This is a genomic window from Xylanimonas protaetiae (genome assembly GCF_004135385.1).
GTDB lineage: Bacteria > Actinomycetota > Actinomycetes > Actinomycetales > Cellulomonadaceae > Xylanimonas > Xylanimonas protaetiae.
Genome location: NZ_CP035493.1, coordinates 691,388 through 804,686, shown reverse-complemented (window position 1 = coordinate 804,686; position 113,299 = coordinate 691,388). Strand labels below are relative to the sequence as shown.

The following is a 113,299-nucleotide window of genomic DNA, read 5'->3' as shown; positions in this document are numbered from 1 at the left end:
GCGCCGTGCAGCGGGTCGGCGGCGTAGTTCACCGACGTGGTGCCGGGTGCCCGGTCCTCGGTGCGCGCGTCGAACGGCACGTTCTGGGCCATCGCGAGGATCTTGCCGGTGCCCGGCTCGACCGACACGACGGCCGACTCCAGGCCGGCGTCGTTCCCGTTCGGCACGTGGGCGCTGACCGTCGCCTCGGCCGCGCGCTGCTTGCCGAGGTCGAGCGTCGTGCGGATCGTCAGGCCGCCGCGGTACAGCAGGTCGCTCCGCTTTTCCTTGGTGTCGCCGAACACCGGGTTGTTCGTGATCTCCGAGATCACGTACGCGCAGAAGAACGCCGCGCCCGCCGCGGCCTGGCAGCCCGTCGGCACGGGCGTGATGTGCAGCGTGTCCTGGATCGGTGTCGCCAGGGCGGCGTCACGCTGGTCGGTGGGCAGCATCCCCAGCGACCACATCTTGTTCAGGATGACGTCGCGCCGGTCCTGGGCGAGCTTGAGGTTCGCCTCGACCGACGGGTCGAACTTGGCCGGCCCCTTCGTGACGCCGGCGATGGTCGCCGCCTCGACGGGCGTGAGGTCCTTGGCGGACTTGTCGAAGAAGTACCGGGCGGCGGTCTCGACGCCGTAGATGTTGTACGTCCCGAACTGCGCGACGTTCAGGTACCCCTGGAGGATCTCGTCCTTCGTCATCGTCTTCTCGAGCGCGATGGCGAGCTTCATCTCCTTCGCCTTGCGGGCGATGGTGTCCTCGCGGGCCTCGATGATGCCGAACGGGTCGCCGGCCTGCTCGGCCTCGTCGATGAGCACGTTCTTGACGTACTGCTGCGTGAGCGTCGAGGCGCCCTGCGTCGGCTTGTCCATCGCGTTGTTGACGAACGCGCGCAGCACGCCGCGCGGGTCGACGCCCGCGTGGTCGTAGAAGCGCTCGTCCTCGATGGCGACGACGGCGTCCTTCATGGCCTGGGACACCTGGTCGAGGGGGACGACGATGCGGTTCTGCGCGTAGAACGTCGCCAGCTTCGTCCCGTCGGCCGCGTACACGGTCGACGCCTGGGACAGGGGCCCGGGCTTGAGCTCGTCGGGCACCTCGTCGAAGAGCGCGACGGTGGTGTCGGTGGTCTTGTTGGTCGCCGCGGCGAGCGGGATGGCGAGACCGGCGGTCAGGACGCCGCCCGCGCCGGCGACGAGGACGAACGCCAGGAGGAGCGCCACCAGCTGGGTCGCCGGGATGGTCCGCGTCATGCGCCTCGGCTCGTGCGGTGTCGCGACTCGTCTGCTCGCCATGCGTGCCAGCGTACGTGGTCGCACGCAGGCGTCGTCGGCTGGAGGCACGGGCCCGTGTGCAGGTCCTGTGGAAGCGGGCGGGCTACTGTGTGCCCCATGGCGACGACGTGGGAGTACGCAACCATCCCTCTGCTCATCCACAACACCAAGGCGATCCTTGACCAGTGGGGCTCCGACGGCTGGGAGCTCGTGCAGGTGGTCCCCGGGCCCGACGGCACCGGTCTGGTGGCCTACCTCAAGCGCCCGACGGGCGAACGCTGATGTCCGTCGAGGCCCGCCTGGCCGATCTCGGCATCGCCCTGCCCGACGTCGCGGCGCCCGTCGCGTCCTACGTGCCCGCGGTCCGCAGCGGCGCGTACGTCTACACGTCGGGCCAGCTGCCGTTCGTCGACGGCGCCCTGCCCGAGGCGGGCAAGGTGGGCGCCGGCGTGACCCCGGAGGCGGCGACGGGCTACGCCCGCCAGTGCGCGCTCAACGCGCTCGCCGCGGTCAAGGCCCTGGTCGGCTCGCTCGACGACGTCGCCCGCATCGTCAAGGTCGTCGGCTTCGTGGCCTCCGACCCGTCGTTCACGGGCCAGCCGGGCGTCGTCAACGGCGCCTCGAACGTGCTGGGCGAGATCTTCGGCGACGCCGGGGTCCACGCGCGCAGCGCCGTCGGCGTCGCCGTCCTCCCGCTGGACTCCCCGGTCGAGGTCGAGCTGGTCGTCGAGCTCAAGGCCTGACGCGACGCCCGCCCGACACGACGGTGGCCCGGTCTCTCCGGAGAGACCGGGCCACCGTCATGTCCGGGACTCAGCGCGCGCGGCGCTCCAGGCGGTCGAGGTCCAGCAGGACGACGGCGCGGCCCTCGCGGCGCACCCAACCGCGGGCGGCGAAGTCGGCCAGGGCCTTGTTCACGGTCTCGCGCGAGGCGCCCACGAGCTGGGCCAGCTCCTCCTGCGTGAGGTCGTGGGCCACGCGCACGCCCTCGTCGGACGGCTCGCCGAAGCGGGTCGACAGGTCGAGCAGCGCCTTGGCCACGCGGCCGGGGACATCGGAGAACACGAGGTCCGCCAGCGTCTCGTTGGTGCGGCGCAGGCGGCGCGCCAGCGCGCCGAGCAGGTGCGTGGCGACCGTGGGGTGCGCGGTGACCCACTGGACGAGGGCGGCGTGCCGCAGCTCGTAGCAGACGGAGTCCGCGACCGACGACGCCGTCGCCGTGCGGGGGCCCGGGTCGAACAGGGAGAGCTCGCCGAACATCTCGCCCGGGCCGAGCACCGAGAGCAGGTTCTCGCGGCCGTCGCTGGAGCGGCGGCCGAGCTTGATCTTGCCCTGCGCGATCACGTACAGGCGGTCGCCCGGCTCGCCCTCGCGGAACAGCACGTCGCCCCGTGACAGCTCGACCGGGACCATGGTCTCCAGGAGGGCACGCGACTCGACGTCGTCCATGTCGGCGAAGAGCGGGGCGGAGAGCACTGTGGTGTCGTCCACTGAGGTTCCTCACGTTCTCGGGGCCGACGTGCGCCGAGGGGCGCCGCACCGGCCCGGGTCAGAAATGTGTTCCAGTTCTCAATACTGCCTCACACCGGCCATTCCGCCGGTCAGCGTGGCGTTGGGCGTGCACGTGACGCCTGGACGGCCGTCACGCCGACGCCGCGTGCGCGTCGGTGGTGCTCGGTACGCTGCGAGCGTGCCGATGGAACCGTCCACCCCGACCGGCGAGAGCCGGCTCGCGCTCGTGCGGCGCGCTCGCCGCATCGACCGCATCCTGGCCGAGCGGTACCCGGATGCCAAGGCCGAGCTCGACTTCACGACGCCGCTCGAGCTGCTCGTCGCGACCGTCCTGTCCGCGCAGACCACCGACGTGCGGGTCAACGCGACGACGCCCGTGCTGTTCGCGCGCTTTCCCGACGCCGCAGCGTACGCCTCCGCGGACCCTGCCGAGCTCGAGGCGATCCTCGGGCCGCTCGGCTTCTTCCGCGCGAAGGCCCGCGCGGTCATCGGGCTGGGCCAGGCGCTCGTCGAGCGGTTCGACGGCGAGGTGCCGCCGCGCATGGCGGACCTGGTGACGCTGCCCGGCGTCGGGCGCAAGACGGCCAACGTCGTGCTGGGCAACGCGTTCGGCATCCCGGGCATCACGGTGGACACGCACTTCGGGCGCCTGGCCCGCCGGTTCGGGTGGACGACGTCGGAGGACCCGGTCAAGGTCGAGCTCGAGGTCGGCGAGCTCGTCCCCAGGAAGGACTGGACGATGCTGTCCCACCACGTCGTCTGGCACGGGCGGCGGATCTGCCACGCCAAGAAGCCCGCGTGCGGGGCGTGCCCGGTCGCGGGGCTGTGCCCGTCCTACGGGGCGGGGGAGACCGACCCCGTCGCGGCGGCCAGGCTCGTGAAGGACGGGCCGCCGCGGTAGCGGCTCAGCGCGTCGCGCGCGGCAGCCAGTCCAGCAGGATCGCCGTCGTCTGCTCGGGGGCCTCCTCGGGCAGGAAGTGGCCGACGTCGTCGAGCACCTCGAAGCGGAAGTCGCGGCTGAACGCCGCGCCGTCCGCGTCGGCGCGGTCGCGGCGGACCAGGCCGTCGAGCTCGCCGTGCAGCTGGAGCGTCGGCAGCTCCAGCACGCGGCGGACGGCCGACGTGAAGCGCAGCCCGTCGGGCCGCGGGGTGGACGAGCGCAGCGTCCACCGCAGCGCCTCCGCGGCCGTGTGCGCCGCGAACGGGATCCGCATGACGGTGCGGTACAGCTCCACGGCCTCGGCCGGCAGGGGCCGCGCGGCGCCGAGCGCGAAGACCCGCTCGAGCAGGTCGGTGTCGCGCAGCCGCTTCTCGGGCAGCGTCGGCAGCTGGGCGAGGGCCATGAGGCGCATCGCCTGCGGCGTCAGCTGGTGCATGAGCGGCATGTGCACGCGCGCGGGGTGCGGGCTCGAGAAGGCCGCGACGCCCGCGGTGGCCGCCGGCTGCATCGCCGCCATCGCCCAGGCGGCCGTCCCGCCGAACCCGTGCCCGACGACGACGGCGCGCTCGTGCCCCAGGGACCGCACGACGCCCGCGACGTCGCGCGTGCGCGTGGGGGTGTCGTAGCCCTGCGGCGGCTTGTCGGACGCCGCCGCGCCGCGCAGGTCCATCGCCGCGACGCGGTAGCCGGCGTCGGCCAGCGCCGTGACCTGGTGCCGCCACGTCCACCAGAACTGCCCGAAGCCGTGGAGCAGCACCACGAGCGGCGCCGCGGTGCGTTCCGGGCCGGCGAGGGCGACGTGGAACCGGGCCCCGTTCGCGGGGACGAACTCGTGCCGCCACGGGCCCTCGACGAGCGCGGCCGAGTAGTCGGCGGTCGGCGTCATCCGGCTTTCCGGGTCACGGCGGGGCGGACGTCGTCGCCCGTCTCCTCGCGGGCGGCGCGCTCCTTGGGCGGGTCGAAGCGGTAGCCGACGTTGCGGACCGTCCCGATGAGCTGTTCGTGCTCCGGGCCGAGCTTGGCGCGCAGGCGCCGGACGTGGACGTCCACGGTGCGGGTACCCCCGTAGTAGTCGTAGCCCCACACCTCCTGGAGGAGCTGGGCGCGGGTGAAGACGCGGCCCGGGTGCTGCACCAGGTACTTGAGCAGCTCGAACTCCTTGTACGTCAGGTCGATCGGGCGGCCGCGCAGGCGGGCCGTGTAGCCGCCCGCGTCGATCGCCAGGTCGCCCGCGGAGATCTCCTCGGGACCGTCGTCGACCGTACCCCGGGCGGCCCGCTCGACGACGAGCCGCAGGCGCGCCTCGACCTCCGCGGGCGACGCGTGCTCCAGCAGCAGGTCGTCGGCGCCCCACTCGTGCGTGACGACGGTCAGGCCGCCCTCGGTGAGCACCAGGACCAGCGGGACCGTCAGGCCCGTGGCGTGCAGCAGGCGGGCCGTGGTGCGGGCCGCGACGAGGTCGCGGCGGGCGTCCAGCAGCACCACGTCGGAGTCGGGCGCGTCGACGAGCGCCGACGGCTCCATGGGCAGGACGCGCACCCGGTGCGAGAGCAGGCCCAGCGCGGGCAGCACCTCGACCGAACCGCCCGTGGCAGGCGTGAGGATCAACAGCTCGGCCATGGTGTCCCTCCTCCCGGCAGCAAACTACCGTCCCGTCCCCGTCTTTCCCATGAAACGTGACGTGGCGTCTGGTGGCGCAGTATGCCTGCGCTGTGTGTCGGGCATGTGTCGGGGCCGCGCGCGGGGACGCCGGTCGGCGGGCGCGTCCGGGATACTCGTCCCGTGAGCCTCAGCACCCGCGCCGTGACGACCGCCGTCCTGTGTGCCGCCGTCGCCGGCGCCGCCTTCCTCGGCGAGGTGCCGCTCGTCGGGGTGGCCGCGCTCCTCGTGGTGCTGCTCGCCGTCGGGTGGTCGGCGCTGCTGGACCTGCCGGCCCCGGGCGGGTCGACCATCGTGCTGCTCGGCGCGGGGCTCGGCGCCGCCGCCGTCGCGTGGCGCACCCTGGGCGAGCCGGTGCTGCGGCACCTGCCGATCGTCGTCGCGATGGCGCTCGTGCTGGCGTTCCTCGCCGAGATGCTGCGGCGCGACGGGCGCCCCCGCCTGGTCGAGTCGGTGACGGGCACCGTGGCGGGCGCGTTCGTCGCCGCCGCGGCGGGCGGCTGGATCGCGACCGTCCGCTCCGTGGGCGGGGTGTCGCTCGTGGTCACGGCCGCGGTCGCCGTCGCCGTCGCGGCCGCGGTGTCGGCGCTCGCGGCCGCGCGCGGGTGGGTGGGTGCGCTCCTGGCCGTCGCGGCCGCCGCCGTGGCCGGTGCCGTCGCGGCCGCCCTGGTGCCCGACGTCGAGCCCGTCACGGGGCTCGTCGCGGGCGTGGCGGGCGGGCTGGGCGTGGCCGCGCTGCGCGTGCTGCTGGAGCGGGTGCCCGCGGTGCGGGGCCGGCGTGCCGGGGTGGCCGCCGCGACCGTGCCGGTCGCGGTCGGCGGGATGCTCGTGTTCTCCGTGGGCCGCGTGCTGCTGGGCTGACGGTCAGCCGCGGGTCGTGACGCCGTCCGAGCGGATGAGCTCGCCGGCGAGCTCGAGGCGCACCGTCTTGGCGACGAGCACGCCGCCGGCCTCGAGCGCCACGTTCCAGAGCAGGCCGTAGTCCTCGCGGTTGATCTGGGCCGTCGCGGAGAAGCCCCAGATGTCGCGGCCGAACAGGTCGCGGCGGGCCCCGCCGTACTCGACGTCGAGCGTGACCGGCCGCGTCGTGGCGCGGATGGTGAGCTCGCCGTGCAGCTGGAAGCGGGGGACGGCGGTGGTGCCGGGCACCGGTGCCGCGCCGTGGCCCTTGAGGCGCGCCCACGAGAAGATCGGGTCGGGCTGCGGCTGCCACGTCAGGCCCGTCGAGCGGAACGTGATGGCGGGGTGGTTGGCCGCGTCGAGGAAGTCGGCGCTGCGCAGGTGCCCGTCGCGCTCCGGGTTGTCGGTGTCGATCGACGCCGACTCGAGCGTCGCGACGGCCCAGGAGTCGAGCGGGTCCTCGGCCACCCACACCTGGGCCGATCCCTCGGCGAACTCGCCCCGCACGGCGCTGACCATCATGTGCGTGGCGTTGAACCCGAGCCGCATGTGCTCGGTGTCGAGGTGGTAGGCGCCAGGGGCGGGGACGATCAGGTCGTTCCAGGTCCGCACGGGCAGGTCGGTCAACTCGGGTCCTCCGGTCACGACGGCTGGTGGCGGCGGGATTCACCCACCGGGCGGGGCTGTCCGACATATGGACGCATGGTGGCGAGCATGTGGACAGAGGGGCGATCATAGATCGCTGGGCCATGAGTACTCTATAGATTCAAGGTTCAACCATACCGATCGAGCAGGAAGGGACCGACGTGCCCCAGGTCGTCGCGCTCGCCGCTCTCCTTGCCGTGACCGCCCTCGTCGGCGTCGCGTGGCGCGCCCGTCAGGGCCGCGTCCGCGTCACCGCACCGGTCGCCGCGCCCGCGCAGGACCAGGCCGCCCGCTGGGCCGGCCGTGGCGTCGCCCTCGGCGAGCGCGCCACGTTCCTGCAGCTCTCCGCCGAGGTCTGCGCCCCGTGCCGGGCCACCGCGCGCGTGCTCGGCACGCTCGCCACGAACGAGCCCGGCGTCGCCCACCACGAGCTCGACGTCGACGAGCACCTCGACCTCGTCAAGGAGCTCAAGGTGCTGACCACCCCGACGGTGCTGCTGCTCGACCCCGACGGCGTCGAGGTCGCCCGCGCCAGCGGCGCCATGACGCCCGCCCAGGCCAGGCAGGCCCTCGCCCTCTGCGGCTGAACCCCACCGCAGCTGAAACCCACCGCAGCCACCCGCTCGACCTCGGAGTCCTCGATGACCACCTCCTCGACCACCGGCAAGGCCGCGCCCGCCGGGATCGACCCCCGCGGCCCGCGCGTCGCCGCCGGGATCACCGCCGTGCTGCTCGCCGTCGTCGTGGTGCTCGGCGTGAGCGAGTCCACGCGCACCGCCGCCCTCGTGCTGCTCGTCGTGCTCGCGGTGAGCTTCGCCGTCGGTGCCGTGCTCGGTGCGCAGGGCACGTGGCAGGGCTGGGTGTTCCGCCGGTTCGTGCGCCCGCGCCTGGCTGCGCCCACCGAGCTCGAGGACCCGCGCCCGCCGCGGTTCGCGCAGCTCGTCGGGCTCGTCGTCACGGGCGTCGGCGTGGTGCTGGGCCTGGCCGGGGTGGGGGCGGCCGTGCCCGTCGCCGCCGCCCTCGCGTTCGTGGCCGCGGCGCTCAACGCCGTCGTCGGGCTGTGCCTCGGGTGCGAGCTGTACCTGCTGGGCCGCCGGCTCCGTTCCGCCTGAGTGCGCGGCCCGCGTCCCGACGTCCTCCGCCACGGTTAGGATCTGCCCATGTACGCCGGGATGGAAGCCTTCTTCATCGGTCTGCTGGTCGTCACCGCGGTCGCTATCGCGTGGTTCGCCGGCTACGTCGTCTACAAGCTGTTCGCCGGGCAGCGCTGATGCCCTTCGCGTTCGACGAGACGCTGGCGCCTGAGCTCTACCCGCTGGCCTGGCTCGTCGGGCGATGGCGTGGCGCGGGCGTGCTCGCGTACCCCGGCATCGAGCGCAGGCGCGTCGCCGCCGACGTCGTCTTCGACCACGACGGCGGGCCGTACCTGCGCTACGAGGCCACGCTGCGCGTGCTCGAGGGTGACGTGCCCGAGCGCGTCGACCTGGGCGCACCCGACGCCGACTTCGCGCTCCCCACGGACGACGAGGTGGCCGCCGCCGCCGTGTGGACCACCGAGACGGGCTACTGGCGCGCCTCGACCGACACGCTCGACGGGCTCACCGCCGACCAGCACACCATCGAGGTGCTGCTCGCGGACGCCTCCGGGCGCCTGACGGCGTTCCTCGGCTGGGTGGGCGGCGGCCGCGTCGAGCTCGCGTCGCAGCGCACCGTCCGCACCTCCACGGCCCCCGACGTCAGCGGCTCGCGCCGCATGCTCGGGCTCGTGGGCGGGCGCCTGTTCTGGAGCGAGGACCTGGTCGCGTTCGGGCAGCCGCTCCAGTCGTACTCGTCGGGGCAGCTCACGCGGCTCGACGGCGCCCCGGCCGGCCCCGAGAGCGCCTGATGGCGAGCCCGCTGCTCGCCCGGCACGGGGCCGTCGCGGCCACCGGCCCCGACGAGGGCGTCGCCTGGCACTACGGCGACCCCGTCGCCGAGCAGCGCGCGCTCGCGCGGGGCGCGGCCGTGGTCGACCAGTCGCACCTCGGCGTCGTGCGCGTCGCCGGGCCGGACCGGCTGCGCTGGCTGCACGACATCACCTCCCAGGACCTGGCGTCGCTGCGGCCGCGCACGTCCACCGAGCTGTTCGTGCTCAGCCCGCAGGGCCACGTCGAGCACGCCGCCGGCGTCGTCGACGACGGCGAGGCGACCTGGCTCGTCACCGAGGCCTCCCACGCGGGGCCGCTCGCGGCCTGGCTGGACCGCATGAAGTTCATGCTGCGCGTCGAGATCACCGACGCGACCGCGCAGTGGGCCGCCCTCGGCGAGCCCGTCGCCGCGGAGGGTGCGCCCGGCGGCCCGCTGACCTGGTGGGACACCTGGCCGCGCGTCGCCGCGGGCGGGACCCGCTACGGGCCGGGCGAGGACGTGCACCCGGGCGCCCAGCGGCCGTGGCGGCTCGTGCTCGTGCCGCGCGAGTCGCTCGCGGCGGAGGTCGCGGCGCGCGAGGCCGCGGGCGCCCGCCTGGCCGGCACCTGGGCCACCGAGGCCCTGCGCGTCGAGGCCTACCGCCCGCGCCTGGCCCGCGAGGTGGACCACCGCACCATCCCGCACGAGCTCGACTGGCTGCGCACGGCCGTGCACCTGCACAAGGGCTGCTACCGCGGCCAGGAGACCATCGCGCGCGTGCACAACCTGGGCCGCCCGCCGCGACGGCTCGTGTTCCTGCACCTGGACGGGTCGGGGCACGTGCAGCCCGAGGCCGGCGCGGAGGTGCTGCTGGACGGCCGCGCCGTCGGGACGCTGACCTCCGTGGCGCGGCACCACGAGCTCGGGCCCGTCGGGCTCGCCGTCGTCAAGCGGTCCGTGCCCGAGGACGCCGAGCTCGTCGTCGCCGGCGACGTCTCGGGGGAGCGCGTCGAGGTCGCGGCGGCGCAGGAGGTCGTGGTGCCGGGCGAGGGCGTGTCCGCCGACCGGCCCGCCGCCCGCGGCCCGCTGACCCGCGGGCTGTCCGCGCCCGGCTCCCTCGGCCCCGCCCTGTAGCGCCGTGAGCACCGCGGACGCCGCCCGGCCGGGCAGCCGCCTGGCTCGCCGCGTGGTGCGGCGGGTCGTGCTGCGGGCCCGCGCGCGGCAGGGGTACTCGCGCGTGCGCGCCTCGTTCTGGCCGCTGCTCCAGGCGGCCGCGGCCGCCGGTGCCGCCTACCTGCTGGCCGGGTGGGTCTTCGGGCACGCGCAGCCGTTCTTCGCGTCGATCGCCGCGTGGGCGTGCCTGGGGTTCTCGTTCGACCGCGACCTGCGCAAGATCGCCGAGGTGGCGTTCGGCGTCACCGTCGGCCTGGCGGTGGGCGACCTCGTGGTGCGGCTCATCGGCTCCGGCTGGTGGCAGCTGTCGACGGTGCTCGTCGTCGCGGCGGTCGTCGCCCGGTTCGTCGACCGGGGGGCCGTGCTCGCGGCCCAGGCCGGGACGCAGGCCATCGTCATCGTGGGCCTGCCGTCGCTCACCGGCGGGCCGTTCGGCCGCGCGGCCGACGCGATGGTGGGCGGCGCCGTCGCGCTCGCCTTCGCGCTGCTCACGCCCACCGACCCGCGCCGTCGGCTGCGCACGCTCGGCACCGTCGCGACGACGGCGCTGGCCACCGTCGTCGAGCAGGCCGCCACGGCCGCGCGCGGGGCCGACGAGGACGGGCTCGAGGCGGCGCTCGTGCGCGCCCGGGCCGCGGACCCCGCCCTGCACGAGTTCCTCGACCGCGTGCACAGCGCGAGCGAGCAGGCGCGCGTGACCGTCAACCGGGTGCACCGCGAGGAGCTGCGCCGGCTCGAGAACCAGGCCGTGCTCGTGGAGCGCGCCATGCGCTCCGTGCGCGTGCTCGTGCGGCGCGCGCCCTACGGGCTCCAGCACGCCTCGGCGACCGAGCGCGGCGTCCTCGCCGACCTGCTCGACCGGTACGCCGCGGGCGTGCGGCAGCTCGCGTCGGCGATCGAGACGGGGCAGGACGCCGTCGCCGCGCGCGGCACGCTCACCGAGGTGGCGCGCGACGCCGACCCGCACGAGGCCGCCGCGGACTGGGGGATCCAGTCGCTCGTGCTGCTGCTGCGCTCGCCCGTCGTGGACGTGCTCGAGGCGGCCGGCGCGGCCCCCGACGCCGCCCGCGCGGCCCTGCACGAGCTGTAGGAGCGCGGCCTGCGTCGATCCGCGACGGCACGCGAACCCGGCACGCCGGGGGCCTGGTGGGCGGTTCCGGGGGGCGGTAGCGTCGCGGCATGGAGGTCGCCGTCAGCGCGCTGCGCGCGGAGCTCAAGACGTGGATCGAGCGAGCCCGCGAGGGCGAGGAGGTCATCATCACCGACCGCGGCCTGCCCGTCGCCCGGCTCAGCGGCATCGCCGCCGCCGACCTGGTCCAGGGCCTCGTGCGCGACGGGCTGCTCACGCCCGCGCAGGTGGAGCGGCCCGTGCACGAGCCGCCCGCCGCGCCCGCCGGGAACGGGTCGCGCGCCCTGTCCGGCCTGGTCCGCCGCATCCGCCGCTGACATGGCCGTCGTCTACTTCGACGCGTCGGCGCTCGTGAAGCTCGTCGTCGCCGAGTCCGGCTCCGACCTCGCCTCCGCGCTCTACAACCGCGCCGACGTCGCCGTCACGAGCCGGATCGCCGACGTCGAGGTGCGCGCGGCGCTCGGCGCCGGGGCGCGTGCAGGACTGCTCGACGCGGAGGCCCACGCCGTCGCCGTCGCCGCCTGGGAGCGGCTGTGGCCCTCGCTCGCGGTGGTCGAGGTGGGGGAGCGCGTGGCGCGCGAGGCCGCCGCGCTGCTCGCCTCGAGCACCGTCCCGCTGCGGGCCGACGACGCCGTGCACGTCGCGTCCGCGCTCACGGTGGCGCACCCCGAGACCGTCGTGGCCGCCTGGGACGACCAGGTCGCGTCAGCGGCGCGGGCGCGGTCGCTGATCGTCCTGCCCTGACCACGGTGGTCTCCCGTAGTCTCGGGGCGTGAACTCCGTCCAGAACCTGGTCGCCGACGCCATCGCCCTGGCCGTCCTCGTCGCAGCGATCATCGCGATCGCGGACGCCGTCCGCCGCCCCGAGCGTGCCTACACGTCCGAGGGCAAGAACACCAAGACGATCTGGATGCTCATCCTGGGCGCCGGGCTGCTGTTCGCCCTGCTCGGGACGCTGAACATGATCGGGATCGTCCTCAACATCATCGCGATCGGCCCCGCCGCCGTGTACTGGTACGGCGTGCGTCCCGCCATCAAGCCGTACGGCACGGGCGGGCCCCGCCGGCCGCAGGGCCCGCAGTGGTGAGGGCGGCCGTCCTCGCGGAGATCGTGCGCGGCGACCTGGTGGAGTCCGTCCACCAGGGTCACCTGGTGGTGCTGCGCCCGGACGGGACGGTCGCGCTCGTGGCCGGCGACGCCGACGCCGTCGTCTACCCGCGTTCGTCGCTCAAGCCCGTCCAGGCCGTCGCCTCCCTGCGGGCAGGGTTCGCGCCCCGGGACGACGGCGAGCTCGCCCTCGCCACCGCCTCGCACAACGGCGAGCCGGCCCACGTCGCCGGGGTCCGGGCGATCCTCGCGGCGGCGGGGCTCGACGCCGGGGCGCTGCGCAACACCCCCGACCTGCCGCTGCACGCGCCCGCGGCGCTCGCCTGGCAGGTGGACGGGCGCGGCCCCGAGCCGGTCACGCAGAACTGCTCCGGCAAGCACGCCGCGTTCCTGGCTGCGTGCGTCGCCTCCGGCTGGGACACCGCCACCTACCTCGACCGCGACCACCCGCTCCAGCGGCTGGCCGCCGACGTCGTCGCGGAGCTCACCGAGGACGCCGCGGCACCCCACGTCACGGTGGACGGGTGCGGTGCACCGCTGTTCTCGACGTCGCTGCGCGGGCTCGCGCGCGCGTTCCAGCGGATCGCGACGGCCCCCGCGGGGACGCCCGAGGCGCGCGTCGCCGCCGCCATGGCCGCCCGCCCCGAGATGGTCGCCGGCACGGGCCGGGACGCCACCGCCGCCATGCGGGCCGTCCCCGGGCTCGTCGCCAAGGACGGCGCCGAGGGCGTCTACGCCGGCGCGCTGCCCGACGGGACCGCGTTCGCGTTCAAGGTGCTCGACGGCGCCGCCCGCCCGCGGCCCGCGATCCTCGCGGCCGTGCTGCGGTCCGCGCTCGGCGTCGTCGGGCCGCACGCGGGGCTCGACGCGCTCGCCGACAGCTGGCAGGTGCTCGGCCACGGCCGCGTCGTCGGGCAGGTCCGGGTGCCGTTCGCGGCCCCGGCCCCGGCCCCGGCCCCGGCCCCGTCGACGTCGGCGTCGGCGTCGCACGGCGCGGGAGGGACGGCCGCGTGAGGGCGGTGGTCCAGCGCGTCGCGCACGCGAACGTCTCGGTGGACGGCAAGGTGGTCGGCGCGATCGACCGGCCCGGGCTCGTGGCGCTCGTCGGTGTCACCCACACCGACACCCCCGCCCAGGCGGACACGATCGCCCGCAAGATCGCCGAGCTGCGCATCCTGCGCGACGAGCGGTCCGCGCTCGACGACGGGGCGCCCGTGCTCGTCATCAGCCAGTTCACGCTCTACGGCGACGCTCGCAAGGGCCGCCGCCCGTCGTGGAGCCACGCCGCCCCGGCGACGTCGCCGAGCCGCTCGTCGACGCCGTCGTGGACGGGCTGCGCCGTCGCGGGCTCGAGGTCGCGACCGGACGGTTCGGGGCGATGATGGCCGTCGAGCTGGTCAACGACGGGCCCGTGACGCTCGTCCTGGAGGTCTAGGAGCACCGCGTCCGCACCGGGCGCACGGCAGCGCGAAGGCCCCGGTGGATCGCACCACCGGGGCCTTCGCCGTCGTCGCGCGAGCGTCCGTCAGGCGCGGCGACGCCTGGTCAGCACGACGACCGTCGTGCCGAGTGCGAGCAGGCCGGCCGCGAACCCGACGAGGCCCATGACCTCGGCGCCGGTGCGCGGCAGCAGGCCGGCGACCCCCGCCGCCCGGACGCAGCCCGCGGTGTCCTGGGGGAACGTCACCGGGACGGTGACCTCAGGGTTGACCTTGAAGGTCACGTCCACGGTGCCGACGGCCCAGCCGAAGTCACGCGTGTTCTCCCACATGTTGTTGACGAGCTCCCAGCCGTCCGACTTCTTCAGGTCGACGAACCGCTCCGGGTACGCGCCGGGCCACAGGACCGTGCCGCGCAGCGGCTGGCCCGCCTGGACGAAGTCCGCGCCGCCCGACGGGTTGTGCCAGGTCAGCGTGGCGGTGGTGTTCGGGGTGCCCGTGACCGTGACGCCGTACTTGAGGTACGTGACGCCCTCGACGCACACGGGCGTGAGCGTGTCGACCTTGATGGTCGGCTCAGCCTTGCCGGGCGGGTTCGTCGCGCAGCTCGGCGACGACGGCGGGTAGGTCACGGTGGTCGTGGCCTCCGGGTTCACCTTGAACACCACCGTGGCCGACGGGCGGACCCAGTCGAACTCGTCGCCCTGGACCCATGTGCCGTCGGCCTGCTGGGTCCAGCCGGGCCAGTCGAGCGGCTTGCCGTTCGCGTCGACCTTGGCGCCCGGCCACAGCACGCGGCCGGTGAGCGGCAGGTCGGCCATGACGACGTCGTCGCCCGACGGGTTCTGCCAGGTGATGGTCACCGTGTCGTTCGGCGTGCCCGTGGGCACCACCGCGTACCGGAGGTAGGGCACGTCGCCGTCGCAGACCGGCTGCAGCACCGTGACGTCGATGCTGGGCGCCGGGGGCGGCGGGTACTGGAGGTCGTCCGACGGGGCCGGGGCCGGCGTCGTCGCCTCGGTCGCCGGGGTCGAGGCGCCCGGCGACGGCTCCGTGTCCGCCGCGGCGACGCCCGTGGACACGGCGAGGAGCGCGACGACGGCCGCCGTCAGCGCCGCCGCGCGCGCACGGCCGCGCGGCTTCGGTTGGTGCGTGGTGCGGGTCATGGTGGTCCCCTGTCGGCGGTCCGGGCCGCTCGTGGCTGTGGTGGCGTGGTGCGCAGTTCACGGTAGGGCGCCCACGGCTCGCAGCGAATCCCCAGCGGTGGGTGAAACCGCAGGTGGTGTGCGGATTCACCCGGTTCTCACCCGAGCGGGCCGCAGACCGGGACCGCGACGGTCCGCAGGCCGCCGTCGTGCGCCGTCGGCGTCGACCAGACGTCGAGCGTGCCGGCGGGCTGCAGGCCACCGCCCGTGCTCGCCGCGGCCGTGGCCCGCGCGGTGACCCGCACCGTCGTCGTCTGCCCGGGGGCGAGCGTGATCGTGCCCGACGCCATCGAGCGTCCGGCGAGCGCGTGCGTGTCCATGCCGAGGACGACGCCGTCGCGCGTGAGCCGGGGCGCGGGGGAGCCGACGGGGCCCGCCACGCGCAGCACCGTGCGCACCGTGCCGGGCACGAACGAGCCGTTGGGCCAGCCCACCACGTACGTCGGCAGGGCGGTGGCGGCGTCCGCCGGTGCGGTGGACGTCAGCGTGACGTCGAGCGTGTCCTCGCGCCCGTCGGGCGTGCAGCGGGAGGACACGTGCGTCACCGACGACTTCAGGTACCAGCTCATCTTCCCGGAGATGGTGTCGTCGAAGAACACCCCGACGGCGTCGGCCGCGCGCGGCGACGACAGGAACGTCCCGGCCACCTCGGTCCCCGCCAGCCGGTCCTGCTCCTCGGCGTGCGCCGACCACACCTGGACGCGGTGCTCGCCCGCTCCGTCGGTGAGGGCGCGCAGGACGGCGGCGGGGTCGACGTCGGGGGACTCGAGCCGGGCGACCGTCGCCGCGACGACCGACCCGAAGAACGCGTCGGCGACGCTCCCGGCGTCGGGGCCGTCGCCGTAGACGTCGCTCTCCAGGACCGCGACGGCGTTGTCCGCGTCGAGCCGCACGGGGGCGGACCCGCCCGGTCCGGGGACGTCCACCGGCCCCGTGGCGCGCAGCAGGCCGGCGAGCGCGACCGGGTCGGTGGCGACGACGCCGTCGACCTGCTCGCCCTGGTCGAGGGCCCACATCCGCGCGGCGAGCGCGGCCGCCGTCGGGAACTCGGGCGTGAGGGTGACGTCCTGGATGAACTGCGCGGGCCGCGTCGTGAAGATCGCGGCGGTCTCCGGGTCCAGGTCGGCCACGGGCGTCGCGAACGGGCCGATGTCGACGCCCGCGACCTGGCGGAGCACCTCGACGTGCCCCGCGTCGACCCGGACCAGCAGGCCCGCACCGGGCAGGCCGCCGCCCGACCGCAGCTCCGCGTTCGTCAGGGCGAGCACCAGGTAGGTGCGCGGGCCGTCCGCGCCGAGCATGGGCGGGACGACGCCGGCGACCCGGTCGGCGGTCGCGACCGCGTCGGCGACCGTCGCGAGCCGCGTGCGCAGCCGGACGAGCGGGTCGGCGATCTCGGGCAGCAGGCTCGCCGGGTCGACGTCGGCGAGGGTCGCCGCCGACGCGACGGCCGCGCGGGCGTCGGCGAGGCGCGGGGCGAGGGCGCCCAGCGCCGTGAGGTCGATGCCGCCGTCGGCCGTGCGCTGCGTCCCGGCGACGGCGGCGCGCGCGTCGACGAGGGCGGGGACCGCGGTGCGCGCCACGTCGTCGAGCGCGGCGGAGATGCGGGCGACGGCGTCGAGGTTGGGGCCGAGCTGCGGGATCCTGCGGGCGACCGCCCAGACCGGCCCGTCCGTGCGCGCGCGGGCGGTCGCGGCGTCGTGCTGGAGGGCGGCGAGCCCGGCATCGAGCGTGGCCGGGTCGGCGTCGGGGCTGAGAGCCTGCTGGAGGGCCGGGACGCGGTCCGCGGCCGACTCCAGCGCCGACCGCGCGGCGAGCGTGTCGAGCGCGAGCAGCACGCCGCCGGCCACGACGGCCACGAGGGCGACGGCGGCCGCGGCGAGCGTGACGCGGCGCGTGCGGCTCCGGCGCGTGCTCGCGCGGCCTGCCTTCGGGGCGGAGGACGTGATCGCGTCGACGGCGTCGGACGGGGCCGGCTCGTGGGAGGACACGGGCGACGGTTCGGGCGCGGGCCCGTGGGCCGACGCGGACGACGGTTCGGGCGCGCGTGCAGGTGTCGACACACGCCGACGCTAGGTGCCGCCCGGGCGCCCGTCTGCACCCAGGCCGGGTGAACTACGGATGAACCTGCCGAACCGGACACCGTCCCCGTGGCGACACGGGCGGACGTCCCCGTGCAAGGGTCGGTGCGGCCGCGACACAGTGGGGGTATGGACGGCCGCCCTGACGCGACCCGGCCCGCGCGCGACGCGGCGTGGTTCGACGCGCTCTTCGCCGCGCACGCGGGCGCCCTGCACCGGTACTTCGTGCGGCGCCTGCCCGACGGCGGGACGCGCGCCGACGCCGCCGAGGACCTCGCCGCAGAGGTGCTCGCCACCGCGTGGCGGCGTCGCGTGGACGTGCCCGAGGGCGCCGAGCTGCCCTGGCTGTACGCGACGGCCGGGTTCGTGCTCGCCAACCACCGCCGCAAGGCGCGCGCGGTCCCGCTCGCGGCGGTCCCCGACGTGCCCGACGACGTCGACCCGGCGGTCCTCGCCGTCGACGACGACCAGGTGCGCCGGGCGCTGGCCCGGCTCAGCCCGCGCGACCGGCAGGTGCTGCTGCTGTTCGCCTGGGACGGCCTGCGCGGCGACGACCTCGCCACGGTGCTGGGCGTCTCGCGCGGGGGAGCCGACGCGGCGCTGTCGCGGGCCCGGGCGCGGCTGCGGGTCGCCTGGGAGGCGGGCGACGACGCCGGGGTGGCGACGGCTCCCTGACCCCTCCGTCCCCCCGTTTCGATGTCGTACCTGGTTGCGTTCTGAGCCCCAGAACGCAACCAGGTACGACATCGAAACGGAGGAGGGTCTCGGCGCGACGGCGTGCAAGCCGCGCGGGGCCGGCGACACAGGCAGGGTGCGGGCCGACGGCCCGCGACCGACGAGGAGGCCGTCATGACCGACGACACGCGAACCCCCGACGAGGCCTTCGACCGCCTCGTCGCCGCCGACCCCGGCGCCGACGTCGAGCCCCGCCTCGGCGTGCTGCGGGCGAAGGTGGACGCCCAGGCGGATGTCGCGGCGGGCTCCCGGACGGACGCCGGAGTGGGGTCCACGGCGAGCGTCTCACCGGACGCCTTGCCGGATGCCCTGCCGAGCCGCTCGCCGGACGCCTTGCCGGATGCCCTGCCGGGCGTCTTGCCGGACGCCGCGGCGGGCGTCTTGCCTGACGCTTTGCCGGGCGCCCCGCTGGGGTCCGCGGCGGACGCCCTGGCGCACGTCGCGGCCGGGTCGTCGGCGGCCCGTGCCCCGCGCGTCCCCGCCGTCGACCTCGCCGCGCGCCGCGAGGCCCTCCGGCGTCGTCGCCGCGGGCTGCTCGTCGCCGCGGCGGTGGCCGGCGTCGTCGCCGTCGGCGGGGGTGGCTACGCCCTGGGCAGCCTGTCCGGCGGGGCCGGGTCGGCGGGTGCCGACTCCTCGTCGCTCGGCGTCGCGGACCGTGCCGCCTCGGAGGCGGGAGGGTTCGCCCCGCCCGGGTCCGCGCAGCCGCCCGTCACGATCGGCGGGTCCGGGGACGACTCGGCGGGCGGCGCCGGGTCGGCGGGGGCACCGCCACGGGAGCGGTGCAGGAGCCCGCACCCGCGGGCCCCGACTCGGCCCGGTCCTCCGCGGCCTACGACTCCGCGTGGTCGCCCTTCTTCGGCCGCACCACCTTCCGCGCCCAGGGGCTCTCCACGCAGGGCGGCACCGCGCCGGCCTACGCGTTCGACGCCCGGCCCGCCGCCACCGCGGACACCGCCGCCCGCGTCGCGCAGGCGTTCGGCGTCGCGGGCGAGGTGCAGGAGCGGGACGGGACATGGTCGGTGGGGGCGACCGACGGCACCGGCCCGCAGGTCTACGTGACGTCCGACGGCGGCGCCTCGTTCGGGTACTCGAACTCCGCGCTCGACCCGTGGTCCTGCGCCAAGCAGGCCGCCGACGGCTCGTGCCCGACGCCGCCCGCGACGTCCGTCGACGACGCCACCGCCGCGGCGGCGCTCGGCGACGCGATGCGCTCCCTCGGCGTCGACCCGGCGCAGTTCGAGGTCACCGTCGCGCCGCTCGGCGACGGGAACGACGCGGCACGGTGGGTCACCGCCCGGCGCGTCGTCGGCGGCACGCTGACGAACGACACCTGGGGCGCGACCGTCGCCGACGCCGGCATCGTCTGGATGAACGGCACGCTCGCGCCGGTGGTCGACCTGGGCAGCTACGACGTCGTCAGCCCGGACGAGGCCGTACGCCGGCTCGGCGACCCGCGCTTCGGGCAGTCGTCGCCCGTGGCCCTCGCGGCGGGGGCGGAGCCGCGGGAGGTGCTGCCCGCCGCGCCCGCGTCGGTGCCCACCCCGCCGTCCGCGGCCGACCGCATCGCCTGGCCCGTCACCGAGGTGACGATCACCGGCGCCCGCCTGGCGCTCACCCAGCACTGGACGACGTCGGGCGCGGTGCTCTTCGTGCCCGCCTACGAGCTCACCGACGCCGACGGCACCACGTGGTCCGTGATCGCCGTGACCGACGACGCTCTCGACTTCGCCCCGCGGTAGGGACGCGCGCGCTAGGTTCGGGGTGGTGCCGCCACGGCGCCACCCCTCCCTGGTCACGAAGGAGCACGCAATGCCCATCCGCACCGCACGCACCGCCTGGAACGGCACGCTCGAGCAGGGCTCCGGCCAGGTGGAGCTCACCAGCTCGGGCGCGGCGACGTTCGACGTCTCGTTCCCGCGTCGTGCCGCCGACGACGCCGAGGGCGTCACCAGCCCGGAGGAGCTCATCGCGGCCGCCCACTCGGCGTGCTTCGCCATGCAGTTCTCCGCCGAGATCGCCGCCGCGGGCGGTACGCCGGAGCAGGTCGAGGTCACGGCCGACGTCACGCTCGGGCCGGACCCGGCGGGCGGCTTCCGCATCCCGCGCATCACGCTCAAGGTCGTGGGCTACGCCGCGGGTCTCGACGAGGCCGGCTTCACGGCCGCCGCGGAGAGCGCCAAGAAGAACTGCCCGGTGTCGAAGGCGCTCGCGGGCGTCGGCGACGTCACGCTGGACGTGACGTTCGAGGGCTGAGCCGGAACGCACCGGCCCCGTCGTCCTGGGTCGCCGCCCAGGACGACGGGCCCGGGCGGGCGCGGTTGCGGACCGCGGCGGTCACCTAGCGTCCCCGCGCGGCCCGTGATGCAAGAATCGGCGGGTGCCTGGACCGACCGCCTCGACCGAGAACCCGACCCCTGTGGCGCCCGCGCCGGGCGCGAGCGTCGCGGCCGAGGCGGAGCGCGCCGCGGCCGCCGCCCGCGCCGCCGTCGCCACGGCGCTGCGCACCGTCGTCGTCGCCGGCAGCGTCGAGTCCGGCGCCCGTCGCCGCGCCGAGTACTCCACCGACGCGTCCAACTACCGTGTCGTGCCCGACGTCGTCGTCATGCCGCGCACGCAGGACGAGCTCGTCGGTGCCCTGGAGGTGCTGCGCGAGCTCAGGGTGCCCGTCACCGCGCGCGGCGCGGGCACCAGCGTGGCGGGCAACGCCGTCGGGCCGGGTGCCGTCGTCGACCTGTCGCGGCACCTGAACCAGGTCGTGTCGGTCGACGCCGAGAACGCCACCGCCGTCGTGCAGCCCGGCACCGTCATGTCCACGCTCCAGGCGGCCGCGGCGCCGCACGGGCTGCGGTTCGGGCCCGACCCGTCGACGCAGAACCGGGCGACGCTCGGCGGCATGATCGGCAACAACGCGTGCGGCCCGCACGCCGTCGCGTACGGGCGCACCGCGGACAACGTGGTGAGCCTCGACGTCGTCGACGGGCGCGGGCGCCGCTTCACCGCCGGCGCGGGCGACGCGGACTTCGCGGCCGTCCCCGGCCTCAAGGAGCTGGTGCGCGAGAACCTCGCGCTCATCCGCACCGAGTTCGGGCGGTTCGGCCGCCAGGTGTCCGGCTACTCGCTCGAGCACCTGCTGCCGGAGAACGGCTCCGACCTCGCCAAGGCGCTCGTGGGCACCGAGGGCACGTGCGTCACGGTGCTCGAGGCGACCCTCCGGCTCGTGCCGCTGCCCCAGAAGCCGACGCTCGTGGTGCTCGGGTACACCGACATGCCGTCGGCGGCCGACGACGTGCCCCCGCTGCTGGCCGTCGGGGCGTCCGAGGGCGGCACCGGGTTCGGCCGCGGCACCGCCCTGGCGATCGAGGGCCTCGACGCCCGCCTCGTCGACGTCGTGCGCAAGGCCCGCGGGGCCGACGCCGTGCCGCCGCTGCCCGAGGGGGCGGGCTGGCTCATGATCGAGGTCGCCGGGGCCACGCAGGAGGAGGCGCTGGCCAACGCGGAGGCCGTCGTCGCGGCGTCCAGCGCCGTCGCCTCCCAGATCCACCCGGCCGGCCCCGAGGCCACCAAGATGTGGCAGATCCGCGCCGACGGCGCGGGCCTCGCCGGGCGCACCCCCCGCGGCCGCCGGAGGCGGCGCCAGAAGGCACAGCGAGCTCGGGGTCCCCGCGGACTCCCGCAGCGAAGCAAGGGAGTCCGGGGGGTGAACAGGCGTGGCCGGGCTGGGAGGACTCCGCCGTGCCGCCCGCGAGGCTCGGCGCGTACCTGCGTGACCTCGACGCCCTCATGGAGCGCTACGGCGTCGACGGCCTGCCCTACGGGCACTTCGGCGACGGGTGCGTGCACCTGCGCATCGACATCCCGCTCGAGGCGTCGGGGTCGGTGCTGCGCACCTTCATGACCGAGGCCGCCGAGCTCGTGGCCCGCTACGGCGGCTCGCTGTCCGGCGAGCACGGCGACGGCCGCGCCCGTTCGGAGCTGCTGCCGCTCATGTACAGCCCCGAGGCGATCGCGCTGCTCGAGAGGTTCAAGGCGCTGTTCGACCCGCAGGACGTGCTCAACCCGGGCGTCGTCGTGCGCCCGGCCGCCGTGGACGCGAACCTGCGCCGCCCGGCGGCCCGGCCGGTGCGCTCAACGCTCCCGATCGACCCGCGCGACGGCGGCGCCCGCGAGGGCGGCAGGCTGCGCGGCATCGAGAAGAAGGCGGGCCACGCCGGGTTCTCGTTCGGCCACGACCACCACGACCTCACGCAGGCCGTGCACCGCTGCGTCGGCGTCGGCAAGTGCCGCGCGGACAACCACGCGTCGGGCGGCTTCATGTGCCCGAGCTACCAGGCCACCAAGGACGAGAAGGACGTGACGCGCGGCCGCGCCCGCGTGCTGCAGGACGCCGTCAACGGCACCCTGGTCGGCGGCCTCAACGCCCCCGCGGTGCGCGAGTCCCTCGACCTGTGCCTGTCGTGCAAGGCGTGCAGCGCCGACTGCCCGGCCGGCGTCGACATGGCCCAGTTCAAGTCCGAGGTGCTGCACCGCACCTACAAGGGCAAGCTGCGCCCCGTCGACCACTACGTGCTGGGCTGGCTGCCGCGCTGGACGCGCCTCGTGGGCGGCCCGCTGGCCCGCCCGGTCAACGCGCTGCTCGGCGTGCGCTGGATCGCCAAGACGGTGCTGTGGCTCGGTGGCATGGACCCGCGCCGCGAGATGATGACGTTCGCCGAGGTGCCCTTCCACACGTGGTGGAAGAGCGGCGGCGCGACGCACGGCGTGCCGGGCGTCGCCCTCGGCGCGACGCCCGGGCACCCCGTGGCGCCGCAGGGCCGCCCGAAGGTGGTCCTGTGGACCGACTCGTTCAGCGACGCCCTCGCGCCGTCCGTCCCGCAGGCCGCTGTGAAGGTGCTCCAGGCCGCCGGCTACGACGTGATCGTGCCCGACGAGGAGGCGTGCTGCGGCCTGACGTGGATCTCCACGGGCCAGCTCGACGGCGCCCGCCGCCGTCTCGACAACCTGCTGAAGGTGCTGGGGCCGTACGCCGTCAACGGCATCCCCATCATGGGCCTCGAGCCGTCGTGCACCGCCGTCCTGCGCTCCGACCTGCTCGACCTCTTCCCCGACGACCCGCGCGCCGCGGCCGTCGCGGCCGCGACGCGCACGCTCGCCGAGCTGCTCACCGAGCCCGCGACCGCGCCGAAGGACTGGCAGGTCCCGGACCTCTCCGACCTCAAGGCCGTCGTCCAGCCGCACTGCCACCACCATTCCGTCATGGGCTACCAGGCCGACGAGAACCTGCTGCGCTCCGCCGGCGCCCAGCTCGAGGTGCTGGCCGGCTGCTGCGGCCTCGCGGGCAACTTCGGCATGCAGAAGGGTCACTACGACGTCTCGGTCGCCGTCGCGGAGAACGCGCTGCTGCCCGCGCTGCGCTCCGCGGAGGAGGGCACCGAGTACCTCGCCGACGGGTTCTCCTGCCGCACCCAGGCGGTGCAGCTCGCGGGCGTCGAGGGCAAGGCGCTCGTCGAGATCATCGCCGAGAGACTCTGACGAATGCCGTCAAGGTCTCTTTCGGGTGAATTTCGGGCAACGGCCAGTCTCCCCCTAGGCTGCCGGGCGTGACCCTCCAGCTGCTGCCGTTCCCCGCGGCCGACTACGCCGCCTGGCGTACGGCCCAGGTGGAGCGCCGGCGACGCTGGCAGTTCGGCCCGCTGTGGGCCGACGCCGCGGCCGCCGCCGCGCAGGCGCGCACCGCCGTCGCGGAGCTCGCCCCCGAGGACGGCCTGACGGGCACCTACCTGCTCCGCGTGCTCGGCGACCACGGCGAGGCCGGCTGGCTGTGGCTCTCGCGCCAGGACCAGGACCTGCTGCTCCTCGACGCCGACACCGACGCCCCCGCCGACGAGCTGCTCACGCTGCTCGAGACCCACGCCCGCTCGGCCGACGCCCGCCAGCTCGTGCTCGACCGCATGGTCGCCGCCCCGGCGACGGCGGCGCTCGCGGCCGCGGACGGCTTCGCCGTCGTGAGCCAGACGATGGCGCTCGACCTCACCGCGGAGCCGTCGCACGCCGCCCCCGGCGTCACGCTGCGCCCGATGACGCAGCGCTCCTTCGAGGCCTACCTGGCCGCCGCGATCGACGAGTACGCGCGCGAGATCCGGCGCGTCGACGCCCTGCGGTGGGACGACGCGCTCGACCGCTCGCGCGCCGACTACGACGAGCTGCTGCCGCAGGGCCTCGCGACGCCCGGCCAGGTGCTGCTCGACGTCGTCGAGACCGCGACGGGCGCCGACGTCGGTGCGCTGTGGCTGGGGCTGCGACCGCCGTCGGCCGCGTTCGTGTACGACGTGTGGCTCACGCCGCCGGCGCGCGGGCGCGGGCTCGGCCGGGCGGCGATGCTCGCGGGCGCGGGCTGGTGCCGGCAGCGGGGGGTCGACGTGCTGGGCCTGAGCGTGTTCGGGCACAACGTCGTGGCGCGCGGCCTGTACGAGTCCCTCGGGTTCGGCGTCGTCACGGAGGCGCTGCGCCGGCCCGTGGTGCCGGCACCCCCCGTCACCGGCCCCCGCTGACGCGCTTGAGCGCGTCCACGCCGCACGCGACGATGGCGGCATGGAGTTCCAGGACGTCGTCCGCCGCCGCCGCATGGTGCGGTCCTTCACCGACGAGCCGCTGACGCCCGAGCAGGTGGAGCGCGTGCTCGGCAACGCCGTGCGCGGGCCGTCGGCCGGGTTCACGCAGGGGTGGGCGTTCCTCGTGCTGGAGTCCGCGGCGGACCGCGAGCGCTTCTGGGCGGCGGCGACGCCGGCGTCGTCGGAACGGGACATGACCCGGTGGAAGGCGGGGCTGCGGCGGGCACCGCTGCTCGTGGTGCCCATGGCGTCGCGCGACGCCTACCTGCGCCGCTACGCCGAGCGCGACAAGGCGGGCGCCCGGCTCGTCACGCCGGGCGCGTTCACGCCCGAGGACCAGGCGAGGTGGCCCGTGCCGTACTGGCACGTCGACGTGGGCATGGCGTCGCTGCTCATGCTCCAGACGGCGGTGGACCTGGGCCTGGGAGCGTGCTTCTTCGGCATCGGCGGTCCGGAGCGCCCGGCGTTCCACGCGGCGTTCGGCGTGCCGGCGGAGTGGGAGCCGACGGGCGTCGTCGCGGTGGGCCACCCGGACGAGCCGGCGCGGGGCGCGGCGGGCTCGCCGGCGCGCCGGGCCCGCCGCCCGCTGGAGTCGGTGCTGCACCGGGGCGCCTGGTAGCAGGGGACGGGCGGCCCCGGGGCCGCTACATCGCGCTCGTGCCGTCCGACAGGACCGGCGACAGGAAGCCGAACAGGTTGCCGGCCGGGTCGTGCAGGTAGGCGAGCCGTCCGACGCCCTCCATGTCCGTCGGCGCCATCGCGTCGGTGCCGCCCAGCTCGAGGCCCTTGCTGAACGTCGCGTCGACGTCGTCGACCGCGACGACGATGTTGGCGCCCGCGACCGGCCCGCCCGGCGTCGGCGCGGGGCCGTCGCGCTTGGCGATGCCGCCGTTGATGCCCAGGCCGGGCGTGCCGGCGGAGCTCTGGACCGAGCCCTCGCCGGTCTGGACGCCCCAGTACTCCATCTCGCCGTAGCGGTCGATCGTCCAGCCGAACAGGGCGGAGTAGAAGTCGACGAGCCGCTCGGGCTCCGTGCCGTAGATCTCGAAGTGCACCACGAGGTTGGCCATGACCGTCTCCCAGAGGGTGTGTGCGTACCCGCACCACGATCCTCGCGGGCGCCGGTCCCGGCCACCGGGTGCGGCGCTGCCGCCGCGCGTCGTGCTGCCGCCGCGCGTCGTGCGGTCAGCCCGCCAGGTGCTCTCGGGTGGGGGCGGGCAGGTCGGCCCAGTCGTCGAGCGTGTCGAGATCTGCGGCCGTCCCCGGCCGGTCGACGACGACGGCGCGCAGCCCCTGCCGCGCCGCCTCGGCCTCGTGCGCGGCCCGCGACCCCGCGCCGAACCGGAACGCGTACTCGTCGTCGGCGTGCAGCCGGAGCAGGTTGGTGCCCGTCCCGTGCCGGTCGGTCGCGACCACGACGTCGGCCTCCGCGCGCAGCAGCGCCTCGACGTCGTCGACGGTGAGCAGCGGCAGGTCCGCGTGCGCGACGAGCAGCCGCGCTCCCCACGTCGCCTCGCGGACGGATGCGCGGGCCGCGTCGAGCGCCGCGTTGAGGCCGGGGCGCCCCGGCGGCTCGGCCAGCACCGTGACGGGCGGCAGCACGTCGCCCAGCACCTCGGCGGCGAACAGCGGGTCGGCCGTCACCACGACGATCTCGTCGAACGGGTACGCCGCCAGCGTGCCGAGCACATGGCGGGCGAGCTCCGTGACGAGCCCCCGGCGCTGCGCCGGCGTGAGGTGCGCGGCCAGGCGGGACTTGCCGGAGACGCCGTCGCGCAGCGGCACCACGGCGACGACCGGGGTCATACCGCCAGGAGCTCGCGGGCGAGGCGCTCGCGGCCGTCCGGGCCGCCCATGACCGTGTCGGTGACGACGACGTCGAAGCCGAGGTCCTCGATCGCGGGGGCCAGCGCGGCGTCGGCGTCGTCGATCACCATGACGTCCACGAGGCCCGTGTACAGGCGGGCGACGCCCAGCGCGGAGACGTCGTGGCCGAGCGTCTCGAGGATCTGCGCGGCGGGGCCCTTGATCGCCTGGCCGCCCACGATGGGGCTGACGGCGACGCGCCGCGCCGACGTCCGCTCGACGGCGTCGCGCACCCCGGCGACCCCGAGCACGGGCAGCAGCGACAGGAACGGGTTCGACGGAGCGAGCACGAGCACGTCGGCGCCGCCGACGGCGTCGAGCACGCCGGGCGCGGGGCGTGCGGCGTCGATGCCCTCGTAGGTGATGCCCAGGACGGCGTCGGCGTGGTGCCGGCGCACGAAGTACTCCTGGAACGCCAGGCGCCCGGACGGGGTGTCGAGCACCGTGGCGACCGGGTCGTCCGTGACGGGCAGCAGCCGGGCGGTGACGCCGAGGGAGGCCGCGAGCTGCGCGGTCACCGCGCTCAGCGGCAGGCCGGCGCGCAGGCGGGCCGTGCGTGCGACGTGCGTGGCCAGGTCTTTGTCGCCGAGCGTGAACCACGTGTCCTCGCCCAGCACCGCGAGCTGCGCGAGCGTCGCGTACGACTCGCCGCGCAGGCCCCAGCCGCGCTCCTCGTCGTTGAGCCCCGCGAGCGTGTAGAGCACCGTGTCGAGGTCGGGGGAGATCCACAGGCCGTGCAGCTCGGTGTCGTCGCCGACGTTGACGACGACGTCCAGCGGCACCCCGGCGAGCGCGAACCCGTGCGCGAGCCGCGCCCCTCCGACACCACCGGCCAGCACGGTCACACGAGGAGAGGTCACGTCGTCGAGCCTACGCGCCGGGAGCCCCCTCCCTTTCGACGTCGTACCTGGTTGCGTTCTGAGCCCCAGAACGCAACCAGGTACGACGTCGAAAGGGGGCAGGATGGGCGCATGGCCGTCTTCGCTTTCTCCGTCGCCCCGCTCGGCGCGGGCGAGTCCGTCGCCCCGCAGGTCGCCGAGGCCGTGCGCATCGTGCGCGAGTCCGGGCTGCCCAACCGCACCTCCTCGATGTTCACCGAGATCGAGGGGGAGTGGGACGAGGTCATGCCCGTCATCAAGAAGGCGACCGAGGCCGTGGGCATCGGCGGGCACCGCGTCTCGCTCGTGCTCAAGGCCGACATCCGCCCCGGGTTCACGGGGCAGCTGGACGCCAAGGTGTCCCGCGTCGAGGCGATCCTGGCCGACGAGGCGGTCGACGAGGGGCGCTCGTAAGTCTCCCGTGGTGTTCGCGGGCTCGAACGCTGGCGGGCTCAGACGTCCGCGGGCGCCCGTGCAGGTTCAGGCGCCCGTCGCGCAGACCGGGCCGATCCACAGCGCGTGCGCGACGACGCCGAGCGGGGTGGTGCGGCGCCCGAGGCGCGGCGCGTCGACGGCGGTCACGGGACCCATCCTCGCGACGCGGGCCACCACCACGGCGCGCGCCCCGGACCCCGCCGCAGACCCTTCACACGGTCCGTACACCCGCGGGTGGTCGACCGTCCCTGTGGCGCAGGCGGGGCGCGTAAGGTATGGGTCCGAGCCCGGAGCAGGCTACGCGCACGACGGAACGACACACCACGGAGGTGGATCCCTTGCCGCTCTTCGAGGTCGAGGGAGACCGTCCGCAGATCGTCCCCGGGCCGCGCCCCGGCGTCGGCACGACGGCCCACCGCGTCGTCGAGACGCACATCGACGGGCTGCTCGGCGAGCAGATCTTCCCCGTGTCGCCCGGCAACGGCCCCGACGAGCCGCACCTGCTCGCGCTCGACGCGTCCGGCGCGCCCGTCGTCGTCGAGCTCGTCTCCCGCCTGGACGACGCCGCGCTGTCCCGCGCGCTCGACCACGCCGGGGCCGCGGGCCGGATGACGCGCTCGCAGCTCGCCTCGCTCTACCGCGGCGGTCCCGCCGCGTTCCAGCGCGACGTCGCCGAGTTCTACGACGCCGTGCCCATCACGCGCTCGCAGCCGGGCCGCCCCGGCGTGCGCCTCATCGTCATCTGCCAGGACGCCGACGAGGACGTGCTCAACGCCGTCGACTTCCTCCGCCAGCCGACCATGCCCGTCGAGGTGCTGCGGCTCGGGCTCGTGCACGGCGAGGACGGTCGGCGGTTCGTCGACGTGTCGCCGCTCGTCATCCACCCGGCGTCCGCGCCGGACCGGCCCGAGCTCGTCGCCCGGCCCGAGGGCGTCGCACCGCTGACGGCGCTGGCCCCGCGCCCGCCCGTGGTCGTGCACGAGCCGACGCGCATCGACCCCGTCCCGCTGCCCGGCGTGCCGGCGCCGGTCCCGTCGGCCGTGCCGGCGCCGGCGCAGCCCGCCGTGCCGGCGCCTGCTCGGCGGGCCGGAGCGCGTCCGTCCGATGCTGAGCCGTCGGCGTCGGAGGCGGCCTCTGGCGGCACGACGACGGGGGCACGTCGGACGGTGGGCCGGAGGTCGCGGACCGCGCCGGCGCCTGCGCAGGACGCCGCGCCGTCTGCTGCGCCGACGGTCGTCTCGTCTGCCTCTGCCTCGTCGGCTGCGTCCTCTGCCTCGGTGCCGGGGACGTCCTCGGCTGCTGCCTCCTCCTTGCCTGCTGCGTCGTCGTTCGCTGCGTCGTCGTGGGACTCGTCCTCGGCGGCTGCGTCCGTGCCGTCGTCGCCCGCTGCCGGGGACGCGGTTGCGCCGCCGTCGCCGGGCTCCGTGCCGCGGTCTTCGGCCGCTGCGTCGTCGTGGTCGGCGTCCGTGCCTGCGCCGTCGGCCGACCTGCCTGCGCCGTCCGCCGCGCCGTCACCGGCTTCCTCGGCGACGTCGCCGTCGTCTGCCGTGCCGCCGCGGACGTCGACGCGGCGGCCTGCTGCGTCGGCGCCGGTCGCGGAGCCGACGGCATCCGCGACCCCGGCGCCCGAGCGCGCCCCGGAGCGTCCCGCGGTCCGACGCCGGTCGCGGGCCGACCGGTTCACGACGCCCGCGCCGACGGCCCCGAAGAGCCCACCGAGGTCGAGGCGACCACCTACCTCCCGTCGCTCGGCCACGACGAGCCGTACCGCTTCCCACGCGACCTCGACCTCGGCCCGAGCGCCCCCGGCGAGGACCCGCTCGCGTGGCGCCCGTCGCGGTCGTGGGACCCCGAGTCGGGCGAGGACCCGATCCCCGCGCCCGCGCGCGGCGAGGGCGACGCGATCGCGTTCGGCGAGGTGTTCTCCGTGATCAGCAGCCCGCTCGACCCGGCGTGGGACTCGCGCGCCGCGTCGGGCCCGGCGCCCTGGGAGCCGTCGCGCCCTGCAGAGCCCGCTGCGTGGGAGCCGGCACGCGTCACCGAACCGGCTGCGTGGGAGTCGCCGCACCCCACGGAGCCACGTGCGTGGGAGCCCGGACGGGCCGCCGAACCGGCTCCGTGGGAACCGTCGCCTCCGGCCGACCCGGCACCGTGGGAGTCGGCGCCCGTTGCCGAGCCGGCACCGTGGGAGTCAGCGCGTCCGGTCGACCCCGCCCCCTGGGAGTCGGAGCCCACCGACGCACCGGTGCCCTGGGAGCGTGCCCCCGCGGCGGAGGCGGAGCCCGCGGCCTGGGAGCCCCCGTACGAGCCGCCGCGCCTGTCCGAGCCAGCGCCGTCCTCGTGGTGGGAGCCGGAGCGCCAGACGTCGTCGACCCCCATGGTCCTCGACGAGGACAACGACCCGGACCTCGCAGCGCTCGCGGCCGCGCTGGGCGTGCCGACGCCGCTCGTGTGGGAGCGGCCGCGCCGCGGCGAGCGGCACGACGCGCTGCTGCACCCGGACGGCACGATCGAGCTGGCCGACGGCGCCCGCTACCGCCACCCGGACGTCGCGGCGTCCGCGGCGTCCGGCTCGTACACGGCGGACGGCTGGACCGTGTGGCGGTTGTACCGCACGGGCGAGACGCTCACGGAGGCGTTCCGCGCGCGCTTCGCCTGACGACGCCCGCCGCGACGACTGCCATCGGCGCGTCGGGCGGACAGCGAGACGGACCCGGGTCGCCTGCGTCGGGCGTACGTCGGGAGGACTGCCATCGGACGCCCGGAGGGACCGGGCCGACGGTGCTGGACGCATGCGGGCAGGACCCATCGGCGTCGCGCGGACGGCGCGACGGACTTGGAGGCGTCGGGGGACGTCCGCGACCTCCCGCCCGACGGCGTCGAACGCACCTGAGACGGACCCTGGTTCGGCGTCCGCGAGCGCCCGCTGAGACGAGCCGGCGCAGCTCGCGTGAGTGACTTCGAGACGAGCCCGCCATGCGCAAGCGCCGGGCTCGTCTCGTCATCGCGGCGTCACGGCGTGACGACGATCTTCCCCGTCTGGGCGCCCTCGTGGAGCCGCGTCAGCGCCGCGGCGGTGTCTTCGAGCGCGAACCGGGAGTCGATGACGGGACGCACGCCCGTGCGCGCGCAGAACGCCGTGAGTGCGGCGAGCTCCTCGCGCGTGCCCATGGTCACGCCCCGGATGTTCAGCTCCTGGAAGAAGACGCGCGTGAGGTCGGCCGGGGGAGCGTCGCCCGACGTCGCGCCGCAGACGGCGATCGTGCCGCCAGGTTTCACGGACCGCACCGAGTGGCCCCACGTGGCGGCGCCGACGGACTCGACGACGGCGTCGACGCGCGCCGGGACGCGCGCGCCCGGCTCGATCGCGTGCCGCGCGCCGAGGGACTTCGCGCGCTCGCGCTTGGCGCCGGAGCGCGACGTCACGGTGACGTCGAGGCCGGCGGCGGCGCCGAGCACGATGGCGGCGGTGGCGACGCCACCGCCCGCGCCCTGCACCAGCACGGACTGGCCCGGCTTGAGGGCGGCGACCGTGAACAGCATCCGGTAGGCGGTCAGCCACGCCGTGCCGAGGCAGGCGGCCTCGGCGAAGGTCAGCTCAGCCGGCTTGGGCAGCAGGTTCGCGGTGGGCACGGTGACGTACTGGGCGAGCGTCCCGTCGTACTTCTCGGACAGCAGCGTGCGTCGTTCGCTCGGCCCGACGCCGTGCCCGTCCGCGCCGATGACGCCGTGCACGATGACCTCGGAGCCGTCGGGGGCGACGCCTGCGGCGTCGGTGCCGAGGATCATCGGCAGCTGGTCCTCGCGCAGGCCGACGCCCTGGAGCGACCACAGGTCATGGTGGTTGAGGCTCGCGGCGCGCACCTCGACGACCGACCAGTTCTCCCGCTCGACGGGGTCGGGCCGCTGCCCGACCTCCAGTCCGTCGACGGGGGAGTCGGGCGAGAACCGGGCGGCGTAGGCGGCGAGCATGCCGCCAAGGTAGCGCGGGGAACGGCGGCCGACGTCGTCGGACGGCGGAACCCGATCGCAACGTGCGTTGCGGATCGGAACGTGGCGTGCGATGCACGTTCCGATCCGAACCACACGTTCCGATCACCTCCGCCCGCCCGCCCGCCCAGCCGGGCCGGGCCCGGCCCGCTTCACTCGGCCCGGCCTGCCCGGCCCGGCCCCGCCTCACCCGGCCCCGCCCGCGCCCCGGTGGGCGGTAGCGTGCGCGCATGACGATCCCGGGCGACGGTGCCCACCCCCGCACCCTGCTGGCCGCCGCCGAGCACGACCTCGCCGAGCGTGACCGCCTGCGCGGCCGCCGCGCCGTCGTCGCCGGGTCGCTCCAGGCGGTGCGCGAGGCGGCCGCCGAGGCCCGCGCGAAGCACGCGGTCGAGGCCGACGACGTCGTGAAGCTGGAGCACCTGAGCCCCACGCGCATCTGGGCGTCTCTGCGAGGCGACCACGCCGAGCGCCTCGACCGGGAGCGGGCCGAGGAGCAGGCGGCGCGCTATGCCGTCGGAGTCGCGGAGGCGCGCGTCGCGGCCGCCGAGCGCGAGCTCGTGGCCCTCGACGCCGAGCTGCACGCGTCCCGCGACGTCGACGCGCGGCGCGCCGCGGCGCTGCGGGCGCTCGAGGACTGGGTGCGTGCGCACGGCGGCGCCGCGGCCGCGGACCTGGACGCGCTCCTGCGCGAGGCCGCCCGCGTGGCGGCCGAGCGCAAGGAGGTCGCCGAGGCCCAGGCGGCCGGCCAGCGCGCCTTCGCCTCCCTCCAGGCCGCCTGGGACGAGCTGCGCAGCGCGGGCGGCTGGGCCACGTACGACACGTTCCTGGGCGGCGGGATGATGGGCGACCTGGTCAAGCGCTCCAAGATGGACAAGGCCGCCGACCTCATGCGGCGGGCCGACCTCGACCTGCGCCAGCTCAGCACCGAGCTCGGCGACGTCGGCCGTGCCGGCGTCGGGACGATCGGCGTCGACTCGCTGACGGGCACGCTCGACTTCTGGTTCGACAACATCTTCAGCGACTGGGCGGTCAAGAACCGGATCGACGAGGCGGGCGGGCGCGTCGAGGCGGCGGTCCGCGGCGTCATGGCCGTCCTGGACGGGCTCGGCCCGCGTGCGACGGCGCTCGCGACCGAGGCGGCCGCCCTGGAGTCGCGTCGCGCCGCGCTGCTGCGGGCGTCCTGACCCGGGCGGCGGCCCGACGCGGAGGTCCACCTGCCGCCGCCGGACGCCCCGGTCCAGCAGCTCGGACCGGCAGCTCGTCGTCAGGCCGTGCCCTCGGGCGCACGGCCTGACGACGAGCTGCCGGTCAGCCCGCGAACCAGCGCCGCCAGCGCGCCGTCCAGCTCGGCGTCCGTGACGCCGCCGAAGCCCACCACCAGGCCCGTCGCGCGCGAGGTGCGCGTGTACTCCGTCAGCAGCGACACCCGGTAGCCGGCCGCGCGCGCCGCGTCGACGGCCCGGACGGCGTCGTCGTGCGGCAGGAGCCAGGCCGAGTACATGCCCGCGAGCGGCCCCGCCTGCTGCGCGTACGGCGCGAGCGCGGCCGCGACGCGCGGCGCCCGCTCCGCGTAGACGCGCCGCGCGGAGCGGACCACCTTGTCGACGTACCCGTCGCGCAGCAGCGCGAGCAGCGCGCGCTGGGCCGGCCACGAGGCGCCGTCGTGCGTGACGCGGCGGTGCGCGTGGAGTCGCTCCAGGAGCGCGGGCGGCGGCACGAGCCAGCCGAGCCGCAGCGACGGCGCGACGGCCTTCGACGCCGTCCCGAGGTACGCGACGCGGTGCCGGTCGAGCGCGGCGAGGGCGGGCACGGGGGCGACGTCGTAGCGGAACTCCGAGTCGTAGTCGTCCTCGACGACGACGGCGTCCGCCGCGTGCGCCGCCGCGAGGAGCGCGAACCGGTCGGCCGCGGGCATGACCCGGCCGAGCGGGTGCTGGTGCGCGGGCGTCACGTAGGCCGCGACGACGCCGTCCAGGTCGGTGACGGGCTCGAGGGCCGGCAGGTCGCGCACCTCGCGGCCCAGGTGCTGGACGGCCAGGACGGCCGCGCGGTACCCGGGGTCCTCCACGGCGACCGGGCCTGGCCGCAGCACCTGGAGGAGCTGGCGGAACCCGTCGGTGGTGCCCTGGGTCAGCAGGATCTCGTCGGGGTCGACGACGAGGCCGCGCGTGCGGGCGAGCCGGTCGGCCAGGGCGGCGCGCAGCTCGGGGATGCCGCGCGGGTCGGCGTACCCGCGCGGCGGCCGCGCCGCGGAGACCTCCCGCCAGGCGCGCCGCCAGCCGGCCGCGTGCCGCGGGTCGATCCACGGGACGCCCGTGCCGAGCGGCACGAGCGCGGGAGGTGCCGGCGTGCGCGGCGGGACGGGCGCGGCCGGCGCCGGCGCGGCCGTCGGGGCGACGAACGTTCCGGACCCGCGCCGCGCCTCGATCCAGCCCTCGGCGTGCAGCTGCTCGAAGGCCTGCTCGGTCACGGACCGGCTCACGCCCAGGTCGGCGGCGAGCGCGCGGCTGCTCGGCAGGCGGTCGCCGCGGGCGAGGGTGCCGCCGAGGATCAGCGCGCGGACCTGCCCGGCGAGCTGCGTGCCGAGCGCCACGGGTGCGGCGCGGTCGAGCCGGACGGGCAGGGTGGCCATGAAAAGTGTCCTGTCGAAGTCGGTCGGGATTGGCCCGTGTCGACAGGCCACCAGGGCACCAGCCTAGGACCATGACCACGACCGACGCCGCCCTCGCCCCGCTCTCCCCGACGCCCCGCACCACCGTGGGCCGCGGCCGCAAGCGTCTGGTGGAGGACCGCGCGGCCCTGCACGACCTGCTGGACGACGCGCTCGTCGCGCACCTCGGCGTCGTCACGGGGGACCACCCCGTGGTGCTGCCGGTGGCGTTCGGCATCGACCTCGACGGGCCGGACGAGGGTGGCACGCTCTACGTGCACGGCTCCGTCGCCGCGCGCTGGCTCGGCGCGGCGGACGGGCGCCCGGTGTGCGTGACGGTCACCGAGCTCGACGGGCTGGTCACAGCCCGCTCCGCGTTCCACCACTCGATGAACTACCGCTCGGCGGTGATCATCGGCGCGGCCCGGGTCGTCACGGACGCTGCGGAGCGGGCGCGGGCGCTCGACCTCGTCGTCGATCACATGATCCCCGGGCGCTCCGCGACGCTGCGGGCGAGCACGCGCAAGGAGCTCGCCGCCACGGCGGTGCTCGCCGTCCCGCTGCACGAGGCGTCGATGAAGGCGCGCGCGGGCGGCGCGGTCGACGAGCCGGAGGACGTCGCGGGTGGCGGGTGGGCGGGGCACATCCCGCTGCGCCGCGTCGCGGGAGCGCCCGTCCCGGACGCCGACGCGGTGGGCCCGACCCCAGTCGTCGTCGAGCAGCGAGCGCGCCGTCTCACCGTGGACGCGGCGCTGCGCCGGCCGGCACAGCGCGTGCCGGCCGGCGCAGCGGGCCAGGTCATCGGTGAGGTCGTGGGGTGAGGTCGTGGGGTGAGGTCGTCGGGCGCGGGTCACTCCGTGCCGACGTCGAACATCCAGCTCACGCCGAACCTGTCGGTGAGCTGCCCGTAGTAGTCGCCCCACGGGGCGAGCTCGAACGGGAGCGTCTCCGTGGCCCCCTCGGCCAGGCTCTGGTAGGCGCCGCGGATGGAGTCGAGGTCCGCGGGCCCGCCGGTGAGGGCCACGGTGACGCCCGACGTCGGGGCGACGTACGGCATCATCGAGCCCGTGTCGGACGCCATGAGCGTGAGGCCGCCCGACGTCTCCAGCTGCCCGTGCATGACGAGCGAGCCCTCGTCCTCGGGAACGCCCGGCATGCCCGGCATGTCGCCGAACGTCGAGATGTTGAGCTCGCCGCCGAGCACCGACTGGTAGAACTCCAGGGCGTCCTTCGCCTGGTCCTTGAAGCTGAGGTACGGGTTGAGCTTGGCCATGGCTGGTCCCCTCGGGTACGTACGGGTGTGTCACGCCGTAGACGACGACACCCCGCCGGACTCATCGCCGAGCCCGTACGACCAGCCTGGCGCGTCAGTGGAGCGGGCGCACCCGCTCCACCTCCAGGAAGTCGCGCACCATCGGGCCGAGCTGGTCGAACTCGATGAGGAACCCGTCGTGCCCGTACGGCGTGTGGATCACCCGCAGCCCGTCGGCCCCGTGCACGAACGCCGCGATGCGGGCGGACAGCGACGCGGGGAACAGCCGGTCCGAGTCGATCGCGACGACGAGCGTGCGGGCCGTGATCTGCGAGAGCGCCGCCTCGACGCCGCCGCGGTCACGGCCCAGGTCGTGGGTGTTCATCGACTCGGTGAGCACGATGTACGAGTTCGCGTCGAACCGCCGGGCGAGCTTGTCGCCGTGGTGGTCCAGGTACGACTGGACGGCGTACCGCCCGTCGGTGAACGGGTCCTCGCCGCCCTGCGGCAGGCGCCCGAAGCGGACGTCGAGCTCCTCCGCCGAGCGGTACGTGGTGTGCGCGATCTGCCGGGCGACGGCCATGCCGGCGTGCGGCCCCTCGCCGTCGGGCAGCCCGTAGTAGTCGCCGCCGTGCCAGCCCGGGTCGAGGCGGATGGCCGCGACCTGGGGGTGGGACCAGGCGATGAGGTCGGCGGGGGTCGCCGCGGCCGTGCCGACCGCGGCGAGCCCCCGCACCTCGATGCCCACCTCGGGCCCCAGGAGGGACCACTCGAGCGCCCGCAGGCCGCCCATCGACGGCCCGATGACGAGCTCCCACGAGCGCACGCCCAGGGCGTGCGCCAGCAGGATCTCGGCCGCGACCTGGTCCCGTGTGGTGATGCGCGGGAACCGGGCGCCCCACGGCCGCCCGTCCGGGGCCTCCGACGACGGGCCGGTCGACCCCTGGCAGCCGCCCAGCGAGTTCGGCACGACGACGAAGTACCGGTCGGTGTCGATGGGGCAGCCGGGGCCGACCATCTGCTCCCACCAGCCGGGCGAGTCGTCCGGGATCTCGGGGTGCCGTGCGACGTGCGAGTCGGCGGAGAAGCCGTGCAGCACGAGCACGGCGTTGCCGCCGTCGGCGTCGAGGGTCCCGTAGGTCTCGTACGCCAGCGTCACCTCCGGCAGCAGGCTGCCGTTCTCGAGCTCGAGCCCGCCCAGGTCCGCGAACTGCCGCGGGCCCGGGTCGTCCCCCGGGAACCACGCGCCCGACGACGGTGCCGGCGGCTGCACGCGGTCGCGCGACGCCGACGCGGCGCCCGGCCGGGGGCCGGGCTGCGCGGGGACGCGGGGGACGGTCACGGGGTTCCTCGGGGATCGGGGCTCGGCCAGGGGTGCGTGACCCGCCGAGGTGGACGGACAGCGTCTCACGCTCAGGCCTCGGCCACCGTGGTCTCCCGCGAGGTGCCCCCGGTCTCGGGCGTGAGCGACGCCTTGGCTGCCGTGAAGCCGAGCTCCAGGTCGGCGAGGATGTCCTCGACGTTCTCGATGCCGACGGCGAGGCGCACGAGGCCGGGCGTCACGCCGGAGAGGCGCTGCTCGGCGGGCGTGAGCTGGCTGTGCGTCGTCGACGCCGGGTGGATCACGAGCGAGCGGACGTCGCCGATGTTCGCGACGTTCGAGTGCAGCTGGAGCGCGCTGACGAAGGCCTGCCCGGCAGCGCGGGCGTCCTCGTCGGTCGCGGAGGCGAGCTCGAAGGCGAGCACGGCGCCGGCACCCTTCGGCGTGTACTTCTGCGCGTTGGCGTGGAACGGCGAGGACTCCAGGCCGGCGTAGTGCACGACGGCGACGTCGTCGCGCCCCTCGAGCCACTGCGCCACGGCCTGCGCGTTGGCGACGTGCTTGTCGAGGCGCAGCGAGAGCGTCTCCAGGCCCTGCGCGAGCAGGAACACGTTGAACGGGCTGATGGCGGGGCCGAGGTCGCGCAGCAGCTGCACGCGCGCCTTGAGGATGTACGACAGGTTCGCGCCGAACGCGCCGCCCACGCCCAGGTCCCGGGCGTAGACGAGGCCGTGGTACGACGGGTCGGGCTCGTTGAAGCCGGGGAAGCGGTCGGGGTGCTGCGCGTAGTCGAACGTGCCGCCGTCGACGATCACGCCGCCGATCGACGAGCCGTGCCCGCCCAGGTACTTGGTGGCCGAGTGCACGACGACGTCGGCGCCGAACTCGATGGGGCGCAGCAGGTACGGCGTGGGGACGGTGTTGTCGACGACGAGCGGGACCCCCGCGGCGTGGGCGATCTCGGCGACCGTTTCGATGTCCAGCACGTCGGACTTCGGGTTGGGGATCGTCTCGCCGAAGAACAGCTTGGTGTTCGGGCGGACGGCGTCGCGCCACTGCTGCGGGTCGTGCGGGTCCTCGACGAACGTCGTCTCGATCCCCAGCTTGGGCAGCGTGTGGTGGAACAGGTTGTACGTGCCGCCGTAGAGCGACGACGACGACACGATGTGGTCGCCGGCCTGCGCGACGTTGAGCACCGCGAGGTGGATCGCGGACGACCCGGACGCGACGAGGAGCGCGCCGACGCCGCCCTCGAGGTTCGCGAGGCGGTTCTCGATGACCTCCTGCGTCGGGTTGCCGATGCGGGTGTAGATGGGACCGAGGTCCTTCAGGGCGAACCGGTCGGCGGCGACCTCGGCCGACGGGAAGACGTACGACGTCGTCTGGTAGATCGGCAGGGCGCGGGCGCCCGTGACGGGGTCGGGGGTCTGGCCGGCGTGGATCTGACGAGTGTCAAAGGACCACTGGGTCTGGTTGTTCGACTGCGTGCTCATGGGAACTCCTCCGGTAAGGGCATCTGCGGGGTGCTGACGTGCGAGCCGCGGAGGTCCCTGCGGGGGCCTGCTGCGTCGGAGGGAGGGTCCGCGGCGAGCGTCTGCGCACGCGGTGCCGGAGGATCCGGGCAGGCGAACGTGCGCTGGGTCAGCTGCACATTCGACGAGTCATGGAGGGACCGTATCCGCTGGCCCCGACCCTCGCCAACCAGGATCTTGCATCCTGAGACGAAAAAATGAGATGCGCAGGTCAGGGGGTCGATCACCGCGTGCCACGCCCGGTTGGCGGCCTCTGCCGACACGGGTGAGGGTAGGGACCGGCGCGCCTCCGGCGTGTGCCGGACGGAGGTGGACCGTGCGCAGAGCGCGACGAGGCGTCATCGCCCTCGCCGTCGCGGGTGCCGTCGCGTGCGGGGGCCAGGTCGCCCTCGGCGCCCCGCCCACCGACGACGACGTCGCCGCCGCGCACGACGCCGCGGCCGCCGCGGCGCTCGACGTCGCCGGGGCCGAGGGGCGCCTCGACCAGCTCCGGGACGAGCTCGCCGCGGGCGAACGCGCCCTCCAGACCGCCGGCGCGGACTACAGCGAGGCCCTCGAACGCCTCGACGTCGCCACCCAGGAGGCCGACGACGCCCGCTCGGCCGCCGACGCCGCGGGCGCCGCGGAGCGGGCCGCGCGGAACCTGCTCGCGGAGGCGTACCGCATCGAGGCGCGCCGCGACGGGTTCGGCACGCTGTCCGTGGTGACGGGGGCGGGGAGCGTCAGCGACGTCGTCGCGGAGGGCTCGGCGCGCCGCGCCGTCGACCGGCGTGTGGCCACCAGCCTGGCCGCGTTCGCCGACGCGCGCGCCGCCGCGGCCACGTCCGGCGCCCGCTGGGAGGCCGCCGCGGCCGCGCTCGCCGACGCGAAGGTCGACGCGGAGCGCGCGCTCGCCGTCGCCGAGCAGGCCTACAGCGCGCTCGAGGCGCGCACGGCCGCCGCCGAGGTGGAGCGCGAGGGCCTCATCCAGCGCCTCGCGGAGCTCAACAACAGGAGCGTCCGGCTCGAGCGGCAGCGGCAGGACGCGCGCGACGCCGAGCGGCAGCGGCAGGCCGAGGAGGCCGCGCGGCATGACCGGGAGAACCCGCCCGTGGCACCCCCGCCGGGGCCGAGCACGCCGCACCCGCCGACGCCCAGCACGCCGGCGCCCAGCACCCCGGCGCCGCACCCGACGACGCCCGCGCCGACCCCGACTCCCACCCCGACGCCCCCGGGGACGTCCACCCCGACCCCGGCGCCGACGCCCACCCCGACCCCGACGCCCCCGACGCCCCCGCCCACGACGGGCACGAGCCACGGCACCGCCGCCCAGGGCAGCGCGCGGTCGAGTGGGCCCGCACGCAGCTGGGCGTCATGTACCAGTGGGGTGGCAACGGCAACCCTGGCTGGGACTGCTCGGGCCTGACGGCCGCCGCCTGGCACGCGCAGGGCGTGAGCATCTCGCGCTCGTCGCGCTCGCAGTACACGACGGTCGCGAAGGTCGCCTACGCCGCCATGCGGCCCGGCGACCTGATCTTCTGGACCGACGTCCCGGGCGACGCGTCGCAGATCCGGCACGTCGCGATGTACACCGGCAACGGCCGGATGATCGAGGCGCCGCGGCCGGGCGTCGCGGTCCGCGAGGTCGCGGTCCGGTGGGACGCGGACCTCATGCCGTACGCGGGCCGCCCCTGACCGGGCCTACAGCCGGTCGAACACCTCCGCCTTGAGCTGCGCCGCGCGGTCCTGCCGCTCGGCCGTCGTCGCGCCCAGGTTCCACGTGGGCAGGACGAACTCGTCGAAGCCCTGCTCGGCCCACGCCCCCGCGAGGTCCTGCAGCGCGGTCAGTGAGCCCATGGCGACGCGGCCGGGCATCGGCGTCTCGCCGTCGAGGTCGAGCATCCAGTTCGTCGTCGTCCACAGGGGTGCGGTGCGGCCCACCTGCTCGGCCGCCTCGAGGAGCTGGCGACGCACGGCGCCCGCCGACTCCGGCAGGCCCCACGTGTTCCACTCCTGCGCGAACCGGGCGGTGAGCCGCAGCATGCGCGGCCCCTTCGCACCCACGAGGATCGGCAGGCGTTCCTGGACCGGGTGCGGGTCGGCGGGCGCGTCGTCGACCTGGAAGTACGTGCCCTGGAACGTCGTGCGGCGCTCGTCGAGCATCGAGCGCGTGATGCGCAGCGCCTCGTCGAACCGGTCGACGAGCACCTTCGGGCCGGGCAGCTCGAACCCGTAGGCGGCGTGCTCGTTGACCTGCCAGCCGGCGCCGAGCCCGAGCACCATGCGCCCGTCGCTCACGTGGTCCACGGCGGAGGCGCGCTTGGCCAGCAGCGCGGGGTGGTGGATCGTCGTCGGGCTGACGAGCGTGCCCACCCGCACCCGCGACGTCACCGCGGCGACCGCGGGCAGCAGGCCCCACACCTCGTGCATCGGCCCGTCGGCCCGGGTCAGGTCGCCCGTGCTGGGCATGTAGTGGTCGGCGAGCCAGACGCCGTGCCAGCCGTCGGCGTCGGCCGCGCGGGCCTCCGCGAGGATGTCGGCGACGGGAAAGGTGGAGCTGGGCCAGAGCGAGAGCTTCACGGACGCACCAGCACCTTGGTGGCGCGGCGCTCGTCCATCGCGGCGTACGCCTCGGCGATCTCGGCGAGCGGCAGCGTGAGGTCGAAGACGTCGCCGGGCGTGATCGTGCCGTCGAGCACGCGGGGGAGCAGCTCCTCCATGTAGCGGCGGGCCGAGGCCATGCCGCCGCCGACGGTGAGGTTGCGGCTGAACACCGTGCGGATGGGCAGCTGCGAGCCGCCGTTGGGGACGCCCACGAACCCGATGCGCCCGCCGCCGCGCACCACCGCCATGGCCTGGGCCATCGACTCCTCGGTGCCCACGCACTCGAGCGCGACGTCCGCGAGGTCGCCGCCCAGCAGGGCGCGGATCGCGTCCGGGGCGGCGTCGCCGCGCTCGGCGACGACGTCGGTGGCGCCGAGCTTCCGGGCCAGCGCCGTGCGGTCGGCGTGGCGGCTCATCGCGATGACGCGCTGTGCGCCCAGCAGGCGGGCGGCGATGACGCCGGACAGGCCCACGGCCCCGTCGCCGACGACGGCGACGACGTCGTCGGGACCGACGGTCGCGGCCGTCGCCGCGTGCAGGCCCGTCGACATGACGTCGGCGAGCGCGAGCAGGTGGGGGACGAGCCCACGGGCCTCGGCCTCCTCCTCGCTCAGCCCCACCGGGAACAGGGAGTGCTGCGCGAGCGGGATGCGCACCTTCTCGCCCTGGGCACCGTCGACGGGGTGGCCCTGGCGGTCCGTCGAGCCGAAGAACGTGACCTGGTCGCACGCGGCCGGGTACCCGTTGCGGCAGGCCTGGCACGTGCCGCAGCTCAGGGAGAACGGGACGACGACGAGGTCGCCTACGCGCGCCGAGGTCACGTCCGCGCCGAGCAGCTCGACGACGCCGACCATCTCGTGACCGATCGGGTGGGGTGCGTTCGTGGGGGTCACCCCGCGGTAGGGCCACAGGTCGGACCCGCACACGCAGGCGGCGACGACGCGGACCACGGCGTCGTCGGGGGTGAGGATCGCGGGCTCGGGACGCTCTTCGGCGCGCACGTCGCGCGCCCCATGGATGACGGCAGCAAGCATGCCGCTCACGCTATCCCGGCGGGACGACGACGACGGCGCCGCACCCGTGGCGCGGCGCCGTCGTCGTCGGCGATCAGTGGTGGTAGCCGGCGTTGCGCGCGCGCTCGAACGAGCGCTCGATCTCGGCCTCGGCCTCGGCGCGGCCCACCCAGTGGGCGCCCTCGACCGACTTGCCCGGCTCGAGGTCCTTGTAGACCTCGAAGAAGTGCTGGATCTCCAGGCGGTGGAAGTCCGAGACGTCGTCGATGTCCTGGCGCCACGCGGCGCGCTGGTCGCCCAGCGGCACGCACAGCACCTTGTCGTCGCCGCCGGCCTCGTCGCGCATGCGGAACATGCCCAGCGCGCGGCACTTGATCAGGCAGCCGGGGAAGGTCGGCTCCTCGAGCAGCACCATGGCGTCGAGCGGGTCGCCGTCCTCGCCGAGGGTGCCTTCGATGAATCCGTAGTCGTCCGGGTAGCGGGTCGACGTGAAGAGCATGCGGTCCAGACGGATGCGACCAGACTCGTGGTCGACCTCGTACTTGTTCCGCTGTCCCTTCGGGATCTCGATCGTGACGTCGAACTCCACAGTTCCTCCTGATGCGGGGGTGCGTACGCGAGGACAAGTCTGCCATGCACCCCAGGGGCATCGGGGACGCCCGGACGACGCGCCCGACGTGCCAGGATGCGGCAAGGGCACTGCGGCGTGGCCGACCCTTGAGGAGGCAGGCGCGCACGCGCGACGGAGCACGGTGAGGAGACGCACATGGGGTGGCGGCTGCGCGCCGGGGCCACGACCCTCGCGGTCGTCGCGCTGCTGGGCGGTTATCTCGTCGCCGACGCTCACGACGTCGTGCCCGGCATGCTCACGCTCGCCCCGCCGCACCCCGAGCCCGCCCCGTTCCCGACGGCGCCCGGCGCCGTCCCCGGACCCGCGCCCGCCGCCGTCCTGCCGCCGCTCGCCCCCGAGGCGCCCCAGCCGTCGGCCGAGGAGGTCGCGCCGCTCGTCCGGGCGCTCGCCGACGACACGCGGCTCGGCCCGCGGGTCGGGGCCGTCGTCGTCGACGCCACCACGGGGCAGACCCTCGGGGAGAACGCCTCGGACGTCGCGTTCGCCCCGGCGTCGACGCAGAAGGTGCTCACCGCCGTCGCCGCGCTCACGCAGCTCGACCCGGACGCCACGCTCGACACCCGGGCGCTGCTCGACGGCGACCGGCTCGTGCTCGTCGGCGGCGGCGACATGCTGCTCGCCGCCGGGGCGGGCGACCCGCAGGCCGTCAACGGCCGCGCCGGGCTCGGCGACCTCGCCCAGCAGGTGGCCGCCGCCCTGCACGTCACGGGCCGGACCACCGTGCGGCTGTCCTTCGACGACGCGCTGTTCACCGGCCCGGCCGTCGCGCCCGCCGTGCCGCCCGTCGAGGCCGAGATGGGGTTCGTCGCACCGGTCGCGTCGATGGCGGTCGACGTCGCCATGCTCGGTGCCGGCTCGTGGGGGCCGCGCGCCGCCGACCCGGCGCTGGCCGCCGCGCAGACCTTCGCCCGCGCGCTCGCGGAGCAGGGCGTCACCGTGACGGGCGACGTCGCACGCGGCAAGGCGGACGACGGCGCGCGCGTGGTGGGCAGCGTGAGCTCGGCCCCGCTCCGCGACGTCTCCGGCTGGGCGATGCAGCACTCCGACAACACGATCACCGAGGTGCTCGGCCGGCTCGTCGCCCTCGACACCGGGCGGCCCGGGTCGGGCGAGGGCGCCGTGCAGGCCGTGCTCTCCGTCGTCGGGGCCTCGGCGTCGACCTGCACGGGGCGACGCTCGTCGACCTCTCCGGGCTGGGCCGCGGCTCGCTGCTCACGCCCCACCAGCTCGCCGACGTGCTGCTCCTGACCACCGACCCCGCGCACCCGCAGCTGCGCGACGTCATGGTCGACCTGCCCGTCGGCGCGCTGTCCGGCACGCTCGAGTCCCGCTTCGGGGGCGACAACCCGGCGCGCGGGTTCGTGCGCGCCAAGACCGGCTCGCTGCCCAGCATCGTCGGCCTGTCCGGCACGGTCGTGACATCCGACGACCGCCTGCTCGTCTTCTCGCTCGCGGCCGACGCCGTCGAGCCGGGCGCGACCGTCGGCGCCCGCATGATCTTCGACCGGTTCGTCGGGCAGCTCGCCGCGCTCGGCGCCGGGGCGTGAGGGACGGCTACGGTGGGCCGGTGACCACCGACCCGCGGCCCGCCCCCACCCCGGGCGCCTCCGCGCCCCGCCCCGCGGGCGCCCCGGGAGTCGTGGACTGGTCCGCGGCCGCCGAGCTCGCCGCCCGCGTGGCCCCGCCCGGTCCGCGCGCCACCCGCGCCGAGCTCGCCGAGCTCGTGGGCGGCCTGCGCGACGCCGCGTCCGACGCCGTCGACCACGTGCTGGCCACCACCCGCATGACACCCGCGGGGGGAGTCCGCCGCGTCGCGGGCGGCCCGCGCGACGGCGCCGCGACGCTCGGCTCGGTCCACGTCGTCGACCGGGCGACATGGGCGCTCGCCAACACGCAGGTCATGGCCGCGATGACGGACCCCGTCGCCGCGGCGCTCGACGAGGCCGACATGCCGACGTCGCAGGCCGCGCGACTGGGCGGCGCGCTCGAGATCGGCGCGCTGCTCGCGCTGCTCGCCCCGCGCGTCCTCGGCCAGTTCGACCCGTACGCACGGCTGTCCGCCGACGCCGAGGCCGCGGGCCCGTCCGCGGCGGGCGCGCCCGGCCCGTCCATGGCAGGCGAGCCCGGCCCGTCCGCGACAGGCGGGCCCGACCTGTCCGCAGACGGCGAACCGGGACTGTCCGTGGCAGGCGAGCCCGGTCCCGCCTCAGCGCACGTGCGACGCCCCGCGGTGGCGGGCGCCGCCGCCCCCGGCCGCCTCCTGCTGGTCGCCCCGAACGTCCTGCACGCCGAGCGCACCATGGGCGTGAACCCGCGCGACTTCCGTCTGTGGGTCTGCCTGCACGAGCAGACGCACGCGCTCCAGTTCGCCGCCGCGCCCTGGCTGGCCGAGCACCTGCGAGGCCGCGTCGGCGGGCTGCTCGAGGACATGACGCGCACGGCCGTCGGCCTGGCCAAGGCACCCCTCCACGAGAAGCTCGCGACGGCCGGGCGCACGGTCGCCGACGTCGTCACGGGCGCGTTCAAGCCCGGCAGCGCGGCCCCGTTCGAGCGCCTGCTCACGCCCGGGCAGAAGGACGACCTCGCCCAGGTCACCGCCGTCATGGCCCTCCTCGAAGGCCACGCCGACGTGATGATGGACGCCGTCGGCCCGCGCGTCGTGCGCACCGTGCGGCAGATCCGCCAGCGGTTCGAGAAGCGGCGCGACGGCGAGGGCGCGCCGGGCCTCGACGTCGTCCTGCGCCGCCTCCTGGGCATGGACGCCAAGCTCGCCCAGTACCGCGACGGGGCGGCGTTCGTCCGCGACGTCGAGCGGCAGGTGGGCCGCGACGGCCTCAACGCGGTCTGGACGTCCCCGGACACGCTGCCGACGGCGCGCGAGATCGCGGACGCGCGCGCCTGGGTCCGCCGCGTCCACGGCTGACCCACCCCCCTTTCGCCGTCGTACTTTCTTGCGTTCTGGGCGCCAGAACGCAAGAAAGTACGACGGCGAAACGCAGGAGAGAGCGAGGGAGCGCATGCCGCGCATCGACCCGGACGTGGCCGCAGTGCGGCTCGCCGTGCGCGGCGCGCTCGCCGGGAGCGGCCCCGGCGACCTCGTGCTCGTCGCCTGCTCCGGCGGCGCCGACTCGCTCGCGCTCGCGGCCGCGCTCGCCCACGAGTCGCGCCGCGTGGGGCGCTCCGTCCGCTCGCGCGGGTTCGCCGTCCGCGCCGGCGCCGTCGTCGTCGACCACGGCCTCCAGCCCGGGTCCGACGACGTCGCCGCGTCCGCCGCCGCGCAGTGCCGCGCGCTCGGGCTCGACCCGGTGCTGGTGCGGCGCGCCGACGTCGTGCGCGACGGCGGCGACGGGATCGAGGCGGCGGCCCGCGCGGCCCGGTACGCCGCCCTCGACGCCGCCGCCGCGGAGACCGGCGCCGCGGCCGTGCTGCTCGGCCACACCCTCGACGACCAGGCCGAGCAGGTGCTGCTCGGGCTCGCGCGGGGGAGCGGGGCGCGGTCCCTCGGCGGCATGCCGACGGCGCGCGGCGTCTACCGGCGCCCGCTGCTGGCGCTGCGGCGCGCGCAGACCCGGGCCGCCTGCCAGGCCCAGGGCCTCGCGTGGTGGGACGACCCCACCAACGACCTGACCGGCGACCCCACCGCCGACCTCTCGGGTGCCGTGCCGCTGCGCACGCGCGTCCGGCACGAGGTGCTGCCCCTGCTCGAGGACGTGCTCGGGCCGGGCACGCTCGAGGCGCTCGCGCGTTCGGCGGCCCTGCTGCGCACCGACGCCGACGCGCTCGACGCCGCGGCGTCGGCACTGCTCGCGGAGGCGACGCGTCCGACGGGGCTGCCCGCGGACGCGGAGCGTCCGTCGTCGTGCCCGCGGGACCTGCCCGCGGACGCCGCCCGTGCGCCGCGCCCGCCGCACGACGTGACAGCCCCGAACGCCCCCCGACCCGGGCGCGCCACGACGCGGCTCGTGCTCGACGTCGCCGTCCTCGCCGCGGCCCCCGCGGCCGTGCGGCGGCGCGCGCTGCGGGCCGCCGCGATCGCCGTCGGCGCGCCCGCCGGGGCGACGTCGAGCAGGCACGTGGCCGCCCTCGACGCGCTCGTGGTCGCGTGGCGGGGGCAGGGTGACGCCTCCCTGCCCTCCGGTGCGATCGCGCGGCGCGCGTATGGCACGCTGGTGCTGCTATCCGGGCCCGCTGGCGCGCCCACCACAGAGATCCCTGATCAGACCCCTGAGGAGTAACCCGTGGACCACTCGGACGTCGCCGGCGACATCGCCAACATCCTGCTCACCGAGGAGCAGATCGGCGCCAAGCTCGACGAGATGGCCGCGCAGATCGACAAGGACTACGAGGGCAAGGACCTGCTGCTGGTCGGCGTGCTCAAGGGTGCGGTCATGGTGATGGCCGACCTGTCCCGTCGTCTGCACACCAAGGCGGAGATGGACTGGATGGCCGTCTCGTCGTACGGCTCGGGCACCAAGTCGTCGGGCGTGGTCCGCATCCTCAAGGACCTCGACACGGACCTCACGGGCCGCAACGTGCTCATCGTCGAGGACATCATCGACTCGGGCCTGACGCTGTCGTGGCTCGTCGCGAACCTGCGCTCGCGCGGGCCGGAGTCCGTCGAGATCGCCGCGGCGCTGCGCAAGCCCGACGCCGCGAAGGTCGAGGTCGACGTCAAGTACGTGGGCTTCGACATCCCCACCGAGTTCGTCGTCGGCTACGGGCTCGACTTCGCGGAGAAGTACCGCAACCTGCCGTTCGTCGCGACGCTCGCGCCGCACGTCTACTCCTGACGGAACTGTGGAGCGCTCCTGCGCGTTGCCCTGAGAACGGATCGACGAGGACGCCAGCGACTCGTGCTCGCTGCGCCGTCGTCGTCCTGCCCTGGGCGAACACCCGCCGGACTTCCAGCACCGGCGTGTAGTTTCGTCGGAAAGCCTGCGCGAACGAAGGGATGCGGGGCCCGCCCCGCCACCGATGAACATCAAGAAGATCTTCTCCGGCCCGATCATCTGGGTGGTCGTCGGCCTGGTCATCCTGGCCCTGGCATGGGGTGCCGTGGCGACGCCGCGCACCGACCGCATCCAGACGTACCAGGGCCTCGAGCTGCTGCGCTCGGGCAAGGTGCAGTCCGCCGTCATCACGGACCGTGAGCAGCGCGTCGAGCTCCAGCTCAAGGACGACTTCGTCAGCGGCACCGGGGACAGCACCCGCAACCACGGCACGCGCGTGGAGTTCTTCTACGTCGAGCCGCAGGGCACCACGGTCGCCGAGGCCGTCGCCGCGGCGGACCCGCCGGAGGGCTTCGACTCCCGCGTGCCGCAGCAGAGCATCTGGTCGTCGATCCTCGGCCTGGTGATCCCGTTCGCGATCATCGGCGCGATCTTCTGGTTCCTCATGTCCCGCATGCAGGGCGGCGGGAACCGGGTCATGGGCTTCGGCAAGTCGCGCGCGAAGCTCATCAGCAAGGACATGCCGCAGGTCACGTTCGCCGACGTCGCGGGCGCGGACGAGGCCGTCGAGGAGCTCCACGAGATCAAGGACTTCCTCGCGGAGCCCACCAAGTTCCAGGCCGTCGGCGCCAAGATCCCCAAGGGCGTGCTGCTGTACGGCCAGCCCGGTACCGGCAAGACGCTCCTCGCGCGCGCCGTCGCCGGCGAGGCCGGCGTGCCGTTCTACTCGATCTCCGGCTCGGACTTCGTCGAGATGTTCGTCGGCGTCGGCGCGTCCCGCGTGCGCGACCTGTTCGAGCAGGCCAAGCAGAACGCCCCCGCGATCATCTTCGTCGACGAGATCGACGCCGTCGGCCGCCACCGCGGCGCCGGCATGGGCGGCGGTCACGACGAGCGCGAGCAGACGCTCAACCAGCTGCTCGTCGAGATGGACGGCTTCGACGTCAAGACGAACGTCATCCTCATCGCCGCGACGAACCGCCCCGACATCCTCGACCCGGCGCTGCTGCGCCCGGGCCGCTTCGACCGGCAGATCGCCGTCGACCCGCCGGACCTCAAGGGCCGCGAGGCGATCCTGTCGGTGCACGCCAAGGGCAAGCCCATGGTCCCCGCCGTCGACCTCGCCGCGATCGCGCGCCGCACGCCGGGCTTCACCGGCGCCGACCTGGCGAACGTGCTCAACGAGGCCGCGCTGCTCACGGCCCGCTCGGGCGCCCAGCTCATCGACGACCGCGCGCTGGACGAGGCCATCGACCGCGTCGTGGCCGGCCCGCAGAAGCGCACGCGCGTCATGAACGTCAAGGAGCAGAAGATCACGGCGTACCACGAGGGCGGCCACGCCCTGGTGGCGGCGGCGATGCGCTACACGGACCCGGTCACCAAGGTGACGATCCTGCCGCGCGGCCGCGCGCTGGGCTACACGATGGTCATGCCGCTGGAGGACAAGTACTCCACGACGCGCAACGAGCTGCTCGACCAGCTCGCCTACGCGATGGGCGGCCGCGTGGCCGAGGAGATCGTGTTCCACGACCCCACCACGGGGGCCAGCAACGACATCGAGAAGGCGACCTCCATCGCCCGCAAGATGGTCACCGAGTACGGCATGAGCGAGAAGGTCGGCGCGATCAAGCTCGGCACCGGCAACGGGGAGCCGTTCCTGGGCCGCGACTACGGCCACCAGCGCGACTACTCCGAGGCCGTCGCCGGGACCGTCGACCACGAGGTGCGCAAGCTCATCGAGTCCGCGCACGACGAGGCGTGGGAGGTGCTGACCCAGTACCGCGACGTGCTCGACGACCTGGTGCTGCGCCTGCTCGAGAAGGAGACCCTCAACCAGCAGGAGCTGGCCGAGGTGTTCGCCCCCGTCGTCAAGCGCGACGCGCGCGACGTCTGGCTGTCCTCCGAGCAGCGCACCGTGCACACGCGGGGCCCCGTCATGACGGTGGCCGAGACCAACGGCCACTCGGACGTGCCGGTCATCCCGCAGGACGAGGCCGTCACGGACGCCCCGCTCCCGGCGCCGGGCACCGTCGAGGGCATCGAGTGACGACCGCGGAGAGCGTCAACCGGCGGGCGGCCGACGTGCCCCCGGTCGACATCCCCCGCGCCGAGGCCGCCGTCCGCGAGCTGCTCCTCGCCGTGGGCGAGGACCCGGACCGCGAGGGCCTGCGCGAGACGCCGGCCCGCGTGGCCCGCGCCTACGCGGAGGTCTTCGCCGGGCTGCGCCAGGAGCCCGAGGACGTCCTGACCACCACCTTCGACATCGGTCACGAGGAGATGGTGCTGGTCAAGGACATCGAGGTGTACTCGACGTGCGAGCACCACCTCGTGCCCTTCCACGGCGTCGCGCACGTGGGCTACATCCCCAGCAACGACGGTGTCATCACGGGGCTGTCCAAGCTCGCGCGGCTCGTCGACGTGTACGCCCGCCGCCCGCAGGTACAGGAGCGACTCACCACGCAGGTCGCGGACGCGCTCGTGAAGATCCTGCGCCCCCGCGGCGTCATCGTCGTCATCGAGTGCGAGCACCTGTGCATGTCGATGCGCGGGGTGCACAAGCCCGGCTCGCGGACCGTCACCAGCGCGGTGCGCGGCCAGATGCGCGACCCCGCGACCCGTGCCGAGGCGATGAGCCTCGTCATCGGGAAGTAGGCGGGACGTGGCGGCCTCGCGCGCGTGGTCCCGCGACGTCCCCGTGGCGGGGCTGCCCGAGCTCTCCGGAGTCGGGCGGTGCCTGGTCATGGGCGTCGTCAACGTCACGCCCGACTCGTTCTCCGACGGCGGCGAGTGGTTCTCGCCCGACGCCGGGGTCCGGCACGGGCTGGAGCTGCTCGGTGAGGGCGCCGACATCCTCGACGTCGGCGGGGAGTCCACCCGCCCGGGGTCCGCGCGCGTGCCCGAGGACCAGGAGCTCGCCCGCGTCATCCCCGTGATCGAGCGGCTGGCCGCCGCGGGCGCCGTCGTCTCCGTGGACACCACGCGGGCGCGCGTGGCCGAGCGGGCCGTCGCCGCGGGCGCGCGGATCGTCAACGACGTCTCCGGCGGGCTCGCCGACCCGGGCATGGGCCGCGCGGTCGCCGAGACGGGCGCCGCCTACGTCTGCATGCACTGGCGCGGGCACGCCGACGTCATGGACTCGCTCGAGGTGTACGCGGACGTCGTCGCCGACGTCCGCGACGAGCTCGCCGCCCGGATGGCGGACCTCGAGGCCGACGGCGTGCGGCGCGAGCAGGTCGTGCTCGACCCTGGGCTCGGGTTCGCCAAGTCCGGCGACCTCAACTGGCCGCTGCTGGCCCGCCTCGGCGAGCTCATGGAGCTCGGCCGGCCGGTGCTCGTGGGGGCGTCGCGCAAGCGGTTCCTGGGGCGGCTGCTGGCCACGGCGCACCGGGACGCGTCCGTGGACGTCGCCGTGCCGGTCCCCCGCTGGCCCGGGACGACGCGACGGCCGCCGTCTCGGCGCTCTCCGCGGCGTCAGGCGCCTGGGCGGTACGCGTCCACGCGGCGCGTGCCAGCCACGACGCCGTACGGGTCGCGGCAGCATGGGCGGCAGGCGGATGCGAGGGCTCGGCGACGGGCCCGGGAACCGAGGAGAGGTAGCAAGGCCATGACGATCTTCGCCAGCGCGGTGCTCGGCCCGGACGGGCGACCGTTCGACCAGATCCGCCTGACCGGCGTCACCGCGACGGGCCACCACGGCGTGCTGCCGCACGAGCGTGCCGAGGGCCAGGAGTTCCGCGCCGACGTCGTGCTGCACCTCGACACCCGGCCCGCCGCCACGGGCGACGACCTGGCCGACACCGTGAGCTATGCCGAGGTGGCCGAGGAGGTGCACGCGGTGCTCGCCGGCTCGCCCGCGGACCTCGTCGAGACCGTCGCCGAGCGCATCGCCGCCGCGGTGCTCACGTGGCCCGCCGTCGTCGCCGTCGACGTGCGCGTCCACAAGCCGCAGGCGCCCATCGCCGTGCCGTTCGCCGACGTCGAGGTGGCCATCCGCCGCGACCGCGTCAAGACGCCCGTCGTCGAGGCGCCCGAGCCGGTCGTCACCGGGTCGTTCGACGACGGCGACGCCGCCCCGTTCCTCGGCGCCACCCCGCTCCCGGCGCCCGTGCCGACGCCGCTCCCGGTGCCGACGCCGCTCCCGGTGCCGACGCCGCTCCCGGTGACGCCGCCGGTCCCGGCCGCGCTGCCGGTCCCCGCGCCTGTCCCCGCGCCGGCGCAGCCCGAGCCCGCCCCCGAACCCGTCGACCGTCTCGACGCCGACCCGGACGAGCCCGTCGAGGTCGTCCTCGCCATCGGCGCCAACCTGGGCGACCCGCAGGCCACGCTCCGGGCCGCGGTGACCGACCTCGACCGCCTGCCCGGCATCCAGGTCACCGACGTGTCCCCGCTGGCGCGCACGTCCGCCGTCGGCGGCCCGGAGGACCAGCCCGACTACCTCAACGCCGTCCTCGTCGCGCGCACCACGCTGTCGCCGCGCGCGCTGCTGCGCGCGACGCAGGCCGTGGAGAACGCGCACGGCCGCGTCCGCGAGGAGCGCTGGGGCCCGCGCACGCTCGACGTCGACATCGTGCGGTACGGCTCGCTCGTCGCGAGCGCCGACGACCTCGAGCTGCCGCACCCGCGCGCGCACGAGCGTGCGTTCGTGCTCGTCCCGTGGGCGGAGGTGCAGCCCGGCGCCGACCTGCCCGGCCTGGGCGGCGGCCCCGTCGCGGTGCTCGCCGAGACGGCTCCCGACCGCGCGGGCATCCGCTGGATGGCCCTCGACTGGCTGTCCGAGCCGTCCGTACGGACCGGGTCGTACCCGGTGCCGGCGGCGGCCCCGGCAGCCGCCCCCGCGCTCGACCCCGCCTCCGACCTCGCCTTCGACCCCGCCGAGGCGCCGCAGGTCGTCGACGCCGGCCGCGACGACGCGTCCGAGGTCTTCGACGTCGCCCGGTTCGACGCGGAGGGGCAGCCCGAGGCCACGCCGCGGTACGACGCCGGGGCAGGAGCGCCCGAGCCCGTCGCGCCGGGCGCGCCGTCCGAGGTCGCAGCGCCCGCCGAGGAGCAGGCCGGCCCGGAGTCCGGCGAGCCGCACGGCGCGGACCCGGACGCGACACCCCACGACTGCGTCCGCGCCCTGCCGTTCCGGGACCCGGTCCCGGCTCCGGGTGCGGCAGTGCCGTTCCCGGCTCCCGTCCCGGCGGAACCGTTCCCGCGCGTCGTGCCGCCGCCGTTCCTCGCCGAACCGGGCGTGCCGGCCGCTCCGGCCGCCGAGCCGCCGCCGCCCGCCCCGGCCGTCCGACCGCCGTTCCCGCCGGCCGGTCCTGCCTTCCCGCCGGCCGGTCCAGCCTTCCCGCCAGCCGGTCCAGCCTTCCCGCCGGCCGGCCCCGCGACGCCCGTCGCCCCGTTCCCGCGGGTTCCCGAGGCCGCCACGTCCTACGCCGCCGACGCGCCCCCCGCCTCGCCGTACCAGCCCGCGCAGCCCGCCGTGCCCTCCCCCCGGTCGCGCCGCCCGCGGAGCAGGCCCCGCCGTCGCCGTTCGCGCCGGCGCCCGCCGTCCCCGGGCAGCCGCACGCGTCCGCACCGCACGCCTCCGCACCGCACGCCCCGGTCCCGCCCGCCCCGCACTGGCAGCCGGTCGCCGCCGGCGCCCCGGAGGGCGAGCAGGCCCCGGACCCCGACGCCGAGCGCTGGATCCCCTACGACCCCGACCAGGAGCGCTGACTTGCGCCGCACCTCGATCCGCGTGCTCGTGCTGACGGTCGTCGTCGTCGCTGTCGTCGTCCTGCTGGTGCTGCGCGCGCTCGAGGCACAGGGCACCCGGCTCCCGCCCGTCGCGTGGATCGAGGACGTCGCGCTCGTCGCGCTGTCCGCGCTGATCTTCTGGCTCGGGTGGACGGTGCGCGCGTACCAGAAGGGCAACAAGCCCGACCTCGGCGCGCTGCGCGCGGCCCGCACGCTCGTGCTGGCCAAGGCGGGGGCGCTCACGGGCGCGATCCTCACGGGCCGCTACCTCGCCTCCGTGCTCGACGTCGTCGGCGACCTGGGCATCAGCGCGCAGCGGGACCGGGCCCTCGCCGCGGGCATCGCGATGCTCTGCGCGATCCTGCTGACGGTCGTCAGCCTCGTCGCCGAACGGTTCTGCGAGCTGCCGCCGTCCGACGACGACGCCGAGGGGAACGGCAACCGCGGCCCGGAGGCGCTCACGGGCTGACCTGCCTCTGCCAGGATGGCCACATGAGCGACCCTGCCGCCCTGTTCGACCCCGCCGGCGTCGAGTTCCACGGCGTCTCCCACCGGCTGATCACCGCACGCCTCGTCAGCGGCGGCATCACCGCCGGTATCCCGTTCCTGGCGGGCGTGATCCTCGCGTTCACGGTCTCGCCGTGGTTCTGGCTGCTCGCCGGCCCGCCCGCGCTGCTCTTCGCGTGGGCCGCGGTCCTGGTGACCCGGCAGGTCAAGGCCATCGGGTACGCCGAGCGTGACGACGACCTGCTCGTGCGCAAGGGCATCCTGTTCCGCCAGCTCGTCGTCGTGCCCTACGGGCGCATGCAGTACGTCGATGTGAAGGTGGGGCCGCTGGACCGCAAGCTCGGCATCGCCTCCGTGCAGCTGCACACGGCCGCCGCGGCGACCGACGCGAACATCCCCGGCCTGCCGCCCGAGGAGGCCGCACGCCTGCGCGACCGCCTCTCGGCGCGCGGCGAGGCCCGGCTGGCGGGCCTGTGAACGGGCCCGTCCCCCGGCCGGCGAGCCTGCCGAGGGCCTCGTCTGGCACCGCCTGCACCCGGTCACCCCGCTGGTGCGCAGCTGGTCGATCGTGGCCGTCGCGCTCGTGTTCGTGGGCCAGCAGTCGATCGAGCGGATCAACGAGGCCGCCGAGCTCCAGGCCGCCGTCGCGGGCCTGTGGTGGAAGCTCCTGCTCGGCGTCGTCGCGCTGGCCGTCGTCGCGCTGGGCTTCTCCGCGCTCTCGTGGCGCATGACGGCGTACGCCGTCGACGACGACTCCGTGCACATGCGACGCGGCGTCGTGTTCCGCCAGCAGCGGCACGCGCGCCTCGACCGGCTCCAGGCCGTCGACATCCGCCAGCCGCTCCTGGCCCGCCTCTTCGGCCTGGCCGAGCTGACGCTCGAGGTCGCGGGCGGCAGCGGCTCCGCCGTCGCCATCGGCTTCCTCAAGGAGAGCGACGCCCGCCGCCTGCGCGCCGAGCTCCTGGCCCGGGCGGCGGGCGTGCGGAGCCGCCCGCACGAGGCCCCGGCGGCCCCCGCCGTCGCGCCGGAGGCGGACCCCGCGAGCCTCGCCGGCGCCCCGGGCGCCGCCGCCGCACCCGCCCCGGGCGTCGCCGCCGCGCCTGTCCCGGGCGGCGCCGCGCCCGCGGGCCCACCCGTCCCGGCCCTGCCCGTCGTCGACGACGTCGAGGAGGCGCCCGAGGAGAAGCTCTACGAGGTCGCCCCCGGCCTGCTCGTGCGCTCGCTGCTGCGCTCGCCGGCCCTGTGGTTCGTCACGCTGGGCCTCGTCGGCGTGGTCGTCGCCGTCGTCGTCACGCGGCAGCCCAGCGTCCTGGCCTCGATGCTCCCGATCGTGCTCGCGGGCGGCAGCTACCTGTTCAACCGGTTCGCGGGGGAGTTCGGCTTCCGCGCCGCGCTGTCGCCCGACGGCATCCGCCTGCGGCACGGCCTCCTGGAGACCCGCGCGCAGACCATCCCGCCGGGCCGCGTGCAGGCCGTCCGCCTCACGCAGGGCCCCCTGTGGCGCGGCCCGGACTGGTGGCGCGTGCGCGTCAACGTCGCAGGGTACGGGCCCGACACGAACGGCAAGCAGAACCAGACCATCCTGCTGCCCGTCGGCCCGCGCGAGCAGGCGCTCACCGCGCTGTGGCTCGTGCTGCCGGACCTCGGCACGGACGACCCGCTCGGCCTGCTCGACGAGGGCATGACGGGCATCGTCCCGCCCGACGGCATCGTCCGGCCCGCCGTCGCGCCCACCGAGGACCGCCGCTTCACCAACGCGCCGCGGCGCGCCCGCTGGCTCGACCCGCTGTCGTGGCGCCGCGACGCCTTCGCCGTCACCGACCGCGCGCTGCTGCTGCGCGGCGGCCGCCTCATCCGGCGCCTCGACGTCGTGCCGCACGAGCGGACGCAGTCGCTCGCCGTCGCGCAGGGCCCGCTCCAGCGCCGGCTCGGCGTGGCCACCTTCACCGTCCACTCGACGCCCGGCCTCGTGCTGCCCACCGTGCAGCACCTCGCCTCCGACGACGCCGCCCGGCTCCTCACCGAGCAGGCCGCCCGCGCCCGCGCCGCCCGCGCGACCGCCGGGCCGGAACGCTGGATGGAGCGGCCCGCGCCCGTCGCCCCGGAGCCGGGGGAGTGAGCGAGTCCCGCCGGCCCGGCCGGCTGGGCGTCGGCGTCGTCGGCGCGGGCAAGGTCGGCGCCGTCCTCGGCAGCGCGCTGCGCTCCGTGGGCCACGCCGTCGTCGGCGCGAGCGGCATCAGCGAGGACACGCGCGAGCGCGCGGAGGCGCTGCTGCCCGGCGTCCCGCTGCTCGACGTCGGCGACGTCGTCGAGCGCGCCGAGCTGGTGCTGCTCACGGTGCCCGACGACGCCCTGCCGGACCTCGTCGCGGGCATCGCGCGCCTGGGCGGCTGGCAGCCGGGCCAGCTCGTCGTCCACACCGCGGGCCGGTACGGCACGGGCGTGCTGGAGCCCGCGTTCCGCGCGGGCGCGATCCCGCTGGCCATCCACCCCGCCATGACGTTCACGGGCACGTCGCTCGACCTCGCGCGCCTCGAGGGCACCACGTTCGCGGTGACCGCCCCGGCGCCCGTGCTGCCCATCGGGCAGGCGCTCGTCATCGAGCTCGGCGGCGAGCCCGTCGTCGTCGGCGAGGAGTCCCGCGCCGTCTACCACGCGGCCCTCGAGGACGGCCGCCACCAGCTCGCCGCGCTCGTCGCGCGCACCGCCCAGGCCCTGGAGGCCGCGGGCGTGGACCGCCCGGGCCGCCTGCTCCACCCGCTCCTGACGACGACGCTCGCCGCCGCCGCGCACGCCGCCGACCTGCGCGCCGACGACACCCCGCCCGCGACGTAGGCGCGCGTCGACGGGGCGCCGTCGTCGCGTGCTTCTCCGGGGGAGGGCGCGGGTGCCAGGAACGTAGAATCCTGGGGTGACTTCTGAGAACCCCGCCCCCGCCGAGACGACGGACGACCTGCCCGAGCAGCTGCGCATCCGTCGCGAGAAGCGCGAGCGGCTCCTCGCGCAGGGGGGTGAGGCCTACCCCGTCGGCGTCCCGGTCACGCACACGATCGCCCAGGTCCGCGACGGGTACGGCCACCTCGAGGCCGGCCAGGAGACCGACGACGTCGCCGGCGTCGCGGGCCGCGTCGTGTTCCTGCGCAACACCGGCAAGCTGTGCTTCGTCACGCTCCAGGACGGCGCGGGCAACCGCCTCCAGGCGATGCTGAGCCTCGCCGCGGTGGGCGAGGACGCGCTCGCGGCGTTCAAGGCGGACGTCGACCTGGGCGACCACCTGTTCGTGCACGGCCGCGTCGGGTCGTCGCGCCGCGGGGAGCTGTCGGTCTTCGCCGACGCGTGGCAGATGGCGGCGAAGTCGCTGCGCCCGCTGCCCGTCCTCCACAAGGACCTCAGCGAGGAGTCGCGCGTCCGCCAGCGCTACGTGGACCTCATCGCGCGCCCGGCCGCGCGAGACATGGTGCGCCTGCGCGCGAACGTGGTCCGGTCGCTGCGCGAGAACTTCCACGCGCGCGACTTCGTCGAGATCGAGACGCCGATGCTCCAGACGATTGCGTCCGGCGCGTCGGCGCGTCCTTTCACGACGCACATGAATGCGTACGACATCGAGCTCTTCATGCGTATCGCCCCGGAGCTCTTCCTCAAGCGTGCCGTCGTGGGCGGCGTCGAGCGCGTCTTCGAGATCAACCGCAACTTCCGTAACGAGGGCGCCGACTCGACGCACTCGCCCGAGTTCGCGATGCTCGAGGCCTACGAGGCGTACGGCGACTACAACACCATCGGCGCGCTCACGCAGAATCTCGTGCAGAAGGCCGCGCAGGACGTGCTCGGGACCACGGTGGTCACGCTGCCCGACGGCGAGGAGTACGACCTCGGCGGCGACTGGGCGCAGCTGACCATGTACGGGTCGCTCTCGGAGTCGCTGGGCGAGGAGATCACGCCCGAGACCTCGGTCGAGGACCTGCTCAAGATCGGCACGCGTCTCGAGCTCGAGCTCGAGCACAAGGCGGTCAACCACGGCAAGCTCGTCGAGACCCTGTGGGAGCACCGGGTGGGCGACCACCTCACGGCGCCGACGTTCGTGCGCGACTTCCCCGTCGAGACCAGCCCCCTGGTGCGCGCGCACCGCGAGGTGCCCGGCCAGGTCGAGAAGTGGGACCTGTACGTGCGCGGCTTCGAGCTCGCCACCGGCTACTCGGAGCTCGTCGACCCGGTCGTCCAGCGCGAGCGCTTCGAGGCGCAGGCGCTCCTGGCCGCCGCGGGCGACGACGAGGCCATGAAGCTCGACGAGGACTTCCTCGTGGCGATGGAGTACGCGATGCCGCCCACCGGAGGCATGGGAATGGGCCTGGACCGGTTGCTCATGGCGCTGACCGGTCTCGGTATTCGCGAGACCATCCTTTTCCCGCTCGTGAAGCCGCACGCCTGATGGACACGTTCTGGGCGATCGTCGCCGGCCTCTTCCCGTCCATCGGTGTCGGGCTCGTCTTCTGGTTCGCGATGCGCAAGATCGTCCGTGCCGACCGCAACGAGCGTGACGCGCTCGCGAAGCTCGACGCGGAAGACGCCGCACGTTATGTCGAGCAGCAGGAGAAGACTTCCTGAGGCTTTCGGCGTCAGATTAACGCCGACAAGTGTGTTGCGTTGACAAATGCGATGCGCTTCGGTCATGCTCGGCCGCGACGGACAATCTCTGCTTATGGAAAGGCGGTCCTTCGTGGTTCAGAAGACTCAGGTCGTGCTCATCGATGACATCGACGGGACGGAGGCCGACGAGACCGTCACCTTCGCTCTCGACGGCGTGACCTACGAGATCGACCTCACGTCCGCGCACGCCTCCGAGCTCCGTGAGGCCTTCGCGACGTGGATCGGTCACGGGCGCAAGTCCGGCAGCCGTGCTGCCGCGACCGCGCGACCCGCCGGCCGCCGCACCAGCGCCGACCGCGCCCAGCTCGCCAAGATCCGCGAGTGGGCCCGCGAGAACGGCCACAAGGTCTCCGACCGCGGCCGCATCTCGGCCGAGGTCATCGCCGCCTTCGAGGCCGCGCACTGACACCGCGCCCACCGGTCGCCCGACGGCGGTGGCACCGTTCCCCGGGACGGTGCCACCGCCGTCGGGCGTCAGGGGTGGTGCGGTCCCCAGGCGTGACCGTGGCGTTCTACGCTCTTGCACCATGACGGCACCTCGCGACCTCTGGGTCGGCACCTACCCTGCCCCAGACCGCGCCGCAGGCTCGGGCGAGGGCGTCTGGCGGGTCCCGGTCGGCGCCGACGGCACGTTCGGTGCCCCGGTGCTCGCCGCCGAGGCCGCGGCCCCGTCCTTCGTCGCCCTGCACCCGTCGGGCCGCACGCTCTATGCGGTCGCGGAGGACGCGCCCGGAGCCGTCAGCGCGTACCCCGTGCTCGACGACGGCGCGCTCGGCGCCCCGGCCACCATCGCGTCCGGCGGGTCGTTCCCGTGCCACCTGCTCGCGCTGCCGGACATGCTCTGGATCGCGAACTACGGCGACGGCGTGGCCGCGGCGGTCCCGCTGGACCCGGCCACCGGGGCGTGGGCCGCCGACGCGGTCTCACGGTTCCCGGGACGCGGCGCGGGCCCGCAGGAGGACCGGCAGGAGGGCCCGCACGCACACTTCACCGCGGCCGTCGGCGGCGACGCGCTCGTCGTCGACCTCGGCGCCGACGTGCTGCGCCGCTACCCGCCGCAGCCCACCGCGGGGTCCCCGGCTGCGCTGGCCGCCACCCTTCCCGCGGGCACGGGCCCCCGGCACCTGGTCGCGCTCCCCGGTGGCGCGCTCGTCGTCGCCGGCGAGCTCGACGCGCGCCTGCACGTGCTCGTGCCCGCGGCGCCGGGCACCTGGGAGCCCGCGGCGTCGTACCCGGCCACCGTCGTCGACGCGAGCAGCCCCGAGCACCGGTACCGCACGGGCACCCTCCTGCACACCGCCGACCGCAGCTACCCGTCGCACCTCACGCTGACGGGCGACCTGCTGGCGCTGGGCGTGCGCGGCGCCGACGTGCTCTCCCTCCACCGCGCCGTCGGGGACGCCGGTGCGGCGCCCCGGCTCGAGCACCTCGCCGACGTCCCCCTGGGGGACGGCGCCTGGCCGCGCCACCACGCCGTGCTCGGCCCGGTGGCGGACGGGCGCCTGCTGGTCGTCGTCGCGCGGCAGGGGACCGGAGACCTGGCCGCCGTGCTGGTCGACCCGGCGACGGGGCAGGGCGACGTCGTCGACGCCCTGCCGCTGCCCACCCCGCCCGCCTGCGTGCTCGAGGCGTCATGACCAGCCCCGACGCCCTCCGCGGCCCGCGCGTCGCGATGCTGAGCGTGCACACGAGCCCGCTGGACCAGCCCGGCACGGGCGACGCCGGCGGCATGAACGTCTACGTCCTCGAGCTGTCCCGTGCGCTCGCCCGGCGCGGCGCGGAGATCGAGATCTTCACGCGCGCCACGAGCTCCGCGCAGCACCCCGTCGTCGACGTGCAGCCCGGCATCCGCGTGCTCCACGTGCCCGCGGGCCCCTTCGAGGGCCTCGACAAGAACGACCTGCCCGGCCAGCTCTGCGCGTTCACCGCGGGCGTGCTGCGCGCGGAGGCGCACCGCCCCGAGGGGTTCTACGACGTCGTGCACACCCACTACTGGCTCTCCGGCCAGGCCGGGTGGCTCGCCGCCGAGCGCTGGGACGTGCCGCTCGTCCACACCATGCACACCATGGCCCGTGTGAAGAACGCGGCGCTGGCGCCGGGCGACGCCCCCGAGCCGCAGGGCCGCGTCATCGGCGAGGAGCAGGTGGTCGCGGCCGCCGACGCCCTCGTCGCGAGCACGCGCGAGGAGGCGGGCGAGCTCGTCCGCGAGTACGGCGCCGACCCCGGCCGGGTCCACGTCGTCGCGCCCGGCGTCGACCTGGAGACGTTCACGCCGGCGCCCGGCGCCCGTGCCCGCCTGCGCGCCCGGCTCGGCCTGCCCGGCGACGCCCCGGTGATCCTCTTCGCGGGTCGCGTCCAGCTCCTCAAGGGCCCCGACGTGCTCGTCCAGGCGCTCGCCCACCTGCCGCAGGAGGTCCGGCTCGTCGTCCTGGGCGGTGCGAGCGGCCGCCCGACGGCGGTGCGCGAGCTCGAGGCGCTCGCCCACCAGTGCGGCGTCCGCGACCGGGTCCTGGTGCACCCGCCCGTCGAGCGCCGCGAGCTCGCCGACTGGTACCGCGCCGCCGACGTCGTCGCCGTCCCGTCGCACAACGAGTCGTTCGGCCTCGTCGCGGCCGAGGCGCAGGCGTGCGGCACGCCCGTGGTCGCCGCCGCCGTCGGCGGGCTGCGCACCGTGGTGCTCGACGACGTCTCCGGCGTCCTCGTGGACGGCCACGACCCGGCCGTCTGGGCGCACGAGCTGGGCACCCTGCTCAAGGACGACGAGCGCCGCGCACGCCTCGCGGCGGGCGCCGTCGCAGCGGGTCGCCGCTTCGGCTGGGACGCCGCCGCGACGGCCGTCCTGGACGTCTACGCGCAGGCGCGCCAGGCCCGCGACGCCCGCGCGCGCGACTGACCGCGCCCGCCGCGCGCCCGAGCGTCCCAGGGGCCGCCACCTCCGCGCGTGGTCAGGCCACGAGGGTGCAAGATGGGACCCATGACCTACACCCTCGTGCTGCTCCGCCACGGCGAGAGCGAGTGGAACGCCAAGAACCTCTTCACCGGCTGGGTCGACGTCCCGCTGTCGGAGAAGGGCCGCGCCGAGGCCACCCGCGGTGGCGAGCTCCTCAAGGAGAAGGGCGTCACGCCCGACGTCGTCCACACGTCGCTGCTGCGTCGCGCGATGAACACCGCGAACCTCGCGCTCGACGCCGCCGACCTGCTGTGGATCCCCGTGAAGCGCTCGTGGCGCCTCAACGAGCGCCACTACGGTGCGCTCCAGGGCATGGACAAGAAGAAGGCCCGCGAGGAGTTCGGCGACGTGAAGTTCGCCGAGTACCGCCGCTCGTACGACGTGCCGCCGCCCGCGATCGAGCTCGGCTCCGAGTGGTCGCAGGACGCCGACCCGCGCTACGCCGGTGAGCCGATCCCGCGCGCCGAGGCCCTCGCCCAGGTGCTGGACCGCGCCCTGCCGTACTTCGAGGGCGAGATCGTCCCCGACCTCAAGGCCGGCAAGACCGTCCTCGTCGCCGCGCACGGCAACTCGCTGCGCGCCATCGTCAAGTACCTCGACGACCTGACGCCGGACGAGATCGCCGCCGTCAACCTCCCGACCGGCATCCCGCTGGTCTACGAGCTCGACGAGTTCCTCAAGCCGATCGTCAAGGGCGGCGAGTACCTGGACCCGGAGGCGGCTGCCGCCGGTGCCGCCGCGGTGGCGAACCAGGGCAAGTAACGCCCGGATCGGAACGTGGGTCCCGGATCGGAACGTGCGTTGGACGGCACGTTCCGATCCGGAACCCACGTTCCGATCCGCATGCAGAACGGCGCCGCACCCCCGCCGGGGGTGCGGCGCCGTTTGCGTGCGTCAGTCGTGCGTCGGCGGCTCGTCGACGTCGCCCGTCACCAGGAAGAGGATGCGGCGCGCGATCGACGTCGCGTGGTCGCCGAAGCGCTCGAAGTAGCGGCCCACCAGGGTGATGTCGACCGCCTCCTGCGTGGTGCCGTCCCACTCGGGGAGAGGATCGTGGCGAAGGTCTTCGCGTGCAGGTCGTCGAGCACGTCGTCGTCCCGCTCGATGGCGCTCGCGAGGTCGAGGTCACGCGTGCTGAGCAGCACGGCGACCTCGTGCGACACGTCGGCGGCGGCGGCGGCCATCGCGGCGAACGTCGGCTCGGCGGCCTGGCGGATCGCGTGCGCGGGGTACCGGCCGCGGGCCACCTCGGCCACGTGACGGGCCAGGTCGCCCATGCGCTCCAGCGTGGCGCTCATGCGCAGGGCGCTCACGACGACGCGCAGGTCGGTGGCGACGGGCGCCTGCTGCGCGAGGATGTGCACGCAGCGCTCGTCGAGGGTGCGCTGGAGGGCGTCGATCTCGTGGTCGGCGGCGATGACCTCCTGGGCCACCTGGAGGTCGGCCTCGAGGAGCGCCTGGCCGGCACGGGTGACGGCGGTCTCGACGAGCCCGGCCATCTCGACGAGGTCGTCGCCGATCTGCTTGAGCTCGGCATCGAAGATCTGTCGCATCTGTTTCCCTTCACACGGACACCCGAACGATCGCATGCGTCATCGACGCACAGCGGGCGCTGACCCCACCGTCTCACGCACTCGGGCCCTTCCGGTGAACTCTAGGTGCCACCCCGGTGAACACGAGCCGACACCCCGTCATCAGCACGGTGGATCGGCGCGGTCCGTCGGATTCCCACCCCTACCCTAAGGAGGTGGACGGTTTCATCTCCGGGGCGCCGGTGTTCCTCGCCGGTCTCCTGGGCCTGGTGGTCGGGGTCGTCGCCGCGATCGCCTTCAAGCTCTCGGACCGCGAGCAGCACCGCATCCCGGCGCGCCCGGACCCCGAGCTGGACGACGGCCTGGTGCGCGTGCTCTCGGTGCTGCGCTCGGCCGCCGTCGTGCTCGACGCCGACGACGACGTGCTGCGCGCGTCGCCACCGGCGTACGCCCTCGGCCTCGTGCGCAGCGACGCCCTGACCCACGCGGCCGTGCGCGACCTCGTCGCCCAGGTGCGCCGCGACGGCGTCATCCGCGAGCAGGAGGTCGAGCTGCCGCGCGGCCCCATCGGCTCGGGCACGGTGCTGCTCCAGGTGCGCGTCGCCCCGCTCGGCGTCGACCGCATGCTGGTGCTCGCCGACGACCGGACCGAGGCGCGCCGCGTCGAGGCGATCCGCCGCGACTTCGTCGTCAACGTCTCGCACGAGCTCAAGACGCCGGTCGGCGCCATCGCGCTGCTCGCCGAGACGGTGGGCGACGCCGCCGACGACCCGGTGGCCGTGCGCCGCTTCACGGAGCGCATGCAGCGCGAGGCGCAGCGCCTGTCGGCCCTGGTCCACGAGATCATCGAGCTCTCCCGCCTCCAGGCGTCGGGCGCGCTCTCGGACGTACGCACCGTCGACGTCGCCGACGTCGTCACCGAGGCCGTGGACCGGGCGCGCACGACGGCCGCGGGCAAGAACATCGTCATCACGGTCGGCGGCGGCAAGGACGCCCTGGTGTTCGGCGACCACAACCTGCTGGTCACGGCCGTGCGCAACCTGCTCGACAACGCCGTGTCGTACTCGCCGCCCAACACGCGCGTGGGCGTCGGCGTCCGCGAGCGCGACGGGCTGGTCGAGATCGCCGTCGTCGACCAGGGCATCGGCATCGCCGCGGGCGAGCAGGACCGCGTCTTCGAGCGGTTCTACCGCGTCGACCCGGCGCGCTCGCGCGACACGGGCGGCACCGGCCTGGGACTGTCGATCGTCAAGCACGTCGCCGCCGACCACGGGGGAGACGTGCAGATGTGGTCCGAGCCGGGCCGCGGCTCCACGTTCACGCTGCGCATCCCCGCGGCGGACGTCCCCGCGGTCCACCCGGGCCCGACCGAGCCGGCCGGCTCGGCGCACACCCCGCAACCGACCCCTGCGGCCACGACGCAGGCGACCCCCAAGGAGGTGGGTGCGTGACGCGCATCCTCGTGGTCGAGGACGAGGAGTCCTACCGCGACCCGCTGACCTACCAGCTCGAGCGCGAGGGCTTCGACGTCGTCGCCGCGGCGAACGGCAACGAGGCGCTCGACCGGTTCGCGGACGGCACCGCCGGCATCGACATCGTGCTGCTCGACCTCATGCTGCCGGGGCTCTCGGGCACGGAGGTGTGCCGCCGGCTGCGGCTCGTCAGCGACGTGCCGGTCATCATGCTGACGGCCAAGGACACCGAGATCGACAAGGTCGTGGGCCTCGAGCTCGGCGCGGACGACTACGTCACCAAGCCGTACTCGTTCCGCGAGCTGCTCGCGCGCGTGCGCGCCGTCCTGCGGCGCCGGGCGCCCGTCCCGGTCGAGTCGTCGGGCCGCCCGCTGCTCGACGACGACGCCGACGACGCGGTGCTCGACGTCGGCCCGGTGCGGATGGACGTCGACCGCCACACGGTGATGGTCGACGGCGCCCCCGTGGCGCTCCCGCTCAAGGAGTTCGACCTGCTCGAGCTGCTGCTGCGCAACGCGGGCCGGGTGCTCACGCGCGGGCAGCTCATCGACCGCGTCTGGGGCGCCGACTACGTGGGCGACACCAAGACGCTCGACGTCCACGTGAAGCGGCTGCGGGCGAAGATCGAGCCCGACCCCGGCAACCCGCGCCACCTCATCACGGTGCGCGGGCTGGGGTACAAGCTCGTCGAGGGCGAGGCCTGACGCGTCGCCGTCGCGCGGGGTGGCGCGCGGCGACCGCCGCCCACAATGTGGCGCGGTCGCCCCTGACGCCCTGCGCCGGCATGTCCGCGCAGGTCACGGTGCCAGGACGCCCGCGCAGCACGCCAGGACGCCCGCGCAGCACGCCAGGTCGTTCACCTGCTGTTCACCTTCCGTCTGGCGGCGGTTTTCCTCGCTTCTTAGCGTTTCTGTCGTGACGAACCGACTGAAGACCAGCCGCGCGGCCCGGGCCGGCAGCATCGCGCTCGCCGCGTCGCTCGCGCTGACGCTCGCCGCGTGCGGCTCCGACGACCCGCTCGGCGTCGCCGGCATCGAGCTTCCCGGCGGCGGCATCACCGTCGAGGGCCCGCCGGTCGTCGGCACCTTCGCCGGCGCGGGCGCGTCCTCGATCGAGGCGGCCATGGACGCCTGGCGCGCCCAGTTCCAGGGCGCCCACGTGAGCGCGAACGTCAACTACGACCCGATCGGCTCGGGCGGCGGCCGCCGCCAGTTCATCGCGGGCGGCGCCGTCTTCGCGGGCTCCGACCAGGTGCTCACCGACTCCGAGATCGACGACTCGCGTGCCGTCTGCGGCCCCGAGGGCGCCATCGACCTGCCGATCTACGTGTCGCCCATCGCGGTGACCTTCAACCTGCCGGGCATCGACACGGTCAACCTGTCGCCCGCCAACATGGCCCGCATCTTCACCGGGGACCTCACCCGCTGGGACGACCCGGACATCGTCGCCGACAACCCCGACATCACCCTGCCGGACCTGGCGATCACGCCCGTGCACCGTTCGGACGACTCGGGCACCACGGCCAACTTCGTCGACTACCTCGCCACCGTCGCCCCCGACGTGTGGACCTGGGACGTCTCCGGCGTCTGGCCGATGACGGGCGGCGACTCGGCCCAGGGCACCTCGGGCGTCGTCAACGCCGTGCAGCAGACCGTCGGCGCGATCACCTACGCCGACGCCTCGCGCGTCGGCGCGCTCGGCACCGCCGCGATCCTTGTCGGCGGCGAGTGGGTGGGCGTCTCCGCCGAGGGTGCCGCCATCGCCGTCGACGCGTCGCCGCTGCACGAGGGCCGCCACGAGCACGACCTCGCGATCGCCATCGACCGCGGCACCGACGTGCCCGGCGCCTACCCGCTGGTGCTCGTCTCGTTCGGCGTCGTCTGCCTCAACTACGAGCGTGAGGCCGACGCCCACTTCGTGCGCGAGTTCATGTCGTTCATCGCCTCGGAGGCCGGTCAGCAGATCGCCGCCACCGTCGCGGGCTCCGCGCCGATCTCCGCAAGCCTCGCCGGGGACATCAAGACCTCGCTGGCCGCCATCACCTCCTCCGAAGGAACGCAGTGACTTCCACCGCCAGTCCCTCGACGCTCCTCGAGGGCGACACGCGCCGCCGTCGCGGCCGGGGAGCGGAGCGCGGCTTCAGCCGCGGGTTCCGCTGGATCTCCACCGGCTCGGGCATCACCCTGCTCATCGTCCTCGCGGCCGTCGCGATCTTCCTCGTGCAGCAGGCGATGCCCGCGCTGACCGCGAGCTCCGAGGACCTCGTCGCGCAGAACGTCCTGCCGCAGGGCATGACGTCGCTGTGGCAGCTCATCCTGCCGCTCGTCTTCGGCACGCTGCTCGCCGCGCTGCTCGCGCTCGCGCTCGCCACGCCCGTCGCCGTCGGCATCGCGCTGTTCATCTCGCACTACGCGCCGCGCCGCGTGTCCGCCGCCGTCGGCTACGTCGTCGACCTGCTCGCCGCGATCCCCTCGGTGGTCTACGGCCTGTGGGGCGGCGCCGTGCTCGCCCCCTTCATCCGCACCTTCTGGACGTGGATCGCCGAGACGCTGAGCCTGCTGCCGGGCGTCGAGGTGCGCGCGACGGCGACGGGCCGCTCGGTGGCCACGGCCGCCGTCGTCCTCGCGGTGATGATCCTGCCGATCATCACCGCCGTGAGCCGCGAGGTCTTCAAGCAGACCCCGCGCCTGCACGAGGAGGCCGCGCTGGCGCTCGGTGCCACCGAGTGGGAGGTCATCCGCACCGCGGTGCTGCCCTTCGGCCGCTCCGGCGTCATCTCCGCCGCGATGCTCGGCCTCGGCCGCGCGCTCGGCGAGACGATGGCCGTGCTCATGATCCTGTCGCCCGGCATCCTCGTCTCGTTCCAGATCTTCGACGCCGGTCAGCAGCAGACGATCGCCGCGTTCATCGCGAGCCAGTTCCCCGAGGCCGCCGGCCTGCGGGTCAACGTGCTCATCGCGACCGGCCTCGCGCTGTTCGTCATCACGATGCTGGTCAACATGGCGGCGCGCTGGATCGTCTCGCGCCGCAAGGACTTCTCGGGAGCCAACTGATGAGCACCCTGACCGCTCCCACCAGCCCGTCGGACGAGGTCCGCGCGCTGCTCAGCTCGGGCGACGCGTCCCGCAGGCGCGTCAACCGCGCCATGAAGATCCTCGTCCACGCGGCCTTCGTCGCCGCGATGGTCCCGCTGCTGTGGCTCCTGTACACCGTGGTGGTCCGCGGGGTCGTGCGGCTCTCGCCGTACTTCCTGACGGTCTCGATGCGCGGCGTCTTCGGCGGTATCGACGCCGGCGGCGTCTACCACGCCATCGTCGGCACGGTGATCATCACGCTCATCGCCACGGTCATCTCCGTGCCGATCGGCCTGTTCACCGCGATCTACCTCGTGGAGTACGGCAAGGGCCCGCTCGCGCGCGTGCTGACCTTCTTCGTCGACGTCATGACGGGCATCCCGTCGATCGTCGCCGGCCTGTTCAGCTTCACGCTGTTCTCGCTCTTCTTCGGGCCGGGCGTCCGCCTGGGCATCGCCGCGGGCGTGGCAGTCTCGGTGCTGATGATCCCCGTCGTCGTGCGCTCGTGCGAGGAGATGCTGCGGCTCGTGCCCAACGAGCTGCGCGAGGCTGCGCTCGCCCTCGGCGTGCCGCGCTGGCTCGTGATCGTCAAGGTCGTGCTCCGGACGTCGATCGCGGGCATCACGACGGGCGTGCTGCTCGCCATCGCGCGCGTCATCGGCGAGACGGCGCCCATCCTCATCACGGCCGGGTTCGCCGACTCGATCAACTTCAACCCGTTCGAGGGTCGCATGATGACCTTGCCGGTGTTCATCTACACGCAGTACCGCGTCGGCCTGGTGCCCTGCAACCCCTCGGACCTCGCGTGCGTGCCGGACATCAACTTCCTGCGCGCCTGGGCCGCGGCCCTGACGCTCATCGTCATCGTCATGGCGCTGAACCTGCTGGGTCGCCTCGTGACCCGGTTCTTCGCCCCGAAGCTGCGCTGACCGCGCGTCGCCACCCGACCTACGAACCAGAGAGAAGAGCAGCGATGGCACAGCGCATCGATGTGAAGGACCTGAACATCTACTACGGCGACTTCCTCGCCGTCGAGGGCGTGTCGATGGCGATCGAGCCCCGGTCGGTGACCGCGTTCATCGGCCCGTCGGGCTGCGGCAAGTCGACGTTCCTGCGCAGCATCAACCGCATGCACGAGGTCATCCCGGGCGCACGCGTCGAGGGCGAGATCCTCCTGGAGGGTGTGGACCTGTACGGCGCTGGCGTGGACCCGGTGGCGGTGCGCCGCAACATCGGCATGGTGTTCCAGCGGCCGAACCCGTTCCCGACGATGTCGATCCGCGACAACGTGCTGGCGGGCGTGAAGCTCAACAACAAGAAGATCAGCAGGTCGGACGCCGACGAGCTCGTCGAGTCCTCCCTACGCGGCGCGAACCTGTGGAACGAGGTCAAGGACCGCCTCGACAAGCCCGGCTCGGGCCTGTCGGGTGGTCAGCAGCAGCGTCTGTGCATCGCCCGCGCCATCGCGGTCAAGCCGTCCGTCCTGCTCATGGACGAGCCGTGCTCGGCCCTGGACCCGATCTCGACCCTCGCGATCGAGGACCTCATCCAGGAGCTGAAGTCCGAGTACACGATCGTCATCGTCACGCACAACATGCAGCAGGCCGCCCGCGTCTCCGACAAGACGGCGTTCTTCAACATCGCTGGCACCGGCAAGCCCGGCAAGCTCATCGAGATGGACGACACCGCCACCATCTTCTCCGCCCCGCGCGAGAAGGCGACCGAGGACTACGTCTCGGGCCGCTTCGGGTGACCCGTCCCGCCTGGCGGGCCCACGCCCCATCCGCTCGCCCGCCAGGCGTCTGTGACATACGTTGCGTGTCTGCGTCACCATCTGGCGCATTTCGACCCCGGGAGTGACCACCGACACCGTCGTCGAGACCTGTTGTTCATTTCGCGTTCACCCAATGTCGGGAGACGCGCAACGTGGCGTGCCTACGTTTCAGCGAGACGCCGGCACGCAGTCGGCGCGAAGCGTGAACAGGATGGAAGACACGTGAAGCTGAGCATCTCCCGCGCCGGATCCGCCGTGGTCATCGGCGCGCTCGCGCTGACCCTCGCCGCCTGCGGCTCGGACAACCCGACCGGCGACGCTGCTACGGACGCTGCGACCGACGCGACGTCGACCCCCGCCGTCGAGATCTCGGGCACCTTCAAGGGTGCCGGCTCGAGCGCCCAGCAGAACGCCATCAACGCCTGGACCGCCGCCTTCCAGGGCGAGCACCCCGGCGTCACGATCAACTACGACGGCTCCGGCTCCGGCGCGGGCCGCGAGCAGTTCATCGCGGGCGGCGTCGCCTGGGCGGGCTCCGACTCGCCCATGAAGCCCGAGGAGCTCGAGTCGGCCAAGGCCCCGGCCGCCTGCGGCCCCGACGGTGCGATCGACATCCCCGTCTACATCTCCCCGATCGCCCTCGCGTTCAACGTGCCCGGCGTCAAGGAGCTGAACATCTCCTCGCAGAACGCCGCGAAGATCTTCACGGGCGCGATCACCAACTGGAACGACCCGGCGCTGGCCGCCGACAACGAGGGCGCGACGCTGCCGGACCTGGCGATCACCCCCGTGCACCGCTCGGACAAGTCGGGCACCACGAACAACTTCACCGACTGGCTGAACAAGACGGCCGGTGACGTGTGGACGAACCCGAAGAACGACGAGTGGCCGCTGCAGGGCGGCGACGCCGCCGAGAAGACCTCCGGCGTCATCGGCGTCGTCACCGACACCCCCGGTGCCATCACCTACGCCGACGAGTCGGGCGTGGGCGCCGACCTGGGCGTCGCCGCGATCAACGTCGGCGACCAGTGGGTCAAGCCGAACGCCGAGGGCGCCGCGAACGTCGTCGCGACCTCGCCGGTGGGCGGCGACGGCCGCGCCGAGAACGACCTCGCCGTCTCGATCGACCGCACCGCGTCGGCCGAGGGCGACTACCCGCTCCTCCTCGTCTCCTACGGCATCGTCTGCAACACCTACAGCGACGAGGCCACGGGCAACTTCGTGAAGGCCTGGATCGGCTACATCGTGTCGGAGGAGGGTCAGCAGGTCGCCGCGCAGGCCGCCGGCTCCGCCCCGCTGTCCGGCGACATCGCCACGAAGGCCATCGCGGCCGCCGCCGCGATCCAGGTCGGCTGACGCTCCACCACGACGCACGCGGCCGGTGGCCGCGCCCCGCGGACGACGCGGGGCGCGGCCACCGGCACGGCCGTCTTGCCACACCCTGAGGAGCCACCTCTTGTGAGCACCACCGACACCCTGACCGCCACGCCGGCGCGTGAGGCCCCGCGCCGTCGCACCCGCCGCGGCCACCAGGACACCGAGCGCGGCTTCTCGCGCGTCTTCCGCTGGATCTCGACGACGGCCGGCGTCGTCCTGCTCGCCGCGCTCGCCGCGGTCGCCATCTTCCTGCTGCTGCGCGGCTGGGCCGCGCTGACGGCCCCCAGCTCGCGCCTCGTCGACGAGGGGGTCCTCCCGAACGGGGTGACCAGCCTCGCGGCCTACGTGGGCCCGCTCATCTTCGGCACGCTGCTCGTGGCCGCGCTCGCGCTGGTCCTCGCCACGCCCGTCGCCGTCGGCATCGCCCTGTTCGTCTCGCACTACGCGCCGCGCCGCATCGCCGGCGCGGTCGGGTTCGTGATCGACCTGCTGGCCGCGATCCCCTCGGTCGTCTTCGGCCTGTGGGGCGCCCGCACGCTCTCGCCCGTCATCGCCCCGCTGTGGGAGAAGATCGCGGGGCTGCTCAGCCTGCTCCCCGGCGTGACCGTCGAGTCGACGCCCACGGGCCGCTCGCTCGCGACGACGTCGCTCGTGCTGGCGATCATGATCCTGCCGATCATCACCGCCGTGTCCCGCGAGGTGTTCAAGCAGACGCCGCGCCTGCACGAGGAGGCGGCGCTCGCGCTCGGCGCGACGCGCTGGGAGGTCGTCCGCACCGCGGTGCTGCCCTTCGGCCGCTCCGGCGTCATCTCCGCCGCGATGCTCGGCCTCGGCCGCGCGCTCGGCGAGACGATGGCCGTGCTCATGATCCTGTCGCCCGGGCTCGGCTTCTCGCTCAACATCTTCGGCGCCGGCAAGCACCAGACCATCGCCGCGAACATCGCCGCGAAGTTCCCCGAGTCGAGCGGCCTCGCGGTGAACACCCTCATCGCCACCGGTCTGGCGCTCTTCGTCATCACGATGGCGGTCAACATGGTCGCGCGCTGGATCGTGGCGCGCCGCAAGGAATTCTCGGGGGCCAACTGATGAGCGCGACGACGTCTGAGGCCACGGCCGCCACGAGGGCGCTGCTCTCCACCGCCGACCAGCACCGCCGGCGCACCGACCGCTGGATGACGGGCCTGGTGTGGGCGGCGTTCGTGCTGGCCGCGACGCCGCTCGTGTCCCTGCTGTGGACCGCCGTCAGCAACGGCATCGGGCGCCTGAACGGCGACTTCCTGCTGTTCTCGATGCGCAACGTCTACGGCGGCATGGACGCCGGCGGCGCCTACCACGCGATCATCGGCACGCTCCTGATCACGCTCGGCACGGCGGTCATCTCCGTCCCGATCGGCCTGCTCGCGGCGATCTACCTCGTCGAGTACGGCCGGGGCCCGCTGGCCCGGGCGGTGACGTTCTTCGTCGACGTCATGACGGGCATCCCGTCGATCGTCGCGGGTCTGTTCTCCTTCGCGGTCTTCGCCATCTTCTTCGGCGCGGGCATCCGCATGGGCGTCATGGGTTCCGTGGCCCTGTCGCTGCTCATGACCCCGGTGGTCGTGCGGTCCTGCGAGGAGATGCTGCGGCTCGTCCCCAACGAGCTGCGCGAGGCCTCGTACGCCCTCGGCGTGCCGAAGTGGCTCACCATCGTCAAGGTCGTGCTGCGCACGTCGGTGGCCGGCCTGACGACGGGCGTGCTGCTCGCCGTCGCGCGCGTCATCGGCGAGACGGCGCCGCTCATGATCGCGGTGGGCTCGACGGCGTCGATCAACACCAACCTGTTCAGCGGGAGCATGGAGACGCTCCCGGTGTTCATCTACGACCAGTACAAGATGGGCCCGGTCCCGTGCCCGGCGACGGTGCAGGACTGCATCACGTCCATCAACTTCGACCGCGCCTGGACCGCCGCTCTGACGCTGGTCATCGTCGTGGTCATCCTCAACCTCCTGGGTCGCCTCGTGACCCGCCTGTTCGCGCCGAAGCTGCGCTGAGAACGTCGTACCGAAAGAGAGAACCGAGATGTCCCAGCGCATCGACGTCAAGGACCTGAACATCTACTACGGCGACTTCCTCGCCGTCGAGGGTGTCTCCATGGCCATCGAACCCCGGTCGGTGACGGCCTTCATCGGCCCGTCCGGCTGCGGCAAGTCGACCTTCCTGCGGACGCTGAACCGCATGCACGAGGTCATCCCCGGCGCACACGTCGAGGGCACGGTCGAGCTCGAGGGCGTCGACCTGTACGGACCGGGGATCGACCCCGTGGCCGTGCGCCGCAACATCGGCATGGTGTTCCAGCGGCCGAACCCGTTCCCGACGATGTCGATCCGCGACAACGTGCTGGCGGGCGTGAAGCTGAACAACAAGAGGATCAGCAAGTCGGACGCCGACGAGCTCGTCGAGTCCTCCCTGCGCGGCGCGAACCTGTGGAACGAGGTCAAGGACCGCCTGGAGAAGCCGGGTTCGGGCCTGTCGGGTGGTCAGCAGCAGCGTCTGTGCATCGCGCGCGCCATCGCGGTCAAGCCGCAGGTGCTGCTGATGGACGAGCCGTGCTCGGCCCTGGACCCGATCTCGACGCTCGCGATCGAGGACCTGATCCAGGAGCTGAAGTCCGAGTACACGATCGTCATCGTCACGCACAACATGCAGCAGGCCGCCCGCGTCTCCGACAAGACGGCGTTCTTCAACATCGCTGGCACGGGCAAGCCGGGCAAGCTCATCGAGATGGACGACACCTCGACGATCTTCTCGTCCCCGCGCGAGAAGGCGACCGAGGACTACGTCTCGGGCCGCTTCGGGTGACGGAGGCGCGCCCGACCTAGGCTCCGCGGCCCCATCCGCCGCGGAACGAGTGTGGCCCGGCCCCCAGCGGGGACCGGGCCACACCTGTCGACGCCCCACCTTTCGCCGTAGTACTTGGTTGCGTTCTGGCGCCCAGAACGCAACCAAGTACTACGGCGAAAGGTCAGTTCGCGGGGACGGAGTCCTTGTACTCGTCGAGCGTGCCGTCCAGGACCGGGAGCTGGAACTGCCTGCTCTCGCCGCCCGCCTCGAGCGTCGCGTCCACGAACGAGCCCGGCGCCTCGGCGACGGCGTCGAGGACCACCTGCTCGCCGTCCTCGGTGCCGACCGTGACGGTCGACGACGGGTCGACGTCGACCTCGACCGGCGCGGCGCCGTCGACCGTGAGCGTGAACGTCACCGTCTCGTCCGTGTGGTTCGCGAAGGCGCCGTGGACGACGCCCTCACCGCCCTGCTCCGCGGCCACGACCAGCAGGTTCACCCCGCGCAGGTCGTTCGAGAGGTCGACGCGCACGCCGTCCGACGGGGCGTAGGGGTTGATCGTCGTCGTCGGGGAACAGGCTGTCAGGGCGAGCACGCCGGCGGCGGCGAGCAGGGCGATGGTGCGGGCGTGGCGGGGCGTGCGGTGCAACGTGCTCTCCTCGGTCCTTGGGCGGGGCCGGCGCCCCGTCCCGCATTCTAGATCGAGAGTCTTGACGTCGAGACATCGTGACGAGGTCGTCGGGCCGCCGCCTGACCTGCGCCGACGAGGGCGTCTCGCGGACCGGGATCGGCCAGGGGCCTGGGTTCGGCCGAACCTCGCATGGTAGACTCGCTCGTTGGGAAAGGGGACATCTACAGATGACTTTCGAAGTAGGCGAGACTGTTGTCTACCCGCACCACGGTGCCGCTCTGATCGAAGAGATCAAGGTCCGCAAGATCCGTGGCGAAGAGAAGATGTACCTCAAGCTCAAGGTCGCCCAGGGCGACCTGACCATCGAGGTCCCGGCGGAGAACGTGGACCTGGTGGGTGTGCGCGACGTGGTGGACCAGCAGGGGCTGGACCGCGTCTTCGAGGTGCTGCGCGCTCCGTACACGGAGGAGCCGACCAACTGGTCGCGGCGCTACAAGGCCAACCTGGAGAAGCTCGCGTCGGGCGACGTCATCAAGGTCGCCGAGGTCGTGCGTGACCTCTCGCGTCGTGACGCCGACCGTGGCCTCTCCGCCGGCGAGAAGCGCATGCTGGCCAAGGCCCGGCAGATCCTGGTCTCCGAGCTCGCGCTGGCGGAGCACACCGAGGAGGAGAAGGCCGAGGCCATCCTCGACGAGGTCCTCGCGTCCTGAGCAGAGCAACGCGAGACGAAGCCCCCGCTCCTCGGCGGGGGCTTCGTCGTTCGTGCAGGGTGGTGACATGACGACAGTGGCGATCCTCACCGCGGCCGGCTCCGGCACGCGGCTCGGTCGCGACCTGCCCAAGGCGTTCGTCGAGGTGGCGGGCGTGCCGATGGTCGTCCACGCCGCGCGCCGGCTCGCCGCCTCCGCCGTCGTCGACGCCGTCGTCGTCACCGCGCCGCACCGCCTGGTCACCCAGATGGCCGACGTCGTCTCCGGCGACCCGCAGGTCACCGTGCCGGTGCGCGTCGTCGCCGGCGGGTCCACGCGCCAGGAGTCCGTCGCCGCGGGCCTCGCCGCCGCCGATGCTGCCGACGTCGTCCTCGTGCACGACGCCGCCCGCCCGTTCGCGTCGGCTGACCTGGTGCGACGCGTCGTGGCGGCTGTGCGGGACGGGCACGGCGCCGTCGTGCCGGGACTGCCGGTCGTTGATACGGTCAAGGCCGTGTCCGCAGCGTCGCACGACTTCCGCACGCCCCCGAGGCCCGCCGCCACGCCCTCGGGGGCCCCCATCACCGTCGAGCCCGTGACCTCCACCCCGGACCGGGCCCTGCTCCGGGCGGTCCAGACCCCGCAGGGCTTCGACCGCGCCCTCCTCGAGCGCGCGCACGCCGCCGCCGCGGGGCGCGCCGCCGACGCCCATGCCACCGACGACGCGGGGCTCGTCGAGGCGCTGGGCGAGCAGGTCGTCGTCGTGCCGGGGGAGGAGTCCGCCCTCAAGATCACCACCGAGCGCGACCTGTACCTCGCCGCGCTCTACGCGAGGACCGACGCGTGACGCGCCGCGGAGACGCGCGGTGACGCCGCTGCCGCGCACCGGCGTCGGCGTCGACGTGCACGCCTTCGCGTCCGACGACGACGCCCGCGAGCTGTGGGTCGCCGGGCTGCGCTGGCCGGGCGAGCGCGGGCTGGCCGGCCACTCGGACGCCGACGTCGCCGCGCACGCGGCCGCCGACGCCCTCTTCTCGGCCGCCGGGATCGGCGACCTGGGCCAGCACTTCGGCACGTCCGAGCCTGAGTGGGCCGGGGCGTCGGGCACGCGGCTGCTGGCCGAGGCGGCGCGCCGCGTGCGGGCCGCGGGGTTCGAGATCGGCAACGTCGCGGTCCAGGTGATCGGCAACCGGCCCAAGATCGGGCCGCGCCGGGCGGAGGCGGTCGCGGCGCTGTCCGCCGCGGCGGGCGCACCCGTGTCGCTGAGCGCCACCACCACGGACGGCCTCGGGCTGACGGGGCGTGGCGAGGGCGTCGCGGCGGTCGCGACGGCGCTCGTCGTGCCCACGACGTCGGACAAGGCGCCGGAGGGGACGGGCCCGGCATGAACCGCATGCCGCTCGCCGAGCGTCGCGCCCAGCTGGTCGAGGCCGCGCTGCGCGTGGCCGCCCAGGCGGGCGTCGAGGCGGTGACGATCCGCGCGGTCGCCCACGAGGCCGGCGTGTCGCTGGGCACCGTCCACTACTGCTTCCACGACAAGGACGAGCTGCTCGACGTGATGGGGCAGTCCATCAGCGTCGAGGCGTCCGACCAGCTGCGGGCCGCGATCGCCGCCGGCGCCGAGGCCCGCCTGGAGTTCCCGGCCCTGCTGCGGGAGTGCGCCCCCGCGCTGCTTGCCGGGCTCAAGCGGTACCGGCAGGTGCGGCTCCTGCTGCTGGAGATCGCCACCACGGGCGCCCGCAACACGGCCTTGCGCCCGACGGCGCTGACGCACCTGGAGCAGTCCACCGCGATGGCCCGCGGGCTCCTGGCCGCCGTCGCGGACGCCGCCGGCGTGAGCTACACGGTGGACCTCGACGTCGTCGCCCGCGTCACCACGGCGCTCATCGACGGCGTCGAGCTCGCGTGGCTCGTCGACGAGGACGACGACCGGGCGACGGAGGGGTTCCTCGCCCTGGCCGGCCTGCTCGCGAGCTACGTCAGGGCGCCCAGCACGGCGTCCGAGTAGGCGTTCGCGAAGACGCCGCCCGGGTCGACGGCCCGGCGCACGCGGGCGACGTCCTCGAGGGGGTAGTGCCCCGCGAGGTCCGTGGCCGTGCGCCGGTGCATCGTCCCCCAGTGCGGGCGCCCGTCGGCTGCGACGAGGATCCGCTCCGCGGCGTCGAACCAGCGCCGGTACGCCATGCGCAGGTACTGGTGCACGGCGACGTAGGCCGTGTCGCGGTCGCGGGCCGGGGACAGCCACACGTCGTCGGCGGGGGCGAACCGCACCTGGACGGGGAAGGGCACGGGCTCGCCCGTGCCCTTGTGCCAGGCGGCGAGCTCGCGCACGACGTCGCCGACGGCGGCGCGCGGCACCGCGTACTCCATCTCGCGGAACCGCACGCGGCGCCGGTGGCAGAACACCTCGTACGACGGCGCCACGAGCTCGCGGGGGAGGATCGCGTGCGAGGAGACGCGGTTGAGGCCCGCGCTCAGCCCCGGCGCGGCCGTCACGACGCGCGCCGCCACCTCGAACAGGCCGTTGGACAGCACCTCGTCGTCGAGCAGCCCGCGCGCCTCCTGACGGAGCTGGCGCAGCCGGCCCCGGAGGCTGGAGCGGTCGGTGCCCCAGCGCGCGGCCTCCTCGGGGCGAGGCGGTCGTTGCGGACCGTCAGCACGCGGGGCGTGCCCGGGAACCAGAGCAGCGCGGCGTGGTCGGCGGACCGGGCGAACGCGTCCGGGTCGTCGAGGAACGCGCCCAGCGCCTCCGGGGCCTCGCGGCTGCGCAGCCAGAACGCGGGCACCACCTCGAGCGTGACGGCCGTGAGCACGCCGGCCGTGCCGAGCCCGAGCCGCGCGAGCTCGAACAGCTCCCGCGCGGGCGTCCCCACGGCGTCGTCCACGCCGACGTCGCGCACGGTGCCGTCCGCCGTGACCAGGCGGGCGCCGCACACCTGTGCGGCCAGGCCGCGGTGCGCGAGCCCCGTGCCGTGGGTCCCGGTGGAGACGGCACCCGCGAGGGTCTCGCGGTCGACGTCGCCCAGGTTCGTCATCGCCAGGCCGTAGGCCGCGAGCAGGTGGTGCAGGTGGAAGAGGCGCGTGCCCGCGCGCACGGTGACCCGTGCCGTCCCGTCGTGGCGCCGCTCGACGGCCTCGATCCCGGAGAGCTCGTCGAGATCGAGCTGGAGGCCGTCGGTGACCGCCACGGGGGAGAACGAGTGCCCGGCGCCGCGCGCCCGGACGTGCCGGTCCTGGCCTGCCGCACGGGCCACCAGGCCGGCCACCTCCGCCTCGTCGCGCGGCCGCGCGAGGCCCGCCGGGTGGGCACCGGCCGTCCGGGCCCAGTTCTCCCAGGCCGGCGTGACGGCGTCTCCGACTGGCACGGCCGGGAGTCTGCCACACGGCTCCGCCGCCCGGAACCCCCTCCAGGACGATGCCCGCGGCGTGGGTCCGTGGTAGCCGAGGTCGTGCGAGGCGGTCGCGTGTAGCGTGCGCGGCATGGAGAGCGTGGGCGGGGATGCCGCGACGCCGTCGTCGGCGGACGACGGCGCCGCCGCACCGACGGCGCGGCCCGCCGGCCCCCGGCTGGTCCGCATGACGGGCCGCGACCCGCACGAGAGCGGCCGTGCCGCCACCCCGCTGGAGCTGCTCTTCGACCTCGCCTTCGCGGTGTCGTTCGGCGTCGCGGGGGACGAGGCCGCCCACCTCGTCACCGAGGGCCACGCGGGCGTCGCCGTCGTCGGCTTCGTGTTCGCGATGTTCGCCGTCTGCTGGGCGTGGATCAACTTCACGTGGTTCGCCTCGGCGTTCGACACCGACGACTGGGGGTTCCGCGTCACCACGATGGTGCAGATGATCGGCGTCGTCGTGCTGGCCCTCGGGCTGCCGACGATGTTCGAGTCGCTCGCCGAGGGCGGGCGCGTGCACAACGAGGTCATGGTGGCCGGGTACGTCGTCATGCGGCTCGCCATGCTCGTGCAGTGGCTGCGCGCGGCGCGGTCTGCCCCGCAGTACCGGGCAGCCTGCCTCACCTACGCGCGGTTCCTCGCCGTCGCCCAGGTCGGGTGGGTGGTGCTCGCGGCCGCCCCCGTCGGCCAGGTGACGTTCCTGGCCGGGGGCACGCTGCTCGCGCTCGTCGAGATGCTCGGGCCCTGGCTCGCCGACCGGCGGTGGGTGCGCGAGGACCGGCCCGCGACGCCCTGGCACCCGCACCACATCGCCGAGCGCTACGGCCTGCTCGCGATCATCACGCTCGGCGAGGGCGTGATCGGGACGGTCGCGTCGCTGTCCGCGGCGGTGGGCACCGGCGGGTGGACGGGTGAGGCCGTCGTCGTCGCCGTGGCCGGCATCGGGCTGACGTTCGGGCTGTGGTGGACGTACTACATCACCCCGCGGGCACGCTGCTGCACCGGCACCCCGAGCGGTCGTTCGGGTGGGGGTACGGGCACCTGGCGATCTTCGGCGGGCTCGCGGGCGTGGGCGCCGGGCTGCACGTCGTCGCCGCGCGCATCGCCGGGACCTCGCACCTGGGGTCGCGCGGCACGCTGCTCGCGCTGGCCGTGCCCGTGCTCGTGTTCGTGCTGGCCGACTACGCGATCTTCAGCCGGCTCGCCCGCAGCCTCGACCCGCTGCACGTGTGGCTCGTGCTGTCCGCCGTCGCGCTGCTGTGCCTCGCGATCGCCGTCGCCGGCGCGTCGCTGGCCTGGGCGCTGCTGCTCGTGATGCTCGCCCCGGCCGTCACCGTGGTGGGGTACGAGGTCGCCGGGCACCGGCACGTGGCCGCGCTCCTCGCGCGCTGAGGGCGGTGGGCTGGGGGCGCCCACCCCGGTGGGCGGGGCCGTGGCCGGTACCCTGGGGCGGTGAGCCTTCGCCTGTATGACACCGCCACGCGCACGGTGTCCGACTTCGTGCCCCGGACCCCCGGCCAGGTCGGCATCTACGTGTGCGGCGCGACCGTGCAGTCGGCCCCGCACGTGGGGCACCTGCGCCCGTCCGTCGCGTTCGACGTGCTGCGCCGCTGGCTCACCCGCAGCGGCTACCAGGTCACCCTGGTGCGCAACGTCACCGACATCGACGACAAGATCCTCGCCAAGGCCGACGCCGCGGGCGTCCCGTGGTGGGCGCACGCCGCCCGCTACGAGCGCGAGTTCACCGCCGCGTACGACGCCCTCGGCGTCCTGCCGCCCACCTACGAGCCGCGCGCCACCCAGCACGTCACCCAGATGGTCGAGCTCATGGACCGCCTCGTCGAGCGCGGGCACGCCTACACCACCGGCGAGGGCAACGTCTGGTTCGACGTGCGCTCCTGGCCCGCCTACGGCGAGCTCACCCGGCAGCGCCTCGACGACCTCGCCCCCGAGCCGCAGTCCGACGACGACGTCGCCGCACCCGGCCACGCCAAGCGCGACGTGCACGACTTCGCCCTGTGGAAGGCCCCCAAGCCCGGAGAGCCAGCCACCGCCTCCTGGCCCACCCCGTGGGGCCGCGGCCGTCCCGGCTGGCACCTCGAGTGCTCCGCCATGGCCCAGCGCTACCTCGGCGACGAGTTCGACATCCACGGCGGCGGCCTCGACCTGCGCTTCCCGCACCACGAGAACGAGCAGGCCCAGTCCCGCGCCGCCGGGTTCGGATTCGCCCAACGGTGGATGCACAGCGCCTGGATCACACAGTCCGGCGTCAAGATGAGCAAGTCGCTCGGCAACGGGCTGCTCGTCTCCGAGCTCTTCAAGGCCGCCGCCGCACCCGTCGTCCGCTACGCCATCGTCGCCGTCCAGTACCGCTCCATGCTCGAGTGGGCGCCCGAGACGCTCGCCGAGGCGGCCACGACGTGGGAGCGGCTCACCGGGTTCGTCGAGCGCGCCACCGAGCGCGTCGGCGCGGTCGACGCCGACGAGGTCCGCAAGACCGACCTCCCCGACGGCTTCGTCGCCGCGATGGACGACGACCTCAACGTGCCCGCGGCGCTCGCCGTCGTGCACGAGCACCTGCGCGCCGGGAACACGGCGCTCGCGGCGGCGGCGTCGCCCGAGTCGGACGCCGCGGTGCGCGCCGAGCTGGTCGCGCTGCGCGGCATGCTCGACGTGCTGGGCCTCGACCCGGCCGACCCGCAGTGGGCCACGACCGACGCCGCGGCGTCGTCGGCGCGCGACGCCCTCGACGCGCTCGTGCAGGGCGAGCTGGCGGCGCGTGCCGCCGCGCGCGCCGCGAAGGACTGGGCCGCGAGCGACGCGATCCGCGACCGCCTGGCCGCGGCGGGCATCCTGGTCCAGGACGGGCCCGACGGCGCCCGCTGGACGCTGACGAACTGACGAACTCACAGAGAGACGACTCCTCATGGCTGGAACTCAGAGGCGGCCCGGGGCCGTGCGCAAGGCCGGGTCCAAGAAGGGCGCCCAGGTCGGCACGGGCGGCCACGGCCGCCGCGCGCTGCAGGGCAAGGGCCCGACGCCCAAGGCGGAGGACCGCGAGTACCACCCGGCGTTCAAGAAGAAGCAGGCTGCCGAGAAGCGCGCCTCCGGACAGCGCCAGCAGGGCGCCGCGCGCGGCGTCGTGCGCGGCACGCGCCGGTCGACCGACGGCGTCGAGGTCATCGCCGGCCGCAACTCCGTGCTCGAGGCGCTGCGCACCGACGTGCCCATCACCGCGCTGTACGTCGCGACGCGCCTCGACCACGACGACCGCACGCGCGAGATCCTCCAGCAGGCGTCGTCTGCCGGGCTGCCGCTCCTGGAGGTCACCAAGCCCGAGCTCGACCGCCTCACCGACGGGCAGGTGCACCAGGGCGTCGCCGCGCAGGTGCCGCCCTACGACTACCGCGACGTCGACGACCTGCTCGACGCCGCCGAGGCGTCCGGGCGCCCCCCGCTCATCGTCGCGCTCGACGGCGTCACCGACCCCCGCAACCTGGGCGCGATCCTGCGCTCGGCGGGCGCGTTCGGGGCGCACGGCGTGCTCGTGCCCGAGCGGCGCTCGGCGGGCGTGACGGCGTCGGCGTGGAAGGTCTCGGCGGGCGCCGCGGCGCACGTGCCGGTGGCCCGCGCCACCAACCTGGCCCGCGCGCTGGGCGAGCTGAAGAAGGCCGGCTGCTTCGTCGTCGGGCTCGACGGCGGCGGCGACCAGCAGGTGGGCGAGCTCAGCCTCGCGACCGACCCGCTCGTCGTCGTGGTCGGCTCGGAGGGCAAGGGCATGGGCCGCCTGGTCCGCGACACGTGCGACGTCATCGCGTCCATCCCGATCGACTCGACCGCCGTCGAGTCGCTCAACGCGGGCGTCGCGACGTCGATCGCGCTCTACGAGATCGCGAAGTCTCGCCGCTAGCCCATCAGGAGGTCGTGGTCCTCGTCGTCGTCCTTCGAGAGCAGCGCCTCGTCGGGGCGGTGGCGCAGCACCTGGTCGACGTACGAGACCGCGGCCTCCGGCATCGGGACGTCCCGGCCCAGGTTCTGGGACAGGTACCAGCGGTGGTCAAGGATCTCGTGGAACAGCTGCGCGGGCTCCAGCTTCTTGCGCAGCTCGCGCGGCACGGCCGCGATCGTCGGCTCGAACGAGTGCACCAGCCAGTCGTGCGCGACGAGCTGCTCGGAGTCGTTGAGGCGGTCGGTGTGGGCGCGCCACGCGTCCAGGTCGTTGAGCATGCGGCGGGCCTGGTTGTCCTGCACGTCCAGGCCGGTCAGGCGCAGGAGCCGGCGGGAGTGGTGCCCGGCGTCGACGACCTTGGGCTGGATCTCGACGGTCGCGCCGTCGAAGTCGGTGACGATGGCGAGCTCGCCGACGTCGAAGCCCAGGTCGTTGAGGCGCCGGATGCGGGCGTCGACGCGCCAGCGCTCGTCGGCCGAGAACGACTCGACCTTCGTGAGCGCCGTCCACAGCTCGTTGTAGCGGGAGACGAGGGCGTCGCCGATGGCGATGGCGTCGACCTCCTCGTCGAGCAGCTCGCCCGCCTCGAGGTCGAAGAGCTCGCCGATGATGTTCGTGCGGGCCAGGTCGAGGTCGTAGGTGCGCTGGCCGGGCGTGAGCTCGCGGTGCAGGTCGCCCGTCTCCGCGTCCACCAGGTAGGCCGCGAACCGGTCGGCGTCGCGGCGGAACAGCGTGTTCGAGAGGGAGACGTCGCCCCAGTAGAAGCCGATGAGGTGCAGGCGCACCAGGAGGACGGCGAGGGCGTCGATGAGGCGCGTGGCCGTGTCCGGGCGCAGCGCCTGGCTGAAGATCGCGCGGTACGGCAGGGAGAACGCCAGGTGCTCGGTGACGATGGCGGCCTCGAGCGGCTCGCCGTCGTCGTCGACGCGGCCCGTGACGACGGCGACCGGGACGACGCAGGGCACGTCGAGCTTGCCGAGCCGGCGCAGCAGCTCGTACTCGCGGAAGGCGTAGTGGGCGCGGGTCTCCTTGACGGCCAGGACCCGCTTGCCGGAGCGCACGAACCGCACGATGTGCCGGGAGATGCCGCGGGGCAGCGCGGCCAGCACCTCGGCCGGCCACTCCTCGAGCGGCACCCGCCACGGCAGGTCCAGCAGGGCGGACTCGGGCGTCGCGGCAGTGATCTGAAGTGTCTCCACGGCTTCCTCACGACAGAACAGAGGCGGACCCGGCAGCTGCCGGGCCCGCCCCTGTGTGGTTCGGACACCTTGCGGTGCGTCAGTCGACCTTAACGGTCGAACTGGTTCCCACGACGGCTTCAGCCGTACCTATGTCGGCTTCAGCCGAGGCGCGTGCCCGTCGCGGCCGAGAAGACGTGCGCCTGGCCCGGCTTGATGGCCACGTTGATGACCTCGCCCTTGGCCGGGACGTCGCGCGGGTGGATGCGGACGATGACCTGGTCCGAGTCGCCGGCCGACAGGTCGCCCACGGCGTCGCCCTTGAGCGAGCCGTAGAGGAACGCGTCGGAGCCGAGCTCCTCGACGAGGTTGGTCTCGACCTGGAGCGAGCCGGGGGTGCCGGCGGGCACGACGTCGAGCGACTCGGGACGGAAGCCGATCGTGACCTTGCCCCCGTCGGCCTCGGTGAGGGCCGCGAGGACGTCGCGCTCGAGCGGGATCTGGGCGGAGCCGACGAGCGCGGCGCCGTCCTTGACGTCGAACGTGCCGATGTTCATGGCCGGCGAGCCGATGAAGCCGGCGACGAAGACGTTGGCCGGGGTGTCGTACATCTCGCGCGGCGTGCCGACCTGCTGGAGCAGACCCGCCTTGAGGACCGCGATGCGGTCACCCATCGTGAGGGCCTCGGTCTGGTCGTGCGTGACGTAGACCGTGGTGACGCCGAGGCGGCGCTGGAGCGACGCAATCTGCGTACGGGTCTGGACACGGAGCTTGGCGTCGAGGTTCGACAGCGGCTCGTCCATGAGGAACACCTGGGGCTGACGCACGATGGCGCGGCCCATGGCGACACGCTGGCGCTGGCCACCCGAGAGGGCCTTCGGCTTGCGGTCGAGGTACTCGGTGAGGTCGAGGATCTTCGCAGCCTCCTCGACGCGCTGGCGGATCTCGGCCTTGGGGGTGCCGGCGATCTTCAGCGCGAAGCCCATGTTGTCCGCCACCGACATGTGGGGGTACAGGGCGTAGTTCTGGAAGACCATCGCGATGTCGCGGTCCTTGGGCTGCACGTCGGTGACGTCGCGGTCACCGATGAGGATGCGGCCGCCGTTGACGTCCTCGAGACCCGCGAGCATGCGCAGCGAGGTCGACTTGCCACAGCCCGAGGGGCCGACGAGGACGAGGAACTCGCCGTCCTCGATGTGGAGGTTGAGCTGGTCCACGGCGGGACGCTCGGTGCCCGGGTAGACGCGGGTCGCGTGGTCGAAAGTGACCGTAGCCATGTTGAGTGGTTCCCTTCACCGGCAGGTACGTGCCGGACGATCCGTTGTGAAGGTGCCGCTGAGATCACGAACTTCGTGTCTGCTGTGACACTTCTGGAGTTGTGTGCGACGCCGCCTTCGCCGGTCGCCCCGGAGACTTCGGCGTCATGTCATCACCGATGACGTGGTGGACTCTACTCCTTGGGGAGGCGCAGGTGGACCTGCGGTTCAAGATGCGCCCAAGGAGGGGTCACCGACGCGCCGCGTGACGTCGTCGGCCAGCCGCGCCAGCGCCGCGGCCAGCGCGTCCGCGTCCGCGACACGGTGCGGGGCCACGGTCTCGCCGGCCCCGACCTTGATCGCCACGTCGCCGGACCCGAGCGAGGCGAACGCGTGCTCGTCCGTCGTGTCGTCGCCCGCGTAGAGCACGTGGACGTGCCGCGACGGGTCGACGGCGGTGCGCAGCCGCGCGAGCGCGGCGCCCTTGTCGGTGGGCACGACGGCGAGCTCGACGACGTCCTTGCCGTGCATCGCGGGCAGCCCGAGCCGGTGGGCGAGGGCGTCCGCGCGCGCGACCGCGGCGTCGGCGGTGCCGGGCGGGCACTGGCGCGTGTGCAGCACGGCCGCGGACGGCTTGCGCTGCACCCAGGCCCCCGGTGCCTCGGCGGCGGCCTCCTCGAGCCCGCCGACCGCGGCCTCCAGCGTGCGGAGCTGCTCGTCGCTCAGGACGACGGGGACGGCCGCGACAGACCCGTCGGGCAGCACACGGCCCGTCTCGGCGCCGTGGCTGCCCACCAGGTAGGTGCCGGCGGGCGGGTTCGCCCGCTCGGCGAGGTCCGCCAGGTCGCGGCCCGAGACGAGGGCCAGGTGCACGCGCGCGGCCTGCGGCAGGGCACCCAGCCGCTCGACGACGGCGCGGGCGTCCGGCGTCATGACCGACGCGATCGGGTCGTCGACGAGCGGTGCGAGCGTCCCGTCGAAGTCGAGGCCCACGAGCACGGCGGCGTCGTCGGCCGCGGCGAGCGCCCCCAGGGCGTGGCCGAGCGCCTCGGGGCTCGTGGCCGTCGGGGCGTCCCCGGCGTCGTCGGGGCCGGGCGCCGAGGCGGGCGCGGCCACCGTCGCGAGGTGCCGGCGCGGCATCGCGTGCAGGACGCCGAGGAAGCCCTGCGACCACTTGGCGACGTCGTCGGCCATGACCTTGCGGCGCAGGCGCCGCATGCGGCGGCGCTGCTCGCGCTCCGTCATGCGGGCTGCCTGGACGATGGCGTCCTTCATGCCCTCGATGTCGTGCGGGTTGACGAGCAGCGCGCCGGAGGGCAGCTCGTCCGCGGCGCCCGTGAACTCCGAGAGCACCAGCACGCCCTGCTCGTCCGAGCGGGCGGCGACGTACTCCTTGGCCACGAGGTTCATGCCGTCGCGCAGCGACGTCACGAGCATGACGTCGGCGGCGAGGTAGAGCGCCGCCATCTCCTCCGGCGGGTAGGAGTGGTGCAGGTAGTGGATGGCCGAGTGGCCGAGCTCGCCGAACTCGCCGTTGATGCGGCCCACCAGCACCTCGACGTGCTCGCGCAGCTCCTGGTACGCGCCCACGTTCTCGCGCGACGGGCTCGCCACCTGCACCAGCGTGGTGCGGGCGGCGTCGACCCGGCCGTCGTCGAGCAGCTCGCCGTACGCCTTGATGCGGTGCCGGATGCCCTTGGTGTAGTCGAGGCGGTCGACGCCGAGCATGACGACGTCGGGGTCGCCCAGCTCCGTGCGGATCTCCTTGGCGCGCGCCTGCACCTCGGGGGTGCGGGCCAGCGCGTCGAAGCGCGTCGAGTCGATCGAGATGGGGAACGCCCCCGCGCGCACGTGCCGCGCCGGCCGCGACCGGTCGGCGTCGATCGTCACGATCGGGCCGCGCGTCGTGTGGTCCGTCAGACGCCGCACCGCGCGCACGAAGTTCGACGCGTCGCCGCCGCGCTGGAAGCCCACCAGGTCGGCGCCCAGCAGGCCCTCGACGATCTGCCGCCGCCACGGGAGCTGCTGGAACAGCTCCACCGGCGGGAACGGGATGTGGTCGAAGAAACCGATGCGCAGGTCCGGCCGCTGCTCGCGCAGCAGGCGCGGCACGAGCTGGAGCTGGTAGTCGTGCACCCAGACGACGGCGCCCGGGGCAGCCTGGGCGGCCGCCGCGTCCGCGAAGCGCTGGTTCACGCGGCGGTACGCGTCCCACCACTGCCGGTGGTACGTCGGCGTCGCGACGACGTCGTGGTACAGCGGCCACAGCGTGTCGTTCGAGAAACCCTCGTAGTAGCGCTCGATCTCGCTCGCGCTCAGCGTCACCGGGACCAGGCGCATGCCGTCCGCGTCGAACGGGTCCGCCGCCAGGTCCGGGGCACCCGACCAGCCCACCCACGCGCCGTCGGCCGCCTGCATGACCGGCTCCAGGGCCGTGACCAGGCCACCCGGGGACCGCTGCCAGTCCACACCCCCGCCGGGGTGGAGCGAGAAGTCCACGGGGAGTCGGTTGGCGACGACCACCAGGTCGTAGCGCCCGTCCTGCTCTTTGCCGTTCAATGGAAAACCTTCCGATCGCTTGACGATTCCAACCTACCCGGCCCGTTCCCGGGCGGCCCCGGTCGTCTGGCGCACCGCGCCCGGTGCGCGCGCGCCGGGCCCGACCGGCCACTACGGTTTCGCCATGGGCGACGTCGACGTCGAGGGAGCAGCAGCCGTGAGCACGGCGGACGCCCCCGGGCGCCTGACGGCAGGGACGGAGATCGGCGGCTACACGATCCAGGCCCTGCTCGGCAGGGGCGCCATGGGTGCGGTGTACAAGGCGGTCGACGGCGGCGGGACCGCCGTCGCGCTCAAGGTGCTGCACTCGCACCTCGACGGCGAACCCGTCGCCCGCCAGCGGCTGCGCCGCGAGGTCCAGGCCCTCCAGAAGCTCCGCCACCCCGCCGTCGCCCGCGTCCTCGACGCCGAGCTCGACGGCGACACCGCGTTCGTCGTCACCGAGCTCGTCCCCGGCCGCACGCTCGAGGCCGAGGTCGACGACGGCGGCCCCCTCGACCCCGTCGACCTGTACGAGCTCGCCGACCAGCTCGCCGCCGCGCTCGAAGCCGTCCACCTCGCCGGCGTCGTGCACCGCGACCTCAAGCCCTCCAACGTCATGGTCACCCCCCACGGGCCCGTCATCATCGACTTCGGCATCGCCGCCGCCCCCGCCGACCCGCCCGGCGACGCCGGCACCCTCACCTCGCCCGGCTTCGTCATCGGCACCCCCGGCTACCTGGCTCCCGAGCTGCTCGACGGCGGCGCACCCACCCCGAGTCCGACTGGTGGAGCTGGACCGCACTCCTCGCCTTCGCCGCCACCGGACGCTCACCCTTCGGCGTCCGGCCCACCGACCTCGTGCTGCGGCGCTCCCGCGAAGGGCGCGCCGACCTCGTCGGGCTCCCCGCCCGCACCGCGCGGGCGCTCGCGGGCGCGCTGCAGGCCGACCCCGACGTGCGCTGGGGGCCCACGCAGGTGGCCCGCGCCCTGCGGCGCGACTCCGACGAGGCGGCGTACGCCGCGCTCGAGGCGGGGTCGCCGCTCGCCGGGACGGACGAGGCGACGCAGCGCATCGCCGTGCACCCGGACGGCGGCACGAGCCGCTCGGCCGCTGCCGGCGCCCCGACCGGCGAGACGGCGGTCGTCGGCCCGCCCACCCAGCTCGTCGGCCCGCCCACCCAGCTCGTCGGCCCGCCCACCCAGCTCGTGGGGGCGCCGACGGCGCTCGCGGGTCCGCCGTCCCACGACGGATACACGCGCGCCATGCCCGTCGTCACCGGGGCGACCCCGGCCGTCACCGGGCCCATCCCCGTGGGCGAGGTGCGCTACCAGGCGTTCGACCACATCGCGGCCACCGCGGGCGTCCCCGACGACGACGCCGAGTCCGTCGAGCCGCTCCCGCCGGAGCCGTACGTCGCGCCGCCGCTCGCGCGGCGCAGCGGGACGGTGCTCGCGTTCCTCGTGCCGCTCGTCGTGCTGGGCGCCACGCGGCCCGTCGTCGCCGTCGGCGTCGCCGCGATCCTCGTCGTCCTGTGCCGCGTCGCCGGGCAGGCGTCGCAGGCCATCCGGGACCGCCGCGAGCGGTACGGCGCCGTGCGCCGCTCCGACGGGGTGGTCGCCACCGTCGCGTTCCCCTGGCACGCGATCCTGGGCGCCCTCGGGTCGATCCCGCAGCTGCTCGTCGCCGGGTGCGTGGGCGTGCTCGTCGTCGTCGGCGGGTACTGGCTCTTCGGGGCCGGGCGCGTGATCGTCATGCCGCGCGACGACATCGAGGCGCGGTCCGTCGGCGGGATGAACGCGCCCATCGTGTTCTGCGCGGTGCTCGCCCTCGCGACGCTCCTCACCGCGGTCGTGGCGTGGTTCGGGCCGGCCGGCGAGACCGGGCGCCGCGGCGCGCGGGCGCTGCTGAACACGTTCGCGCCGGGCTGGATCGGGGCCGCCGTCGTCATCGTGGCGTGCCTCGTCGGCGCCTGGCTGCTGGCCCGCTCGCTGCTCGAGGTGCCGCCCGTGATCCACTGGTGGCCGCTCGACGGGCCACCGTCGCTCTAGCGACCCTCCGCGTCCAGGTCCCGCCGCTAGGCTGACCGTCGGCCGCCCGACCGGGGCGGCCGCGACCAGTCATGCTCGACCAGCCGAAGGATCGCGATGTCGACCAGCCCGAACCAGTCCAAGGCTCAGCGCCGGGAGGCCGCCCGCGCGCAGGCGCTGGCGCTCAAGAAGAAGCAGGAGGCGGCCGACAGGCGCGCCCGCCTGATCACCATGAGCGTGCTCGGCGTCGTCCTCGTCGCGCTCGTCGCGATCGTCGCGTGGCTGTTCATCCGCGACCACAACAACAACGCCGCCGACGCCGTCGACGAGAACCTCCCGCTGTCGGAGGTCGTCGACGTCCCGGGCACGGCGGGCGACGACGCCGGCATCCTGATCGCCCAGGACCGCTCCGCGGGCGGCACCGCCAACCCCGACGTGCCGACGGTGGGCATCTACTTCGACTACATGTGCCCGATCTGCGGCCAGTTCGAGACGGTCAACAAGGACGCGCTCGAGGCCTTCCTGGCGGACGGCACGGCCAACGTCCAGCTCTTCCCGGTCTCGATCCTCGACCGCGTCTCCCAGGGCACGGCGTACTCGACGCGCGCCGCGTCGGCCGCCGCCTGGGTGGCCGACCGCGCCCCCGCCCGCTTCCTCGACTTCCACGAGGCGCTCTTCGCCAACGAGCCCGAGGAGCAGACCGCCGGCCACACCAACGCGGAGATCGCGGACCTGGCCCGCCAGGCGGGCGTCCCCGACGACGTCGCCGCCGGCATCGAGTCGGGCGAGGCGCGCCGCACGTTCGGGCAGTGGGTCACCTCGGCCACGCAGGCCGCGACGAACAACGACGCCCTGGCCAACGCGCAGGGCGGCTTCGGCACGCCGACGATCACGATCGACGGCGTCCGCTGGGACGGCGACTGGAGAGTCGCGGGCGCCCTCGCGCAGGCCGTCGCGGACGCGACGAAGTGACGCGCTGACCGCCGGAAGGCGACGACGCGGGCGGGGATCGGTAGTCTGATCCCCGCCCGCGTGCCGTCTCGGCGGTCCCGCATGCATGCCGCCTTAGCTCAGTTGGTAGAGCGTTTGCCTTGTAAGCATTGCGTCACGGGTTCGAGTCCCGTAGGCGGCTCCGGAAGCCTCCGGTCTGGTCTCGCACCAGGTCGGGGGCATTTCCTTGCCCTCAGGGGTTGACACGCCACAGTCGGATCGAACTAGCGTTCGATCCATGATGACGTGCGAGGCATGCGGTGCGATCCTCTCCGGGCGCCAGAAGCGGTTTTGCGGGAATGCATGCCAGCGACAGGAGGAGCGGCGACGAAAGACGGACGACTGGCTCCGGACGGGAGAGGCGCCGTGGGCTGGATCGACACGGCGGCACTACATCCGCCTGTACCTCATGGACGAGCAGCAGGGCCGGTGCGCCATCTGCGAGCGTCCGAACGAGTGGCAGGGCACGCATCTCGCCTTCGTGCTCGACCACGTCGACGGTGACGCCTCGAACAACCGCCGCGAGAACCTCCGTCTCGTCTGCCCGAACTGCGACAGCCAGCTCCCGACGTTCAAGAGCCGTAACCGCGGCAACGGCCGGGCGTGGCGGCAGCAGCGCTACGCAGACGGCAAGTCGTACTGAGACGCCGAAGGCCGGGACCACACGGTCCCGGCCTTCGCCGCGGCTCGGTCAGAAGTCGTCGTCCTGCGGAGGCGTCGGCTCCCAGGGCTGCGGCTGCTCCGTGCGGGCGTCCGGGTCGGCCGGGTGCTCGGCGTGGTGCGCCGGCGGGGTCTCGGTGTCCAGCGGGGCGGTCTCGGCATCGTCGTCGTGCCCGATCTGCGCGGCCTCCTTGCTGACCCACTTGGCCGCGCTGCTGCCCAGGGCCGCCGCGGCGGCGCCGACGCCGAGCGCGCCGCCCAGGATCTTGTCGGACGGCTTGTCGCCCGCGCTGAGCTCGGAGGACTTCTTGTCAGCGGCGTCGCGCACGTCCTCGCCCCATCCGGCGACCTTCTCGGCGCCGGACGCGATCGCCGGGGCGACCTTGTCCTCCCAGGCGGGGACGACCTTCTCCTCCCAGGCAGGCTTGACCTTCTCCTCCCAGGTGGGCTTGATCGCCTCGAGCCCTTCCTCGATCGCCTTGCGCACGGACTCGGCGACGTTGCCCGCCGCGTCGGCGATCTTGTCGGCCGTGCTGCGGTCGTGCTGCTCGCTCATCGGAGCCTCCTCAGGGTTGCCGCCAGCCTAGTCACGCGTCTCGGGCCAGCGCACCGGCTGCGGCCACTTCGGGGCGCGGCCGTCGCCGCTGGAGGTGTGCGTGAGGCGGCGCCTGACCCACGGCACCACGTGCTCGCGGGCCCATTCGGCGTCGGCCTTGGCCTTGGCCGTGAGCGGCACGGGCGGCGCGGGCGGCAGGGGCACGTCGTAGCCGGCGTCCTCGGGCGGCAGGTGCAGCCCGACGAGGGCCGCGTTCATGACGCGGCGGTGCCCCTCGGGGGTCAGGTGCAGGCGGTCCTCGGCCCACAGGCGCAGGTCGAAGAGCGACCGCATGCCCCACAGGTCCAGCACGGACGCACCGTGCCGCTGCGCGATCGTCCACACGTTCGCGTTGTAGGTGCCGGTGCGGCCGCGTGTGAAGCTGAGCGCCCCGCCGGCCTTGAAGCCGGCGCCCAGCAGCACGTCCGCCCCCGCGGCACGCAGCCGCGCGACGGCGCCCTCGAGCGCCTCCGAGATCTCGTCGACGTCGACGCCGGGGCGCAGGATGTCGTTGCCGCCGCCGATCAGGGAGACCAGGTCGGCCTTCGCGTCGATCGCGACGTCCACCTGCTCGTCGATGATCTGGTGCAGCAGCCGCCCGCGGATGGCCAGGTTGGCGTACTCCAGCGGCTCCAGCCCGGCGCTCACGCGCCGCGCCGAGAGGGTGTCGGCGAGCCGGTCGGCCCAGCCGCGCTGGACGGCGTCGTCGTCGACGTCGTCCGACGACGTCGGGTACGGGTCCCACAGCCCTCGGAGAAGGAGTCGCCGACGGCGACGTACCGCGTCCAGCGCGGGGCGGGGGAGGCGGCGGGCTCGGACGATGCGATCTGGGCGTCAGGAACTTCGCTCACCCGAGCATTCTGCCCCGGTGTCACCCGTCGTGGTCACGTTCCGGGTGCTCATGTCGAGGCGCCACGGCAGGCGCCCCGGCTACGGCAGGCGCCAGTCCACGGGCGCGCCGTCCTGGGCCGCCAGCAGGGCGTTGACCCGCGAGAACGGGCGGCTGCCGAAGAACCCGCGGTGCGCGGACAACGGGCTCGGGTGTGCGCTCTCGACGTACGGCACCGGGCCGAGCCACGGCTTGAGCGAGGCCGCGTCACGGCCCCACAGGATCGCGACGAGCGGACCGCCGCGCGCCACGAGCGCCCGGATGGCGGCCTCGGTCACGGCCTCCCAGCCCTTGCCGCGGTGCGAGCCCGCCGCCCCCGGCGCGACGGTGAGCACCCTGTTGAGCAGCATGACCCCCTGGTCGGCCCAGGGGCGCAGGTCGCCGTTCGACGGCGGCGGCGCCCCGACGTCGCTCATGAGCTCCGTGTAGATGTTCGCGAGCGAGCGCGGCACGGGCCGCACGTCCGGCTGCACCGAGAACGACAGCCCCATGGGGTGGCCGGGAGTGGGGTACGGGTCCTGGCCGACGACGAGGACGCGCACGTCGGCGAACGGCCGCCGGAACGCGTGCAGCACGTCGGCCCCGGCGGGCAGGTAGCCGCGCCCGGCGGTGATCTCGGCGCGCAGGAAGTCGCCCATGGCGTGGACCTGCGGCTCGACGTCGGCGAGGGCGGCGGCCCACCCGGGGTCGATGGTCTCGGCGAGGGGCGGCGGCGTCGTCACGACGGCGAGGCTACCGGCCCACCCGCCCTTTCGACGTCGTACCTTCTTGCGTTCTGGCGCTCAGAACGCAAGAAGGTACGACGTCGAAAGGCGGTGAATGACATCCGTGTCGTTCCCGGCCTACCCTGGAACGCATGAGTGAGATGCTGCACGCGGTGGAGGCTGCCGCGCCGGTCGTCCCGGGGCTCTCCGAGCGGGACCGCGAGATCCTCGCCTTCGAGCGGCAGTGGTGGAAGTACGCCGGCGCCAAGGAACAGGCGGTGCGCGAGCTGTTCGACCTGTCGGCCACGCGCTACTACCAGGTGCTCAACGCCCTCATCGACACCCCGGAGGCGCTCGCCGCCGACCCGATGCTCGTCAAGCGCCTGCGGCGCCTGCGCGCCACGCGGCAGCGGGCACGTTCTGCGCGGCGGCTGTCCGACGGTGGCGCCTGAACCTCCTCAGGGCCCAGCGCGAGCCGCTACCCTGTCCGGCGTGAGCCGCAGCCAGTACCCGTACCCGCCCGACGAGTTCGACGTCCGCAGCCCCGACGACTCGCCCGTGGGCGTGCACCGCGCGCCGCGCAGCACGTGGAGCGGGCTCTGGCCGTTCCTGCTCGTCGCGGTGATCGCCGTGGCCGTCGCCGTCGGTGGCGTCATGTTCCTCTCGCGCGACAACGGCACGGCCGACGACGCGGGCGGCGCCACGGACACCAACGCGACGGCGCCTGCCGAGGACGGCACGGCCGACGCCCCCGCGGACGGGACCGACGCCCCGGCCGACGGCGCCTCGCCGCCCGCGGACACGACCTCCCCGCCCGCCGCCGACCCGGCCGCGGACCTCACGACCCTGCTCGCCGCGGCGAACCTCGACGCCCACGTGCGCGTGCTCAACGACTCCGGCATCTCGGGCGAGGCCGCCCGGGGCAAGACGGCGCTCGACGGGAAGGGCTTCACGCAGGTCGAGGCCGGCAACCCGCCGGCCGGCTTCACCAGCCCCGCGACCACGAGCGTCTGGTTCGCCGAGGGCAAGGACGACACGGCCAAGGCCGTGGCCGCGGCGCTGGGCATCCCGGCGGGGAACGTGTCCCAGCAGGCCATCCGCGAGGGCGACGTCATCGTCATCATCAAGTCGGCGCTCACCCCGGCCGGCTGACCGGCCCGCTCGCGCACCTGACGGCGCGTCACCCCTCGCGGGTGGCGCGCCGTCGGCGTGCCAGAGTCCGGAGCGTCCTGCGCGCCTGCGACCACGCGCAGGACGACGGCGTGGGCGGCGCGGGGTTCGCCCTGGGCGCACTGTCTTGCACTCTCCAGGGGCGAGTGCCAGAATCGCCGTTAGCACTCTCGGGTGTCGAGTGACAACGCCCGGCGCCGAGAGTGAACCTGATACAGCTGGCCGGCTGGTGAGGCCTGGGCCCGGTGCGTGACCTGAACGCCCGGACGCAGGCCGTCCGTCGCGGGCACCTGCCGGCCGCGCAAGCCATACCAGCGGAGGACACTTCCCCATGGCCAAGATCATTGCTTTCGACGAGGAGGCTCGTCGTGGCATGGAGCGCGGTCTCAACGCGCTCGCCGACACCGTCAAGGTGACCCTCGGCCCGAAGGGCCGCAACGTCGTGCTCGACAAGAAGTGGGGCGCCCCGACGATCACGAACGACGGCGTCTCCATCGCCAAGGAGATCGAGCTCGAGGACCCGTTCGAGAAGATCGGCGCCGAGCTCGTCAAGGAGGTCGCCAAGAAGACGGACGACGTCGCCGGTGACGGCACGACGACCGCCACGGTGCTCGCCCAGGCCCTGGTCAAGGAGGGCCTGCGTGTCGTGGCCGCCGGCGCCAACCCGATCGCCGTCAAGCGCGGCATCGAGAAGGCCGTCGAGGCCGTGACCGAGCAGCTGCTCAACGCCGCCAAGGAGATCGAGACCAAGGACGAGATCGCCGCCACGGCCGCCATCTCGGCCGGCGACCCCGCCATCGGCGAGCTCATCGCCGAGGCGCTCGACAAGGTCGGCAAGGAGGGCGTCATCACGGTCGAGGAGTCGAACTCCTTCGGCCTGGAGCTCGAGCTCACCGAGGGCATGCGCTTCGACAAGGGCTTCCTCGCCCGCTACTTCGAGACGGACCCGGAGCGCCAGGAGGCCGTCCTCGAGGACGCGTACGTCCTGCTCGTCGAGTCGAAGATCTCGAACGTCAAGGACATGCTGCCGATCCTCGACCAGGTCATGAAGCAGGGTCGTTCGCTGCTCATCATCGCCGAGGACGTCGAGGGCGAGGCCCTGGCCACGCTCGTGCTGAACAAGATCCGCGGCACCTTCAAGTCCGTCGCCGTCAAGGCCCCGGGCTTCGGCGACCGCCGCAAGGCCATGCTCCAGGACATCGCGATCCTCACCGGCGGCCAGGTCATCACCGAGACGGTGGGCCTCAAGCTCGAGAACGCGACGCTCGACCTGCTCGGCCAGGCCCGCAAGGTCGTCGTCACCAAGGACGAGACCACGATCGTCGAGGGTTCCGGCGACGCCGACCTCATCGCCGGTCGCGTGAACCAGATCCGTGGCGAGATCGAGAAGTCGGACTCCGACTACGACCGCGAGAAGCTCCAGGAGCGCCTCGCCAAGCTGGCCGGCGGCGTGGCCGTCATCAAGGCCGGCGCGGCCACCGAGGTGGAGCTCAAGGAGCGCAAGCACCGCATCGAGGACGCCGTCCGCAACGCCAAGGCCGCGGTCGAGGAGGGCATCGTCGCCGGTGGTGGCGTCGCCCTCATCCAGGCTGGTGCCGCCGCGTTCGAGAAGCTCGAGCTCGAGGGTGACGAGGCGACGGGTGCCCAGATCGTGGCCGCCGCCATCTCGGCCCCGCTCAAGCAGATCGCCATCAACGCCGGCCTCGAGGGCGGCGTCGTGGCGGAGAAGGTCCGCAGCCTCCCGACGAACTCGGGCCTCAACGCCGCCACCGGCGTGTACGAGGACCTGCTGGCCGCGGGCGTCAACGACCCGGTCAAGGTGACCCGCTCGGCGCTCCAGAACGCCGCGTCGATCGCCGCGCTGTTCCTCACCACCGAGGCCGTCGTGGCCGACAAGCCGGAGAAGGCCGCTGCGCCGGCCGGCGGTGGCGACATGGGCGGCATGGACTTCTGATCCACGCGCTCTAGCAACGCAGACGGCGGCCCGTCACCCTCACGGAGGGTGGCGGGCCGCCGTCGTGCCGTCCCTGCGCGGCGCGGGACGACGGGATCAGCGGGCCGCGAAGAGGCGGGCCGCCTGGGTCTCCGCGTCCGCGTAGGTGCGGGCCGCGTTCGCGAGGGCGGCCTGGACCGCGTCCAGGGCCTGCTCCACCTGCGCCTGAGCGCCCTGCCACTGCGTCATCACGCCCCCGAACGCCGACGCCGCCCCGCCGTGCCAGGTCGCCTGAAGGTCCTGGAGGTGCCGCATCATGGCCCCCACCTCGCCCCGGATCGCCGCGACCGACCCGTTCACCGCCGCGCCCGCCTGCGCCACCCGCTCGCTGTCGACGTCGTACCGCATGTCCGTCCCCTGTCCCGCGGGCCGTGGCGGCCCGCCGTCGTCGTCCTGCCCGGACGGTCCGGGCACGACGACGGTAGGGCGGACGCGCGAGGGGCGTCCGGCGTCGTCCACAGGGGGACGTCAGGCGTCGAGCTTCGCCTGCTCCTTCTGGAGGCGGGCCAGCTCGGCCTCGACGTTCTGGCGGGCCGGGGCCTCCCAGGACTGGGCCTGCGGGGTCGAGAAGATCGGGCCGCGCTGCAGGATGCGCTCCAGGATGCGGATGCGCGCCCGGACGAAGTCGGCACGGGGGATGTGCCCGTACTCGTCGCGCACGGCGGCGCAGTACACCTTGTAGTACTGCGGCTCGGTGGCGAGCATCGACAGGTCGGCGTCGTTCAGCACCTGCGCGTCGGCGTCGTCGGCCGGGGGCTGGTGCCGCAGGAGGGAGTCGACCAGCGCGGCCACGCGGTCGGCGCGCTCGGCAGGCACGCCCAGGGCGGTCAGCTCCTTGCGGGCCAGCTCCGCGGACGCGGGCGTCTGCTCCCCGCCCTTGAGCTCGTACGTCGACTTGGAGTCGGACGCGAAGACCGCCCCGTGGTACCAGGCCGCGAGCCGGACGAGGTTGGCGTCGTGCGTCTCCTGCGACAGCTCCTCGACGCGGTGCAGCGTCGTGGCCAGGTGCTTGAGGTTGTGGTAGTGACGGTCCTCACCGGACCAGCGGGCGACGAGACCCTCGGCCGTGTCGGCGAGCTCGTCGTCGGTCGCGGTCGCCCCGACGCCGCGGGCGGCGCGGGCGAACGAGGAGCGGAACCACTGCGGTGCGTCATGCCAGTTGACGCCCATGCTTATCAGACCTTCGGTCGGTGACTACGAACGACGTCGCTTCCAGCCTACGACCGCGCAGCGGCGATCAGGGGAGATGGCGACGCGTCACTGTAGCGGCTCCCCGGGCCGCCGGGAACCGTGGCGCTGCTCAGCCCACGGACGCGGCCGCCGGCGCGCCGGAGCCGGCACCGCCCGCGAGCGGCAGCGTCACCCGCACCACGAGGCCACCGCCGTCGGGCGTCCGCGTGGACACGTGCCCGCCGTGCGCGCCGACGATCGCCGCGACGATCGCGAGCCCCAGGCCGGAGCCGCCGGACTCGCGCGTGCGCGACGAGTCCGCGCGGAAGAACCGCTCGAAGAGCCGCTCGGCCTGCTCCGGCGAGACGCCTGGCCCGTGGTCGCGCACCTCGACGACGGCGTGCGCGCGCGTGGCGACGTCGTCGTCGACGACGGTGCCGAGCGCGAGCTCGGCCGGGCTGCCCGCGGGGGTGTACCGCGCGATGTTGCCGACCAGGTTGGTCATCACCTGCCGCAGCCGGTCGCCGTCGCCCGTCACCACGAGCGCCGGCGGCGGCGTGTCGCCGTCGAGGCCGACGACGCGGACCGTCCGCTCCGGGTCGAGCGCCACGAGGTCCTGCGCGGCGTCGCCGGCCATGGCGGCGAGGTCGACGCGCTCGGAGCGCAGGGGGCGGCCCTCGTCGAGGCGCGCGAGCTCGAGCAGGTCGTTGACCAGCAGGCCCATGCGGCGGGCGGCGTCCTCGACGCGGCCCATGGTGTCGTCGACCTTGTCGGGCGTGTCGAGGGCGCCCATCCGGTAGAGCTCGCCGTAGCCCCGGATCGTGGCCAGGGGCGTGCGCAGCTCGTGCGACGCGTCGGAGACGAACCGCCGCATGCGGCGCTCGGACTCGTCGCGGTCGGCGAAGGCGCGCTCGATCTGGGCCAGCATCGCGTTGAGCGACGTGCCCAGCGAGCCCACCTCCGTGGTCGGCTCCGCGGCCGGCACGCGGCGCGTGTAGTCGCCCGCCGCGATCGCGGCCGCCGTCGTCTCGATCTCCCGCAGGGGGCGCAGCGACCGGCGCACCAGCACCCAGGCGGCGCCCGCGCCGAGCAGGATGATGCCCGCGCCCGCCGCGAAGAGCGTCCGCGCGAGGATGCCGGAGGCCTGGTGCACGCTCGACAGGGGCAGCGCGATGAACGCGATGCCGTCGAGCAGGGGCCCGCCGAGCGAGACGTTCTGCGCGACGACCCGCCACTCCGTCGGGTGGGTGCCGCCGCGGGACGGGACCGTGAAGGGCTCCAGGCCGTGGTCGGCGACCTCGTCCGCGGACATCACGGGGATCGTCGGCTCGCCGTTGAGGCTGATCGTCGGCTCCCACGCGAGCCGCTGGCTGCCGCCCGCGGAGAAGCGCAGCAGCACGTAGAACTCGCCCGGCCCGGCGGCCGAGTTGCGGATCGTCTGGGCCAGGGGGCCGCTGCTGCTCGCCGTCCGCACGAGCTGGTCGTCGACCTGCTGGACGAGGGCGTGCGAGACGAACGCCTGCGTGACCGCGCCCGTCGCGCCCAGCCCGGCCGCCAGCAGCACCGCGATGATCGCCACGAGGCGCGTGCGCAGCGGCAGGGCGTCGAACCACGCCGACACGCGCCGCAGGACGTGCGGCGGCGTCGGGTCGTCGTCCGGGTCCGCGGTGCTCGACACGGCCGCCTCCAGGTCGTCGACGGGGGTGCTGGCGGGGGTGCTGGCGGGGGCGTGCGCGGTCGCGGCGCCGGGCGTGCTCACGTCAGCGGGCCACCTGCGGCGCGCGCAGGAGGTAGCCGATGCCGCGCTTGGTGTGGATCAGCGGCGGCAGCGCCTCCCCGTCGTCGGGCACCTGGAGCGTGTCGATCTTGCGGCGCAGGTACGAGATGTAGGACTCGACGATGTTCGCGTCGCCGCCCCAGTCGTACTGCCACACGTGGTCGAGGATCTGCGCCTTCGACAGCACGCGGCCGGCGTTGAGCATGAGGTAGCGCAGCAGCTTGAACTCGGTGGGGGAGAGCTCCACCTCGATGCCGGCGCGGCGCACCTCGTGCGAGTCCTCGTCGAGCTCGAGGTCGCCCACGCGCAGCAGGGCGTCGTCCTCCGGGACGCCCGCCGTGGTGCGGCGCAGCACCGCGCGGATGCGGGCCACGACCTCCTCGAGGCTGAACGGCTTGGTGACGTAGTCGTCGCCGCCCACCGTGAGGCCCTGCACCTTGTCCTGCGTGTCGTCCTTCGCCGTCAGGAACACCACGGGCGTGTGGCGGCCCGTCTCGCGCATGCGGCGCGTGACCGTGAAGCCGTCCATGTCGGGGAGCATGACGTCGAGCACCACGAGGTCGGGCTCGAGGTCGCGCACCAGCTGGAGCGCGCCGCGGCCGTCGGCTGCGGCGTGGACCTCGAAGCCCGCGAAGCGCAGGGACGTGGACAACAGCTCGCGGATGTTCGGCTCGTCGTCGACGACGACGAGGCGTGCCTCAGGGGTGCTCATGCAGCCAGTGTGCGCCGGGTCGCTGGAGGATTCCTGGAAGAAACCTTGTGAGCACCCTGGACGCCCGCGAGCGGTCTCAGAGGTAGCGCAGCGGGTCGAACTCCTCGAGCGGGATGATCCGGACGCGCGGCAGCAGCGTGGTGAAGGCGTTCGCGTCGCCCTCGAGGTCGAACGTCTCCAGCCCGCGCGCGCCCAGCTCCGCGAACTTCGCGTTGACGAACTCGCGGAACGCGAGGAGGCCCACCTTGCGGTCGCTGCCGAGCAGGGTCTCGATCTGCGGCAGGAAGTCGCCGTCGTGGCTGGCCAGCAGCACGTCGCCGTCGCGGTCGGCGAGCGCGTCGAGCGTGCGCTGGATACCGACGTCGACGACCTTCTCCGTGCCCGACCCGGACAGCGGGATCGGCCGGTACCCCATCGCGAGCAGCGCCTGCACGAACGGCATCGGCATCTGGCCGCTGGAGGCGTTGAGGAAGAACAGCGGGACGACGTCCTGCCCCCACACCGACGCCGCGAACGCCGTGATGCGGTCCCAGCGCGGGCGCTCGTCCGGGTTCGGGCGACGGCCCAGCACGTTCATGCCAAGGGTGGCGTCGATGTTCTCCCCGTCGACGAGCAGGTACGTCTTGCGCTGGGACATGGCGCCAGCCTAGGGCCCGGGCGGTCGGAGCGCGGCGCCTGCCGCGCCCTGCTCGGTGCGGGGCGAGGGCCTGCCATCTGGGCGGTTGTCCTGGTACCTGGTACCGCGAGTACGGTGTGCCCCCGTGACCCTGGCTGCAAGCGACATTTCCGGCGTGCTCGCCGGCCCGGCCGACGACGCGCGGCCCCGCATCACGGTGCTCCAGAACTCGCCCGACGTCCCCCTGGGCCTGCTGGGCGCCGTGCTCGGCGACGCCGTGCGGATCGTGCGCCTCGACCTCGGCGAGACCGTGCCCGCGCTCGGCGCCGTCGGCGCGGGCCTGGTCGTGCTCGGCGGGCAGATGTCCGCCTACGACGACGTCGTCGCGCCCTGGCTGCCCGCGGTGCGGGCCCTGCTCGTCGAGGCGGCGGGCGCGGGCGTGCCCACCCTGGGCATCTGCCTGGGCGCGCAGCTCCTCGCGGTCGCGCACGGCGGGTCCGTCGTCGTCGGGGCGCCGCCCGGGCGCGAGGCCGGCGTGATCGACGTGCGGTGGCGCGACGCCGCGGCCGCCGACCCCGTGCTGGGTGCGGTCGCGGCGGCGGCCGGCGGGTCGACGCGCGCGGTGAGCATGCACGCCGACGCCGTCGCCGAGCTGCCCGCTGGCGCGCAGTGGCTCGGCTGGTCGCAGCAGTACCCGTACCAGGCGTTCCGCATCGGCTCGGCGCTCGGCGTGCAGTTCCACCCGGAGGCAGGCAAGTCGATCACGCTCGGCTGGGCGCGCCACCACGACGACGTCGACGCCGCCGCGGTGGACGCGGCGATGACGCGGGACGCGGCGTCGCTGGCGCACCTGGTGATCGCCGTCGGGCGGGCGTTCGCCGCCCAGGTGGACGCGTACGCGGCCCGCTGACCTCGCAGACGCCGGTGGCCCCGGACTCCACGGAGTCCGGGGCCACCGGCATGCGAGGCGTCCGGCGTCAGGACGCGTCGGGCTCGTAGTCGCTCGACACCGACGTCGGGGCGATCTGCGGCGCCGGGGCGCTGCCGGCCTTGAGCGCGGCCAGGCGGGCCTCCAGCTCGATGTCCGCGTCCGACCGGGTGAGCTCCTCGAACTGCGAGTCGAGCGAGAGCGCGGCGACCTCGGCCTGGCCGATCGCCTTGGCCTCCTCGCGCCGCACGGCGTCCTCGAAGCGGCCGATCTCCGACGTCGGGTCGAGCACGTTGATCGAGCTGATCGCCGTCTGGACCGTCTGCTGGGCCTGGGCCGTCTTGGCGCGGGCCACGAGCGAGTCGCGCTTGCCGCGCAGCTCGACGAGCTTGTCCTTCATCTGGGTCAGGCCCGTCTTGAGCTTCTCGACCGTCTGCCGCTGCGAGTCGATCATCGGCTGGGCCTGCGTGACCTCGGACTCGGCGTCGAGCTGCTTGCGCAGCGCCACCTTGGCGAGCTGGTCGAACTTGTCCGCGTTCGCGACGTCACCCGTGGAGCGGTACTCGTCGGCCTTGCGGGACGCGGCGAGGGCCTTGCCGCCCCACTCCTTGACCGACGCGACGTCCTCGTTGTAGTCCTGCTCGGCCAGGCGCAGGTTGCCGATCGTCTGGGCGATGGCCTGCTCCGCCTCCGCGATGTTGTTCGTGTAGTCGCGCACGAGCTGGTCCAGCATCTTCTGCGGGTCCTCGGCCCGGTCCAGCAGCGCATTGACGTTGGCCTTGGTGAGCTGGGCGATGCGCCCGAGGATGCTCTGCTTCGCGGTCATGGGATCGTGCCTCTCTCGTCCTTGATCAGGGGTGATGCCGTGCAGTGATACCGCTGGACAACTAGAACCTACCGCCGCGGCCCGAGCGGCCGCCGCCCCCGCCGTAGCCGCCGGAGCGGCCCCCGCCGAACCCGCCGCCGCCGAAGCCGCCGCCGATGCCGCCGCCTCCGAAGCCGCCGCCACGGCGCTGGCCGCCTCCCATGCCGCCGCCCGACCCGCGCAGGATCGAGTCGAGCAGGATGCCGCCGAGCACCATGCCGCCGATGTTCGGTCCGGCGCCCTGCTGCTGCCCCCAGCCGGAGACGTCCTGCTGGGCCATCTGCGCGGCGCTGGAGGCGTACCGCTCGGCCTCCTGCGCCTTGCGGAGCGCGGTGGACGGGTCGGAGGAGGCGAGCTGGCGGGCCTCGCCGACGAGGCGGATCGCCTCGGCGAGCCGCGTGCGCGCGTCCGGCCCGACGGCCTGCCGGCGCGTGGAGATGAAGTCGTCGGTGGCCCGCACCTGCGACTCGACGCGGCCGAGCGTGTCGCGCAGCAGGGCCGCCGCGCGGGCGTCCGCCTCGGACTTCTCCCGGGCCGGGGCGAGCGCCTGGTCGAGCGCCGCCTCGGCCGCCGTCAGCCGGGCCAGCGCCGCGAGCGGGTCGCCGCCCTGCTTGGCGGCCTGCGCCTGCGCGACGGCCGCCTGCGCCTCGGCCGTGGCCGGGCCGACCGTCGCGTCGCCCGCGGCCGTGATGATCGGGGCGAGGCGGCCGGCGTCCGCGATGTCGGACGTGATGGAGGCGATGCCCTTGTCGAGCTTCGGCCCGGCCGCGGCGAGCTCCTGGCCGGCGTTGTCGACGGCGTCGAGCAGCTTCACGGCCTGGCCGAGCGCGTTCTGCGCGCCGCGCGCCTGGGCGACGGCCGCGTTGCGGTCCTTCTTCTCGAGCGCCGTCCGGCCCTCCGTGACGGCCGTGCGCGCCTGCTCGACGAGCGACGCCGCCTGGTCCGGGTTGGCGCTCACCGACGCGAGCGCGGTGGGCGGGTAGGTGGCCGCGAGGGTGGCCAGCGTCTGGCGGGAGACGCCGACGCGCGACGTGAGCTCCTCGGCGCGCTGCGTCGTCTCCTCGAGCACCTGCGGGGCGCGCTCGGCGAGCTTGCGCAGGTCGTCGAACGACGCCGTCTGGCCGTCGAGCGCGTCGGCCGCGCCGTCCGCGAGCGTGATGATCTGGGCCAGCCAGGCGCGCTTCTGCGCCTCCGGGTCCGGGGTCTCGTCGTCGAGGTGCTGCCGCAGCACGAACGCCTGCTGCACGTCGGACTTCGCCTTCGTGAGCACCTGCTGGAACTCCGTGGTGGCCTCCAGGCCGAACTCGGCCTGCGCGAACCCGAGCTCCTGCTCGGACGTCTTGAGGGCGTCGTCGATCTCGACGAGCGCCGTCGACGCGCGCTTGTCGAGCTCGTCGGTGCTGAGCCGGGAGAGCTCGTCCTGGCTGGTGCTCGCGGCCTGACCGGCCGCGCGGCGGCGGCTCCGCCACCACAGCCAGCCGCCGACACCGCCCGCGACGACGACGGCGCCGCCGACCGCGAGCGCGGCCCCGCCGCCCCCGCCCCCGCTCGCCCGGGAGACGAGCGCGTCGGCCGAGTCGATCGCGACGGAGGCCCAGTCGCCCTCGCCCGCGGGGGCGTTGGCGGCGGCGCGCGCCGCGGTCGTGGCGGCGGCCTCGACGGCGTCCAGGTCGGCCGACGAGAGCGGCGCGTTGTTGTCCCACGAGAGGCCCCACTGGCGCCCCTGCGTCGCGATCGCCAGCAGGACGTCGTTGCGGCCCATGCCCGTCGACGTCGCCGTCTGGTTCGCCCAGTCCGTGCCGTCCGAGGCGCCGTCGAACGTGTCGACCAGCACGACGAAGAGCTGGAGCGTCGTCTGGTCGGCGACGCGGTCGAGCGCCGTCTGGACCTCCGCCTTGCGGTCGCCGAGCACGTTCGCGCGGTCCGTGATCTCGCCGTCGAGATCGGTCAGGGGCGCCTCGGCGTGGGCGGCCGCGAGGACGGCAGGGGCGACGGCGTCGGGAACCAGGGCGGGCGCGACGGCGAGACCCGTGCCCAGCACGAGGACGGCACCGACGGCGAAGGGCGCGCGGGCACCGCGCGCGCGGGAGACGGGGGAGATCACGCATCGATCGTGGCCCGGGGCGGTGAGGGCTGCAATCGGTGGCGGCGCAGATCGCCCACAGCGGACGTGCTGCCTGACCTCGTGCCTCGTGCTCCACTTCACTGCACCGGGTCTCACTGCACGGGGTCGAAGTCCTCCGCGTCCACGATCCGGTACGCGTACCCCTGCTCCGCCAGGAAGCGCTGGCGGTGGGCGGCGAAGTCCTGGTCGACCGTGTCGCGCGCGACGACGGCGTAGAAGTGCGCGGTGCGGCCGTCGGACTTGGGGCGCATGACGCGGCCCAGGCGCTGGGCCTCCTCCTGCCGGGACCCGAACGAGCCCGAGACCTGGATCGCGACCGACGCCTCGGGCAGATCGATCGAGAAGTTCGCGACCTTGCTCACCACGAGCTTCGACACCTCGCCCGAGCGGAACGCGTCGAACAGCCGCTGCCGCTCGCGCACCGTCGTCGCCCCCGTGATGAGCGGGGCGTCGAGGTGCGCCGACAGCTCCTCGAGCTGGTCGAGGTACTGCCCGATGACGAGCACCTGGTCGTCCGGGTGCGTCTCCACGATGCGCTCGACGACGCGGTTCTTGCCGGACGCCGTCGCCGCGAGCCGGTACTTGTCCTCGGGCTCCGCGACGGCGTACGTCATGCGGTCCGACTCCGGCAGCGTGAGCCGCACTTCCACGCAGTCGGCGGGGGCGATGTAGCCCTGCGCCTCGATGTCCTTCCAGGGGGCGTCGTACCGCTTGGGCCCGATGAGCGAGAACACCTCGTCCTCACGGCCGTCTTCCCGCACGAGCGTCGCGGTGAGGCCGAGGCGTCGTCGGGCCTGGAGGTCCGCCGTCATGCGGAAGATCGGGGCGGGCAGCAGGTGTACCTCGTCGTAGACGATGAGGCCCCAGTCGCGGGCGTCGAGCAGCTCGAGGTGGCTGTACACGCCCTTCCGCTTCGTGGTGAGCACCTGGTAGGTGGCGATCGTGACGGGCTTGATCTCCTTGCGGGTGCCCGAGTACTCGCCGATCTCGTCCTCGGTGAGCGTGGTGCGGCGGATCAGCTCGTCCTTCCACTGCCGCGCGCTCACGGTGTTGGTCACGAGGATGAGCGTCGTCGTGCCGGACTTGGCCATGGCGCCGGCGCCCACGATGGTCTTGCCCGCACCGCACGGCAGGACGACGACGCCGGAGCCGCCGAACCAGAACGAGTCGACGGCCTGCGCCTGGTAGGGCCGCATCTCCCAGTGCTTGACCGCTCCGCCCTGGATGGGGGTGGCCTCGTGGGACAGCGCGATGGGGTGCTTCTCGCCGTCGACGTACCCGGCCAGGTCCTCCGCGGGCCAGCCGAGCTTGACCAGCACCTGCTTGAGATGGCCGCGCTCGGAGGGGTGCACGACGACGGTCTGGTCGTCGATCCGCTCGCCCAGCAGGCCCGACGTGCGACGCGACTTGAGCACCTCGGCGAGCACGGCCCGGTCGGAGGCCTCCAGCACCAGCCCGTGCGTCGGGTGCGCGTGCAGCGTGAGGCGGCCGTACCGGTCCATGGTCTCGGCGACGTCGACGAGCAGCGCGTGCGGCACCGGGTAGCGCGAGAACTCGAGGAGGGTGTTGACCACCTGCTCGGCGTCGTGCCCGGCCGCGCGCGCGTTCCACAGGCCCAGGTTGGTGAGCCGGTAGGTGTGCACGTGCTCGGGCGCACGCTCGAGCTCGGCGAAGGGCGCGATGGCCCGCCGGCACTCGTCGGCCCGCGGATGGTCGACCTCGAGCAACAACGACTTGTCGCTCTGCACGATCAAAGGCCCGTCACCCATCCAAACTCCTCATCTCGTCTCCGTCTCGCTGTCGCGCGACTCTGAACGTCCGTGTATGGCCGCCCAGAACCGGACATCCAGAGTCGCTCGGCCGGGGCCTTATGCGTCGTCGTCGGGGTCGACGTGCGCGATGCGGTGGACCGCGACCGTCAGCTCGGCGCCCCGCTGGGTGTCCAGCGCGCGCAGGCGGCCCGCCTCGACGCGCAGCGGACGCACGCGGCGGCGGACCGGGCGGCCCTGGCCGTCGACCAGCTCCAGCCACACGTGCCCGCCCTCCCGGACGGCGTCGCGCAGCAGGGCCAACGCGTCGCCAGGGGCGGGTGTTCCCGTCGCGGCACGCAGCCGGTCCAGCGCGTGGCTGCCGCTCACCGGCGTCGGCGCGCTCGCCGCGCGGTCCAGCGCCGCGACCGAGACGCCCGCCTCGCCGCCCGCCGTCGACGCGAACGGCGAGCGCCGCCCCTCGCCGTCGGCGATCCGCAGGCGCTCCACGAGCGCGCGCCGCTCGGCGTCCGACGTCGGCGCCCCGGCCGTCAGGTACGGGGAGCGCAGCGTGCGGGCGCCGCCACGCTCGATCCGGGCCGGACGGCGCAGCCGGCCGAGCGGGCGCCCGTCGGGCCCCTCGAGCGCGGCGAGCAGGCCGCGCTGCCGCAGCGCCACCTGGAGCGCGGCGGCCGGGACGGACGCCGCGACGACCGTGGGGGCGAGGCGGATGAGCCCGAGGTCGGCCAGGCGCGGGTCCTCGACGAGGCCCGTGAGCACGGCCGGGTCGGCGGCGCGCACGTACGAGCCCGCCGCCCCGACGCGCAGGGCCGCGTGCCGCCGCTCGGTGTCGTGCACCAGGTACTCGAGCGCCTGCGGCACCGGGGTGCGGGACAGGCGCGCGAGCTGCTCCAGGAGCTCGTCGGCCGTGGCGCCCCCGTCGAGGGCCCGCGTCACCGACGCCGGGGTGAAGCGGACGGTGGTCGCCGCGCCGCGGGACTCGACGTCCGCGGCCCGGTCGACCAGGCTCGCCAGTTCGGCGGACGGGCGGCCCGGGACGATGCCGGTGAGGTCGCCCTGGAGCAGCAGCTCGTCGACGGGCGGGGGAGGACCGCGCGGAGCACTCCGGCGAGGACGGCCTCGGCGTCGGCCGGGGGAGCCGCGGGGGCGCCGACGGGGCCGGGGGCGTCGCCCCGCAGCAGCGCGAGCAGCGCGCGGCCCGGCGTCGCGAGCGCGCCCGCGCCCGTCGCGCCCAGCAGCGCCGCCTCGTGCAGCAGGCCCACGACCGCCGCGTCCGGCGGGACCGCGCGCGGCGTGCGCCACGCGAGGTCGGCCATGACGTCGTCCGGGCGGACCGCGACCGGGCCCAGCGAGGCGAGCGCCGTCAGCACCTGCGTGCGCAGGCGCGGCACCCACCCGCGGCCCAGGTCGGCGCTCAGCGCGGCGCGCACCGTGCCCTTCTCGTCGCGCGTCCCCGCGAGCCACGGCGTGCGCCGGCCGCTCGCCCACGCGGCCGCGAGCATGCCCCAGCGCTCCGTCGTGCCGGCCTCGTCCCAGTCGTCGGCGCGTGTGGTGGGCACGTACGACGGCGGGTCCTCGCCGTCGTCGTCGACCAGGCCCGTGGTCGCCGCGAGCTCGACGACCGACGCCGCCGTCGCCTCGTCGACCTCGAGCGCCAGCGCGGTGCGGCGCAGGTCGCGCACCCCGAGCCCGCCCGCGCGCAGCACGGGCGGCGGGGCGTCCTGCCAGGCGCGCAGCAGCGTGTCGACCAGGCGGACGGCCTCGACGGCGGCGCTCGCGGCCTCGTCGTCCACGGCGGCGGGCGGGACCGCCCGGGCGCCCGTGGGGGCGGGAGGGGTGAGCGCGGGGTCCGCGTGCGTGCGCCCGTCGGGGCCGGGCGCCGCCGTGCCGAGGACCTCGGGCAGCCCCGGCGCGGGCCGCAGCCCGCCCGCCTCGTCCGTCCAGAGCAGCGCCAGCGCCCGGGCGCGGTCCAGCAGCCCGACGACGACGGCGACGTCGTCCGGTGCGCTCGCCCCCACCGCCGCGGCGACGTCCGCCGCCGCGACGACGTGCCCCTGCGCCTCCAGCCCGAGCACCGCCTCGAGGGCCTGGAGGGTCGGCAGGTCGAGCTGCGCGAGCGCCCGCTCGAGCGACGTGCGCGACGACGCCCGCGCCGCGAGCGACCGCAGCGTCGACGGCGAGGGGGCCGCGAGGTCCGGCCGCGCGCGCAGCAGGGCGACGAGCGCGTCGTCGTCCAGCCGTCGCACGAACTCGGAGTAGGCCATCCCAGCGATGCTACGCGCGGGGCCAGGCCGCGGTGGGGCCCCGGGCGCCGACGTCTCGGTCCGTGCGCAGGCCGGGCCGCGGGGGCGAGCGGCACCCCGCGCCGGGCCGGGCGGCGGCGCCGGGCCGGGCGTTCGGTCCGCGGGGGCCACTCCCGGTAACCTGAGGGGTCGGCCCGTGTCGGGCCGCACCCGGGCGTGCCCGGCAACCTGAGCAGCAACACGAACGAGGTCAAGGTGCCCACCGGCAAGGTCAAGTGGTTCGACACCGAACGCGGTTTCGGTTTCATCGCCGGCGACGACGGCGGCGAGGTCTTCCTGCACGCGTCCGCACTGCCCGCGGGCGTCGTCAACCCCAAGCCGGGCACCAAGGTGGACTACGGCGTCGCCGACGGCCGCCGCGGCCCCTCGGCGATGTCCGTGACCGTGCTCGAGGCGGCCCCGTCGGTGGCGAAGGCCAAGCGCCCCGCGCCGTCCGACATGGCGGCCGTCATCGAGGACCTCATCAAGAAGCTCGACAAGGTGGGCGACGAGCTCAAGCGCGGCCGCTACCCGAAGGACAGCGAGATCGTCGCGAAGATCCTTCGCGCGGTCGCCGACCAGATCGACGCCTGAGGGACAATGACGCCGTGAGTTCCGCCGAGGCCACGCCCCGCACCCGTCGCACCGCCGCCCGCCCCGCCAAGGAGGCGCTGCTGGTCGGTGCCGTCGAGCTGGCGCGCGCCGCCGCAGCCGAGGTGGCCGAGTCGGCGTCCGACGTCGGCGAGCACCTCGGCACCGTCGTCGACGGCGAGCGCCTGGTCTCGCACCGGTTCGCCGCCACCATGCTGGGGTACCAGGGCTGGTCGTGGGTGGTGACGCTCGCGCGCGTGCCGCGCGGCCGCAACGCGACCGTGTGCGAGGTCGAGCTGCTGCCCGGCGACGGCGCGCTGCTCGCCCCCGAGTGGCTGCCGTGGTCCGAGCGCCTGCGTCCCGGCGACATCGGCCCCGGCGACACGCTGCCCTTCCGGGCCGACGACCCGCGCCTGGAGCCCGGCTGGGTCTCCACGGGCGACCCCGAGGCCGACGCCGTCGCGATCGACGAGCTCGCCCTCGCCCGCGTGCGCGTGCTGTCCCCGACGGGCCGCTCCGAGGCCGCGCAGCGCTGGTACCGCGGCTCGCGCGGCCCGACGGCCGCCGTCGCCGTGCAGTCGCCCGCCGAGTGCCTGTCCTGCGGGTTCCTGATCCCGCTGTCCGGCGAGCTCGGCCAGGTGTTCGGCGTGTGCGCCAACGCGTGGTCGCCCGACGACGGCAAGGTCGTCTCCCTCGACCACGGGTGCGGCGCGCACTCGGAGACCGACGTCGAGCACGGCCCCTCGGACTGGCCGGCCGCCGACCCGCTCATCGACGAGACGACGGTGGAGCTCGTGGATCTCCGGACGGCGGGAGCTGCTGAGACCGCTGGATCCGCCACGGGGATCGAGGCGGACGCCGGTGCGGCCGAGGGCGCGGGGGATGCGGCCGTGACGCCGGAGGCCGACCAGGCGGACGCCCCGTCCGAGGCCGCAGACCCCGAGGCGACGCCCGAGGCGGAGTGACCGCCGACCCGTTCGGCACCGCGGCGCTGCGCCGCGCCGTCCTGGACGCGTGGCGCGCCTCGCCGACGCGGCTGCGCGAGGACGCGAACCTCGAGGACGACCACGCGCGCGGCTACTACCGCGACCGCGTCGTCGTCGAGCTCGCGCAGAACGCCGCCGACGCCGCCGCCCGGGCGGGCGTCGCGGGGCGCGTGACGTTCCGCCTCGACACCACCGTCACGCCGGCGACGCTCCAGGTCAGCAACGTCGGCGCCCCGCTCGACGCGGCCGGCGTCGCCTCGCTGGCCTCGTTGCGGGCGTCGTCGAAGGGGGAGGGCGCGGTCGGCCGGTTCGGCGTCGGCTTCGCCGCCGTCCGCTCCGTGAGCGACGACGTCGCGGTCCGCTCGACGACGGGCGGTGTCCGGTTCAGCGCGTCGCTCACGCGGGCCGCGCTGGACCGCGAGGGTGTCGAGGCCCCGCGGGCCGCCTTGCTGCGGCTGCCCTTTCCCGAGCGGACCGTCGACGGCGACACCGTCGTCGAGCTCGTGCTGCGCGACGCGGACGCCGTGGCCGCGGTGCACGCCCAGCTCGACGCCGTGGACGACGCGCTGCTCCTCGCGCTGCCCACGCTGGAGCGCGTCGAGATCGAGGTGGTCACCGCTGCCGAGCCGATCCGGCGGGTGCTCGACGCCGTCGCGGAACGGTGGGTCACCCACCGGGCCGAGGGCGAGCTGACCCGCGACGACGTCGCCGAGCTGCCCGTCGAGCAGCGCCGCACGGCATGGTCGCTCGTCTGGGCGCTGCCGCGCGCGGCGTCGGGCCGCGTGCCCGCCGTGCCCCGTGTGCTGCACGCCCCGACGCCGACCGACGTCGCGCTCACGTTCCCCGCGCTGCTCGTCGCGACGTTCCCCGTCGACCCGGGCCGGCGCCGGGTGCTGCCCGGCGCCGCGACGGATGCCCTGGCCGTCGCGGCGGGCCGCGCCTACGCCGTGCTGCTCGCCGATGTGGCGGGCGAGCGCGGCGCCGACGTCCTCGACCTCGTTCCTGCGGACCTGCCTGCAGGCGAGGTCGATGCCGCTGTCCGCGAGGCGGCGGTCGAGGCACTGGCGGGCACGCCGCTGTTGCCCGTCCCCGGGGACCGTTCCGTCGGGAGCCCGTCGGGCCAGCCCGGCGTGGGGAGTCTCTGGGACCGTCCTGGCGCCGGGAACCTGTCGGACCGTCCCGGCGTCGGGACCTCGTCGGACCGGCTCGGCGCCGGGAACTCGGACCGACCCGGCGCCGCCACCTTGGACGACTGGCCCGTCGACCCGTCGTCGACCCCGCCCCTCGCCAGCCAGGAGACCGTGCGCGTCGCACCCCGCGACGCCGTGCTCGTCGCCGGGCCCGTGGGGGAGGACGACGCCGTCGCGGCCGTCCTCGGGACGGTGCCGCTCGCGACGCGGCACCACGCGACCGCGCGACGGCTGGGCGCCCGCGTCGTCCCGCTCGCCGACGCCCTCGACGAGCTTGCCGGGCTGCCGCCCGCGCGCTGGCGGGCTGTCTACGCCGCGCTCGCCCCTCACGCGACCGACCCGGCCGTGCGCGAGGCGCTCGCCGGGGCGCCCGTGCCGCTCGCGGACGGCCGCCTCGCCCGCGGGGCGCGCGGGCTCGTGCTGCCCGCGTCGGGCGGGTCCGTGCGCGCGTGGGACGCCGCCGAGGTGCTCGGCGTCCGCGTGGTGCACCCCGAGGCCGCGCATCCCGTGCTCGAACGAGTCGGCGCGACACCGTTCGACGCCCGCGCCCTGCTCTCCGACCCGTCCGTCCGCACCGCCGCCCTCGCCGCGGCGGAGGCCGTGCTCGACGATGACGTGCCGGGCGACGACCCCGACGATGCTGACGCCGGCGACCTGTTCGACGACGGTGGCCCCCGGCGCCCGCGGACGGTCGTCGCCGCGGTGCTCGCCCTCGTCGCGGCCGCCCCGCCCGAGGCGGTCCCGTTCTGGGTGGGCGAGCTGCCCGTCCGGGCCGACGGCGGCACGCCCACCCCGCTGCGCGAGGCCGCGCTGCCCGGCACCTGGGCCGCCGAGCACCTGGACGGTCTCGCCGTCGTCGACGACGACGAGGTTGCCCGGCACGGCGAGGCCGTGCTGCGTGCCGCGGGCGCGCACGCCGCGCTCGACGCCTACCGGGTCGGGGAGGCCGCGACCGGCGGGTCCGACGACGACCACGACCCGGACAGCGCCGCCGCCTGGCTCGCGGACTGGCAGGAGTATCTCGAGCACCTCGCCGACCTGTGGGGCCCCGACGTGCTGCTCGACGACGTCGAGGCCGTCGCGGACCTGGACGCCGTCGCTGACGGCTCGTGGCCGGAGGCGCTCGCGCTCGTCGCGCGGCAGCCGGACCTGCGGCGCGCGCTGCTCACCCCCGTCCGGCCCGGCACGGGCGCCCGCCCGGGGCCTTGGCCGCGCCGTCGTACACGGCGTGGTGGCTGCGGCGGAGCCTCGGCGCCCCGTTCGCGCTGCGCGACGGCGTCCCGCTGCTCCCGCCCGCGCCCCCGGCGACGCGTGGGCTCGACGACGTCGTGCTGCGCGCGCTCGGCGGCGTCGGGAAGCTTGCCGAGCAGCGGCCCGAGGACTGGCCCGCGGTGCTCGACGCGCTCGGCCCCGTGGGCGCCGCAGTGCCCGTGCGGGACGCGCTCGCGCTGTGGGCGGGCCTCGCCGCGGCGGCGGTCGCCGCCGACCGCGCGACGCTGCTCGACCCGCTCCCGGACCGCCTCCCGGCGCTGCTCGACGAGCCTGCGCCCGACGATGCGGTCCACGACGATGCGGCGCTCGGCGATGCGGCGGCGAGCGTTGCGCTGTCCGGCGGCGCGCTCCACGGCGGCGCGTCCGGTGGCGCGGCCCGCGGTGGCGCGACGTCCGGTGGCGCGGTCCCTCCCGGTGCCGTCGTCGTCGTCGACGCCGGCGACGTCGTCGTCGCGCCCGGGCGCCGGTGGGCCCAGCTCGGTCCCATCGTCCCGGCGCCCGCGGGTGCCGTGGAGGCGCTCGCGGACCTGCTCGACCTGCCCGTCGCGGCCGAGCGGAGCCCGGACGGCGCAGGCGACCCGCGACCGCTCGACGAGCGCGTCCGCGCGCTCGATCCCCGGGTCCCGGCGGTCTGGCGGCACCACGACGACCTCACGGTCGACGGCGTGCGGGTGCGCTTCTGGGTGCACGACGGCGAGCCGTACGCCATCGACGAGGCGAGCCTGGCCGACGCCCTCGCCGACCTGCTCGACGCCCCGTCGCGGGCGGCGCTGCTGCGGGTCGCGCTCGCACGGCCGGACGCCGCGGCCACGCTCTGGGCCGCGACCGCGTGGGACGCGCCGCCGATCGCGTGAGTCGCGGTGCCGACTGCGTGAGTCGCGGTGCGGGCGGACGGCCGCGCCGTCGTCGTCACGCGTGAGAGGCGACTGCGCCGACCTCCGGAGCGGCGACGGCGGACACCCGGGTCAGCGGTGCCTGCGGTCCCAGAGAAGGCCCAGGCCGCCCAGCGCGATCCCGGCGCCGCAGATGGCCACCCACTGCCAGCCCTGCGTCCCGGTCGCGAGCAGCACGACGGCGACGACGAGCGCCACGAGCCACGCG

The 113,299-nt window shown here is 74.8% G+C and carries 108 protein-coding genes, 1 tRNA gene and 6 pseudogenes (2 of these 115 cut by a window edge); 73 read left to right on the top strand and 42 right to left on the bottom strand.

The window, feature by feature from the left end:
* Positions 1 to 1,274: the 5' portion of a transglycosylase domain-containing protein gene (locus ET471_RS03585; RefSeq protein WP_129186634.1), read on the bottom strand. Its footprint begins 1,081 nt before the window's first position; the window shows 1,274 of its 2,355 coding nt (coding positions 1-1,274); the start codon lies at positions 1,272 to 1,274; the stop codon falls past the left edge of the window.
* Positions 1,275 to 1,370: 96 nt separating this feature from the next.
* Between ET471_RS03585 and sp36 the strand changes: the two genes are divergently transcribed.
* Both sp36 and ET471_RS03575 read left to right on the top strand, forming a co-directional pair.
* Positions 1,371 to 1,535, top strand: a complete 165-nt coding sequence (gene sp36 / locus ET471_RS03580) for a Sp36 family protein (protein WP_129186633.1) — start codon at positions 1,371 to 1,373, stop codon at positions 1,533 to 1,535.
* A complete protein-coding gene (locus tag ET471_RS03575) occupies positions 1,535 to 1,996 on the top strand; it encodes a RidA family protein (RefSeq protein ID WP_129186632.1) in 462 nt (153 codons plus the stop codon). The genes sp36 and ET471_RS03575 overlap by 1 nt, the downstream gene beginning before the upstream one ends.
* A 70-nt stretch (positions 1,997 to 2,066) precedes the next feature.
* Here the strand turns inward: ET471_RS03575 and ET471_RS03570 are convergent, their stop codons facing one another.
* Positions 2,067 to 2,744, bottom strand: a complete 678-nt coding sequence (locus tag ET471_RS03570; RefSeq protein ID WP_129186631.1) for a Crp/Fnr family transcriptional regulator — start codon at positions 2,742 to 2,744, stop codon at positions 2,067 to 2,069.
* Between the two features lie 205 nt (positions 2,745 to 2,949).
* On the opposite strand from ET471_RS03570, the gene nth reads away from it, so the two are divergent.
* A complete protein-coding gene (gene nth, locus ET471_RS03565; protein WP_129190681.1) occupies positions 2,950 to 3,666 on the top strand; it encodes an endonuclease III in 717 nt (238 codons plus the stop codon).
* Between the two features lie 4 nt (positions 3,667 to 3,670).
* Here nth and ET471_RS03560 read toward each other — a convergent pair whose 3' ends face one another.
* Together ET471_RS03560 and ET471_RS03555 are read right to left on the bottom strand one after the other, a co-directional pair.
* A complete protein-coding gene (locus ET471_RS03560; protein WP_129186630.1) occupies positions 3,671 to 4,591 on the bottom strand; it encodes an alpha/beta fold hydrolase in 921 nt (306 codons plus the stop codon).
* Positions 4,588 to 5,325, bottom strand: a complete 738-nt coding sequence (locus ET471_RS03555; RefSeq protein ID WP_129186629.1) for a winged helix-turn-helix transcriptional regulator — start codon at positions 5,323 to 5,325, stop codon at positions 4,588 to 4,590. Before ET471_RS03555 ends, ET471_RS03560 begins: the two co-directional genes overlap by 4 nt.
* Positions 5,326 to 5,487: 162 nt before the next feature.
* On the opposite strand from ET471_RS03555, the gene ET471_RS03550 reads away from it, so the two are divergent.
* Positions 5,488 to 6,225, top strand: a complete 738-nt coding sequence (locus ET471_RS03550) for a hypothetical protein (protein WP_129186628.1) — start codon at positions 5,488 to 5,490, stop codon at positions 6,223 to 6,225.
* 3 nt (positions 6,226 to 6,228) lie between these two features.
* Here the strand turns inward: ET471_RS03550 and ET471_RS03545 are convergent, their stop codons facing one another.
* Positions 6,229 to 6,891 (bottom strand): YceI family protein, encoded by a 663-nt coding sequence (locus ET471_RS03545; RefSeq protein ID WP_129186627.1) that lies wholly within the window; start codon positions 6,889 to 6,891, stop codon positions 6,229 to 6,231.
* Between the two features lie 179 nt (positions 6,892 to 7,070).
* Between ET471_RS03545 and ET471_RS03540 the strand changes: the two genes are divergently transcribed.
* The 10 genes and pseudogenes from ET471_RS03540 (at position 7,071) to dtd (ending at position 13,640) form a co-directional block, all read left to right on the top strand.
* Positions 7,071 to 7,496 carry a thioredoxin family protein gene (locus ET471_RS03540; RefSeq protein WP_129186626.1) on the top strand — a complete coding sequence of 142 codons (426 nt, stop codon included), beginning with the start codon at positions 7,071 to 7,073 and terminating at the stop codon, positions 7,494 to 7,496.
* Between the two features lie 54 nt (positions 7,497 to 7,550).
* Entirely contained in the window at positions 7,551 to 8,021 is a 471-nt protein-coding gene (locus ET471_RS03535; RefSeq protein WP_129186625.1) for a DUF4395 family protein, read from the top strand.
* Positions 8,022 to 8,179: 158 nt separating this feature from the next.
* Positions 8,180 to 8,794, top strand: coding sequence for a heme-binding beta-barrel domain-containing protein (locus ET471_RS03530; RefSeq protein WP_129186624.1), 615 nt, complete (start codon positions 8,180 to 8,182; stop codon positions 8,792 to 8,794).
* The gene (ygfZ, locus tag ET471_RS03525; RefSeq protein WP_129186623.1) at positions 8,794 to 9,930 is read left to right on the top strand and encodes a CAF17-like 4Fe-4S cluster assembly/insertion protein YgfZ; all 1,137 of its coding nucleotides are present in this window, start codon (positions 8,794 to 8,796) and stop codon (positions 9,928 to 9,930) included. Before ET471_RS03530 ends, ygfZ begins: the two co-directional genes overlap by 1 nt.
* Before the next feature lie 4 nt (positions 9,931 to 9,934).
* A complete protein-coding gene (locus ET471_RS03520; RefSeq protein ID WP_242496415.1) occupies positions 9,935 to 11,059 on the top strand; it encodes an FUSC family protein in 1,125 nt (374 codons plus the stop codon).
* A gap of 89 nt (positions 11,060 to 11,148) precedes the next feature.
* Complete coding sequence (locus ET471_RS03515) at positions 11,149 to 11,415, top strand: type II toxin-antitoxin system Phd/YefM family antitoxin (protein ID WP_129186622.1); 267 nt, start codon at positions 11,149 to 11,151, stop codon at positions 11,413 to 11,415.
* Between the two features lies 1 nt (position 11,416).
* Positions 11,417 to 11,842, top strand: a complete 426-nt coding sequence (locus ET471_RS03510) for a type II toxin-antitoxin system VapC family toxin (protein WP_129186621.1) — start codon at positions 11,417 to 11,419, stop codon at positions 11,840 to 11,842.
* A gap of 28 nt (positions 11,843 to 11,870) precedes the next feature.
* On the top strand, positions 11,871 to 12,185 hold the full coding sequence (locus ET471_RS03505; RefSeq protein ID WP_129186620.1) for a DUF2516 family protein: 315 nt from the start codon (positions 11,871 to 11,873) through the stop codon (positions 12,183 to 12,185).
* The gene (locus ET471_RS03500; RefSeq protein ID WP_129186619.1) at positions 12,182 to 13,219 is read left to right on the top strand and encodes an asparaginase; all 1,038 of its coding nucleotides are present in this window, start codon (positions 12,182 to 12,184) and stop codon (positions 13,217 to 13,219) included. The genes ET471_RS03505 and ET471_RS03500 overlap by 4 nt, the downstream gene beginning before the upstream one ends.
* Positions 13,216 to 13,640, top strand: a pseudogene (gene dtd / locus ET471_RS03495) (D-aminoacyl-tRNA deacylase). Before ET471_RS03500 ends, dtd begins: the two are co-directional and overlap by 4 nt.
* 90 nt (positions 13,641 to 13,730) lie before the next feature.
* Here dtd and ET471_RS18155 read toward each other — a convergent pair.
* Positions 13,731 to 14,810: an LPXTG cell wall anchor domain-containing protein gene (locus ET471_RS18155; RefSeq protein ID WP_129186618.1), complete on the bottom strand. Its 1,080-nt coding sequence runs from the start codon at positions 14,808 to 14,810 to the stop codon at positions 13,731 to 13,733.
* A 137-nt stretch (positions 14,811 to 14,947) separates the two neighbouring features.
* Positions 14,948 to 16,840 (bottom strand): DUF4012 domain-containing protein, encoded by a 1,893-nt coding sequence (locus ET471_RS03485; protein ID WP_129186617.1) that lies wholly within the window; start codon positions 16,838 to 16,840, stop codon positions 14,948 to 14,950.
* A gap of 219 nt (positions 16,841 to 17,059) precedes the next feature.
* On the opposite strand from ET471_RS03485, the gene ET471_RS03480 reads away from it, so the two are divergent.
* The 6 genes and pseudogenes from ET471_RS03480 (at position 17,060) to ET471_RS03455 (ending at position 24,892) form a co-directional block, all read left to right on the top strand.
* Positions 17,060 to 17,605: an RNA polymerase sigma factor gene (locus ET471_RS03480; RefSeq protein WP_129186616.1), complete on the top strand. Its 546-nt coding sequence runs from the start codon at positions 17,060 to 17,062 to the stop codon at positions 17,603 to 17,605.
* Positions 17,606 to 18,444: 839 nt separating this feature from the next.
* Positions 18,445 to 19,404 (top strand): hypothetical protein, encoded by a 960-nt coding sequence (locus ET471_RS03475; RefSeq protein ID WP_129186615.1) that lies wholly within the window; start codon positions 18,445 to 18,447, stop codon positions 19,402 to 19,404.
* Between the two features lie 70 nt (positions 19,405 to 19,474).
* On the top strand, positions 19,475 to 19,918 hold the full coding sequence (locus ET471_RS03470; RefSeq protein ID WP_129186614.1) for an OsmC family peroxiredoxin: 444 nt from the start codon (positions 19,475 to 19,477) through the stop codon (positions 19,916 to 19,918).
* Between the two features lie 163 nt (positions 19,919 to 20,081).
* A pseudogene (locus ET471_RS03465) lies at positions 20,082 to 23,194 on the top strand (FAD-binding and (Fe-S)-binding domain-containing protein).
* A gap of 68 nt (positions 23,195 to 23,262) precedes the next feature.
* A complete protein-coding gene (locus ET471_RS03460; protein ID WP_129186613.1) occupies positions 23,263 to 24,213 on the top strand; it encodes a GNAT family N-acetyltransferase in 951 nt (316 codons plus the stop codon).
* 40 nt (positions 24,214 to 24,253) lie between these two features.
* Positions 24,254 to 24,892 (top strand): nitroreductase family protein, encoded by a 639-nt coding sequence (locus ET471_RS03455; RefSeq protein WP_129186612.1) that lies wholly within the window; start codon positions 24,254 to 24,256, stop codon positions 24,890 to 24,892.
* A gap of 25 nt (positions 24,893 to 24,917) precedes the next feature.
* Here ET471_RS03455 and ET471_RS03450 read toward each other — a convergent pair whose 3' ends face one another.
* The 3 genes from ET471_RS03450 to cofD all read right to left on the bottom strand — a co-directional run bounded on the left by ET471_RS03450 (position 24,918) and on the right by cofD (position 26,999).
* On the bottom strand, positions 24,918 to 25,343 hold the full coding sequence (locus tag ET471_RS03450; protein WP_129186611.1) for a VOC family protein: 426 nt from the start codon (positions 25,341 to 25,343) through the stop codon (positions 24,918 to 24,920).
* Positions 25,344 to 25,458: 115 nt separating this feature from the next.
* Complete coding sequence (gene cofC, locus ET471_RS03445; RefSeq protein ID WP_129186610.1) at positions 25,459 to 26,079, bottom strand: 2-phospho-L-lactate guanylyltransferase; 621 nt, start codon at positions 26,077 to 26,079, stop codon at positions 25,459 to 25,461.
* The gene (gene cofD / locus ET471_RS03440) at positions 26,076 to 26,999 is read right to left on the bottom strand and encodes a 2-phospho-L-lactate transferase (protein ID WP_129186609.1); all 924 of its coding nucleotides are present in this window, start codon (positions 26,997 to 26,999) and stop codon (positions 26,076 to 26,078) included. Before cofD ends, cofC begins: the two co-directional genes overlap by 4 nt.
* Before the next feature lie 111 nt (positions 27,000 to 27,110).
* On the opposite strand from cofD, the gene ET471_RS03435 reads away from it, so the two are divergent.
* Complete coding sequence (locus tag ET471_RS03435) at positions 27,111 to 27,431, top strand: thiamine-binding protein (RefSeq protein WP_129186608.1); 321 nt, start codon at positions 27,111 to 27,113, stop codon at positions 27,429 to 27,431.
* Between the two features lie 164 nt (positions 27,432 to 27,595).
* On the opposite strand, the gene ET471_RS03430 is transcribed toward ET471_RS03435, so the two are convergent.
* A complete protein-coding gene (locus ET471_RS03430) occupies positions 27,596 to 28,336 on the bottom strand; it encodes a hypothetical protein (RefSeq protein ID WP_129186607.1) in 741 nt (246 codons plus the stop codon).
* 458 nt (positions 28,337 to 28,794) lie between these two features.
* Here ET471_RS03430 and ET471_RS03425 point away from each other — a divergent pair, with 458 nt between their 5' ends.
* The gene (locus ET471_RS03425) at positions 28,795 to 30,111 is read left to right on the top strand and encodes a restriction system modified-DNA reader domain-containing protein (RefSeq protein WP_129186606.1); all 1,317 of its coding nucleotides are present in this window, start codon (positions 28,795 to 28,797) and stop codon (positions 30,109 to 30,111) included.
* Between the two features lie 353 nt (positions 30,112 to 30,464).
* Here the strand turns inward: ET471_RS03425 and ET471_RS03420 are convergent, their stop codons facing one another.
* A complete protein-coding gene (locus tag ET471_RS03420) occupies positions 30,465 to 31,424 on the bottom strand; it encodes a zinc-binding dehydrogenase (protein ID WP_129186605.1) in 960 nt (319 codons plus the stop codon).
* A 248-nt stretch (positions 31,425 to 31,672) separates the two neighbouring features.
* Between ET471_RS03420 and ET471_RS03415 the strand changes: the two genes are divergently transcribed.
* Complete coding sequence (locus ET471_RS03415; RefSeq protein WP_129186604.1) at positions 31,673 to 32,629, top strand: hypothetical protein; 957 nt, start codon at positions 31,673 to 31,675, stop codon at positions 32,627 to 32,629.
* Between the two features lie 80 nt (positions 32,630 to 32,709).
* Here ET471_RS03415 and pdxR read toward each other — a convergent pair whose 3' ends face one another.
* Positions 32,710 to 34,077 (bottom strand): MocR-like pyridoxine biosynthesis transcription factor PdxR, encoded by a 1,368-nt coding sequence (gene pdxR, locus ET471_RS03410; RefSeq protein WP_129186603.1) that lies wholly within the window; start codon positions 34,075 to 34,077, stop codon positions 32,710 to 32,712.
* Between the two features lie 71 nt (positions 34,078 to 34,148).
* Between pdxR and ET471_RS03405 the strand changes: the two genes are divergently transcribed.
* Positions 34,149 to 34,916, top strand: a complete 768-nt coding sequence (locus ET471_RS03405; RefSeq protein ID WP_129186602.1) for a pyridoxamine 5'-phosphate oxidase family protein — start codon at positions 34,149 to 34,151, stop codon at positions 34,914 to 34,916.
* Positions 34,917 to 34,945: 29 nt separating this feature from the next.
* Here ET471_RS03405 and ET471_RS03400 read toward each other — a convergent pair whose 3' ends face one another.
* The 3 genes from ET471_RS03400 to ET471_RS03390 all read right to left on the bottom strand — a co-directional run bounded on the left by ET471_RS03400 (position 34,946) and on the right by ET471_RS03390 (position 38,161).
* Complete coding sequence (locus ET471_RS03400) at positions 34,946 to 35,368, bottom strand: VOC family protein (protein ID WP_129186601.1); 423 nt, start codon at positions 35,366 to 35,368, stop codon at positions 34,946 to 34,948.
* A gap of 94 nt (positions 35,369 to 35,462) precedes the next feature.
* A complete protein-coding gene (gene metX, locus ET471_RS03395; RefSeq protein WP_129186600.1) occupies positions 35,463 to 36,689 on the bottom strand; it encodes a homoserine O-acetyltransferase MetX in 1,227 nt (408 codons plus the stop codon).
* Between the two features lie 71 nt (positions 36,690 to 36,760).
* Positions 36,761 to 38,161: a bifunctional o-acetylhomoserine/o-acetylserine sulfhydrylase gene (locus ET471_RS03390; protein WP_129186599.1), complete on the bottom strand. Its 1,401-nt coding sequence runs from the start codon at positions 38,159 to 38,161 to the stop codon at positions 36,761 to 36,763.
* A 355-nt stretch (positions 38,162 to 38,516) separates the two neighbouring features.
* On the opposite strand from ET471_RS03390, the gene ET471_RS03385 reads away from it, so the two are divergent.
* Both ET471_RS03385 and ET471_RS18360 read left to right on the top strand, forming a co-directional pair.
* The gene (locus ET471_RS03385; RefSeq protein ID WP_242496414.1) at positions 38,517 to 39,605 is read left to right on the top strand and encodes an NlpC/P60 family protein; all 1,089 of its coding nucleotides are present in this window, start codon (positions 38,517 to 38,519) and stop codon (positions 39,603 to 39,605) included.
* Positions 39,554 to 39,874, top strand: a complete 321-nt coding sequence (locus tag ET471_RS18360) for a C40 family peptidase (protein ID WP_242496413.1) — start codon at positions 39,554 to 39,556, stop codon at positions 39,872 to 39,874. The genes ET471_RS03385 and ET471_RS18360 overlap by 52 nt, the downstream gene beginning before the upstream one ends.
* Before the next feature lie 6 nt (positions 39,875 to 39,880).
* On the opposite strand, the gene ET471_RS03380 is transcribed toward ET471_RS18360, so the two are convergent.
* The 3 genes from ET471_RS03380 to ET471_RS03370 form a co-directional block, all read right to left on the bottom strand.
* Complete coding sequence (locus ET471_RS03380) at positions 39,881 to 40,759, bottom strand: LLM class flavin-dependent oxidoreductase (RefSeq protein WP_129186598.1); 879 nt, start codon at positions 40,757 to 40,759, stop codon at positions 39,881 to 39,883.
* On the bottom strand, positions 40,756 to 41,817 hold the full coding sequence (locus ET471_RS03375; protein ID WP_129186597.1) for a zinc-binding dehydrogenase: 1,062 nt from the start codon (positions 41,815 to 41,817) through the stop codon (positions 40,756 to 40,758). Before ET471_RS03375 ends, ET471_RS03380 begins: the two co-directional genes overlap by 4 nt.
* A gap of 73 nt (positions 41,818 to 41,890) precedes the next feature.
* Positions 41,891 to 42,385 carry an inorganic diphosphatase gene (locus ET471_RS03370; protein WP_129186596.1) on the bottom strand — a complete coding sequence of 165 codons (495 nt, stop codon included), beginning with the start codon at positions 42,383 to 42,385 and terminating at the stop codon, positions 41,891 to 41,893.
* A gap of 177 nt (positions 42,386 to 42,562) precedes the next feature.
* Between ET471_RS03370 and ET471_RS03365 the strand changes: the two genes are divergently transcribed.
* From ET471_RS03365 to ET471_RS03290, 17 genes are all read left to right on the top strand, one after another.
* Entirely contained in the window at positions 42,563 to 43,675 is a 1,113-nt protein-coding gene (locus tag ET471_RS03365) for a D-alanyl-D-alanine carboxypeptidase (RefSeq protein ID WP_280949903.1), read from the top strand.
* A complete protein-coding gene (locus ET471_RS18765) occupies positions 43,588 to 43,974 on the top strand; it encodes a D-alanyl-D-alanine carboxypeptidase (protein WP_280949931.1) in 387 nt (128 codons plus the stop codon). The genes ET471_RS03365 and ET471_RS18765 overlap by 88 nt, the downstream gene beginning before the upstream one ends.
* 20 nt (positions 43,975 to 43,994) lie before the next feature.
* A complete protein-coding gene (locus ET471_RS03360) occupies positions 43,995 to 45,350 on the top strand; it encodes a zinc-dependent metalloprotease (RefSeq protein WP_129186595.1) in 1,356 nt (451 codons plus the stop codon).
* A 94-nt stretch (positions 45,351 to 45,444) separates the two neighbouring features.
* Positions 45,445 to 46,662, top strand: a complete 1,218-nt coding sequence (gene tilS, locus ET471_RS03355) for a tRNA lysidine(34) synthetase TilS (protein WP_129186594.1) — start codon at positions 45,445 to 45,447, stop codon at positions 46,660 to 46,662.
* Between the two features lie 3 nt (positions 46,663 to 46,665).
* Positions 46,666 to 47,217 (top strand): hypoxanthine phosphoribosyltransferase, encoded by a 552-nt coding sequence (gene hpt / locus ET471_RS03350; RefSeq protein WP_129186593.1) that lies wholly within the window; start codon positions 46,666 to 46,668, stop codon positions 47,215 to 47,217.
* Between the two features lie 184 nt (positions 47,218 to 47,401).
* Complete coding sequence (gene ftsH / locus ET471_RS03345) at positions 47,402 to 49,423, top strand: ATP-dependent zinc metalloprotease FtsH (protein ID WP_129186592.1); 2,022 nt, start codon at positions 47,402 to 47,404, stop codon at positions 49,421 to 49,423.
* A complete protein-coding gene (gene folE / locus ET471_RS03340) occupies positions 49,420 to 50,028 on the top strand; it encodes a GTP cyclohydrolase I FolE (RefSeq protein ID WP_129186591.1) in 609 nt (202 codons plus the stop codon). Before ftsH ends, folE begins: the two co-directional genes overlap by 4 nt.
* Before the next feature lie 7 nt (positions 50,029 to 50,035).
* Entirely contained in the window at positions 50,036 to 53,572 is a 3,537-nt protein-coding gene (folP, locus tag ET471_RS18355) for a dihydropteroate synthase (RefSeq protein WP_342586070.1), read from the top strand.
* Between the two features lie 23 nt (positions 53,573 to 53,595).
* The gene (locus tag ET471_RS03325; protein ID WP_129186589.1) at positions 53,596 to 54,087 is read left to right on the top strand and encodes a PH domain-containing protein; all 492 of its coding nucleotides are present in this window, start codon (positions 53,596 to 53,598) and stop codon (positions 54,085 to 54,087) included.
* 73 nt (positions 54,088 to 54,160) lie between these two features.
* Positions 54,161 to 55,729: a PH domain-containing protein gene (locus ET471_RS03320; protein ID WP_242496412.1), complete on the top strand. Its 1,569-nt coding sequence runs from the start codon at positions 54,161 to 54,163 to the stop codon at positions 55,727 to 55,729.
* Entirely contained in the window at positions 55,726 to 56,445 is a 720-nt protein-coding gene (locus ET471_RS03315) for a Rossmann-like and DUF2520 domain-containing protein (protein ID WP_129186587.1), read from the top strand. Before ET471_RS03320 ends, ET471_RS03315 begins: the two co-directional genes overlap by 4 nt.
* Before the next feature lie 76 nt (positions 56,446 to 56,521).
* Positions 56,522 to 58,036: a lysine--tRNA ligase gene (gene lysS / locus ET471_RS03310; protein ID WP_129186586.1), complete on the top strand. Its 1,515-nt coding sequence runs from the start codon at positions 56,522 to 56,524 to the stop codon at positions 58,034 to 58,036.
* On the top strand, positions 58,036 to 58,212 hold the full coding sequence (locus ET471_RS17870; protein ID WP_165350389.1) for a hypothetical protein: 177 nt from the start codon (positions 58,036 to 58,038) through the stop codon (positions 58,210 to 58,212). The genes lysS and ET471_RS17870 overlap by 1 nt, the downstream gene beginning before the upstream one ends.
* 112 nt (positions 58,213 to 58,324) lie before the next feature.
* Positions 58,325 to 58,660: a histone-like nucleoid-structuring protein Lsr2 gene (locus ET471_RS03305; RefSeq protein WP_129186585.1), complete on the top strand. Its 336-nt coding sequence runs from the start codon at positions 58,325 to 58,327 to the stop codon at positions 58,658 to 58,660.
* A gap of 121 nt (positions 58,661 to 58,781) precedes the next feature.
* Positions 58,782 to 59,891, top strand: a complete 1,110-nt coding sequence (locus tag ET471_RS03300; RefSeq protein WP_129186584.1) for a lactonase family protein — start codon at positions 58,782 to 58,784, stop codon at positions 59,889 to 59,891.
* On the top strand, positions 59,888 to 61,147 hold the full coding sequence (gene mshA, locus ET471_RS03295; RefSeq protein WP_129186583.1) for a D-inositol-3-phosphate glycosyltransferase: 1,260 nt from the start codon (positions 59,888 to 59,890) through the stop codon (positions 61,145 to 61,147). The genes ET471_RS03300 and mshA overlap by 4 nt, the downstream gene beginning before the upstream one ends.
* A gap of 81 nt (positions 61,148 to 61,228) precedes the next feature.
* Positions 61,229 to 61,966: a phosphoglyceromutase gene (locus ET471_RS03290; protein ID WP_129186582.1), complete on the top strand. Its 738-nt coding sequence runs from the start codon at positions 61,229 to 61,231 to the stop codon at positions 61,964 to 61,966.
* Positions 61,967 to 62,098: 132 nt separating this feature from the next.
* On the opposite strand, the gene ET471_RS18915 is transcribed toward ET471_RS03290, so the two are convergent.
* A complete protein-coding gene (locus ET471_RS18915) occupies positions 62,099 to 62,203 on the bottom strand; it encodes a hypothetical protein (protein WP_342586069.1) in 105 nt (34 codons plus the stop codon).
* Between the two features lie 101 nt (positions 62,204 to 62,304).
* Positions 62,305 to 62,703: pseudogene (locus tag ET471_RS18910) on the bottom strand (phosphate signaling complex PhoU family protein); the annotation flags it as partial.
* 248 nt (positions 62,704 to 62,951) lie between these two features.
* On the opposite strand from ET471_RS18910, the gene ET471_RS03280 reads away from it, so the two are divergent.
* The 10 genes from ET471_RS03280 (at position 62,952) to pstB (ET471_RS03235) (ending at position 73,271) form a co-directional block, all read left to right on the top strand.
* Positions 62,952 to 64,187: a sensor histidine kinase gene (locus ET471_RS03280; RefSeq protein WP_242496411.1), complete on the top strand. Its 1,236-nt coding sequence runs from the start codon at positions 62,952 to 62,954 to the stop codon at positions 64,185 to 64,187.
* Entirely contained in the window at positions 64,184 to 64,912 is a 729-nt protein-coding gene (locus tag ET471_RS03275) for a response regulator transcription factor (RefSeq protein WP_129186581.1), read from the top strand. Before ET471_RS03280 ends, ET471_RS03275 begins: the two co-directional genes overlap by 4 nt.
* 223 nt (positions 64,913 to 65,135) lie before the next feature.
* Positions 65,136 to 66,272, top strand: a complete 1,137-nt coding sequence (locus ET471_RS03270; RefSeq protein ID WP_129190678.1) for a phosphate ABC transporter substrate-binding protein PstS — start codon at positions 65,136 to 65,138, stop codon at positions 66,270 to 66,272.
* A complete protein-coding gene (pstC, locus tag ET471_RS03265) occupies positions 66,269 to 67,261 on the top strand; it encodes a phosphate ABC transporter permease subunit PstC (protein ID WP_129186580.1) in 993 nt (330 codons plus the stop codon). Before ET471_RS03270 ends, pstC (ET471_RS03265) begins: the two co-directional genes overlap by 4 nt.
* The gene (gene pstA / locus ET471_RS03260) at positions 67,261 to 68,211 is read left to right on the top strand and encodes a phosphate ABC transporter permease PstA (RefSeq protein ID WP_129186579.1); all 951 of its coding nucleotides are present in this window, start codon (positions 67,261 to 67,263) and stop codon (positions 68,209 to 68,211) included. The genes pstC (ET471_RS03265) and pstA (ET471_RS03260) overlap by 1 nt, the downstream gene beginning before the upstream one ends.
* 44 nt (positions 68,212 to 68,255) lie before the next feature.
* Positions 68,256 to 69,035: a phosphate ABC transporter ATP-binding protein PstB gene (gene pstB, locus ET471_RS03255; protein WP_129186578.1), complete on the top strand. Its 780-nt coding sequence runs from the start codon at positions 68,256 to 68,258 to the stop codon at positions 69,033 to 69,035.
* Positions 69,036 to 69,278: 243 nt separating this feature from the next.
* Positions 69,279 to 70,412, top strand: coding sequence for a phosphate ABC transporter substrate-binding protein PstS (pstS, locus tag ET471_RS03250; RefSeq protein ID WP_129186577.1), 1,134 nt, complete (start codon positions 69,279 to 69,281; stop codon positions 70,410 to 70,412).
* Positions 70,413 to 70,514: 102 nt separating this feature from the next.
* Positions 70,515 to 71,519 carry a phosphate ABC transporter permease subunit PstC gene (gene pstC / locus ET471_RS03245; protein ID WP_129186576.1) on the top strand — a complete coding sequence of 335 codons (1,005 nt, stop codon included), beginning with the start codon at positions 70,515 to 70,517 and terminating at the stop codon, positions 71,517 to 71,519.
* Positions 71,519 to 72,463, top strand: coding sequence for a phosphate ABC transporter permease PstA (pstA, locus tag ET471_RS03240; RefSeq protein ID WP_129186575.1), 945 nt, complete (start codon positions 71,519 to 71,521; stop codon positions 72,461 to 72,463). The genes pstC (ET471_RS03245) and pstA (ET471_RS03240) overlap by 1 nt, the downstream gene beginning before the upstream one ends.
* A 28-nt stretch (positions 72,464 to 72,491) precedes the next feature.
* The gene (gene pstB / locus ET471_RS03235) at positions 72,492 to 73,271 is read left to right on the top strand and encodes a phosphate ABC transporter ATP-binding protein PstB (RefSeq protein ID WP_129186574.1); all 780 of its coding nucleotides are present in this window, start codon (positions 72,492 to 72,494) and stop codon (positions 73,269 to 73,271) included.
* Positions 73,272 to 73,434: 163 nt separating this feature from the next.
* On the opposite strand, the gene ET471_RS03230 is transcribed toward pstB (ET471_RS03235), so the two are convergent.
* The gene (locus ET471_RS03230; RefSeq protein WP_129186573.1) at positions 73,435 to 73,902 is read right to left on the bottom strand and encodes a hypothetical protein; all 468 of its coding nucleotides are present in this window, start codon (positions 73,900 to 73,902) and stop codon (positions 73,435 to 73,437) included.
* Positions 73,903 to 74,111: 209 nt separating this feature from the next.
* On the opposite strand from ET471_RS03230, the gene ET471_RS03225 reads away from it, so the two are divergent.
* From ET471_RS03225 to ET471_RS03210, 4 genes are all read left to right on the top strand, one after another.
* Entirely contained in the window at positions 74,112 to 74,594 is a 483-nt protein-coding gene (locus tag ET471_RS03225) for a CarD family transcriptional regulator (protein ID WP_129186572.1), read from the top strand.
* A 67-nt stretch (positions 74,595 to 74,661) separates the two neighbouring features.
* Positions 74,662 to 75,420, top strand: coding sequence for an IspD/TarI family cytidylyltransferase (locus ET471_RS03220; RefSeq protein WP_129186571.1), 759 nt, complete (start codon positions 74,662 to 74,664; stop codon positions 75,418 to 75,420).
* A gap of 19 nt (positions 75,421 to 75,439) precedes the next feature.
* Positions 75,440 to 75,961 (top strand): 2-C-methyl-D-erythritol 2,4-cyclodiphosphate synthase, encoded by a 522-nt coding sequence (gene ispF / locus ET471_RS03215; protein WP_129186570.1) that lies wholly within the window; start codon positions 75,440 to 75,442, stop codon positions 75,959 to 75,961.
* A complete protein-coding gene (locus ET471_RS03210; RefSeq protein WP_129186569.1) occupies positions 75,958 to 76,581 on the top strand; it encodes a TetR/AcrR family transcriptional regulator in 624 nt (207 codons plus the stop codon). Before ispF ends, ET471_RS03210 begins: the two co-directional genes overlap by 4 nt.
* Here ET471_RS03210 and ET471_RS18760 read toward each other — a convergent pair.
* Together ET471_RS18760 and ET471_RS18755 are read right to left on the bottom strand one after the other, a co-directional pair.
* Complete coding sequence (locus tag ET471_RS18760) at positions 76,548 to 77,153, bottom strand: D-arabinono-1,4-lactone oxidase (RefSeq protein ID WP_280949930.1); 606 nt, start codon at positions 77,151 to 77,153, stop codon at positions 76,548 to 76,550. The genes ET471_RS03210 and ET471_RS18760 overlap by 34 nt on opposite strands.
* Positions 77,066 to 77,938, bottom strand: a complete 873-nt coding sequence (locus ET471_RS18755) for an FAD-binding protein (RefSeq protein ID WP_280949901.1) — start codon at positions 77,936 to 77,938, stop codon at positions 77,066 to 77,068. The genes ET471_RS18760 and ET471_RS18755 overlap by 88 nt, the downstream gene beginning before the upstream one ends.
* Positions 77,939 to 78,053: 115 nt before the next feature.
* On the opposite strand from ET471_RS18755, the pseudogene ET471_RS18750 reads away from it, so the two are divergent.
* From ET471_RS18750 to rlmB, 4 genes and pseudogenes are all read left to right on the top strand, one after another.
* Positions 78,054 to 78,893 (top strand): annotated as a pseudogene (locus ET471_RS18750) (low temperature requirement protein A); the annotation flags it as partial.
* A gap of 29 nt (positions 78,894 to 78,922) precedes the next feature.
* The gene (locus tag ET471_RS18745; RefSeq protein WP_342586068.1) at positions 78,923 to 79,354 is read left to right on the top strand and encodes a low temperature requirement protein A; all 432 of its coding nucleotides are present in this window, start codon (positions 78,923 to 78,925) and stop codon (positions 79,352 to 79,354) included.
* Positions 79,355 to 79,414: 60 nt separating this feature from the next.
* Positions 79,415 to 80,863: a cysteine--tRNA ligase gene (gene cysS, locus ET471_RS03195; protein ID WP_129186568.1), complete on the top strand. Its 1,449-nt coding sequence runs from the start codon at positions 79,415 to 79,417 to the stop codon at positions 80,861 to 80,863.
* A 25-nt stretch (positions 80,864 to 80,888) separates the two neighbouring features.
* Positions 80,889 to 81,872, top strand: coding sequence for a 23S rRNA (guanosine(2251)-2'-O)-methyltransferase RlmB (gene rlmB / locus ET471_RS03190; protein WP_129186567.1), 984 nt, complete (start codon positions 80,889 to 80,891; stop codon positions 81,870 to 81,872).
* Here the strand turns inward: rlmB and ET471_RS03185 are convergent.
* From ET471_RS03185 to ET471_RS03175, 3 genes are all read right to left on the bottom strand, one after another.
* Positions 81,869 to 83,110, bottom strand: coding sequence for a DUF4032 domain-containing protein (locus ET471_RS03185; RefSeq protein ID WP_129186566.1), 1,242 nt, complete (start codon positions 83,108 to 83,110; stop codon positions 81,869 to 81,871). The genes rlmB and ET471_RS03185 overlap by 4 nt on opposite strands.
* Before the next feature lie 140 nt (positions 83,111 to 83,250).
* Positions 83,251 to 84,366: an ABC transporter ATP-binding protein gene (locus ET471_RS03180; RefSeq protein WP_129186565.1), complete on the bottom strand. Its 1,116-nt coding sequence runs from the start codon at positions 84,364 to 84,366 to the stop codon at positions 83,251 to 83,253.
* A gap of 207 nt (positions 84,367 to 84,573) precedes the next feature.
* Positions 84,574 to 86,904: a bifunctional alpha,alpha-trehalose-phosphate synthase (UDP-forming)/trehalose-phosphatase gene (locus tag ET471_RS03175; RefSeq protein ID WP_129186564.1), complete on the bottom strand. Its 2,331-nt coding sequence runs from the start codon at positions 86,902 to 86,904 to the stop codon at positions 84,574 to 84,576.
* A 124-nt stretch (positions 86,905 to 87,028) separates the two neighbouring features.
* Between ET471_RS03175 and ET471_RS18350 the strand changes: the two are divergent.
* From ET471_RS18350 to ET471_RS18140, 5 genes and pseudogenes are all read left to right on the top strand, one after another.
* Positions 87,029 to 87,586 (top strand): annotated as a pseudogene (locus ET471_RS18350) (serine/threonine-protein kinase); the annotation flags it as partial.
* A gap of 158 nt (positions 87,587 to 87,744) precedes the next feature.
* On the top strand, positions 87,745 to 88,935 hold the full coding sequence (locus ET471_RS18345; protein ID WP_242496409.1) for a serine/threonine-protein kinase: 1,191 nt from the start codon (positions 87,745 to 87,747) through the stop codon (positions 88,933 to 88,935).
* Positions 88,936 to 89,031: 96 nt separating this feature from the next.
* Positions 89,032 to 89,886 (top strand): DsbA family protein, encoded by an 855-nt coding sequence (locus ET471_RS03165; RefSeq protein WP_129186563.1) that lies wholly within the window; start codon positions 89,032 to 89,034, stop codon positions 89,884 to 89,886.
* An 87-nt stretch (positions 89,887 to 89,973) separates the two neighbouring features.
* Positions 89,974 to 90,046 (top strand) — tRNA-Thr (locus tag ET471_RS03160).
* A 267-nt stretch (positions 90,047 to 90,313) separates the two neighbouring features.
* A complete protein-coding gene (locus ET471_RS18140) occupies positions 90,314 to 90,547 on the top strand; it encodes an HNH endonuclease (protein ID WP_207207319.1) in 234 nt (77 codons plus the stop codon).
* A 48-nt stretch (positions 90,548 to 90,595) separates the two neighbouring features.
* On the opposite strand, the gene ET471_RS03150 is transcribed toward ET471_RS18140, so the two are convergent.
* The 4 genes from ET471_RS03150 to ET471_RS03140 form a co-directional block, all read right to left on the bottom strand.
* Entirely contained in the window at positions 90,596 to 91,120 is a 525-nt protein-coding gene (locus ET471_RS03150; protein ID WP_129186561.1) for a hypothetical protein, read from the bottom strand.
* A gap of 27 nt (positions 91,121 to 91,147) precedes the next feature.
* Positions 91,148 to 91,807, bottom strand: coding sequence for an SGNH/GDSL hydrolase family protein (locus ET471_RS03145; RefSeq protein WP_342586067.1), 660 nt, complete (start codon positions 91,805 to 91,807; stop codon positions 91,148 to 91,150).
* Positions 91,804 to 92,010, bottom strand: coding sequence for a hypothetical protein (locus ET471_RS18905; RefSeq protein WP_342586066.1), 207 nt, complete (start codon positions 92,008 to 92,010; stop codon positions 91,804 to 91,806). Before ET471_RS18905 ends, ET471_RS03145 begins: the two co-directional genes overlap by 4 nt.
* A gap of 79 nt (positions 92,011 to 92,089) precedes the next feature.
* Positions 92,090 to 92,770 carry a uracil-DNA glycosylase gene (locus ET471_RS03140; protein WP_129186560.1) on the bottom strand — a complete coding sequence of 227 codons (681 nt, stop codon included), beginning with the start codon at positions 92,768 to 92,770 and terminating at the stop codon, positions 92,090 to 92,092.
* A 134-nt stretch (positions 92,771 to 92,904) separates the two neighbouring features.
* Here ET471_RS03140 and napA point away from each other — a divergent pair, with 134 nt between their 5' ends.
* The 3 genes from napA (at position 92,905) to groL (ending at position 95,876) form a co-directional block, all read left to right on the top strand.
* A complete protein-coding gene (gene napA / locus ET471_RS03135; RefSeq protein ID WP_242496408.1) occupies positions 92,905 to 93,204 on the top strand; it encodes a nucleoid-associated protein NapA in 300 nt (99 codons plus the stop codon).
* A gap of 40 nt (positions 93,205 to 93,244) precedes the next feature.
* Positions 93,245 to 93,904 (top strand): LytR C-terminal domain-containing protein, encoded by a 660-nt coding sequence (locus ET471_RS03130; RefSeq protein ID WP_129186559.1) that lies wholly within the window; start codon positions 93,245 to 93,247, stop codon positions 93,902 to 93,904.
* Positions 93,905 to 94,253: 349 nt separating this feature from the next.
* Positions 94,254 to 95,876, top strand: coding sequence for a chaperonin GroEL (groL, locus tag ET471_RS03125; RefSeq protein ID WP_129186558.1), 1,623 nt, complete (start codon positions 94,254 to 94,256; stop codon positions 95,874 to 95,876).
* A gap of 96 nt (positions 95,877 to 95,972) precedes the next feature.
* Here the strand turns inward: groL and ET471_RS03120 are convergent, their stop codons facing one another.
* The 5 genes from ET471_RS03120 to ET471_RS03100 form a co-directional block, all read right to left on the bottom strand.
* Positions 95,973 to 96,329 carry a WXG100 family type VII secretion target gene (locus ET471_RS03120; RefSeq protein ID WP_342586065.1) on the bottom strand — a complete coding sequence of 119 codons (357 nt, stop codon included), beginning with the start codon at positions 96,327 to 96,329 and terminating at the stop codon, positions 95,973 to 95,975.
* A 54-nt stretch (positions 96,330 to 96,383) separates the two neighbouring features.
* Positions 96,384 to 97,085, bottom strand: coding sequence for an HD domain-containing protein (locus ET471_RS03115; RefSeq protein WP_129186557.1), 702 nt, complete (start codon positions 97,083 to 97,085; stop codon positions 96,384 to 96,386).
* 130 nt (positions 97,086 to 97,215) lie between these two features.
* A complete protein-coding gene (locus ET471_RS03110) occupies positions 97,216 to 98,844 on the bottom strand; it encodes a sensor histidine kinase (RefSeq protein WP_129186556.1) in 1,629 nt (542 codons plus the stop codon).
* A gap of 1 nt (position 98,845) precedes the next feature.
* Positions 98,846 to 99,574, bottom strand: a complete 729-nt coding sequence (locus ET471_RS03105; protein WP_129186555.1) for a response regulator transcription factor — start codon at positions 99,572 to 99,574, stop codon at positions 98,846 to 98,848.
* Between the two features lie 76 nt (positions 99,575 to 99,650).
* Positions 99,651 to 100,211, bottom strand: coding sequence for an NYN domain-containing protein (locus tag ET471_RS03100; RefSeq protein ID WP_129186554.1), 561 nt, complete (start codon positions 100,209 to 100,211; stop codon positions 99,651 to 99,653).
* Between the two features lie 124 nt (positions 100,212 to 100,335).
* Between ET471_RS03100 and ET471_RS03095 the strand changes: the two genes are divergently transcribed.
* Complete coding sequence (locus tag ET471_RS03095; protein ID WP_129186553.1) at positions 100,336 to 101,100, top strand: type 1 glutamine amidotransferase; 765 nt, start codon at positions 100,336 to 100,338, stop codon at positions 101,098 to 101,100.
* Positions 101,101 to 101,167: 67 nt separating this feature from the next.
* On the opposite strand, the gene ET471_RS03090 is transcribed toward ET471_RS03095, so the two are convergent.
* From ET471_RS03090 to ET471_RS18335, 5 genes are all read right to left on the bottom strand, one after another.
* A complete protein-coding gene (locus tag ET471_RS03090; RefSeq protein ID WP_129186552.1) occupies positions 101,168 to 101,944 on the bottom strand; it encodes a PspA/IM30 family protein in 777 nt (258 codons plus the stop codon).
* Positions 101,945 to 102,005: 61 nt separating this feature from the next.
* Positions 102,006 to 104,087, bottom strand: coding sequence for a TPM domain-containing protein (locus ET471_RS03085; protein WP_242496407.1), 2,082 nt, complete (start codon positions 104,085 to 104,087; stop codon positions 102,006 to 102,008).
* A gap of 113 nt (positions 104,088 to 104,200) precedes the next feature.
* Entirely contained in the window at positions 104,201 to 105,877 is a 1,677-nt protein-coding gene (locus ET471_RS03080) for a DNA repair helicase XPB (protein WP_129186551.1), read from the bottom strand.
* 99 nt (positions 105,878 to 105,976) lie between these two features.
* Positions 105,977 to 106,891 (bottom strand): helicase-associated domain-containing protein, encoded by a 915-nt coding sequence (locus ET471_RS18340; protein WP_242496495.1) that lies wholly within the window; start codon positions 106,889 to 106,891, stop codon positions 105,977 to 105,979.
* The gene (locus ET471_RS18335) at positions 106,810 to 108,141 is read right to left on the bottom strand and encodes a hypothetical protein (protein ID WP_242496406.1); all 1,332 of its coding nucleotides are present in this window, start codon (positions 108,139 to 108,141) and stop codon (positions 106,810 to 106,812) included. Before ET471_RS18335 ends, ET471_RS18340 begins: the two co-directional genes overlap by 82 nt.
* Positions 108,142 to 108,375: 234 nt before the next feature.
* Here ET471_RS18335 and ET471_RS03070 point away from each other — a divergent pair, with 234 nt between their 5' ends.
* The 3 genes and pseudogenes from ET471_RS03070 to ET471_RS19075 form a co-directional block, all read left to right on the top strand.
* Positions 108,376 to 108,753, top strand: a complete 378-nt coding sequence (locus tag ET471_RS03070) for a cold-shock protein (RefSeq protein ID WP_129190670.1) — start codon at positions 108,376 to 108,378, stop codon at positions 108,751 to 108,753.
* Between the two features lie 14 nt (positions 108,754 to 108,767).
* Positions 108,768 to 109,715 carry a DUF3027 domain-containing protein gene (locus tag ET471_RS03065; RefSeq protein ID WP_129186550.1) on the top strand — a complete coding sequence of 316 codons (948 nt, stop codon included), beginning with the start codon at positions 108,768 to 108,770 and terminating at the stop codon, positions 109,713 to 109,715.
* Positions 109,712 to 110,083, top strand: a pseudogene (locus ET471_RS19075) (sacsin N-terminal ATP-binding-like domain-containing protein); the annotation flags it as partial. The gene ET471_RS03065 and the pseudogene ET471_RS19075, both read left to right, overlap by 4 nt.
* A gap of 3,080 nt (positions 110,084 to 113,163) precedes the next feature.
* Here the strand turns inward: ET471_RS19075 and ET471_RS03050 are convergent.
* Positions 113,164 to 113,299, bottom strand: partial view of a DUF2530 domain-containing protein gene (locus tag ET471_RS03050; protein ID WP_242496494.1) — the 3' portion only. It continues 77 nt past the right edge of the window; only the last 136 of its 213 coding nucleotides appear in the window; its start codon lies off the right edge, out of view; its stop codon occupies positions 113,164 to 113,166.

Coding starts and splice junctions, on each gene's coding strand:
- sp36 (WP_129186633.1), top strand. CDS start 1,371: ATGGCGACGACGTGGGAGTACGCAACCATCCCTCTGCTCATCCACAAC.
- ET471_RS03575 (WP_129186632.1), top strand. CDS start 1,535: ATGTCCGTCGAGGCCCGCCTGGCCGATCTCGGCATCGCCCTGCCCGAC.
- nth (WP_129190681.1), top strand. CDS start 2,950: ATGGAACCGTCCACCCCGACCGGCGAGAGCCGGCTCGCGCTCGTGCGG.
- ET471_RS03560 (WP_129186630.1), bottom strand. CDS start 4,591: ATGACGCCGACCGCCGACTACTCGGCCGCGCTCGTCGAGGGCCCGTGG.
- ET471_RS03555 (WP_129186629.1), bottom strand. CDS start 5,325: ATGGCCGAGCTGTTGATCCTCACGCCTGCCACGGGCGGTTCGGTCGAG.
- ET471_RS03535 (WP_129186625.1), top strand. CDS start 7,551: ATGACCACCTCCTCGACCACCGGCAAGGCCGCGCCCGCCGGGATCGAC.
- ET471_RS03530 (WP_129186624.1), top strand. CDS start 8,180: ATGCCCTTCGCGTTCGACGAGACGCTGGCGCCTGAGCTCTACCCGCTG.
- ygfZ (WP_129186623.1), top strand. CDS start 8,794: ATGGCGAGCCCGCTGCTCGCCCGGCACGGGGCCGTCGCGGCCACCGGC.
- ET471_RS03515 (WP_129186622.1), top strand. CDS start 11,149: ATGGAGGTCGCCGTCAGCGCGCTGCGCGCGGAGCTCAAGACGTGGATC.
- ET471_RS03510 (WP_129186621.1), top strand. CDS start 11,417: ATGGCCGTCGTCTACTTCGACGCGTCGGCGCTCGTGAAGCTCGTCGTC.
- ET471_RS18155 (WP_129186618.1), bottom strand. CDS start 14,810: ATGACCCGCACCACGCACCAACCGAAGCCGCGCGGCCGTGCGCGCGCG.
- ET471_RS03480 (WP_129186616.1), top strand. CDS start 17,060: ATGGACGGCCGCCCTGACGCGACCCGGCCCGCGCGCGACGCGGCGTGG.
- ET471_RS03470 (WP_129186614.1), top strand. CDS start 19,475: ATGCCCATCCGCACCGCACGCACCGCCTGGAACGGCACGCTCGAGCAG.
- ET471_RS03455 (WP_129186612.1), top strand. CDS start 24,254: ATGGAGTTCCAGGACGTCGTCCGCCGCCGCCGCATGGTGCGGTCCTTC.
- ET471_RS03450 (WP_129186611.1), bottom strand. CDS start 25,343: ATGGCCAACCTCGTGGTGCACTTCGAGATCTACGGCACGGAGCCCGAG.
- cofC (WP_129186610.1), bottom strand. CDS start 26,079: ATGACCCCGGTCGTCGCCGTGGTGCCGCTGCGCGACGGCGTCTCCGGC.
- ET471_RS03435 (WP_129186608.1), top strand. CDS start 27,111: ATGGCCGTCTTCGCTTTCTCCGTCGCCCCGCTCGGCGCGGGCGAGTCC.
- ET471_RS03420 (WP_129186605.1), bottom strand. CDS start 31,424: ATGCTCGCCGCCTACGCCGCCCGGTTCTCGCCCGACTCCCCCGTCGAC.
- ET471_RS03415 (WP_129186604.1), top strand. CDS start 31,673: ATGACGATCCCGGGCGACGGTGCCCACCCCCGCACCCTGCTGGCCGCC.
- pdxR (WP_129186603.1), bottom strand. CDS start 34,077: ATGGCCACCCTGCCCGTCCGGCTCGACCGCGCCGCACCCGTGGCGCTC.
- ET471_RS03405 (WP_129186602.1), top strand. CDS start 34,149: ATGACCACGACCGACGCCGCCCTCGCCCCGCTCTCCCCGACGCCCCGC.
- ET471_RS03400 (WP_129186601.1), bottom strand. CDS start 35,368: ATGGCCAAGCTCAACCCGTACCTCAGCTTCAAGGACCAGGCGAAGGAC.
- ET471_RS03390 (WP_129186599.1), bottom strand. CDS start 38,161: ATGAGCACGCAGTCGAACAACCAGACCCAGTGGTCCTTTGACACTCGT.
- ET471_RS18360 (WP_242496413.1), top strand. CDS start 39,554: ATGTACCAGTGGGGTGGCAACGGCAACCCTGGCTGGGACTGCTCGGGC.
- ET471_RS03375 (WP_129186597.1), bottom strand. CDS start 41,817: ATGCTTGCTGCCGTCATCCATGGGGCGCGCGACGTGCGCGCCGAAGAG.
- ET471_RS03365 (WP_280949903.1), top strand. CDS start 42,563: ATGGGGTGGCGGCTGCGCGCCGGGGCCACGACCCTCGCGGTCGTCGCG.
- tilS (WP_129186594.1), top strand. CDS start 45,445: ATGCCGCGCATCGACCCGGACGTGGCCGCAGTGCGGCTCGCCGTGCGC.
- ftsH (WP_129186592.1), top strand. CDS start 47,402: ATGAACATCAAGAAGATCTTCTCCGGCCCGATCATCTGGGTGGTCGTC.
- ET471_RS03325 (WP_129186589.1), top strand. CDS start 53,596: ATGAGCGACCCTGCCGCCCTGTTCGACCCCGCCGGCGTCGAGTTCCAC.
- ET471_RS17870 (WP_165350389.1), top strand. CDS start 58,036: ATGGACACGTTCTGGGCGATCGTCGCCGGCCTCTTCCCGTCCATCGGT.
- ET471_RS03300 (WP_129186584.1), top strand. CDS start 58,782: ATGACGGCACCTCGCGACCTCTGGGTCGGCACCTACCCTGCCCCAGAC.
- mshA (WP_129186583.1), top strand. CDS start 59,888: ATGACCAGCCCCGACGCCCTCCGCGGCCCGCGCGTCGCGATGCTGAGC.
- ET471_RS03290 (WP_129186582.1), top strand. CDS start 61,229: ATGACCTACACCCTCGTGCTGCTCCGCCACGGCGAGAGCGAGTGGAAC.
- pstA (WP_129186579.1), top strand. CDS start 67,261: ATGAGCACCCTGACCGCTCCCACCAGCCCGTCGGACGAGGTCCGCGCG.
- pstB (WP_129186578.1), top strand. CDS start 68,256: ATGGCACAGCGCATCGATGTGAAGGACCTGAACATCTACTACGGCGAC.
- pstA (WP_129186575.1), top strand. CDS start 71,519: ATGAGCGCGACGACGTCTGAGGCCACGGCCGCCACGAGGGCGCTGCTC.
- pstB (WP_129186574.1), top strand. CDS start 72,492: ATGTCCCAGCGCATCGACGTCAAGGACCTGAACATCTACTACGGCGAC.
- ET471_RS03225 (WP_129186572.1), top strand. CDS start 74,112: ATGACTTTCGAAGTAGGCGAGACTGTTGTCTACCCGCACCACGGTGCC.
- ET471_RS03220 (WP_129186571.1), top strand. CDS start 74,662: ATGACGACAGTGGCGATCCTCACCGCGGCCGGCTCCGGCACGCGGCTC.
- ET471_RS03210 (WP_129186569.1), top strand. CDS start 75,958: ATGAACCGCATGCCGCTCGCCGAGCGTCGCGCCCAGCTGGTCGAGGCC.
- rlmB (WP_129186567.1), top strand. CDS start 80,889: ATGGCTGGAACTCAGAGGCGGCCCGGGGCCGTGCGCAAGGCCGGGTCC.
- ET471_RS03180 (WP_129186565.1), bottom strand. CDS start 84,366: ATGGCTACGGTCACTTTCGACCACGCGACCCGCGTCTACCCGGGCACC.
- ET471_RS03165 (WP_129186563.1), top strand. CDS start 89,032: ATGTCGACCAGCCCGAACCAGTCCAAGGCTCAGCGCCGGGAGGCCGCC.
- ET471_RS18140 (WP_207207319.1), top strand. CDS start 90,314: ATGGACGAGCAGCAGGGCCGGTGCGCCATCTGCGAGCGTCCGAACGAG.
- ET471_RS03150 (WP_129186561.1), bottom strand. CDS start 91,120: ATGAGCGAGCAGCACGACCGCAGCACGGCCGACAAGATCGCCGACGCG.
- napA (WP_242496408.1), top strand. CDS start 92,905: ATGAGTGAGATGCTGCACGCGGTGGAGGCTGCCGCGCCGGTCGTCCCG.
- groL (WP_129186558.1), top strand. CDS start 94,254: ATGGCCAAGATCATTGCTTTCGACGAGGAGGCTCGTCGTGGCATGGAG.
- ET471_RS03115 (WP_129186557.1), bottom strand. CDS start 97,085: ATGGGCGTCAACTGGCATGACGCACCGCAGTGGTTCCGCTCCTCGTTC.
- ET471_RS03105 (WP_129186555.1), bottom strand. CDS start 99,574: ATGAGCACCCCTGAGGCACGCCTCGTCGTCGTCGACGACGAGCCGAAC.
- ET471_RS03100 (WP_129186554.1), bottom strand. CDS start 100,211: ATGTCCCAGCGCAAGACGTACCTGCTCGTCGACGGGGAGAACATCGAC.
- ET471_RS03090 (WP_129186552.1), bottom strand. CDS start 101,944: ATGACCGCGAAGCAGAGCATCCTCGGGCGCATCGCCCAGCTCACCAAG.
- ET471_RS03080 (WP_129186551.1), bottom strand. CDS start 105,877: ATGGGTGACGGGCCTTTGATCGTGCAGAGCGACAAGTCGTTGTTGCTC.
- ET471_RS18335 (WP_242496406.1), bottom strand. CDS start 108,141: ATGGCCTACTCCGAGTTCGTGCGACGGCTGGACGACGACGCGCTCGTC.